This window comes from Prevotella sp. P4-67, assembly GCF_002251325.1.
In the GTDB taxonomy this organism is placed as follows: domain Bacteria; phylum Bacteroidota; class Bacteroidia; order Bacteroidales; family Bacteroidaceae; genus Prevotella.
The window spans coordinates 1-115,343 of the sequence record NZ_NPJL01000014.1 but is presented as its reverse complement, the minus strand read 5'-3'; the positions used below and the strand labels follow the sequence as shown (position 1 = coordinate 115,343).

Below are 115,343 nucleotides of genomic sequence, written 5' to 3'. Positions count from 1 at the left end.
CACTCGTTTGACGACAAGCAGCGTCCTGCCCGTCGTGGCAAGGACGACCGCTTCGGCGACCGTCAGGACCGTCCCCGTACCCGCTTCACCGACAACGACCGTCGTGGCAAGGACAGCCGTGGCGGCAAGGGCGGCAGCAAGGGCGGCAAGCGCAATCCCTTCAAGACATACGACGCCGAGTCAGAAGATTAATCATCAGGACAGCAGTCAGGGTGCTTCCATCCCTATGCACCGCAACGGGGGAGGCACCGGGGCTGTCAGTATAATATATATATAATAAGGTAGAGGTCATGAATATCAAGACATCATTCATCGCTATGGCAGCAATGTTATCAATGGGCGTGCAGGCACAGACCGCACAGCAGGTAGGTATGGTCAAGGAGCAGACAGGCGACAAGGGACTCACCCTTGAAGACATCAACTTTGGCGGCAGAAACTTCCACAACATGCGTGTGCAGAACCGCTGGTGCACCTGGTGGGGCAACCAGCTGGTGCGTCAGGATGCCGAGGCCTGCTTCATCGTAGACAAGAAGAGCGGCAAGGAGCGCCGTCTCTTTGCCATCAATGAGGTAAACCAGTGGGCTGGTCCCACCAAGAGCCGCAAGGTACACTCGCTCTACAACGCGCAGTTCCCCTATGCCGACAAGAGCATCGTGGTCATCCGCGAAGGACACACGATATACACCTTCGACTTCAAGAAGAAGGCACTGCTCAGCGAGCGCCAGATAGATGGCGATATCCTCGAGACTTGTGCCGCCAGCGAGGCTGTGGCATATCTCAAGGACGACAACCTCTATGTGCAGCGCGGCGTGAAGGAGTGGCAGCTCTCTGCCGACGGTTCGCGCAATATCGTCTACGGACAGAGCGTACACCGCGATGAGTTTGGCATACACAAGGGCACCTTCTGGAGTCCCGACGGTACGCGTCTGGCCTTCTACCGCATGGACCAGTCGATGGTGACCGACTATCCCCAGGTCAACATCCCTGAAATCAACTTCAACCACCCCGAGACCGAGAGCTGCATAGCCACCGCCGCTCCCGACAAGTATCCCATGACCGGCGAGACTTCTCACAAGGTGACCGTGGGAGTCTTTGACCTCAACACCGGCAAAACCGTCTATCTCAAAGCCGGCGACCCCACTGACCGCTACTTCACCAACATCGCCTGGAGCGCCGACGGCAGCAAGGTCTATATGTTTGAACTCAACCGCGACCAGAACGACAGCCGTCTCACCTGTTACGACGCACAGACAGGCGAAAAGAGCGGCGAGCTCTATCGTGAGACCGACGAGAAATACGTAGAGCCGCAGAACCCCATCATGTTCCTGCCTTGGGACAGTTCCACCTTTATCATGCAGAGCCGTTGCGACGGTTACAACCACCTCTACCTCTGCTCCATCGGCAAGCATGGCAGTCGTATGGCTGGCAATACCGAGTCGGTAGACATCAAGCCACTCACCCAGGGCGAGTGGGAAGTGTTTGAGGTGGTAGGATTCAACGCCCGTCGCAAGAGTGTCATCATCACCGGCAATGCCCTCAGTCCTATCCAGAAGAACGTGTTCATGGTAGACTGTGTTACCGGCAAGCGCACCCTCATCGACGCCAATGGCGAGGGCTGGCACAGTGCCCAGATAAGCAGTGACGGTCAGTACCTCTATGACTCTTACACTACACCTGACACCCCTCGCAATATCGCCATCATCAATGTAGACAACGGCAAGAAGCTCGACTACTTCTCTGCCCCCGACCCCTGGAAGGGTTATCGCGTGCCCGAGTACAGTTGTGGTACGGTGAAGGCAGCTGATGGTACCACCGACCTCTACTGGCGTATGGTCAAGCCCACAGGCTTCGACCCCGCCAAGAAGTATCCCGCCATCGTCTATGTCTATGGCGGTCCCCACGCCCACAATGTCGAAGCAAGCTGGCACTATGGCAGCCGCAGTTGGGAGACATATATGGCCGACAAGGGCTATCTGCTCTACATCCTCGACAATCGCGGCAGCGAGCATCGTGGCAAAGCCTTTGAGCAGGTTACGTTCCGCCAGTTGGGTCAGGAAGAGATGAAAGACCAGATGAAAGGTGTGGAATATCTGAAGAGCCTTCCCTATGTCGATGGAGACAAAATCGGCGTTCACGGATGGAGCTTCGGCGGATTTATGACCATCTCGCTGATGACCAATTACCCCGACGTGTTCAAGGTAGGCGTGGCCGGTGGTCCCGTCATCGACTGGCACTGGTACGAGGTGATGTATGGCGAGCGCTACATGGACACCCCGCAGACTAACCCTGAAGGCTACAAGAAGACATCGCTGCTCTACAAGGCCAAGGACCTCAAGGGCAAGCTCCAGATTATCACCGGCTACAACGACCCTACCGTCGTGCCTCAGCACTGCCTCACCTTCCTCAAGGCATGTATCGCCGCCGGCACCCAGCCCGACTTCTTTGCCTATCCCGGTGAACCCCACAACATGCGCGGTCATCAGAGTACCCATCTCCATGAGCGCATCAGTCAGTACTTCTTTGACTATCTCAAGTAAAGACATAAACCTATAATTCATATACAGTCATGAAGATATTATTGTTAGGAAGCGGCGGCCGCGAACACGCCTTGGCTTGGAAAATCGCTCAAAGCGAGAAAGTGGAGAACCTCTTTATCGCTCCCGGAAACGCCGGTACGGCCGGTGTGGGGCAGAATGTGGCTATCAAGGCCGATGATTTTGAGTCGCTCAAGCAGTTTGTCGCCGACAACGGTGTGGATATGGTTGTGGTAGGCCCCGAAGACCCGCTGGTCAAGGGCATCTACGACGACTTCAAGGCCGACGAGCGTACTGCCGGTGTGCCCGTGATAGGTCCCTCCAAGGCCGGTGCCGTGCTCGAGGGCAGCAAGGACTTTGCCAAGCAGTTTATGAAGCGCCACAATATCCCCACGGCACGCTACGAGACCTTCGACGGTACCACCCTTGATGAAGGCTTGAAGTTTCTCGAAACCCTCAAGGCTCCCTACGTGCTCAAGGCCGACGGACTTTGTGCCGGCAAGGGTGTGCTCATCCTTCCCACGCTTGACGAAGCCAAGAAAGAGCTGCGCGAGATGCTCGGCGGTATGTTCGGTAATGCCTCTGCGCGTGTGGTCATCGAAGAATTCCTCAGCGGTATCGAGTGCTCTGTGTTTGTGCTTACCGACGGCAAGAACTATAAGGTCCTGCCCGAGGCCAAGGACTACAAGCGTATCGGCGAGGGCGATACCGGTCTGAATACTGGCGGTATGGGCAGTGTTACGCCCGTTCCCTTTGCCACCGAGGCATGGATGAAGAAGGTGGAAGACCGCATCATCCGTCCTACAGTCGATGGCCTCGCCGAGGAAGGTATCGACTACAAAGGCTTCATCTTCTTCGGACTCATCAATGTCGATGGCGAGCCTATGGTGATAGAATACAACTGCCGTATGGGTGACCCCGAGACCGAGAGCGTCATGCTGAGGCTGAAGAGCGACATCGTGGACCTCTTTGAGGGCGTTGCCGAGGGCAATCTGGCTGAGCGCAAGATAGAGTTTGATCCTCGCGCTGCCGTGTGCATCATGCTCGTCAGCGGCGGATACCCCGAGCACTACGAGAAAGGTTATCCCATCAGCGGTATCGACAGCGTGGAGGGGAGCATCGTCTTCCATAGCGGTACGGCAGTCAAAGACGGCGAGGTGGTCACTGCCGGTGGCCGCGTGATAGCCGTTTCGTCGTATGGCAAAGACCGTGAAGAAGCCCTCCGCAAGAGTTTCGGTGAAGCCCAGAAGATACAGTTCAAGGACAAGTACTTCAGAAGCGACATCGGTCAGGACCTCAAGTGACACAAGCATAACCCCCATGCTCTCTGCCGTGACTTGCGGCAGGGAGCAGACAAGAGTAACGAATGAAACGGATACAGAACAGATTAGCCGAAAGCCGATATGCGCTGCCCTTCGTGGCAGTGGTAGCTGTGGCGGTATACCTGGCTGCCGGGCTCTTTACCCACAATCTGTGGGCGGAGTTCGGCATGCTCATACTCGCCACCTACCTCATGGTGCTGATGAACAACCATCACGCCCTCATACGCATCTATAGCCGTATGGTTTCCTGTGCGTTTCTCGTGTTCAGCATGACGACGCTCTTCCTGTTCCCCCACATCCAGAGTGGCGTCGCGGCTTTGGGGTTTGCCACCTTCTACACGCTCCTCTTCCATTCCTATCAGGACAAGCAGGCCACGGGCATTGTCTTCTATGCCTTTGTCTGTCTGGGAGTGGTCTCCATGATATGGATGCGTGTGCTCTGGCTGTTGCCGGTGCTATGGATATTGCTCGCCACCAAGATGCTGGCTTTCAGCAGTCGCACTCTGCTGGCGTCACTCATGGGGCTGACGCTCCCTTATTGGCTTGTGGGTTGCTATCTGGTCTATACCCACAGACTGACAGAGCATACAGACTATCTGCTGACGATTGCGAGCGTCGACGCGTTGGCCGGCTTCGCCTCCCTCCCGCTCATGGTCACCCTGACCATCATCTTTGTGCTGCTGATGGGTGTGCTGGGAATGTGCCATTATCTCCATACGAGTTACAATGACCGTATCAGCACCCGTATGATTTATGAGTTCCTGGTTATCATGCAGATTGTGCTGAGTGTGTTTATCGTCCTGCAGCCCCAGAGCTATGCTGCGCTGCTCCCGTTGCTCATCGTCAACACCTCGCCGCTGATTGCCCATTTCCTGGCGCTCAGCCACACCAAAACCAGTAATGTCACTTTCCTTGTCATCGCCGCCGCCAGTGTGGCGTTAATCCTTTGCAACTTAGTATTATGTTGATAGATTTCGGCTATTGGGGCATGCTGCTGTCCTCGTTCCTTGCTGGAAGTGTCTTCCCCTTCTCCAGTGAAGCCATCATGTTGGGCTTGCTGGCGGCAGGCCTTAATCCGGTCTATCTGATTATCTATGCCACGATAGGCAATGTAGCTGGCTCTATGTTCAATTACGGCGTAGGCCGTATGGGTAAGATGGTGTGGATAGAGAAGTACCTCCACATCAAGAAGGAGAAGGTGGAGCGGGCGCAGAAGTTCCTTTCCGGCCATGGCGCATGGCTTGGCGTCTTCTCGTTTCTGCCTGTATTGGGCAGCGCCATCAGCGTGGCATTGGGATTGATGAAGGCCAATCTCTGCATTACATTTACCAGCATCACCCTGGGCAAGTTGATACGCTACATAGCCCTTGCCGTGGGTGCTTCATTAGTAATATGACATATTATGCGAATCCCTACATCTCTTTTATTCCTTGCGAGCGTAGTGCTATTGGGTTCTTGCAGCATGAAGAGTGCTGAAGACACGCGCTCCATCATTGTCAGTATCGAGCCTTTGCGCTATTTCACCGAGCAGATAGCCGGCGACAGGTTTGTGGTCAAGTCGATGGTGCCCAAGGGCAGCAACCCCGAGACCTACGAGCCCACCGCGCGCCAGATGATAGACCTCTCCAAGAGCGACATGTATATTAAGGTAGGGCAGATAGGTTTTGAGCGTGCCTGGATGAAGAAACTCGAGAAGAACGCGCCCCATACCATCGTCATCGACTCTTCCCAGGGTATAGAGATGGCCACGACCATGCACGGACATCCCGACCCTCACACCTGGATGAGCACCCAGAACGCGGTGGTCATCGCCCGCAACATCTACCGTGCCCTCGCGGCGGTAGACACCAAGGACAGCCTCTACTTCAAGGCCAACCTTGAGAACCTCGTCAGCCGTATCAACATCCTCGATACCCATATCCGCGAGCAGATTACCCGCGACAAGTCTACAGCCTTCCTTGTCTACCACCCATCACTCACTTATTTCGCCCGAGACTACCGTCTGCGCCAGATACCCATTGAAGAGGAAGGACGCGAACCCTCTGTGTCGCAGTTGATGGCCACCATCAAGGTAGCCAAGGACAACCAGGTGAAGTGCCTCTTTCTCCAGAAGGAGTTTGCCAACCGCAATACGCGCATCGTAGCCCGTGAGACCGGCGCTACGGTCATCACCATCAATCCCCTCAGTTATAACTGGGAAGACGAGATGCTCCTTACCGCCAAGCGGTTGAAGTAGCCACTCGTCCCAGCCATCCACAGGTATCACATCCACCGCCATGAGTCCCATTATCACCCTCGACAACATCTGCGCCAGTTATGACGGCAAGTCTGTATTGGAGCATGTCTCTCTCCAGATTTACCCTCACGACTATCTGGCTGTCATCGGTCCCAACGGCGGCGGCAAGACCACGCTCATGCGTGTCATCCTCGGACTCAAGAAACCCGATGCCGGACGCGTGACTTTCTTCCGCGACGGCGAGGCTGTCGACCACCTCGGCATAGGCTATCTCCCCCAGTACAGTCAGATAGACCGTCATTTCCCCATCTCCGTCTACGACATTGTAGCCTCTGGTCTGAAGACCCGCCACTGGTGGCAGCGCCGCCTCGATGCCCTTCAGCGTCGCCAGATTGACGACACCCTCTCCCGCCTTGAACTCGGCGACTTGGCCAGTCATCATGTAGGCCAGCTCTCTGGTGGCCAGCTTCAGCGCGTGTTGCTTGCGCGTGCTGTCGTCTCCAACCCCGAGGTGCTTATCCTTGACGAGCCCAATACCTACATCGACAAGCGCTTTCAGGAGCAGATGTACCAGACCCTTGCCGAACTCAACAGCTCCTGCGCCATCGTCATCGTGAGCCACGACATTGCCACCGTGATTGACAATGCCCGCCATGTGGCGTGTGTCAACCACACTCTCCACTACCACGATACCGTTTCGATGCCCCATGAGAGAATCGAAGAGCATTTCCTCAATATTTGACCTATCTGTGACCATGTCTGTCACGCGGAAATGTAAAAACTGATTAAAAAGAACACATCCTTTTCATTTTCTTTATCATTACTGCACTTTCTTGCACGAAAAGCAGTAACTTTGCAAGTATATATAGGCCCGAAATTATTAATAATTACATAATAACAATGAAACAGTACAAAATTGTGGACAACATTCTCGGCTGGTTTACATTCCTTGTGGCAGCTGTAGTCTATTGTTCTACCATTGAGCCGACTGCCTCGTTCTGGGACTGTCCGGAGTTTATCACCACCGGCTACAAGATGGAGATAGGCCATCCACCTGGGGCACCATTCTTCATGCTCACCGCCAACCTCTTCACCCAGTTTGTAAGCGACCCGTCTATGGTGGCCCGCATGGTCAACACCATGAGTGCGCTGCTCAGCGCCACCACCATTCTCTTCCTTTTCTGGAGTATCACCCACCTTACGCGCAGGCTGATAATCAAGGACTGGAGCAATATGACCACCAGCCGCATGATAGCCATCGAGGCATCTGGTCTGGTAGGTGCGCTTATCTATACCTTCAGTGATACCTTCTGGTTCTCTGCAGTCGAGGGCGAGGTCTACGCTTATTCTTCCGCCTTCACCGCCATTGTGTTCTGGCTTATCCTCAAGTGGGAAGACCACGCCGATGAGCCCCACTCTGACCGTTGGCTTGTACTGATAACCTATATGACCGGCTTGAGCATCGGCGTACACCTGCTCAACCTGCTGTGTATTCCCGCCATCGTGCTGGTGTTCACCTACCGCAAGTTCCCCAATGTCGAGCTCAAGGGTTCGCTTATTGCCCTCGCCATCTCGTTTGTCCTGGTGGCAGCAGTGCTTTACGGTGTCGTGCCTGGCATCATCACCGTGGGCGGATGGTTTGAGTTGCTGTTTGTCAACGTGCTTGGCTGTCCGTTCAATACCGGCGAGATTATCTATCTGATACTCCTTGTGGGCACCGTGATATGGGCCATCTACGAGACCTATACCAACCGTCACCCCAAGCTCCAGAATGTGGCATTCCTGCTCTCTGTGGCATTGTTGGGCATCCCCTTCTACGGTTTCGGCATCAAGGCAGCCGTGACCGGAGCCATCGTGCTCGCCATCCTGTGGTTCGTGCTCAACTACAAGCGTAAGGGCAGTGCCGGCAAGGCCGTGCATCTCGTGTCATCGCGTATCAAGAACACCGCGCTGCTCTGCATGCTGATGCTCATGATAGGCTACTCGAGCTACGCGCTCATCGTCATCCGCTCGGCAGCCAATCCTCCTATGGACCAGAACTCTCCTGAAGACATCTTCACCCTCGGCAGCTATCTCAGCCGCGACCAGTATGGCGACAGCCCGCTGCTCTACGGCCAGGCTTACACCTCTGAGGTGGCTCTCGATGAGAAAGACGGCATGTGTGTGCCCCGTATGAAGACGGGCGCGCCCATCTACAGCCGTAAGGAGAAGAGCAGTGAAGACGAGAAGGACTCCTACTTCATTGTCAATACCAAAGACCGCTATGTCTATGCCCAGAATATGGTTTTCCCACGTATGCACGACCGTGCCCATGCCCAGGAGTATGAAGACTGGATGGGTGGCGTTCAGGGCGATATCGTCAACTACGACCGCTGTGGCCAACCCGTGCAGGTTAAGGTCCCCTCGCAGTGGGATAACCTCAAGTTCTTCTTTTCTTACCAGTGTAACTTCATGTATTGGCGTTATTTCATGTGGAACTTTGCCGGTCGTCAGAACGATATTCAGGGCCACGGCGCTCTTGAAAAGGGTAACTGGATTACTGGTTTCAAATGGTTTGACAACTGGCGTCTCGGCAATCAGGACAACCTGCCCGACGACCTGAAGAACAACAAAGGACACAACGTATTCTACTGTCTGCCCCTCCTTATCGGTATCATCGGACTCTTCTGGCAGCTCTTCCGCGGACGCCGGGGCGAGCGTCAGTTCTGGGTAGTGGCATTCCTGTTCTTCATGACCGGTCTCGCCATCGTCATCTATCTCAACCAGACTCCCGGGCAGCCCCGTGAGCGCGACTATGCTTATGCCGGCTCGTTCTATGCCTTCGCCATCTGGTGTGGTATGGGCGTCGCTGCCATCATCGACATGATTGCGCGCCGTTTCAAGAAGGAGAGCGTCATCATCAGCAGCGTTGTAGGTGCCGTGTGTCTGCTCATCCCCGTGCAGATGGCCAGCCAGACCTGGGACGACCACGACCGCAGTGGCCGATACACCTGCCGAGACTTCGGACAGAACTACCTCAACACCCTGCAGGACAAGGGCAACCCCATCATCTTCACCAATGGTGACAACGATACCTTCCCACTCTGGTACAACCAGGATGTAGAGGGCGTGCGTACCGATGCGCGCGTCTGCAACCTCAGTTATCTTGCTACCGACTGGTATATCGACCAGATGCGCCGTCCCGCCTACACCTCTCCTTCACTCCCCATCACCTGGAACCGTCTCCAGTACTGTATCGGTACCAACGACTATGTCGAAGTGCGTCCCGAGCTCAAGGAGCAGGTGCTTAAGTTCTATGAGCAGGACAAGGAAGAGGCTGTCAAGACCTTCGGCGAGAACCCCTTCGAGCTGAAGAACATCATGCAGCATTGGGTTCTGAGCAACGACCCCACCACCCACGTCATCCCCACCGACACCGTCTATGTCACCATCGACAAGGACGCCGTGCGCCGTAGCGGCATGATGATGGTCTCTGACTCTATCCCCGACCGGATGGTCATCTCGCTCAAGGGCAAGCGCGCGCTCTACAAGAACGACCTCATGATGCTCGAGATGGTGGCCAACAGCCAGTGGACACGTCCTATCTATGTCGCCATGACCGTGGGCGAAGACAACTACATGAACCTTGGCGACAACTTCATCCAGGAGGGCTTGGCTTACCGTATCTCTCCATTCACCACCAAGGACGGCAACAACTTCGACACCGAGACTACATATAATAATGTAATGAACCGCTACAAGTTTGGCGGTCTCGAGAAGCCCGGCATCTATCTCGACGAGACAGTTCGCCGCATGTGCTACACCCATCGACAGCTTATGGCAACCCTTGCGCTCAAGCTTATCACCGAGGGCAAGACCGACAAGGCAGCCAAGGTGCTTGCCAAGGCCGAGAAGTGTCTTCCCACCTACAACCTGCCCCTGCGCTATATCGGCGGAGGCGGCGACATCGCCAGGGCGTATGCCCTCCTCGGTGCCAAGGCGAAGGCCAAGAAGATTATCAACGACCTCTGGCGCGACGCCACCCAGTACATGTCGTGGTATGTCACCCTCAACGACGCCAACTTCCACCAGTACTACAACGAGTGTCTCACCCAGCTCTATATCATGCAGCAGATAGTCGATGTGACCGAACTCGTGGACAGCAAGCTCGCCAAGGAGCAGCTCCGTCAGCTCAACGTGCTCTACACCATCTACCGCAACCGTGGTGGTGTTGACCCTAATGCCGAAGGATAGTCATGTTTATCGAGCAACCCTCTACGTTTCTGCGCTGGCTTTACCCTAAAGCCGTGTGGAGAATGAACTCTCACGAGAAGGCCGTCTATCTCACGTTCGACGACGGCCCTCTCCCGGAGACCACACCCTTTATTCTCGACACGCTGAGGGAGTTCGGAGTGCGCGCCACCTTCTTTATGGTGGGCGAGAACGTGTTGCGACACCATGACCTGTACAACCGCATCGTTGAGGAGGGCCACCAGGTGGGCAACCACACCTTCAACCACCTGGGTTCGTTCAAGCACATGAGCATTACCTATGCCCTCAATGTCATCAAGGCCAACGAGCTCATCCACGCCCATCTCTTCAGGCCGCCCCACGGCTGGATGCGCCCCACGGTCTATTGGTGGGTAAACCGCAAGTATCGCATCATCATGTGGGATGTCGTCACCCGCGACTATTCCAAGTGGATAACAGCCGAGGACGTGCTCAACAATGTAAAGCGATATACCCGCAACGGGTCTATCATTACCTTTCACGATTCGCTCAAGAGCATCGACAAGTTGCATTATGCCTTGCCCGAAGCTCTGAGATGGTTAAAAGAACAAGGATATGAATTCCGAGTTTTCAAATAAGTTAAAAGCCGAGGCCCGCAGTCTCGGCTTTTTTGCTTGTGGCATAGCCCAGGCGCGCCCCGTCGACGATGGCTACGCCCGCCGCTTCCTTCGCCGCGTGAGCAGTCGCACTTTCGCCGATATGGAGTATATGTACCGCCATGTCGACCTGCGCCTCGACCCACGGCTGCTTGTCCCTGGCGTGCAGAGCATTGTGAGTCTGGCGTTGCCCTATGCCCCTGCTGTCGAGGTGCCTCGCGACGAGCTTCATCTGGCTGCCTACGCGCTTGGCAAAGACTATCACGACGTGATGCGCCAGCGCATGCAGCTCCTCGTAGCCCGTCTTGGCATCACTGGGGGCTACCGGTGCTTTGTCGACACAGCCCCTGTGCTCGAGCAGTATTGGGCGCAGCAGAGTGGGATAGGGTGGATAGGCCGCAACCAGCAGCTCATCATCCCCCACGCCGGCAGCCAGTTCTTCCTCGGAGAGATATTCCTCGACATTCCCCTCGACTACGACGAGCCCATGGCCTCACGCTGTGGCACCTGCGACCGTTGTCTGCAGGCTTGTCCTACCCACGCCATCCATCTCGACGACGACGGCGAGGCCACGATGGACGCCTGTCGCTGTCTCAGTTATCAGACTATCGAAAACCGTGGTCCCCTCTCCGACGAGGCATCCCGTGCGCTCGGCAACTGCTTCTATGGCTGCGACCGCTGCCAGCAAGCCTGCCCCTGGAACCGTTTCGCGCAGCCCACTGATGTGCCCGAGTTCCAGCCCTCACAAGAGTTGATGGCGATGACCACCGCAGACTGGCAGCAGCTGACCGAAGACGACTATCGCCGGCTCTTCAAGGGCAGCGCCGTGAAGCGCGCCAAGTATGCCGGCATCACCCGCAATATCGCCGCAGCCTCTGCCGACGACTGACCTCGCCATCCACCCTGTCTCCCCGTTCATGCCTGATATCCTCCCGTTCCGCGCCGTCCCGATGGCGCCCGTGCCCATCTGCGCCGAGATGGCATAAAAGTTGGATGCGAAGCGTGAAATGGTAAAATCAAACTTTGCAATGTGCAAATCAGAGTGGGAAATACAGAAATCAAACCACGAAATCAGGATTTTCGCCATCTCCTGGGTTTATGCCGTCATCGACCGCATGATGGTGACGGTGAGCACCAGCCAGAGGGCAACCCCTGATGGGCTGGGCAGAGTGGCGCGATGGGCGTCTGTCGTGGCTCACTCTCGCTGCAGCGATGCCTTGGTGCCCACATTAAGTGCGACGTCTTCATAATAAATCGGCATATTCTGCGTTTATATGATATAGTCATACAAGTACAAACAAGTCAGCCGCCTCGAGGCTCAGCCTGCGCCCTTTGCGCCCCGCACAGCCAGGCCAAGAGCCCGTGGAGAAATGGGGCGGGCATGGCTGCTCCCGACAGATATATGGAACATACATCCTACAAGCATATCCTCAAATACACCAGCGTGTTTGGCACCATCCAGGGACTCAATATCCTGGTGGCGATGATACGCAACAAGCTCGTGGCGGTAATCCTCGGCCCTGGGGGCATGGGCCTTATCGCCCTCTTCAACTCCACCCTCAAGCTGGTGGGCGACTCTACCAACATGGGTGTGCCCACGAGCGGTGTGAAGACCATCGCCGAGGCTTATGAGAGCACCGACCGCCGCAGGTTGGAAGAGAGCGTGTGCCTGATACGCTCCTGGAGCGTGATGGTGGCGCTGCTGGGTATGCTCGTGTGCGTGATGGCAGCTCCGTTTATCGACAGTTTCTCCTTCAACTGGGGTGCCCACACCCTCCACTACCTGTTGCTCTCGCCCACGGTGGCGCTCATGGCACTCACCGGAGGCGAGATGGCAGTGCTCAAGGCCGTCAGACAGTTGGGCTCGTTGGCTCGCATCTCGGTTTACAATGTCTTTGCCGTGCTGGTGGTCACCATCCCCCTCTATTACCTCTATGGCGAGACTGCCATCGTACCTTCGCTCTTCCTCGCAGCCCTCATACAGGCTGTGCTGACCCTCTGGCGTTCATGCCGTCTCTTCCCCCTGCGCCTCTCCTTCAGCCGCCGCTTTCTCAGCCGTGGCAACGGCATGCTCAAACTGGGGCTTTCGTTTGTCGTAGTCGGCATGATGGGCAGCGGCATGGAGTTTGCCATCCGCTCATTCCTCAATGTGGCGGGCTCGCTCAACACCGTGGGCCTCTACAATGCAGGCTACATGATGACGATGACCTATGGCGGCATGGTGTTCTCGGCCATGGAGACCGACTACTATCCCCGCCTCTCTGCCGTCGGTGGCACGGGGGCTACCCTCAACAGCTGCGTGAACCGCCAGATAGAGGTGTCGCTGCTCATCATGGCGCCCCTGCTCGTGGCGATGATGTTCGCCCTGCCCGTGCTGCTCCCCCTGCTCTTCAGTGGCAAGTTCCTGCCCGTGATTGGCATGATGCAGTTCTCGGTGATGGCCCTCTTCCTGCGCGCAGTCAAACTGCCTGTCGCCTATATCCCCTTGGGAAGAGGCGACTCGCGGTCGTTCATGTTTATGGAGGGCGTCTATGTGGTGATGATACTGCCCTTGATGTATGTCTGCTTTGGCTGCTGGGGTCTCACCGGTACCGGTGTGGCGCTGCTCATCGGTGCCGTGCTCGACACCGTGCTGCTGATGGCCTACAACCGTTGGCGCTACGGCTACCGTCCCGATGGTCGGGTGGCTGTATGTGTGGCTATGCAGCTGCCGGCAGTCATTGCCGCCTATGCCGTGGTGACTCTCGCCACGGGTTGGGTCTACTGGGTGGCAGCCATAGCGCTGGCCCTCGCCAGTCTTGTCGTCTCGCTCTGGCTCTTGCGCCGCCGCAACCGTCAGGACCACAATCAGGGAGGACGGCAGTGATGGTCAGACCTGTATGCTCCGTAATCGTGGCTGTGTACAACGGCGCCGCCTTTCTGCCCCAGTGCCTTGACTCGCTCATGGCGCAGACACTCGATGGGGTAGAGGTGATAGTGGCCGATGACGCTTCGACCGACGCCACGCCCGAGGTGCTGGCTGACTATGCCGCCCGCTATGACACTATCCGCACCCTGCATCTCGACGAAAACCACGGCCAGGCCTATGCCCGCAACCAGGCGCTGAAGTTGGCGCAGGGCGACTATATCTGCTTCCTCGATGCCGACGACTGGTACGACCGTGACGCCCTGAGACAGGCTGTCGATGTGTTCAGCCGCCATGCGCATACCGACTGCGTGCTCTTTGATGTGATGCAGTGGTTTGACGACCAACATCAGCAGCGCATCCCCCTGCCGCAGTTTGAGGTGATGACCGGCTACGAAGCCTTCAGTGAGAGTCTGTCGTGGGCCATCCACGGAGTCTATATGGCGCGCCGCGCCCTCTACGACCGCTATCCCTACGACGACAGTTGCCGCGCCTATAGCGACGACAATACCACCCGGCTGCACTACTACATCTCGCGCGAGGTGAGACCCTGTGGCGGGCTCTACTACTACCGTCAGCACGAGGCGTCGGTGACCCACAAGGCAGGCCTCCGTCACTTTGACTATCTGCGCGCCAACGAGAGCATGCGCCGACAGCTGATAGACCTGGCCGTAGGCGACGACGTGCTGCGCCGCTATGAGAACCAGCGCTGGTTGGTGCTCGTCGACTGCTGGCGCTTCTATTTCATCCACCGCCAGCATATGACTCCCCATGACCGTAGGGCTGCTCGGGCAGAGATGAAGCGCGTGTGGAAGACCATAGATACCACCACACTGGAGCCCCGCAACAAGTGGAAACTGGGTTATATGCCCCTGCGCCCCTCGTGGCGTCTCTTCTGCCTTCAGGAAGAACTCTATTTCACGCTCAAACGCTGGCTGCGACGGCTCTGACAGCGGCTCTGCCGGGCATGGAGACAGGGGCGAACTTACCATTTGTCACAAAAAGTGTGTGTCTTAATGAAAAAAAAGTTAACCTCTACCAAAAAATGCCGCTACTCAGGGCGTTTCTTGATTATAAATGGTTATCTTTGCAGTGGAAATGATCTGAGAAATGACACTCGTAATAGTTGTCATATTGCTAATCGCCTATGTGCTAATTGCCACGGAGCTCCTGACAAAAGTCAATAAGGCTGCTGTTGCTGTATTTGCAGGAACGGTGGGTTGGATATTGTACATCTGCTACGGCACCGACTTCGTGATGAGTCAGCACCCTAATGATTATTTCGATTTCTTGAGTGGCGCCGTTCCCACAAGCAGTGTCGTCAAGGAGTATATCGCCCAAGATGTCTTTCTCAAATACGTTGGCCGCGGAGCAGAGATAGTGCTCTTTCTGCTGGCCACGATGACCATTGTAGAGATACTCCACAATAATGGTTGCTTCGACTTCGTCTCCCAGTTGCTGAAGACCCGTCGCAGCCGCCGACTGTTGTGGGCACTGTCGATAATCACCTTCATCATTTCAGCCAACCTGGACAACCTTACCACCACGGTGATGATGCTCACGGTGATGCGCAGGGTGGTGCCCCAGTTGCGCATGCGCCTCTATTTCGGCGCGGCCATAGTGCTGGCAGCCAACTGTGGCGGAGCACTCACCGTAATCGGCGACCCCACAGGTCTCTTCCTCTGGAACATGGGCCATGTCACCCCCACAGCCTATTCGTCGGCGATGGCGCTGCCCTGCCTCACGGCTTGGCTGCTGCCCACCTGGTGGATAGGCAGAAGCCTGCCCGAAACGACTGATACCGAATGGGTGACGATGCCCTACCGTGGCGACGACACCCGTCTGAATATATGGCAGCGGCTGCTGATGCTCTTTGTGGGTATCGGCGGTCTGTGGTTTATCCCCACCTTCCACCGTATCACCAAACTGAGCCCTTTCCTCGGCGCCTTCTGCGTGCTGGCGGTGCTGTGGGTAGTCAATGAAATCTTCAACAGGCGTCTGATAGACACTGACGAGATGATGCAGCGTCGTGTGCCTCGTGTGCTGCAGTATGGAGTGATACAGATGATGCTCTACATCATGGGTATCATGCTGGCAGTGGGCGTGGTGCAGGAGACGGGAGCCGTGGGCTGGCTCGTGGCACAGCTCGACAACTACGTGGGAGCCACCTGGGTGGCTGGCACGCTGGCTGCGGCGCTGAGCACGGTGCTCGACAGTTTCACTTCGGCACTTACCTTCTTCACCATCGGCAAGAGCAACGGGCTCAACTCAGACTATTGGAGCATGATAGCCTATTCGACCGCCGTGGGTGGCAACATCCTCTGTGTGGGGTCGCTGAGCGGAGTGGCATTCCTCAAGACCGAGAACGCCAGGGTGGGGTGGTATATCTCCAATGTAGGCTGGAAAGCCTTCGTAGGCGCAGCCTTGGGGCTGGCGGTCATGATAGTGATGTAGAACGAAATAGAAACAACAATATAGATTATGGCAAAAATTAAAACAATCGGAATCCTTACATCTGGAGGCGACGCCCCCGGAATGAACGCTGCCATCAGAGCGGTAACCCGTTCGGGTATCTGTAACGGTTTTAATATCAAAGGTATCTATCGTGGTTATGATGGACTGATCAATGACGAGGTGGTTGACTTCACTACCGAGAACGTGAGTGGTATCATCATGTCGGGCGGTACGATACTCAAAACTGCCCGCTCCAAGGAATTCATGACTCCCGAAGGCAAAGCCAAGGCCTATGAGACCCTGCAGAAAGAGGGCATCGACGCCCTGGTGGTGATAGGCGGTAACGGTTCGCTCACCGGCGCTATGGATTTTGCACGCGCATACGATGTGTGCTGTGTGGGTCTGCCCGGTACCATCGACAACGACCTCTACGGCACCGACTCGACTATAGGTTACGACACCACGATGAACACCATCGTAGAGTGCGTGGACCGCATCCGCGACACAGCGCAAAGCCATGAGCGCATCTTCTTCATCGAGGTTATGGGACGCGATGCCGGCTTCCTAGCACAGAACAGCGCCATCGCCTCGGGAGCCGAGGCTGCCATCATCCCTGAAGACTCTACCGACGTAGACCAGTTGGCACAGTTCATGGAGCGTGGTATCCGCAAGTCAAAGCGTTCGTGCATCGTCATCGTCTCTGAGAGTCCCAAGTGTGGTGCCCTCTACTATGCCGAGCGTGTGCGCAACGAGTTCCCCCAGTATGATGTGCGCGTTTCCATCCTCGGCCATCTGCAGCGTGGCGGTCGCCCCTCTGCCCACGACCGTATCCTCGCTTCGCGTACCGGTGTGGGCGCCATCCAGGCTATCATGCAGGGTCAGCGCAACGTGATGGTTGGCGTGCGCAACAATGAGATTGTCTATGTGCCGCTGTCGGAAGCCATCCGCTCTGACAAGCCTTTCGACAAGTCGCTCATCAAGGTGCTCGACGAATTGAGTATATAATATAATAATGTAGAACATATTAACACAATCAGCTTATGTCACAGATAAATGGACGCATCTCACAGATTATCGGCCCGGTTATCGACGTATACTTCGATACCCACGGCGAGGATCCGGAGAAGGTGCTCCCAAAGATTTATGAGGCGCTCACAGTGAAACGCCCCAATGGTGAAGACCTCATCATCGAGGTCCAGCAACATATCGGTGAAGATACTGTACGCTGTGTGGCTATGGACAATACCGACGGACTGCAGCGCGGCTTGGATGTCGTGGCTACGGGAAGTCCTATCACCATGCCTGCCGGCGATCAGATCAAGGGCCGTATGATGAATGTTATCGGTAAGCCTATCGACGGTATGGAGAAGCTCGATATGCAGGGCGCTTATCCTATACACCGCGAGGCTCCGAAGTTTGACGAACTGTCTACCCACAAAGAGATGCTGGCTACCGGTATCAAGGTTATCGACCTGCTCGAACCCTACATGAAGGGTGGTAAAATCGGACTCTTCGGAGGTGCCGGTGTAGGTAAGACAGTGCTTATCATGGAGCTTATCAACAACATCGCCAAAGGACACAACGGATACTCTGTGTTTGCCGGAGTGGGAGAGCGTACGCGTGAGGGTAATGACCTGCTGCGCGATATGCTCGAAAGTGGTGTGATCAAGTATGGAGAAGCCTTCAACAAGGCCATGGAAGAGGGCAAATGGGACCTCTCTCTGGTTGACAAGGAAGAGCTGGCAAAGAGTCAGGCTACCCTTGTCTATGGACAGATGAACGAGCCGCCTGGGGCACGTGCCTCTGTGGCTCTCTCAGGTCTTACTGTGGCCGAAGAGTTCCGCGACCATGGTGGCAAGGACGGCGAAGCTGCCGACATCATGTTCTTCATCGACAACATCTTCCGCTTTACTCAGGCAGGTTCTGAGGTTTCGGCTCTCTTGGGCCGTATGCCTTCGGCAGTGGGCTATCAGCCTACGCTGGCAAGCGAAATGGGTGCGATGCAGGAACGCATTACATCGACCAAGAACGGTTCTATCACCTCTGTACAGGCCGTCTATGTGCCTGCCGATGACTTGACCGACCCCGCTCCAGCCACTACTTTCTCTCACCTCGATGCTACAACCGAGCTGTCGCGTAAGATAGCCGAGCTGGGTATCTATCCCGCCGTTGACCCGCTGGGCAGTACCTCGCGTATCCTCGACCCGCTGATTGTGGGCAAGGAACACTATGACTGCGCACAGCGTGTAAAGCAGTTGCTTCAGCGTTATAACGAGTTGCAGGATATCATCGCCATCCTCGGTATGGACGAGCTTTCCGATGAAGACAAGCTCACCGTTAACCGCGCCCGTCGTGTACAGCGCTTCCTCTCACAACCCTTCGCTGTGGCAGAGCAGTTTACCGGTCTGCCAGGCGTGATGGTGCCCATCGAAGAGACCATCAAGGGTTTCAATGCCATCCTTAATGGCGAGGTAGATGACCTGCCCGAGCAGGCGTTCCTCAATGTGGGAACTATCGAGGATGCCAAGGAGAAGGCCAAGAAACTCCTGGCTGCGGCTAATGTATAAGATGTGATTAATAACAAGTATCTATATGCTGACACTTAAGGTAATTTCTCCTGAAAAAGTGGTTTTCACCGGCGAGGTGGAGAGCGTTACCGTGCCCGGAACCCTCGGCGCGTTTGAGATACTGGTGGACCATGCTCCGCTAATCTCTTCGCTTGAGTCTGGCGTGGTGACCTATCTCCCCAAAGGCGGCGAGAAGGCACAACTGAACATTATGGGCGGTTTTGTCGAAGTTCAGAAGAATGAGATTAGTCTGTGCGTAGAAGTATAATACTGAAATAGAATACAAATGGAAACTCAAAAGAACGAGATAGACATCCGCTACTGGAAGTACATACGCCAGGGAGTGACACTTATGGCAGTATTGTTCTTCCTGACCTTGGTTCTCGCCATGAGCTATCCCTCGGTGACGCTACCTCTCATCGTGAGTGCCGTCTATGCACTCTTTGTCGAGATAGGGGCGGTCACGGCGTGGCGCAAGGTGGCTACCGAGGCTCCCGACAGTCTGCCCTCCGTGTTTCTGGCCATTTCGGGTGGCCGCTTCATGCTGGCGCTGGTCGTGATGTTTGTCTACTTCCTCCTCGTCGGCAAGACCGGCAAGGGCGATATGCTCACCTTTGTCCTCATCTTTGCCGCATTCTATCTCAGCGCAGTTCTACACCACACGCTGTTCTTTACGCATAAGCATAACACAGATGCGGAAAAGAAACCGTAGATTACATTTTATATGATGAATATGAAACAGATTAGAACAATCATCCTCCTGCTGGCGCTTGTCATGCTCCCCCTGGCAACTATGGCCAATGAGGGGGGCAAGGAAGAAAAGCTGGATATCCCCGAGACCGTATTGGAGCACCTCTCTGATGCGTATGAATGGCACATAGCCAGTTACGAGGGGCGTTCGCTCAGTATTCCATTGCCCATCATCGTCAGAAGCGGCGCCACGGGTGAGTGGTTTGTTGGCACCGAGCACTCGCTGCCCGCGCCATTCTTCTTTGATGCCACCCATCATGGCAAGATTTATGAGAAGATGCCCGACGGGACCACCGAGCGCCCTCTGGATTTGAGCATTACCAAGGTGGTGCTGCAGATATGGATAGCCGTGGTTGTCCTGATAGTGATTTTCACCTGTTGCGCTCGTTGGTATCGTCGTCATGATACCCTTAGCGAGGCGCCGAAGGGATTTGTAGGGGCGATGGAGCTCATCGTGATGACCATACATGATGATGTGGTGAAGTCGTCGATAGGAGAAAAGGAGTACAAGCGCTTTGCGCCATATCTGCTCAGCGCCTTCTTCTTCATCCTGACCTGTAACCTCGTGGGACTGGTGCCCTTCTTCCCCGGCGGTGTCAACGTGACAGGCAATATCAATATCACCCTCTTCCTGGCGGTATGCACGATGCTGGCCATCAACCTCTTTGGCAACAAGGAGTATTGGAAAGACATATTGTGGCCCAATGTGCCAATCTTCCTGAAGGCCATTCCATTGATGCCCATCATCGAGATTTTCGGCGTATTTACCAAGCCGTTTGCCCTGATGATTCGTCTCTTCGCCAACATGATGGCAGGTCACGCCGTGATACTCAGCTTCACCTGCGTGATATTCCTGGGATGGACAATGGGCGTGGGCTTCGGTATCGGACTTAACATCTTCAGCGGCCTGATGCTCCTCTTCATGAACTGTCTGGAGCTTCTGGTTGCCTTCGTACAGGCCTACGTCTTCACTCTGCTGAGCGCTGTCTTCATAGGGCTCGCCCACAAGGAAGAAGAGGCCGAATAGAACATGTATATATAATAATGTATAGAACAAGAGAATATTAACAAAACAATTAACAACTAATAAACATTACAACTATGATTATTTCAACTTTATTGGCCGAGGGTCTGGCACAGCTGGGCTGCGGTATTGGTGCTGGTATTTCAGTTATTGGTGCAGGAATTGGTATCGGTAAGATTGGCGGTCAGGCTATGGACGCTATCGCACGTCAGCCCGAGGCTTCAGGTAAGATTATGACCAACATGATTCTTACTTCTGCTTTCGTAGAGGGTTGTGCGCTTTTCGCCATTGCAGCCTGTGCGTTTCTTATCCACTAATAGAAAGGACAGAGTATAATGAATTTGCCATCAATACTGACGCCTGATTTAGGACTGCTGTTCTGGATGGCACTGGCGTTTCTGGTGGTGCTCGTATTCCTTGCCAAGTATGCGCTGCCGGCGATAGTTGGTTCGGTCGAAGGCCGTAAGCAATTTATCGACGACAGCCTGCGCAAGGCCCACGAGGCCACCGAGCGTCTGGAAAATGTCAGACAAGAAGGCGATGCCCTCCTGCAGGAAGCTCGCGCTAAGCAAGCCACTATCCTTCAGGAAGCCGGTGCTGCCCGTGACGCCATCGTCGAGAAGGCTCAGGGTCAGGCCCGCGAAGAGGGTGCTCGTCTACTCTCTGAGGCTCGTCTGCAGATAGAAAGCGAACGCCAGGGAGCCATGCGCGGCATACGTACACAGGTCGCCGAGCTCTCTGTAAAGATAGCCGAGAAGCTGCTGCGTGAAGAATTGTCTGACAATGCCAAACAGATGGAACTGATAGACCGCCTGTTGGACGATATTCCTCAAAATAAAGTAAACTGATAAAGCTATGGATTTAGGAGTGATATCTGTGAGATATGCCCGTGCGCTTCTCAAGAGTGCCACAGCGCTGAAAATCGAGGATAGCGTGTGCCAGGACATGATGTGCCTTGGTCGTAGCTATATCGAGGTTCCCCAGCTTCGCACGGCTATTGCCACCCCCATGCTCCAGCCTGAGAAGAAGGAACTGCTGCTCGTTACGGCAGCCGGCACCGAGCCCACCGAGCTTACCCGCCGCTTCCTCAAACTTGTGCTGAGAGAGGGCCGCGACAACGCTCTGCAGTTTATGGCTGCCTCTTATGTTACACTTTATCGTGAGCAGAAGAATATCACCTGTGGCAGGCTTATCACCGCTACTGCCGTGACTCCCGCTATCGAGGACAAGATGCGGCAGATGGTGGAAAGCAAGACTCGTGGAACTGTGGAATTCAATACTGAGGTCGACCCCGACATCATCGGTGGGTTCATACTCGAATATGACACCTATCGCATGGATGCCAGTGTGAAGACAGGACTCAGGAAGATTCTCGCAGAGTTAAAGTAATTATCTAAATTAACAGGTTGTCTGTCCCGGCGTCCATGCCGGCAGACAGCTCATTAAAACAAATCAACATGTCAGATAAAATAAAACCAAGTGAGGTGTCTGAGGTTCTGCTCCGCCAACTCAACGAGGTTACCAGCAACCAGCAGTTCGAAGAGGTAGGCACCGTGCTTACCGTCGGTGATGGTGTGGCCCGTATCTACGGTCTGCGTAATGCTGAGGCCAACGAGTTGCTTGAGTTTGAAAACGGTACTATGGCTATCGTGATGAACCTCGAGGAAGACAATGTCGGTTGTGTGCTTCTCGGTCCTACCGCCGGTATCAAGGAGGGACAGACAGTCAAGCGTACCCACCGTATTGCATCCATCCGTGTCAACGACAACTTCCTTGGACGTGTAGTCAATCCTTTGGGCCAGCCTATTGACGGTCTTGGAGAGATCGATCTCACCGAGTCGTTTGAGATGCCGCTTGACCGCAAGGCTCCCGGTGTTATCTACCGCCAGCCTGTAAAGGAACCGCTTCAGACCGGACTTAAGGCTGTCGACTCGATGATACCTATCGGCCGTGGCCAGCGTGAGCTTATCATCGGCGACCGTCAGACTGGAAAGACCGCCATCGCTGTCGATACCATTATCAACCAGCGTAGCTTCTACGAGGCTGGCAAACCCGTCTATTGCATCTATGTAGCCATCGGTCAGAAGGCCTCTACAGTAGCTGCATTGGTGCAGAACCTCAAGGAACATGGCGCGTTGCCTTATACCATCATCGTCAGCGCTACCGCCGCCGACCCTGCCGCCATGCAGTACTATGCTCCCTTTGCCGGAGCCGCCATCGGCGAGTATTTCCGCGACCGTGGCCATTCGGCTTTGGTAGTCTATGACGACCTCTCCAAGCAGGCCGTTGCCTATCGTGAGGTATCACTCATCCTCCGCCGTCCTTCCGGCCGCGAGGCTTACCCTGGTGATGTGTTCTATCTGCACTCTCGACTGCTCGAGCGTGCAGCCCGCATCAACAACCAGCAGGAGGTTGCCGAGAAGATGAACGACCTGCCCGAGTGTATGAAGGGCCATGTGCGTGGTGGAGGTTCACTTACCGCCCTGCCTATCATCGAGACCCAGGCCGGCGACGTTTCGGCATATATTCCTACCAACGTGATTTCCATCACCGACGGACAGATATATCTCGAGACCGACCTCTTCAACCAGGGTTTCCGTCCTGCCATCAATGTGGGTATCTCTGTATCCCGTGTGGGTGGTTCGGCACAGATCAAGAGTATGAAGAAGGTAGCCGGTACGCTGAAGATAGATATGGCGCAGTATCGTGAGCTCGAGGCATTCTCCAAGTTCTCGAGCGATATGGACGCTGTGACCGCCATGACCATCGACCGTGGACGCAAGAACAACCAGTTGCTCATCCAGCCCCAGTATTCACCGATGCCCGTGGGCGAGCAGGTGGCTATGCTCTACTGTGGTGTGCATGGTCTGCTCCACGATGTACCCGTAGAGAGTGTCCGCCAGTGTCAGGACCAGTTCCTCGACCAGCTGCGCTCTCAGCATCAGGATATTATCGATACCCTTGCCGAAGGTAAGATTGACGATACCATCACCCACACCATTGAAGAAGTGATGGCAGGCGTCGCCTCGTTGTATAAAGCATAATAGCGTATGGCTTCACTGAAAGAGATAAAGACCCGCATAGCCAGTGTCAATAGCACCCGTAAGATTACGAGTGCCATGAAGATGGTTGCGTCGTCCAAACTTCACCATGCTCAGGTTGCCATCCAGAATATGCTTCCCTACGAAAACCTTCTGGAGCATATCCTCAAGTCGTTCCTCGTTTCCACCCCCGAGGCCACAAGCCTCTTCGAGCAGCGACACAACGAGGTGAAGCGCGTGGCCCTCGTGGTCTATTCGAGCAACAGCTCTCTCTGCGGTGGCTTCAATGCCAACGTGCTCAAGATGATGGAGCAGATAGTTGCCGAGTATCACGACCAGGGCATCACCGATATCGTGGTCTATCCCATAGGCCGAAAGGTGGCTGAGCGCGTGCAGAAGAGAGGGTGGACCTCGGCAGGCGACTTCGTGGCTCTTGCCGACAAGCCCAACGCCCGCGACTGTGCCCTCATCTCGCAGGAGCTTACCCGCAAGTATGCTGCCCACGAGATTGACAAGGTCGAATTGGTCTATCACCATTTCAAGAGCGCCGGTTCGCAGATTCTTACACGCCGTACGTTCCTGCCCATCGACCTCTCTACCGAGAAGATTGGTGTGATGAACGACCGCGACCTTACCTCCAATGTGGCCACAGCCAAGGCGCAGGAGTATCTGCGTAAGCGCGACAAGCAGCGTCAGCATGTAGTGACCGAGGCAAAGCCCCTCAACGACAACTTCCTGGTCGAGCCCAATCTGGAGTATGTTCTCCAGGCGCTGGTTCCCAAGTTGCTCAATCTGATGGTCTATACCGCCTTGCTCGACAGTATCGCCTCCGAGCATGCCGCCCGCATGGTGGCCATGCAGACGGCTACCGACAATGCCGACGAGCTGCTCCGCCAGTTGCGCCTGCAGTACAACAAGAGCCGACAGGCTGCCATTACCAGCGAACTTCTTGATATCGTAGGTGGGTCGGTCAACAACTAACCATCCACCACCGATATTCTGCAAACAATAAAGCGTGAGACCTTCCACCACCGTGGATAGCGTCTCACGCTTTTGGTTGATATGCCCCGTTGTCAACGCAGAGATGCAGCAACTTGCATCAACCTCAGTTCTCATGCCGCATAAGGTGTGAGAGACCTCTTTCCCCATCATCTTTGCATGCCCCGGCCTTCCCGTTAGCCTTTTTTTCCTGCACCAGGTAAAAATATACGGATGGCCGGGGCATTGTGTCTGATTTTTTTGTTAATTTTGTTGAGCCGTCCAGTGTTGCCATGAGGTTCGCAGCGCGCCTTACGCCTCCCGACGGTATCGCCACACCCCGTATGGTCACACCTTATTATATATAGTATGCAACAACTCATCTCCTTATACCGCCAGTGGCGCGGAGCCGATCCCGCCCATGTAGAGCAGTTGGCTGGCGCCGGCAGCAATCGTGTCTACTATCGTTTTACCGATGCCGACGGGCTCACGGTGATAGGCGTTGTGGGCACCAGCCGCGACGAGAACCATGCCTTCATCAGCCTTACCCGCCATTTCTGCAACCGCCAACTGCCCGTGCCTGCCATCCTGGCTGTGGCCGACGACGAGCTGCGCTATTTGCAGACCGACCTGGGCTCCACCTCCCTTTTTGACGCCCTTAGGGGCGGTCGCGAGGCTGGCGGACGCTACACCCAGGCCGAGCGCCAGCTCCTTGTGCGCACCATCCGCCAACTCCCCAACATCCAGTTGCGCGGTGCGCGCGGCCTTGATTGGTCGGTGTGCTATCCGCAGCCCGAGTTCAATGAAGAGAGTGTGCTCTTCGACCTCAATTACTTCAAGTACTGCTTCCTCAAAGCCACCGAGCTCGACTTTCATGAGCTCAAACTCGAAGCCTGCTTTCGTATGTTCGCCCGCGACCTTACCTCCGAGCCGTCCGAGAGTTTCCTCTACCGAGACTTTCAGGCACGCAACGTGATGCTCGATGACGATGGCAATCCTCATTTCATCGACTACCAGGGTGGCCGTCGTGGTCCCTACTATTATGACCTCGCCTCCTTCCTTTGGCAGGCATCGGCGCGCTATCCCGCCAAGCTCCGCCGCGAGTTGGTCTATGAGTATTACCAGTCGCTGAGCCAGTATACCGAGGTGCCGTCTGTGCGCCACTTTGCCGAGCGGCTCTCCCTCTTTGTGCTCTTCCGCACCCTCCAGGTGCTGGGAGCCTATGGCTTCCGCGGCTATTTTGAGCGCAAGCGCCACTTCATCGACAGCATCCCCCCAGCCATCGACAATCTGCGCGAGCTGCTGCGTGTGCGCCACCTCTTCCCCTATCCCTACATGATGGATATGCTCGAGCGGCTCACCCTCCTTCCTGCCTTCACGCGGATAGAGCAGGCGGCAGCCAACCGTGCCGACGGCTTCCGCACCGCCGACACCAATGTCTACGCAGCCCACCCGCAGGACGGCCCCGCCACCTTCTCCAAGTACGACGGCAAGGGCCCGCTCGTGGTGCGTGTCTTCAGCTTCTCCTATCGCAAGGGCATACCCGCCGACGATAGCGGCAATGGCGGAGGATATGTCTTCGACTGTCGCAGCACCCACAATCCCGGGCGTTATGAGCCTTACAAGAAACTTACAGGCCTCGACGAGCCCGTCATCCGTTTTCTCGAGGACGACGGCGAGATACTTACCTTCCTCGACAGCGTGTATCGGCTTGCCGATGCCCATGTAGAGCGCTATCTGCAGCGCGGCTTTACCGACCTCATGTTCAGTTTCGGCTGCACTGGAGGCCAGCACCGCAGCGTCTACAGCGCCCAGCATCTGGCAGAGCATCTGCACGACAAGTTTGGCATCGAGGTGCGCATCTGCCACCGTGAGCAGGGCATCACCCAGACCCTCGTCCGCAAGTAGGCGCCCCTCCCTCCTCCCTTGCCGATTATCCCCATACGCCTCGCTGCCACAGCGGGGCGTTTTTTGATTATGCCCTTTCTCCCCGCCTTCATCTACAACTTGAGTTCGGGGCGTGAATTATCCAGTTCGGGGTTTGCAACCCATAATGCAAGGCGTGAAATACTGAAATCACACCACGCAATATACATGAACGCCACCTCGGCAGACTTTAGCCCGATGCCCGACGGGATAGGCCAGACTGGGGCAGTGCCGACTATAGCCGGCAGCCCTCTCTGCCCTGCTGCGCCATGCGTCGTGGTGACGGCCCCATGGCAGAAAAAAAACTGCCCCGCCTTTGCTTTATATCCCAATTTTGTATAACTTTGCATTCGGTTGGCAGAAGGCACACGCTTGTGCCTCTTCGCCATTTTAATAGGACTAAAAGTAGTAGAAATGGAATATATGTCACAAGAGGGCTACGACAAACTGGTAGCCGAACTGCGCGAACTCGAACTTGTCAAACTGCCAGAGGTGCGCGAGGCCATCGCCGAGGCGCGCGACAAGGGCGACCTGAGTGAAAACTTTGAGTATCATGCCGCCAAGCGCGAGCAGGGTCGTCTGCTCAGCCGCATCCGTTTCAAGCGTCGCGTCCTCGAGAATGCCCGCGTCATCGACCGGTCTGCCATCCGCCACACGGGTATCGGACTGCTCAGCGTGGTCACGCTTACCAATGTGGCCAACGGTGCCCACATGACCTACACCATCGTGAGTCCCCACGAAGCCAACATGAGCGAAGGCAAGATTTCGCTCAAGTCGCCTATCGCCCAAGCCCTGCTCAACCACCAGGCCGGCGACACGGTCGAGGTGAGCGTGCCTGCCGGCAAGATTACCTTGCGTATCGACGAGGTGACTCTGTAGCCGCCGCTGCATGGTGCTGATAACCATGCAGCCTTCGGCGTTGCGCCGCTCCTGCCCGACGGTCGGAAAAATGGTGGTGGCGGGGCAAATAATTCTATCTTTCTTCTTCTTTTCCCAGATTTTGGCGTAACTTTGCATCATGATGCAAGCAATGATTTTTGCCGCCGGACTGGGTACGCGCCTCAAACCATTGACCGACACCATGCCCAAGGCGCTGGTCGAGGTGGGAGGCGAGCCGCTCATCAAGCGTGTCATCCTGAGGCTCAAGGAGGCCGGGTTCACCCGCGTGGTCGTCAATGTGCACCATTTCGCCGACCAGATTGTAGACTATCTCGCCGCCCAGCAGGGCTTCGGTATCGACGTGCGCATCAGCGACGAGCGTAGCCAGCTGCTCGAAACCGGCGGTGGCATCAAGCATGCCGCATCTCTCTTCGACACCACTTCCCCCATTCTTATTCACAACGTAGACATACTGAGCAATGTCGACTTGCGCCGTTTCTACGACAGCGCCCAGGGCGATGCCACGCTGCTGGTAAGCCCCCGGCAGACCAAGCGCTATCTGCTCTTCGACGCTGCCCGCGATTGCCGGCTCATGGGGTGGACCAATATAGACACCCACGAGGTGCGCTCGCCCTATGCCCACCTGCAGGTCGATGCTTGCGAGCCCTACGCTTTCTCGGGCATCCATGTCTTCAGTCCGCACCTCTTCCCCCATTTCGACGAGATGCCCGACAGGTTTGGCATCATCGATTTCTATCTGCGCTATTGTGAGCGTTGCTCCATACACGGATACGTGAAGCGCGACCTCAGGCTGATGGATGTGGGCAAGATGGAAACCATAGCCCAGGCCGAAGAGTTTCTCAAGACACTATAAACCACAATAATATTCAGTATAATGCAACAGAAGATAGTAATTCTCGATTTCGGTTCACAGACCACGCAGCTTATCGGCCGCCGTGTGCGTGAGCTCGACACCTTCTGCGAGATACTGCCTTACAACAAGTTCCCCAAGGACGACCCCTCTGTCATCGGTGTCATCCTGAGCGGTTCGCCCTATTCGGTGCACGACCCCGAGGCTTTCCAGGTAGACCTGAGCCAGTTCATAGGTCGTCTGCCCGTGCTTGGCATCTGCTACGGAGCCCAGTTCATCTCCCATACTCTGGGTGGTAAGGTAGAGAAGGCCGACTCGCGTGAGTATGGCCGCGCCCATCTGCAGACAGTAGATACCCACAATGCCCTCTTCAAGGGCTTTGAGCAGAACTCACAGGTATGGATGAGCCATGGCGACACCATCACTGCCATCCCCGAAGGTTTCGAGGTGATAGCCTCGACCGCCGATGTCAAGTATGCTGCCTATGCCAGCACCAAGCAGCCTGTCTGGGCTGTGCAGTTCCATCCCGAAGTGTTCCACTCGGTACAGGGAACGCAGTTGCTGCGCAACTTCGTGGTAGACATCTGCGGCTCACGTCAGGACTGGAGCGCCGCCTCGTTTGTAGATACCACCGTGGCTGAGCTCAAGCGCCAGCTGGGCGAAGACCGCGTCATCCTGGGTCTCTCCGGCGGTGTCGACTCGTCGGTGGCAGCCATGCTGTTGCACCGCGCCATCGGTCACAACCTCACCTGTATCTTCGTAGACCACGGCATGCTGCGCAAGAACGAGTTCATCGATGTGATGAATGACTACAAGTGTCTCGGTCTCAACGTGGTGGGCGTCGACGCCAGTGACAAGTTCTTTGCCGACCTTGCCGGCGTGACCGACCCCGAGCAGAAGCGCAAGATTATAGGCCGTGATTTCGTCGAGGTCTTCAATGCCGAGGCCAAGAAGATAGAAGGTGCCAAGTGGCTGGCTCAGGGAACCATCTATCCCGACCGTATCGAGAGTCTCAATATTACCGGCAAGGTCATCAAGAGCCACCACAATGTGGGTGGACTGCCCAAGGAGATGCATCTGCAGCTCTGCGAGCCTCTGCAGTGGCTGTTCAAGGACGAGGTGCGCCGTGTGGGCCGCCAGTTGGGTATGCCCGAGCATCTCATCACCCGTCATCCCTTCCCCGGACCGGGTCTGGCTGTGCGCATCCTTGGCGATATCACCCGCGAGAAGGTGCGCATCCTGCAGGACGCCGATGATATCTACATCCGCGGTCTGCGCGAGTACAAGGTTCGTCTCTCCGGCGAGGAGGCACGCAAGGTGCTGGCTGCCGGAGTGCCCGCCCAGATGACCGACGGCGAAATCGAGGTGTCGCTCTACGACCAGATATGGCAGGCAGGCACCGTGCTGCTCTCTACCGTGCGCAGCGTGGGCGTGATGGGCGACGAGCGCACCTATGAGCACCCTGTGGCTCTGCGCGCTGTGACCTCTACCGACGCCATGACTGCCGACTGGGCTCATCTGCCTTACGACTTCATGGCTCGCGTGAGCAACGAGATTATCAACAAGGTGAGAGGTGTCAACCGCGTCTGCTACGACATCTCGTCCAAACCACCTTCGACCATCGAGTGGGAGTAAGCTCACCACTCACGTGTCGCTATAGGGAAGCCCTGCTGCTTATGGGCAGGGCTTCCTTTATCTCCAAACCTTCAAAGACCTGTTGACAGACAAATGCAAAAGACCTTTATCCTTACAGTGATACTGCTCCTGATGCCCCTGATGGCGATGCGGGCGCAGAACCGTACGTTCATGCTCATGGAGCAGAACCCCGAGTATGGCCAGCAGTACTGGTTCTCCAGTGGTGTGGGCAATGAGTTGGACTGTGACAAGATTAAGCAGCACTGGAACAATGACCGCTATATCACCGCAGTGGCCTATACCGAGAACGGGTGGTCGGTGGCCATGAGCAAGGACTCCAAATTCAGCAATCAGTCTTACAAGTATTCGGGTGATTTCCCCCGTGACTGGATCAAGGAAAAGTGGGACGCTGGCTACTATATTACTGCCATCACTTGTAATCAGAGTAAGTGGTTTGTGGTAATGTCTAAGTACCAGGGTTACACCGATCAGAGCTATAAGCATGCCACGCTGAGCGAACTCAAGACCTGGTATGACCAGAAGCGTAGCGCGGGCTACTTTCTTACCCAGGCCACTTACAGCTCGGGCAAATGGTGGTGGGTAGTAACCCGTGGCACCAATATAGAGACTCAGGGCTATACTTGGGCTACCGACGGCGATGTGGGCAGCGAGGTGAAAAAGATTTGGAACAAGGGTTATCGCTTGCATTTGGTCGAATATGGCGGTGGACAGTATCTCCTGGCTTATGGCAAACTGAAAGGGCGTACTCCGCAGCAGTCATATAACATAGATTGTAACGGCGTGACGGCTTGGCTTAGCAAGAACTGGGATAATGGCATGAAGCTACACTATATAGGTGGTGGCAACCCGGAGAGCCAGGCTAACAATGTCGCTTCTAACCAGAGTAACAATGGCTACTCTACCACCTATCAGCCTGGTAACAACAGCTGGCGCGAGGAACTGCCTGGCGGTGGCTTTAGGCAGAACACCCGTCAGGCCGATGGCTCTATTATCTCTATTACATCTACTCCCTGTCTGTGGTGTCATGGCACCAAGGTATGTGGTATCTGTCATGGGCTCGGTGGAACTTACGGCCGTGCCTATGGTGGCATGTGGTATCCCTGTAAGAGTTGTGCCGGAAGCAAGGTGTGTCAGAATTGTCATGGTCAGGGGTATAGTACCTTTACCAGTACGGTCTATCCAGATGGCAGTGGGGTAGGGTACGACCAGAACGGGCGTATCACCGTGACCGACGGGCGTGGTGGGGGCAGCGGAGGCAGTCGTTCGTCATCGCGCGACAATGGGCGCAGCAGCAACCGCCGTGGTACCTGTCCCAAGTGTGGCGGCACGGGCTACGACCCTGTTGCCCATCAGTACGCAGCTGGTTCGAGTATGGCCCCTTATCACAATTCGGGCGGCACTACCTGCTATATCTGCAGCCGAGCTACCGACCATTACCATTATCGCTGCCTGGAGTGTAAGCGACATTAAGGCGCCCTGCGATATTATAAGCGACAAGTGGATGGCGAACAGTCAGTGTCAATAGGCTGACTGTTCGCCATTTGTTTTTTGTGGATAGCTTCAACTGGATGGCGCGAGGGAGTGGGCTGCCCCATCATTTGAGGCGCGTGGTTATCTTTGTAGCGACAGGAGTTGTATCTCCAGATGCTTGTCAGGGCGTATGTAGATGTTGCGCACCAGCCATGTATGCTTCATATCGGCGTCGTCCATCCATACGTAGGTGGTGGTGAGCGGGGCGGCTACCATCAGCCGGTTGGTGGCGGGGTCGGCAAAGGAGTAGGGGATATCGCTTACGTTCTTCAGCGCCACCTCTATCTTGCCCTTGCGCGTGCGTCCGGTCTTCTCGGCGGTCACCGATGCGCGCAGCAGCGGCTCGACATACTCCTTGCGGCCGGCGAGCGTATTGTCGGAGTAGGCCACCGAGCGGCGGGCGAAGAGTGCTTCGCGGATGGCAGCCACGCTGTTGTCGCGGGCAAAAATGAGCGTCATGGGGCGATGGGCGCGCTTCAGGTCGAAACGCCAGGCGATGGGCCAGTGGCAGTCGGTGGCGCCGATGGGCGTCAGGTTGTAGTCGTAGACATAATCGATGGCGCGCGGGTAGAACTCGAAGTCGTTGAAGATTTCTACGCCATGTACGCGTCCTTTCTTGATTTGTCCGATGAGCCACTGCGAGAACTCGCTGTCCTTGTCGGGCCATCCCGGATGGTTGGCGGTCACCCACACGCTGTCGGCTTGAGCCACAGCCAGCACACTGTCGGCCTGGTGTGCGGTCACGTCGTCGGTGCGGGGGAAGTAGCGGTTGTTGTCGGTGGTAAACAGGAGGTTGATGTGCCCCACGTCCTTGAAGTTGGCCCTCCACGCCATGCTCGTGAGCTCGGCGCCGCGTATCAGCGTGATGCCTCTGTCCTCGGCGTCCTTCACCGCCTGCAGATGGGAAATGTTGCCGTCTGGGTTCTTATTGTATCGCGGCATGGGCTGATGGTCTGTGAGCGCTATAGCGTCCAATCCCTCCTGATAGGCTTCCCAAACTCGGAAGTAGGGAGCCACTCCACCGTCGCTCTGATGCGTGTGCAGGTGCAGGTCGGCCTTGATGGTGCGGTAACCGAGGATGTCGGGAATGTGGATGGTACCTCGCTCATGCGGATTGAGGTATCCCTGGAACGTGCGGTACTGGATAGTGTCTGTCTGGGCTATGCCCGGCAGTGTGGCAGCCATCGCGGCAGCCAGCAAAATCATTTTTTTCATGAAATGTAAAAGGTTAAATGAATTATAGGTAAATGGCGGCTCCATCAGTACATGAGCCGTCTATGCCTGTTGGTGGATTAGTGTCTATTTTTTATCCTTGAGCAAGTCGCGGATTTCTGTAAGCAGTTTCTCTTCGGCAGAGGGTGCTGGCGGAGTGGCTGGCTTTGCCGGCTCTTCGGCCTTCTTGCGTGCCAGATGGTTGATGCCCTTGACCATCATGAATATACACAGTGCGATGATGACAAAGTCGAAGGTGGTCTGGATGAAGTTGCCATAGTTGATGGTGGCTGGCTCGAGCTGCTCTATGCCCAAGTCCATGGTGGGCAGCGTCACTTTGAGGTCGGAGAAGTTTACGCCGCCTATAAGCCAACCTATTGGAGGCATAATGATATCATTGACGAGCGAAGATACGATTTTGCCGAATGCGCCGCCGATGATAACACCGACAGCCATATCTACGGCATTTCCCTTGACGGCAAACTCCTTGAATTCGTTGATAAATTTACTCATAATGTTGCTCTTATTATTAATAATGTGTATGATAACACTTGAATTTTGCAAAGTCGAGTTGTCAGTATTGCCCTCCACGGTTCCCAGCCTTATGAAAATCTCGGGCAAGATGCTTTTTTTAATTTATTTAATACTCGTTTCGACTGCAAATATAGGAAATAATTTGTACCTTTGCGCCTGTAATAAAGAAAATTTGCATCAGAGCAATAAAATATTTACATAACCCTTTTAATTAAGTAAAAGTAAAATGACTAAAATTGGTATTAACGGATTTGGCCGTATCGGTCGTTTCGTATTCCGCGCAGCTCAGACTCGCGATGACATCCAGGTTGTAGGTATCAATGACCTCTGCCCCGTAGACTACTTGGCTTACATGCTCAAGTATGACACTATGCACGGTGCGTTCAAGGGCACAATCGAGGCTGATGTTGAGAACAGCCTTCTGATTGTAAACGGTCAGAAGATTCGTGTTACCGCTGAGCGCAACCCCGCTGACCTGAAGTGGAACGAGGTTGAGGCTGAGTACGTAGTTGAGTCAACTGGTCTCTTCCTGACTCAGGAGAAGGCTCAGGCTCACATCCAGGCTGGTGCTAAGTACGTTGTTATGTCAGCTCCTTCAAAGGACGCTACTCCAATGTTCGTATGCGGTGTAAACTTCGACAAGTATGAGAAGGGTACACAGTTTGTTTCTAACGCTTCTTGCACCACAAACTGCTTGGCTCCTATCGCAAAGGTTCTGAACGACAAGTTCGGTATTACTGACGGTTTGATGACAACTGTTCACTCTACTACCGCTACACAGAAGACTGTTGACGGTCCCTCTATGAAGGACTGGCGTGGTGGCCGTGCTGCTTCTGGCAACATCATCCCCTCTTCTACAGGTGCTGCTAAGGCTGTAGGTAAGGTTATCCCCGAGCTGAACGGTAAGCTGACCGGTATGTCTATGCGTGTTCCTACTCTGGACGTATCTGTAGTTGACCTGACTGTAAACCTCGCTAAGCCCGCTACCTATGCTGAGATTTGTGCAGCTATGAAGGAGGCTTCTGAGGGTGAACTGAAAGGTGTACTCGGTTACACTGAGGACGCTGTGGTTTCTTCTGACTTCCTCGGTGATACTCGTACTTCTATCTTCGACGCCAAGGCTGGTATCGCTCTTACCGATACATTCGTAAAGGTTGTATCTTGGTATGACAACGAGATCGGTTACTCTAACAAGGTGCTCGAGCTCATCGCTCACATGAAGAAGGTTAACGGTTAATTGATAATCGTAGACATAAGTACAGGCCGTCCAGCATTGCTGGACGGCTTTTTTTATACCCTTGTGTGAGCCCAGGGGCATCTCGGTGGTAAAAATCAGGGCGATTTATTTTGTATTTTTATTGGTTTGCATTACCTTTGTAGCAGATAGACAGCCCTTTGGCCTTGATGAGAGGTGTAGTGTAAGCAGGGCGAAGCTGTCGCAGAAAGAAGCAAATGCAGAAGATGATTACCATATTGGGTCCTACGGCGTCGGGCAAAACCAGTCTGGCTGCCGCCCTTGCCGCGCGTATCGATGCCGAGATTATCAGTGCCGACTCGCGTCAGGTGTATCGTGGCATGACCATCGGCACGGGCAAAGACCTCGACGACTACCGTCAGGGCGACCGCGTGATACCTTACCACCTGATAGATATTTGTGAACCCGGTACCAAGTATAACCTCTTCCAGTATCAGCAGGACTTCCACCTTATTTATAATAATATAGTGGCGCGCGGGGTGCGTCCTATTCTCTGCGGAGGTACGGGTCTCTATATTGAGAGTGTGCTCAAGGGTTACGCCCTGTCGCCCGTGCCACAAAACCAGGCATTGCGTGATGAGCTGGCAGACAAGTCGCTCGCCGAACTCACCGAAATGCTTGAAGACCTGAAGCATCGCAACCATTCGGTGATGCACAACCGGACTGATGTGGACACCGCGCAGCGCGCCATACGCGCCATAGAGATAGAGACCTATAATCTCGAGCACCCCACAGACAACCGCACGCTGCCACCCATAGACTCGGTCATCATCGGAGTGGACATCAATCGCGAGGAGCGTCGCCGCAAGATAACGCAGCGTCTCAAGCAGCGCCTCGAAGAGGGTATGGTCGACGAGATACGCCAGTTGCTCGACCGTGGAATCGCCCCCGAGAATCTTATTTACTATGGTCTGGAATACAAGTTCGTCACCGAGTATGTCATCGGCAAAACCAGTTACGAGGAGATGTTCCGCCAGCTGGAGATAGCCATCCACCAGTTTGCCAAGCGGCAGATGACATGGTTCAGAGGTATGGAGCGCCGCGGCTTTACCATCCACTGGATAGATGCCCTTGACCCCATGGACAGCAAGGTGGCACAGATTATGGACATAGCACATATACAGCCCTAATATAAATAATGTAGAGAAATGGCAGTCAACGAAAACAAATGGGGAGTCATCTATTGCCCCAAACACACTTTCCGCAACAAGTCGCGATGGGATGTCATCGAGCGAGTGTTGCGTGCCCATCGCATAGACTATGACTATGTGCACAGCGAGAGTGCAGGTAGCGTGGACAGATTGGTCAAGATGATGGTCAACAACGGTTACCGCACTATCATCATCGCTGGTGGCGACTCTGCCCTCAACGATGCCGTCAACAGCCTGATGCAGTTTGACGCCGAGGTGCGCCAGCGCGTCTCTCTCGGTGTTATCCCCAATGGTACGATGAATGACTTTGCCCATTACTGGGGTTTCCGTGAGGGCGAGGTTGAGCAGACTGTCGACTGGCTCTGTCAGCGCCGCGTGCGCCGGATTGACGTTGGCCGCATCAACTATCGCAACCGGCATGGCGAGGCTTGTCACCGCTACTTCCTCAACTGCGTCAACGTGGGACTTATTGCCGCCATCATGAATATGCGCAGTCAGACGCGCCAACTCTTGGGTTCGCGCACCCTGTCATTCATCTTCTCCTTTATCCTCATGATATTCCAGCGTCTGGAGTACAAGATGCGTCTGCGTATCAATGATGACAAGATAGAACGCAAGGTGATGACGGTGTGTGTGGGCAATGCCCTTGGCTACGGACAGACTCCCAACGCCGTGCCCTACAATGGCCTGCTCGATGTGTCGGTGGTCTATCATCCCGAGATTACCCAACTCTTTGAGGGATGGTATCTCTTCCTGCGCGGCAAGTTCCTCAACTCGCGCAGCGTTCATCCCTACCGCACGCGCGAGGTAACTTTCGACGAGATATCCCAGTCGCTGGTTAGCGTCGATGGCCGTCTGATGAACAGTCCCATGGCTCCCCTCAAGGTGAGGGTAGAGCAGGAGGTCATCAACTTTCTCATCCCCGAGTAGGCGATAACTCCCACACTCAGAATAACGCAAAGGCATGCCCTATATATAATAGGTGGCATGCCTTTGTTGGTATATTTCATCGGCGGAAATGACATCAACTCTCGGGCGGTTATCTATAATACTGCCGAATTTATTGTTTTTTTGCAAATAGTTTATGAAAAATTTGCTTATCTGCATGGAATGTAGTATTTTTGAATGAGCATAAGCGAGCGCTCGTCGCTTGCTTCTAAAAACGAACAACTATTAATTAAATCTTGACATAAGTTTATGAGTTATCTTAAGTTTGAGAAAACTCTTATGACTAACCTCGAAGAGTCGTTGCCAAAGGAGTTGCTACGCACCAACCGCTCGGGAGCCTACTCGTGTTCCACCGTGGTAGAGTGTAACACTCGCAAGTATCATGGACTGCTTGTCGTGCCCGTTCCCGAGCTCGACGACGAGAACCATGTACTGCTTTCGTCGCTCGACGTGACAGTGATACAGCATGGAGCCAAGTTCAACCTGGGTCTCCATAAGTATCAGGGCAACAACTTCAGTCCCAAGGGTCATAAGTATATTCGTGAGTTTGATTGTGACAAAGTACCCACCACGCTGTATCGCGTCGGTGGCGTAATCCTTAAGCGCGAAGTGGTGTTCCAGCATTATGAGGACCGCATCCTTATCCGCTACACGCTGGTAGATGCCCACTCTGCCACCACGCTGCGTTTCCGTCCGTTCCTGGCTTTCCGCAGTGTGCGCCAGTTTACCCATGAGAATTCGGTGGCTTCGCGCGAGTATTTTCAGGTAGACAATGGCATCAAGACCTGTATGTATGCCGGCTACCCCGACCTCTATATGCAGTTCTCCAAGAAGAACGAGTTTCACTTCGTTCCCGACTGGTACCGCGGAGTCGAATATCCCAAGGAGCAGGAGCGTGGCTACGCTTCCAATGAGGACCTCTACGTGCCCGGATATTTCGAGATGAACATCAAGAAGGGCGAGAGCATCGTCTTTGCCGCTTCCACATCGCAGAGCAAGACCTCCGGTCTGAAGCGGTTGTTCGATGCCGAAGTCGAAGAGCGCACCCCACGCGACAACTTCTTCCACTGTCTCGTCAATGCCGCCCACCAGTTCCATATCCATGAGAAGAACGACGACCGATATATCCTTGCCGGTTATCCTTGGTTCAAGAGCCGCGCCCGCGATACGTTCATCGCACTGCCTGGTCTCACTCTCTCCATCGAGGAAGACGAGTACTTCGACCTGGTGATGAAGACTGCCGAGGTGGCGCTGCGCGAGTTTATGGAAGGCAAGCCCATCACCAAGCATATCTATGAGATAGAGCAACCCGATGTGCCCCTCTGGGCTATCTGGGCCATCCAGCAGTACGCCAAGGAGTGTGGCCGCGAGAAGTGTGCCAAGAAGTATGGCGCCCTTGTCATCGATATTCTCAAGTATATCGAGAGCGACGGCCATCCTAACCTCAAGCTCCACGACAACGGCTTGCTCTATGCGCAGAGTTCGCATGGCGAGGCCATCACCTGGATGAACTCCGTGGCCAACGGCCGTCTCGTTGTTCCCCGTACAGGCTACATCGTCGAGTTCAACGCCCTGTGGTACAATGCGCTGCTCTTCGGTGCCTCTCTTCTCGATGAGGGCAATGCCGTGCGCGAACACCTTCAGGCTGTTGCCGCCAATGCCAAGCAGTCATTCCTCGATACATTCCTCAATGAGTATGGCTATCTCTACGACTATGTCGATGGCTATATGGTCGATTGGAGTGTGCGTCCTAACATGATTTTCCCCGTAGCTTTTGACTATTCGCCCCTCAATCAGGAGCAGAAGAAGAGCGTGCTTGACATCTGTACCCGTGAACTGCTCACGCCAAAGGGTCTGCGTACGCTTTCGCCCAAGAGTGGTGGCTACAACCCCATGTATGTAGGTCCTCAGTCACAGCGCGACTATGCTTATCACCAGGGTACGGCATGGCCTTGGCTCGGCGGCTTCTATATGGAGGCTTGTCTGCGCCTCTACAGGCGCACCCGTCTGAGCTTCATCGAGCGCCAGATGGTGGGCTACGAAGACGAAATGTCTAACCATTGCATCGGAACTATCCCCGAGCTCTTCGATGGCAACCCGCCATTCCAGGGCAGAGGCGCTATCTCGTTTGCCATGAACGTGGCAGAGATTCTCAGGGCAATGGAGTTGCTGGAAAAGTATTCATATAAATAATAGGAGGACCGCAAATGAAAGTTTTAATGTTTGGTTGGGAGTATCCTCCTCATGTATATGGTGGACTGGCTACCGCCAACTATGGTATATCTCAAGGTCTGCATGCCCAGGGTGATATAGAGACGATACTCTGTCTGCCCAAACCCTGGGGCGATGAAGACCGCAGCGCCGCCAATATCGTGGCGATGAACTGTGTGCCTATCGCCTGGCGCGATGTCGATTACGACTATGTGAAGAACAAGGTGGGTAACATTATGGACCCCGACCTCTACTTCCGCCTGCGCGACCACATCTATTCTGATTTCAATTATATGCACGTCAATGACCTCGGTGCGATGGAGTTTGCCGGTGGATATCCCTCCAATCTCCATCAGGAAATCAATAACTATTCGATTATCGCTGGAGTCGTTGCCCGCACGTTCGATTACGACATCATCCATGCCCACGACTGGCTTACCTATCCCGCCGGCATCCATGCCAAGAAGGTTTCGGGCAAGCCACTGTGCATCCATGTCCATGCCACCGACTTCGACCGTAGCCGTGGCAAGGTCAACCCTACAGTCTTCTCGATAGAGAAAGACGGTATGGACAACGCCGACTGCATCATGTGCGTATCTGAGCTTACCCGCCAGACCGTCATCAACCAGTATCATCAGGACCCCCGCAAGTGCTTCACCGTGCACAACGCTGTGTATCCCCTGCGTCAGGAGCTGGCCGATATTCCTCGTCCCGACCACACCGGAAAGGAGAAGGTAGTGACATTCCTTGGCCGCATCACCATGCAGAAGGGACCTGAGTATTTTGTTGAAGCCGCCAACCTCGTGCTCCACCGCACCCGCAACGTGCGTTTCTGCATGGCCGGTTCGGGCGATATGATGGACCAGATGATTTACCTCGCCGCCGAGCGCGGCATTGCCGACCGTTTCCACTTCCCTGGCTTCATGCGCGGCAAGCAGGTCTATGAGTGTCTCAAGGACTCTGATGTCTACGTGATGCCTTCAGTGAGCGAGCCTTTCGGTATCTCTCCGCTCGAGGCGATGCAGTGTGGCACTCCTTCTATCATCAGTAAGCAGAGCGGTTGTGCCGAGATACTCAACAACTGTATCAAGGTAGACTACTGGGACATCCACGCCATGGCCGACGCCATCTACTCCATATGCCACAATGAGAGCCTCTTCCATTATCTGCAGACCGAAGGCAAGAACGAGGTCGACCAGATTACTTGGGAGAAGGTAGGCGCATGGATACGAGAACTATATGAGCGCACGCTCAATGGCAATAACTAACAACTAACAAACAACGATTATGAAGACAATTTGTTTATATTTCGAAATACATCAGATTACACATCTTAAGAGATACCGCTTCTTTGATATCGGTACCGACCATTATTACTATGATGACTACGAGAACGAGCGCGATATCACCGATATCGCCGAGCGTAGCTACATGCCCGCCCTCAATGCCCTTGGCGAAATGATTAAGGAGCATGGCAAGGCCTTCAAGGTAGCCTTCTCGCTCTCGGGCGTAGGTATCGAGCAGCTGGAGATGCACGCACCCCAGGTGCTTGCCAAGCTGCAGGAGCTCAATGACACCGGCTGCGTGGAGTTCCTCGCCGAGCCTTATTCTCATGGCCTCTCATCACTGGCCAATGAGGAGAGCTTCATCACCGATGTCAAGAAGCAGGTGGAGAAAATCAAGGAGTACTTCAACCAGTCTCCCAAGGTGCTGCGCAATTCCGGCCTCATCTATAGCGATGACATCGGTATGCAGGCAGCCAACATGGGCTTCAAGGGCATGCTCACCGAGGGTGCCAAGCATGTGTTGGGATGGAAGTCTCCCCACTACATCTACCACTGTGCCCTCAACCCCAAGCTCAAGTTGCTCTTGCGCGACGTCAACCTTAGCGACGACATCTCTCTGCGTTTCAACAACAGCGACTGGGAGGGCTACCCACTCTTCGCCGACAACTATATCCGCAAGATAGCCGAGTGTCCCGAGGAAGAGCAGTTCTATGGCATCTTCATGAACCTCTCTGCCATCGGCGTGGCCCAGCCTCTGTCGAGCAACATCCTCGAGTTCTTCAAGGCATTGCCCGCCTGCGCCAAGGCACAGGGCATCACCTTCTCCACTCCTTCAGAGGTGTGCGCCAAGATGAAGTCTGTGGGTCAGCTCGATGTTCCCGATACTCTCTCATGGATGGACGAGGAGCGCGATGTGTCTTGCTGGCTGGGTAACCCCATGCAGCGCGAGGCTTTCAACAAGCTCTACAGCGTAGCCGACCGCGTGCGCATCGCCAACGACCCACGTATCAACCAGGACTGGGACTATCTGCAGGCTACCAATAACTTCTACTTCATCTCCACCAAACCTTCGGGAGTGGCAGTGGATAGAGGTATCTATGCCAGCGCCTTCGATGCGTTCACCAACTATATGAACATCCTCGGCGACTTTATCAACCGTGTCAACAACCTTTATCCTGAGGACATTGACAATGAGGAACTCGAGTCGCTGCTTACCACTATCCGCAACCAGGGCGACGAGATAGAGCTCAAGGATAAAGAGATAGTACGTCTGCAGGCAAAGATTGAAAAGATTGAGGCTGCCAGCGAGAAGCTGCGTGAGCAGGTTGAGGCCAAGACCGCCAAGAAGGCTGCTCCCAAGGCCAAAGCTGCTGCCAAACCTAAGGCTGCCGCCAAGCCCAAGGCTGTGAAGGCCAAGGAAGAGAAGCCTAAGGCAGAAAAGTAAACCAAGCCAAGACCCTCGACCGCAGATAGCGGCAATAGAGGACCAACGGGTACCCTCATAAGTTAAGTGTGACGCACCTTGTGCGTCTGCCACAGAGCGCGAACCATCGTTCCCTCTATGCCAGACACATCAGGGTGCGTTTTTTGTATATCCCTTGCCACGCCTTGTTTCTTCGCTAATGCCGCGGGAGACTTGGTGGTGAAACTTGCCAGTAAAAAGGTAGGAACAGTCATCAATAGGGTAGAGGCAATGTAAAGCAGAATGGTAAAGGGTTGGAGTACTGTGAAGCCAACCAGTAAGCGGACGATATTGATGTAAAGCAAACCAGTAAAAGCCAAGTCTTGCCATTTTCATGTTATCGGCAGAGATTGTGTTAATTACGTTTGTCCTTGATTTATACCATCTTTAGTCATGCCCTGATACACTCTGCTGGTTCGTATCGTATGTTACGAGCGTACGTACCTTATGTTACGAGCGCTCGTAACAATTGATACGAGTGTTCGTGCCTTTTGATACGTGTCGGCAGAGTTGCTGGCGGGTGTACTACAGATAGTCGCGCAAGTCGTATAGATGGTTTGCGACTAAATAACAAATAATTTGAAAGATTTCTGTTAAAACATTTGGGGAAGTCAAATATATATCCTATTTTTGCCATTATTATTTTGATTTCAACCATTTATTTTGAAATCACCCCGAGGTTGGTCGCATCCTGCACCAACCTCTTTTGCAATATCAGGGAAGCAAATCAGCACTTTTCTTACTTAAAATTTGTCATTTATAAAGAAAAATACTATCTTTGCAGCAATTATTAACAGTATTTACACAATAAATCGCAAGCCTATCGCCTACATTTACTCCAATAGTAAAGAAAGAAATAATGGATGTATATAGCAAGATGACCGATGAAGAGTTGGCCATAGCATACATAAAAGGTGATAATAATGCCTTCGATTTATTGCTCTCACGCAATCAGCAGAGGCTTTATTCCTACATATTGTTCGTTGTCCACGACAGCGAGATGGCAGAAGATGTGTTTCAAGACACGTTTGTCAAAGTCATTATGCGTCTCCAGTCGGGCCAGTATACCTCCTGCGGCAAGTTCTCCGCATGGATTATGCGCATAGCCCACAATGTCATCATGGACTATTATCGCGACCAGCGCATAGAGAGTGTGGTGAGCACGGTCGACAATGAGGACCTTTCTCAGATTGACGGGCGCCATGTGATAGTGCCCAATGTGGAGAGCCGCTATGTCAACGAGCAGGTATATAGCGACGTTCGGCGCATGATGAACCTCCTGCCGCCGTCGCAGCGAGAGGTTATCTTCATGCGGTTCTTTCAGGAAATGTCGTTCAAGGAAATCGCCGAGGCCACCAGCGTAAGCATCAATACCGCTCTTGGTCGTATGCGTTACGCCGTGCTCAACCTGCGGCGCATGGCCAAGTCCAACGGCATCACTCTACAGTTGGACTGACCGTCCAGCGAGCGTTCAGTCTCTTGACTTCAGACTCAGTATGGCAGCCTCGGGGTCTTCTGCACCGAAGACATAGCTGCCACTTACCAATACATCGGCACCGGCTGCGACGAGCATCGGTGCCGTTTTTCCGTTTACGCCACCGTCTACCTCTATCAGCGGTCTGTGTTCCAGCCGGTCTATCATCTGTCTCAGTCTCCTTACCTTGTCGGTCGAGCTGGTGATAAACGACTGGCCCGAGAAGCCCGGGTTGACGCTCATAATCAGCACCAGGTCTACATCGGAGAGCACCTCCTCGACCATAGCCAGCGGCGTGGCGGGGTTGAGAGCCACTCCGGCTTTCATGCCGGCGCTGTGTATCTCCTGGATGGTGCGGTGCAGATGGGTGCAGGCCTCGGCGTGTACGGTCATCAGCGCTCCGCCGGCATCGGCGACCTGGCGTATATAGTTCTCGGGATGCACGGTCATCATGTGTACATCCAGCGGCTTCTGGCATACCGTGTGTACTGCCTTGATAACGGGCAGTCCAAATGAGATGTTGGGCACAAACACGCCGTCCATCACATCCATGTGCAGCCAGTCGGCTGCGCTGCGGTTTATCATCTCCGAATCTTCGCCCAGCTGTGTAAAGTCGGCCGACAGCAATGAGGGTGATATCAGTATCTCTTTGTTCATCTTATTCTATCATCAAGGTTTAATCAGTTCATACACACATTATATTTCCCATCTTTCATGTGGGCGCGCTGGCAGAGCCGGGCTATCTGTCTGATAAGTTGCAAAGTTTTTTCCGAGGGCTTCACCTCGTTAGGAGTAAAATAGTTCATAGGCATTTCTAATAGTCTTTATATTTGTATAACGCATCTTTTCGGTCTTTATTACATCCGCGTGACATTTTCTCTTGCTCAAAACTGTCACCTGTAGGGTCACGGTCGGTCTGGAGATGACCGCCACCGATACAGCCACGCGCGCGTATATTATAATAGGTATAAGAGGTCGGCTGAGGGCCTCTGTAATAAAATTGCGGTAAATCACAAATTTTTCTTTCAAAAAGTTTGCAGGCTCGTAGATTATCGTTATATTTGCAGCGTAAATAGTAAAGACAATGAAGAATATGGTATCTATAGCATGGTGGTGGCGTAACTCAAGATTGATAAAATCGTGAGTCGCTCAGCCGTATAGATATCCCGTAGATATAAGAGAAAGGCCTGCCGTAACTTACGACAGGCCTTTTTTCGTAACCCAGACATTTAGAACCAACACTATAAAAGACAAGACTATGGAGATGAAAGATTATTTGACGCGTGTGCTCCGCCATGAACGGCTCAGCCGCGAAGAGACCAAGGACATCCTGACAGGCATCACCCGCGACGCCTATCCCGCCGAGCAGATTACGGCCCTCCTTACCGCCATACAGATGCGCGGAGTGACCGTCGACGAGCTGCTGGGCTTCCGCGACGGCATATTGGAGACCGGTGTGCAGGCCCCGTTGGACTGCGACCGCTATATCGACGTGGTGGGCACTGGCGGCGACCGCAAGAATACGTTCAACATCTCTACCACGGCGTGCTTCGTCATCGCCGGCGCCGGCTACAAGGTTGCCAAGCATGGCAATTATGCCGCCACCAGTGTGAGCGGAGCCTCCAACGTGATAGCTCTTCACGGTGTGAGCTTTACCAGCGACCTCGACACCCTCAACCGTTCGCTCCACGAGGCAGGCATCGTCTATCTCCATGCCCAGCTCTTCGCCAAGGCCATGAAGCACGTGGCCCCCATCCGCAAGGCGCTGCAGTTTCCCACCGTCTTCAACCTGTTGGGGCCGCTGGTCAACCCCTCTCACCCCAAGGCCCAACTGCTGGGCGTAGCCAACCTCGACCAGATGCGCCTCTACGCCCAGGTCTATCAGCGCTTGGGCATCGACTATGGCATCATCAATAGCATCGACGGCTACGACGAAATCTCGCTCACCGGCGACTTCAAGGTGTCGACCAACCAGTATGAGCGTGTCTTCTCGCCTGCCGACCTGGGCATGCAGGTGGCTCTGCCCGAAGAGCTTCAGGCCGGAGCCACCGAGGAAGAGGCTGCCGCCATCTTCGACAGCGTGCTCAACAATACCTGTCTGCCCGCCCAGAAGAACATCGTGGTCGCCAACGCCGCCTTTGGCATCCAGGTCATGGAGCGCGGGCTGAAGTCTATCGACGAGTGTATCGAGATTGCCCGTGAGAGTATCGACAGCGGTGCTGCCCTCAATGCCTTCCGTCGTTTTGTAACCATCAATTCATAGTCGACATGAGAGATATACTGGAAGAGATAGTCGCCAACAAGCGCGAGGAGATAGCGCAGTTCCACCAGTTGCTGCCCATCACCACGCTGGCCACGCTGACCGAGAAGATGCTCCACATCACCGTGCCCTCGATGCGTCGGGCGCTCATGGAGTCGACTACCGGCATCATCGCCGAGTTCAAGCGCCGTTCGCCCTCGCGTGGCTGGATACACCGCGACGCCCGCGTGAGCGAGGTGGTGCCTGCCTATGAGCAGGGTGGTGCTTCGGCCGTCAGCATCCTTACCGACCGCAGCTACTTTGGCGGCTACGACGAGCACATCCAGCAGGCGCGCTTCATGGGCGTCAGCCTCCCCATACTCTACAAGAACTTCGTGGTCGACGAGTACCAGCTCTTCCAGGCCCGCTATTGTGGCGCGTCGGCTGTGCTGCTCATCGCCTCGGTGCTGACCATCGATGAGTGCCGCCGCCTGATGTCGCTTGCCCACCAGCTGGGTCTGGAGGTGCTGCTCGAGATGCACGCCGAGAGCGAACTCGACTATGCTGCCCTCGAGCCCGACATGTATGGCATCAACAACCGCCACCTCGGCACCTTCACCACCGATGTCGACACCAGCTTCCATCTGGCAGAGCGTCTGCCCCATGATGCCTGCAAGGTGAGTGAGAGCGGCATCTCTTCGCCCGATGTCATTGCGCGTCTGCGCGAGTCGGGCTACCGCGGCTTCCTCATCGGCGAGACCTTTATGCGCGAGCCCAGTCCTGGCGACGCCCTCGCCCGTATGGTCGGCCAATTGAACAACCTCAGCAACAACAACCATTAAAACTATACAGACTATGATTATCAAAGTATGCGGCATGACCGATGCCGAGAATATCACAGCCGTCGAGCACTTGGGTGCCGACATGATAGGCATGGTGTTCTATCCCCAGTCTCCACGCTACGTGCAGATGGTGCGCTCTCGCGCCGGAAGCATGCCCGACTACAGCCGTGAGCGGCTCGACCAGCTGCAACGCCACCTCGACGATGGCGCGGCTCCCATGCAGAAGCCTGCCCACGTGCCCCGTGTGGGTGTATTCGTCGACGATATGCCCCAGAACATCGTGACCCGTGTCTACAACTACGGCCTCGACTATGTGCAGTTGCATGGCGACGAGTCGCGCATCACCTGTGACAACCTGCGGCGCACCATCGACCCCGACATCCGTCCGGGACTGCGCATCATCAAGGCCATCCCCGTGGCCGACGCCCGTGACATAGACCGCTGGCGCGAGTATGACGGCGCGGTTGACATGCTGCTCTTCGACACGCGCAGCGACAGCGTAGGAGGCAGCGGCAACCGCTTCGACTGGACGCTGCTCGACCGCTACGACGGCGACATCCCCTTCCTGCTCGGTGGCGGCATCGGGCCCGACGATGTAGACAGGGTACGCGCCTTCCACCATCCCCAGTTTGTCGGCATCGACCTCAACAGCAGGTTTGAAACCCAGCCCGGCATCAAGGACATCCACTTGCTCCGCAACTTTATCAACGCTATACGAAATGAATAAGATAAACAGATTGTTTCAGGATAACACAGACCGTAAACTCCACTCGCTCTACTTCTGCGCGGGTGCCCCTACGGTCGACATGGTGCCCCAGGTGCTGCTCACGCTGCAGCGCCGTGGCATCGATATGGTCGAGGTGGGCATCCCCTTCAGCGACCCGCTTGCCGACGGTCCCGTCATTCAGGCGGCAGGCACCGTGGCTCTGCGCAATGGCATTACGCTCGACAAGATATTCAGCCAGATAGACAGCATCAAGGACCAGGTTCGCATCCCTTTGGTACTGATGGGCTATCTCAACGTGGTGATGCACTATGGATATGAAGCCTTCTTCCAGCGCTGCGTGGCTACGGGCGTGTCGGGGTGCATAATTCCCGACCTGCCGTTTGATGATTATCTCAATGTGGTCAAACCCATCGCCGACCGTTACGATGTGCGCGTCATCATGATGATTACGCCCGAGACATCGGCCGAGCGCATACGCCTCATCGACCGCCACACCGACGGGTTCATCTATATGGTGTCGAGCGCAGGCATCACCGGCGCCCAACAGAGTTTTGGCGACGCCAAGGTCGACTACTTCCGCCGCATAGATGCCATGCAACTGCACAATCCGCGCATGATAGGATTTGGAATATCCAACCGGCAGACGCTGGAGAGTGCCCAAGCCTACGCCGCCGGAACCATTATCGGTAGCAAGTTTGTCACTCTGCTCAACGAGACACGCGATGCCGACAAGGCCATAGACAAACTTAATGAAGCATTAGCCCAATGAAATACACAGTAGACAAAAACGGATTTTTCGGTCGTTACGGCGGAGCCTATGTTCCCGAAATATTATACAAGTGTGTGCACGACCTGCAGGATGCTTATCTCGACATCCTCGGCAGCGATGAATTCAAGCGCGAGTACCATCAACTGCTGCGCGACTATGTGGGGCGTCCTTCTCCCCTCTATTATGCCGACCGTATGAGTCGCCGCTATGGTTGCCGCCTTTACCTCAAGCGCGAAGACCTCAACCATACCGGAGCCCACAAAATCAACAACACCATCGGCCAGATACTCCTTGCCCGCCACATGGGCAAGACGCGCATCATCGCCGAAACCGGTGCCGGCCAGCATGGCGTCGCCACAGCCACGGTGTGTGCGCTGATGGGTATGCAGTGTGAAATCTTCATGGGCAAGACCGATGTGGAGCGCCAGCATACCAACGTGGAGCGTATGCGTATGCTCGGTGCCACGGTGCATCCCGTCACCACCGGCAATATGACCCTCAGTGACGCCTGCAGCGAGGCCATCCGCGACTGGTGCAGCCATCCGCGCGACACCTATTACCTCGTCGGGTCGACAATGGGACCTCATCCTTATCCCGATATCGTCGCCAAGATGCAGAGCGTCATCTCCGAAGAAATCAAGTGGCAGCTCCAGGAGAAGACGGGGCGTGACTATCCCGACTTCCTCATTGCCTGTGTGGGTGGAGGCAGCAACGCCGCCGGCACCATATATCACTACATCGACGACGAGCGTGTGAGCATTGTCCTCGCCGAAGCCGGTGGTCATGGGGTAGACACCGATTACACCGCCGCCACCATCCAGGCTGGTACCGAGGGTATCATCCACGGTGCCCGTACGCTCGTGATGCAGACCGACGACGGCCAGATTAAGGAGGCGTTCACCATCAGCGCCGGACTCGACTATCCTGGCATCGGACCCATGCACGCCGACCTTGCCGAGCGTGGCCGCGAGCAGGTGATAGCCATCAACGACGACGAAGCTATCCGCGCCGGCTACGAACTTACCCGTACCGAGGGCATCATCCCTGCCATCGAGAGCGCCCATGCCGTGGCTGCGCTCAGTCATCTCCGCTTTCGTCCCGAGGATGTGGTCGTTCTCACCGTCTCGGGTCGTGGCGACAAAGATGTAGAAACATATCTCGCCCATAAGGATATGGCAGGCGAGTACGGAGATTTCTAACCCATTATCCGAACAGTCATTATGAGTCATACTTATAATTACCAGACCGTGTCGAGCACCATTCTTGCCGACCTCTATACTCCCGTGGGTGTTTACCTGAGTCTGCGCGGACTCTATCCACAGTCTGCACTCATGGAGAGCAGCGATTACCACAGCCACGATACAGCCCGCTCGTTTATAGCTATCCATCCTATGGCATCGTTTGCAGTGTCCCATGGCGTCGCCATCACCTCCTTGCCCGACGGTACCGTTCTCCGCCAGCCCCTCGACCTCGACCGCAAGGGCGTAGCCAAAGAGCAGGTGGCCCAGGCGCTGGGTGATTTCCTCGCAGCCTTCCATGTCGAAGGCGAGGGTAGGGAGTATTGCGGCGTCTATGGCTTCACCTCTTTCAATGCCGTGCGCTACTTTGAGAATATCGATGTGGTCGACGACACACAGCCCGCCAACGACGCCCCCGATATGCTCTATGTCATGTATCGCGACCTGATAGTCTTTGACCATTATTCCAACCGCATCCGACTGGTTACCCTCGTTCACGAAGGCGACTCTGTGGCTGCTGGCGGTAAGGTGCTCACCGACATAGAGCAGCAGTTGCGCCGCCCTGGCCAGTGCTACGATTTCCACACCGAAGGACCCGTCTTCAGTACTCTCTCCGACGAAGCCCATCGTGCCAATATCCGTCGCTGTGTAGCCCACTGTCTGCGTGGCGATGTCTTCCAGATTGTGGTCTCTCGTCGTTTCTGCCAGCGTTATAGCGGCGACGACTTCCGCCTTTACCGTGCACTGCGCAGCATCAATCCCTCGCCCTATCTCTTCTATTTCGACTTCGGCGGTTACCGCATTTTCGGTTCCAGTCCTGAGACCCACTGCCGCATTGATGGCGATCACGCCTATATCGACCCCATTGCCGGCACCACCCGTCGTACCGGCGACCCTGCAGAGGATCGTCGGCATGCCGAGTTCTTGCGTAACGATGCCAAGGAGAATTCCGAGCACGTGATGCTGGTCGACTTGGCGCGCAACGACCTCAGCCGCAACTGTCAGGATGTCAAGGTCGATTTCTTCAAGGATATGCAGTTCTACAGCCATGTCATCCACCTGGTGAGCCGGGTCAGCGGCAGACTTCTGCAGCCCCACTCCCCGGGCGCCAAGATACGTGCCTTCTTCGACACCTTCCCTGCCGGCACGCTGTCGGGGGCTCCAAAGGTGAGAGCGATGCAGATTATCAGCGAGCTCGAGCCCCACAATCGTGGTGCCTATGGTGGCTGCATCGGCTTCATCGGTCTCGACGGCGACCTCAATCAAGCCATCGTCATCCGCACCTTCGTCAGTCGCAATGGAGAGCTCTGGTTCCAGGCTGGCAGTGGCGTCGTGGCAAAGAGCAATGATGAATACGAGCTCCAGGAATGTAATAACAAACTCGGTGCGCTCACGCGTGCCATCAAAGAGGCTGAATCATGATGAAACAGACAGGCAATAGCCACACCCCGCAGGTGTCGGTGGCTGTGATAGACAATTACGACTCCTTCACCTATAATCTCGTTCACCTCGTGCGTAGTCTTGGCGCACAGGTCACCGTCTTCCGCAACGACCAGTTTGACTTGCCCGACCTTGCCGACTATGACAAGCTCTTGCTTTCGCCCGGTCCAGGCATCCCGTCAGAGGCTGGGCTGCTGCTCGATGTCATCCGCACCTACGCCGCCACCAAACCTATCCTCGGTGTGTGCCTTGGCCATCAGGCTATCGGCGAGGTCTTTGGCGCCCGGCTTACCAATCTTGCCGAGGTCTTTCACGGCGTGGCGACCGAGGGTACCAATCTGCAGCGCGACTACATCTTCCGCGACCTTCCTCCACGCATTACCATGGGCCGTTACCACTCTTGGGTGGTCGAGAGGTCGTCTCTGCCTGCCTGTCTGGAGGTCACTGCCGAGAGCGATGAGGGCTTTGTCATGGCACTACGCCATCGCGACTACGACGTCCATGGCATCCAGTTCCATCCAGAGAGTGTGCTCACGCCCCAAGGCGCCACTATCGTCAGCAACTGGCTGAAAGGCTGAGCCCGTGACAGTCATCTGACCGATGGCGACCCCTTCGGCATAACAAAAAATCCGCATAGACTCACTATGCGGATTTTCTGTTATCTTGGGGATGCTGTTTACAACTTCACCTTGCGCTTGGCGCCCTTGCTCTCATTGCCTACGCGGTCGAGGGCAGTCACCACATATTTATATTTCTTTGTACCGCCGTCGTAGGGCAGCCGGTAATAGGTGTCATAGGTTATCTCTACGATTTTGGAAGCGTCTGCAAGGTTTACTTTCTCGCCCTTGGCGAAGCGGTAAATGACATAGCGGCGCGCCTCGTCGCCCCATTTCTTCGCTTTGGGGGCCGACCAGTAGAGCATCAGTCCGTCTTCTGTCCACGCGTCACCCATCTTGGCTGGCTTCTTGGGTGCCTTGTTGTCCAGGAAAGGCATATATGGAGGCAGAGCCTTTGACTTCCAGTATACGTTGCGCAGCATGGTGCCGTAGCTGCCCATGTCTTCGGCAGCCACCTTGGCATACCAGAGCACGGTGCCGCTCACGTTGCGCAACTGGCGGTGCAGACTGAACTTGGCAGCCATCTGATGGGTGTTGGGGTTGGCAGGGTCGCTGTTCTGCACGGTGTTCTCGATGCTCTCGCCGATGTAGAGCGGACGGTTGGCCATGTGTTTAGCCCACCATTTGATGAGCTTTTCATAGTCTGCCAATGGATGACCGATGTGCCAATAGAGCTGTGGCACGCAGTAGTCTATCCATCCGTTGTTGACCCACAGCAGCACGTCGGCATAGAGTTGGTCGTAGTTCTGCAGACCGTTGGTGTCGCTACCTATGGGCGAACTCTTCTTGTTGCGGTAGATACCAAAGGGCGACACGCCAAACTTGACCCAAGGCTTGAGCTTGTGCACGTGCTCGCCCATCTCCTTGACAAAGAGATTGACATTGTAGCGGCGCCAGTCGCCACGGTCAGCTATACCATTATTATATAGGGCATACTCACGGTCATCGGGGATGGGGCGACCGCCTTCGGGGTAGGGGTAGAAATAGTCGTCGATGTGTATGCCGTCGATGTCATAGCGGCTCACGATGTCGTCGACCACCGAGAGGATATAGTCGCGGTTCTCCTTGAGTCCCGGGTTGAGCACATAGAGACCGCCATACTCGAACGCACGCTCAGGGTGAGTCTTGAGGATGTGGTTGTCGGCCAGACGGGTAGGGCTCTTCATGCGGGCGCGATAGGGGTTTATCCACGCATGAAACTCCATTCCGCGGCGGTGACACTGCTGTATCATCCATGCCATTGGGTCCCAGTAGGGAGATGGTGCCTTGCCCTGCACTCCGGTGAGGTAACGGCTCCACGGCTCAATCTTGCTCTCATAGAGGGCGTCACATTCGCCGCGCACCTGGAAGATGATGGCGTTGGCGCCATCCTTTTCCAACTCGTCGAGCTGATGGGTGAGCATCTGCTGTATTTCTGCTGTCGATTTACCCAGATACATGCCGTTGACAAACTGCATCCAAGCGCCTCTGAACTCACGTTTGCCCCCGTCGGCATACATGCTGGTAGGAGCGAGCAGCCATAGGGCTGCCACCATTACAATCAGTAGTTTTTTCATTATTTGGTTTTGTTCCTCTGTTTTCTACTACAAAAATACGATGATTGTCGAGGATATCAAAATAATCAAGGAACAAATTGTAAAAAAGCCTTTATCTTCCTTCACTTTTCCCTCTTCAGCACCATACTGTGGCGCTATGGGCGTGTCGATTGCGTCTCTGTCGGGCACAAACGACAAATCCGCCATGACAGAGACAGATGCCCTTGTCGTGGCGGATTGGCTGGTTTTCGTGACCGACAGCTTAGAAGCGGTAGCTCAGCGTAGCCATCACCTGGTTGCGGTCGTGGCTCACCTTGGTGGCTCTTACGATGCAGTTGTTTTCGGGGTTGGTGTCACCGTAGTAGCTCATGAAGGGGTAGAAGTCACCATTGGTATGGCTGTACTGGTAAGCCAGGTCGAGGTTGATGTTCTTGCTGGCTTGGAATCCCAGACCCAGAGTGAAGCGGTTGGTGGCTTTCCAGTTGGTGTAGTCGGTAGAGGTAGCGTAGCCCGAACCGGGAGACTCGAGCGAACCGTCGCGGAAGCCGTTCTCGTCGAAGACGGCAGAAACCCAGTTGTAGCCTGCGCGCAGAGCCAGTGTAGGCAGTGGCTTGAACTCGGCACCCAACTTGAGGGTATGCACACCCTTGAGCGTGCGCTCGGTATGGGCGTTCATCACGTCGTCGCTGCTGCTGGTGTCATAGGCGTCGCCGTACCATGGGTCGTAGTATGTGCCGTCTATCACGCGGTTGTCTATGCTGCCATAGTCAGAATACTCATAGGTGGCACCCAAGGCGAGGTAGCTGCCCACGGTGTGGCCCAGACTCACACCAAATTTCCACGGAGTATATATCTTGTACTCGTAGGTGCAGTAGTTGCGGATGTAAGCGCTGCTGTTGTTATCCGACAGGTTTCCGCTGTACTGTACAAAGCCGCTGCCGGCGTCGCCCCTCAGTTTCAGGTCATAGAAGACAGGGCTGTTGATGTACAGACCCACGCGGAAAGGCGAGCCGTCAATGGGCAGGAAGATGGCACCCACCTTGACATCGACGCCAGTACCGTCTATCTTCAGCCGTTCGGCAGAGGCACCGTTGGTGTTCTGCTCCAACTGCTCAAAGTAGGTACTGCTGGAGCGATAGTTCACATCATGTAAGCCCGCGGTGACTCCGAGGTAGAAGCTGTTGCTCACAGCGCCACTGATGTTGAAGTCGTAGACGCCGATGTAACCATGCTGGTACTGGCCGAAGTCAAAAGCCTGGCCGTTGTAGTAGTCCATGTATTTATTGCCCTGGTCGTCGGTCTTCTCGAGTATCTTCTTGTAGTTGGCATCAATGGCGTTCCAACCCCATTCGCCCACCTTGTCGTACTTGATGGCCGAGAGCTTGTTCTGTGAAGCCATAGAGAGCGCACCGCTGGCAGTAAGTATCTGGTCGAAGTTGCGGCTTTTGTGGTAGTTGAAGCCCACGTTGATGCAGGGCTTGCCGTTAATCTTGAGCGGAGCCACGATACCTATCTGGTCAAAGCTGGCATTGGTCTTGTGACCGCCGCTCACGCTGTGGCTCTCCACGCCGTTCTGCCATACCAGTCCGCCGGTGACACTCACCTGGGTACGGCTGAAGAAGCCTGTACCGGCAGGGTTGCTGGTCATCGTCGAGATGTCGGCACCCAGCGCCTCCATAGCGCCACCCATACCTACGTAGCGGGCGGTACCGTTGAGGTCGTTGCCGATGAGCTTGGTATCTTGATATGTCTCCTGGGCGGTGGCTGTCAGGGCAGTCATCGAAGCCAACAGGGCAAAAAACAAATTCTTGGTGTTCATAATCTTATCTGTTTGTTATAGTTTTCAACTGTGTGTTGGGGTTTGTGTTATCGGTGTCCGCCACCAAAGCGTCCGCCACCACCACCACCGGTGTGTCCGCCGCCGAAGCCGCCACCGCGTGAACCTCCAAATCCGCCGCCAAACGAACCAGAGGGCATCGAGGGCGTGCTGGGACGCCCACCGAAGTTATAGTTGTCCTGGCGGGTAGGGTTGTTGCGGTTGCCGAAGGTGCGGTTGTCGTAGGTACGACTATTGCGACCGCCAAACGAGCGCGTGCCGTTCTGTCCGTAAGCCACGCTGCGTCCCGAACCCTGACGCTGTGTCCCGCCCCAAGAGCGGTAGCCGGCATAACTGCCACGGCTGCCACTGTGGGTGACATAGATGCCGCCCCAGTAGCCCGGCCATCCCCAGCCATGGTAGTAGCCTGGCCATCCCCAACCTGCATAGTAGTAGGGATTGTACCAGCCATAGTAGCCATAATATCTGGGATACCAGGGGTCGTAGAACGGGTCGCCATACCATGGGTCATACCATGCCCATCGCCAATAGTAGGGCGAATATCCATAACTATAGCGGTAGCTGTAGAGCCATGGGTCGTAGTAGCCGTCCCATCGGCTCATGCGGCGGCTGTAGGCAAAGTCGTCGTCGACAGCGTTGCTGCGGTATTTGGCCACAAAGGTAGTGTCTACATACGCCGAGTCGGGATAGACACCATTGCCCTGCTGAAACTGGATGATGTCGTTGCCCAGACTGTCATTGCCCAATTTCTGATAGTGGCTCCAGTATTTGCCACGACGGTTATATTCATCCACATCACGGTTGCTGCCCACATAGTATGCGGGCTCGGTGTCGGCCGAAGCCTGCGCCTTCTTCTTCGGGGTGAAATAGAGGTCATCCTGTGCCATCGCCGAGAGCGGTAGAGCACAGAGAAGCACTGCAAGAATATACAATTGTTTCATATCTCTTATTACTTTTAATAGCTATTCAGTATCTTACACTGCAAAATTAGTACCATTGTCACTGCAAAATTAAGGAAAAACCCTAAAGGATGGTAGGTTTTTCCCTATTAATTTATAAATTTGTAACGCAATTATAAAAGTTTAATCAATAGGAGTATATATATGAAGTATTTGGCAGCCCATTTCGAGATTGCTTGCATGGACGACATGATGCAGATTGCTCGCGACCTGCTCATGGACGTGGCCGGCGAAGCGGGTTTTGAATCCTTTGAAGACACCGAGCGTGGCGTTGACGGTTATGTGCAGGAACAGCTCTTCGACCGCCAGTTGCTTGACGATGGTATAGCTTCCTTTCCGCTCGACGGAGTAAGCATTGTATATAATATTAATAAGGTGGAGGACCAGGACTGGAACGCTGTGTGGGAAGAGCAGGGCTTTGAGCCTATCGACATCGACCACCGCGTTGTGGTCTACGATGCCAAGGGCGAGGTGCCCCAGCACGATGCTGGCGCCGTAATGATAGGCATCGATGCGCGTCAGGCTTTTGGCACAGGTACCCACGAGACCACGCAGATGATAATCGCCTCGCTGCTCGATATGCAGCTCGAGGGCCAGAGCGTGCTCGACTGTGGCTGTGGCACCGGCATCCTCTCGATAGCCGCCGCCAAGTGTGGCGCCACGCACTGTGTGGGCTACGACATCGACGAATGGAGTGTGGACAACAGCCGCCACAATGCGCAACTCAATGGTGTGGATATGCAGGTGCTGCTGGGCGACGCGTCGGTCACAGCCACGCTCAATGAGAAGTTCGATGTGGTTCTGGCCAACATCAACCGCAACATCCTGCTGGCAGACATGCCTGCCTTTGTCGGCGTGATGAAGGAGGGTGGGGCACTCATATTGAGCGGATTTTATCCCTCCGATGCCGCCATGCTCTGCGACAAGGCTGCCACCTTGGGTCTCACGCTCACCGCGCAGAAGAGCAATGGCGACTGGGCGTGCCTCATGTTCAGCAAGTAGACTAAGATGCTCAGCACCGGATGTTCCGGCAGCAGAGCGACCGATAAGACGACCGCCGCACGGATGACCACTGGTCCCTGTGCGGCGGTCGTCGGTATATGTGACGCTGCTGTCAGCCCGTGGCAGCATCGCCAAAAGTCTGCCGTGATGCTTTCTAAACACAATGCGTGGTGGGAAACGTGTAATTCAAGTCTTGCAACCATCATTTCATACTTGGAATTCCTAAATTCCAACTTTGAAATCATCGTGAAGTTGGTCGCGGCAGAGTTGGCGTTTTCCTCCTATGTACTGAAGGTGCCCTCTAAGCTGGTGGGGATACCCTCGACGCCGCTGGTGATGGTCACGGCGCCGACATAGTGGCATGCGGCCATGACGGTCACGGACGGCAGAGATGTAGATGATAAAGATGTGGGGATGGCGCTGCGGTGTGATGCGCCGGAGGCGGATAGGGGATAGCGCCCATCAATAGGTATCTTCGTGACTGCCTATTGTGAGTTTCTTGAGGTCATAGTAAGAACCGTTGTAGACATTGAAATCTACGGGACCCTTGATGCCAGGCAGACGGCCTGCATCGGTGTGTTGCCAGAATTTCCATGCACCCTTGTATTCTATCTTGGGCACATAGTAGTGGGCTATCCAGTAAGGATAGTCGTCAAAGACAGGAGCGCTGAGATACTTCTCCTTGAACTTGTAATAGGTGTAGAGGATGGGCTTGACATGATAACGATCTTCCACGATATGCAGCCACGTGAGTATGTCGCGCTGGAACTCCTCTATCGACTTGTCCTTGGGCGCGTGCTCTATATCCAGCACGGGTGGAAGGTCTCCCTCTTCGAGCTTAACCTTCTCAAGAAAGTAATAAGCCTGCTGGCGGGCCGACGATTTGTTGCTCCAGAAGTGGTAGGCACCACGAATAAAACCATATTCGAGTGCATTGTGGAAGTTACTCTTGAAGTTTTCGTCCATGCGGCTGGCTCCCTCGGTCGACTTGATGATGACAAATCTCAGCGGGCAGCCTGAAATCATGCCTCCTTGCAGTTTGTCCCAGTCTATGTTGCCCTGGTAGTGGGATATGTCGATGCCGTGTATCTCGAAACCCTTAGGATATCTGGACTCGCCATAGAGGGCACGCCATCTGAAGCCAGTAGGGCCGACGAAGAAGTAGTAGAAAGCCCAACAATAGAGAACGGTTACCACGAGACCACCAACCCAGAATGTCCAACGCGGCATGCGGTGATGCCATCGATGGGCACCACGCCGAGTGGCACCACGCTTGGTCTTGCTGTGGTGTGACTTGGGGGTAGTGATGTTGTGGGTAATCTTTCTCTTATCCATGTAAAAAATGCACCGGATATCCCTGGTTCAGCGCAGTGGCTGCTTCAGGACAATCCGGTGCATGAATATCATTCTAATTATTTACCAAGCTGTTCGAGCGACAGTGTGCGTGTGGTGCGGTCGCAAACTGAAGCGGGACCCCAGTACTGGATAGGACCGGGATAGACATAGCAGGTCTCCTTGGCCCACTCGTCGCGCTTCTCGGCGAACTTCTTGAAGGGCGCACCGTCGAGCTCTACGAGAGCCTTGCGGATTACGGGCTTCATCTCGCCGTTGCGGCGCTCCATGTTCATCATCATGGTGATTGGCACACCTCCTGCCTTCCACTCATCGGTGGGAGCGGTAGTGTTCTTGACGATGGCCATGTAGCCAGTCTTGCCGTTGGCAATGAGCTGAACGGCGCTTACGCCGAGTGCATAGCAATAGTCTGCGTCGAAGTTTGATGGAGCAGCGCAGCGTCCTTCATAACCAAAGAAGTGGTGGATAGCAGCAAATTTGCCAACAAACTTGCCCTCGTTCTTCCACTCAGCCAACTTGTCGGCTACCATGTCAGAGATGAGCTTCTCGGTCTCGATGAGCGATACCTGTACGTTTCCGTGGGGGTCGCGGTCGAGTGAGAGCTGGCGGGCTACGTCGCCGGGCAGTGTCTTGAAGGTCTCGGCATTCTCGGCAGAGAGATGGGCGAGGATATACTTCTTCTGCTCATCGGCCTCGAGGTTCTTGTACTCCTCACCGTGGGCAGCGAGCAGGTCGTTGAGCTCGTCGATGAGACGGCCGATAGAGGGGATAAACTCGATGAGGCCCTCGGGGATGAGGACAACACCGAAGTTGTTGCCAGCAGCGGCACGGTCGGCTACAGACTGGGCGATGCCTTCTACAATCTGGTTGAGGGTCATGTCCTTCTGCTCTATTTCCTCTGAGATGAGGCAGATATTGGGCTGTGTCTGCAGTGCGCACTCGAGTGCGATGTGTGAAGCCGAGCGTCCCATCAGCTTGATGAAGTGCCAGTACTTACGGGCAGAGTTGGCATCACGCTCAATGTTGCCGATAACCTCTGAGTAAGTCTTGGTAGCGGTATCGAAACCGAAAGAAGTCTCAATCTGGTCGTTCTTCAAGTCGCCGTCGATGGTCTTGGGCGCACCGATAACCTGTACACCGTAGTTCTTGGCAGCATAGTATTCGGCCAGAACGCAGGCGTTGGTGTTGGAGTCGTCACCACCGATGATTACGATGGCGTTGATGCCGAGCTCGCGGATAATCTCGAGACCCTTCTCAAACTGGTCTTCCTTCTCCAGCTTAGTACGGCCCGAACCGATCATGTCGAAGCCACCGGTATTGCGGTAGTCGTCGATGATTTCGGCTGTCAGTTCCTTGTAGTTGTGGTCAACGAGACCGCCGGGACCCATGAGGAAGCCGTAGAGCTTGTTCTCGGGGTTGAGCTTCTTGACAGCGTCGAAGATACCGCTGATGACGTTGTGGCCGCCAGGAGCCTGGCCGCCAGAAAGGATTACACCTACATTGATTTTCTGGCTCATTGCCTCATCGCCGGGAACAAACTCCACGAGGGGCATGCCATAAGTGTTGGGGAACAGTTTCTTGATTTCTTCCTGATCGCCTACGCTCTGGGTAGGCTCGCCTTCCTGTACCTTAACGGCACCCTGAAGACCTTTTGGCAGTTTAGGCTGGTAAGCAGCGCGTTCTCTCTGCAAAAGACTTTTTTTCATTTTACGTTTATTTGTTAGAATAGTTACCTTATTCAATTTCTGTGAGGCGCCCGGTTGTCCTTATGATAATGCCCAAAAGAATGGCGTCCTCAAAAATCGTTGCAAAGTTACTCATTTTCCATTAGATATTAAAGCAAAAGAGCAAGAAAATGACCTCGGGCTGTCTTTTTCTTAATCTGGCTCAACGACGGCAATGGTGGCGATAAAGACAGAAAAATGAAAAAAAGTGACCGAATATTTTGTTTTCTCTGCGATTTGCATTATCTTTGGCTCAAATATTACAACAACAATGAGTAGCAAACGAGACTTAAAGCGTGCGATACACAATGTATGCACAGCTCTTTTCGCCGAAGGAGTAGCAGCTTCTCTTTACGGCCCTGAGAAAAACAAGGAAGTGATTGACCCTATCTTCGCGTCTATTCTGGAGATACATTCTGACTTCACTCGTCGTGTGTCTTTCCCTGAACCGGGCATCAAACCGAAGAAGTACTACAAGTTTATCATTGATGAGTTCAACAAGCAAGTGGCTGAGATAGTCGACCAGCTCAACGCGCTACAATAAGGAGACAATGTTACAGCAATTAGCACGCTGGATACTGTATAAAAGGATGGGATGGAAGACAATAATTACTGTCGAACATCCCTCCAAATATATTATATGTCTGGCTCCCCACACCAGTAACTGGGATTTTGTCATCGGTCAGCTCTTCGGTCTGGCAGAGCGTCGTACGACCAACTTTCTGATGAAGAAAGAGTGGTTCTTCTGGCCTCTGGGTCCGCTGTTCAGACGCTTGGGCGGCATACCCGTATATCGCGACCGCAATACGAGCATGACCGATACGCTGGCGCAGGCTGCGAAGGGGCGCAAAGACTTCCGCCTCTGCATCACTCCCGAAGGTACGCGCTCGCTCAACCCCGACTGGAAGAAGGGCTTCTACTATATTGCCCTCAAGGCAGGTATTCCCATACTGCTATATGCGCTCGATTTCGAGCATAAAGAGATACGCTGTACGCGCAGCATCATGCCCTCGGGAGATATAGACGCTGATATGCGTGAGATAAAGCTATATTTCAAGGATGTAAAAGGCAAGAAACCAGAACAGTTTAGTATAGGAGAGATAGATTGACAGTTAACTTTCACAGATGGTTGGTCATGGTGGCGCTGGCGTTATGCTGCGCCGTCAGTGTATATGCACAGGACAATTTGCTGGACGCTGCCACCGAGCGTCGGTTGAAGGACTATTTCCTCAACTATAAGTTCGATGCTGCCACAGGATATGCCCAGGCGCGCATGAAGAGCTACAGGATAGACAACCGCCAGCGCATAGTGACCATCACCGCCAACGATGCCTTTGCGGCACAGGATTTTACGGCCAAGATGGTCTCCAAAATCTATCGTAAGGTGAGCCGTATTCTTCCCTCACCTTACGATACATATAAGATACGTATAGCCGTCAATGGCGTTACCATCGACCTGATGGTGGATGGTGATATGGCAGACCCCAACTCTATTGTCAGAGCGTGGGGCAATATCGATTATAAGGGCAATGCCTGGGTGCGCAATGTGTCGCGTCCCTTTGACATCAGCCGCGGTCTGGGCAACCGTCATCTCACGGTCTATGCCAGCCATGGCCGTTTCTACGACCAGAAGATGGGGCGGTGGCGCTGGCAGAGACCCAGTCTCTTTGCTACGACCGAAGACCTGTTTACTCCCACCATCGTGGTGCCCTATCTCATACCAATGCTTGAGAATGCGGGCGCCAACGTGTTTACTCCCCGAGAGCGCGACTGGCAGCCCAATGAGGTAATCGTCGACAACAACCGCTCGTCGCTGGGAGCCAAATATGAAGAGGTGGGCACGGGCAGCCGTCAGTGGAAGGACACGGAGAAACCGGGGTTCAGTTTCCATGACGGCCTCTACTCCGACCACGAAAATCCCTTCATCCAGGGTACAGCCCGACAGGTGAAAACCACGAAGAGCAAGTCTAAGATAAGCATCATATCCTATACGCCCGACATCCCCGAGGCGGGAAGATATGCAGTCTATGTGAGCTACCAGACGGTAGAGAAGAGCGTGGACGATGCCGAGTATATCGTCTGTCATAAGGGGCAGGAGACACGTTTCCGCGTCAACCAGCAGATGGGGGGCGGCACATGGGTCTATCTGGGTACCTTCGATTTTGACAAAGGCTGTAACGAGTACAACCGTGTGGTCGTGACCAACCATGCTTTGCGCAAGGGTGTGGTCACTGCCGATGCCGTGCGCTTTGGCGGCGGTATGGGTAACATCGAACGCAACGGCACCACGAGCGGCATGCCTCGCGCTATGGAGGCTGCCCGCTATTGTGCCCAGTGGTCGGGAGTGCCCTATGCCATCTATAGCACCAAGGACGGTGCCGACGACTATGCCGACGACATCAACGTGCGTCCGCTTACCACCAACTGGCTGGCTGGAGGCTCGGTGTATATGCCCTACAAGGTGGGCAAGAATGTGCCGATAGAACTGTCGCTCGCCGTGCACAGTGATGCCGGCTACAGCTACAACGGCAAAGACCTCGTGGGGTCGCTGGCTATCTGCACCACAGGCAACAACGAGGGAGTGCTCAATGCCGGTATACCCCGCAGTGTGTCGAATACCTTTGCCAAAAATCTGCTTGACGGTATCTCTGCCGACCTCAAAGCCAAATACGGACGCTGGGTGGTGCGCTATCTCTGGGACCGCAACTACTCTGAAACCCGCAATCCCGAGATACCCTCGGCCATACTCGAGACGCTCTCCCACCAGAACTTCCCTGATATGGCTTACGCCCAGGACCCCAATTTCAAGTTTACCCTTGCCCGCTCGATATACAAGGCCATACTGAAATATACTGCCGCCCAGCACGGCACACGCTATACCGTACAGCCTCTGGCGCCAAGGAGCCTGCGCACATCGATAGACCGGCAGGGAAAAATCACGCTGACATGGGAGGCGCAGACAGACCCACGGGAGAGCACGGCGATGCCCTCTGCCTATGTGGTATATACCCGCAGCGGTGGGGGAGGGTTTGACAATGGCACGGTGGTAAGCAGCACCACCTACACCATGACGCCCCAACCTGGTACCCAATACGACTTCAAGGTGACAGCTATCAACGACGGCGGTGAGAGCTTTGCTTCGCCCATCGTGTCGGCCCTCTACAAGTCGGCAGAAGCCAAGACAGTGCTCGTAGTCAACGGCTTTGACCGCCTGTCGGCACCCCAGGTCGTCGACGACGGCCGCAGACAGGGCTTTGATCTCGATGCCGACCCTGGTGTCTCTTATGGACTCACGGCGTGGAACGGACGGCAGACCTGCTTCAACGTGAACCGTATGGGTGTCGAGAGTCCCACCGGACTGGGATATGGCGGCGAAGAGATGGCTGGCCTCTTCGTGGCAGGCAATGATTTCTCCTATGTCGCTACCCATACCTCGGCGATAGCCTCGGGGCATAAATATAATGTGGTGAGTTGTGACCGTGCTTCCATCGACGGCCGCAAGGTGGCGCTCGCCGACTACTCCTGTGTAGACCTTATCCTCGGCATGCAGCGCTATACCCCCTATGCTGTGCAGTACTACAAGACATTCACCCCGGCATGGCAAGAGATGTTCAGAGCCTATGCCCAACAGGGAGGGCGGCTGCTTGTGAGCGGCTCGTACATAGGCTCGGATATGCAGAACGATGGTGAACAGCAGTTCTTGTCATCGGTACTGCAGTTGGAGTATCATCCCGCCGACAGCGTCACAGCCCAGCCTGCCATCAACGGACTGGGTATGACGTTTGACATCGGTCGCCGTCTCAACCGTCATCACTACGCTGCCACCCATGTCGAAATACTCCACCCCCAAGGTCAGGCCTACTGCGCTATGCAGTATGCCGACGGCACCTCGGCTGCTGTGGCTTACGATGGGGCGGCCTACAAGTCGTTTGTCATGGGCTTCCCCTTCGAGTGCATACAGTTGCCAGCCACGCGAAACCTGCTGATGCAGGGGATAATGCAATTCCTACAGAAACAATAATCAACCCTATAAGACTCCTTATTATGATGTATAAAATTCAAGCAAACCCCACGGGAACAAGAAGTATAGAAGTGAGCGAAGAGCATCTGCAGACCATCCGTAAATATGCGCTGCTCAAGAACCTCATCGACAGTACGGGTATCATCGACGAAACCGTGCTCGACAAACTCAAGTTCACCTTGCGTGCCCTGCTCGAATCTGAGGCCGGCAAGGACAAGGCGCTGCTCGACCTGTGTCTTGATGTGATATACCATAACAATATGAAGGCTTTCGGTCTGCACCAGCTCACTCTGCTCTATATCGACTGGGTCAGCAAGCAAGACCAGCAAACAGAAACTGAATCCTAAAACAAGCCGCATTGAAAGAATACCGACTTACTGATTTTCTCCCAACTACCAAGAAGGAATGTGAGCTGCGTGGTTGGGATGAGTTGGACGTAATCCTTTTCTCGGGTGATGCCTACGTCGACCACCCCTCGTTTGGCGCTGCTGTCATCGGTCGTGTGCTCGAGTCGCAGGGCTATCGCGTGGCCCTCGTTCCCCAGCCCGACTGGCATGGTGATTACCGTGATTTCAAGAAGCTGGGTCGTCCGCGTCTCTTCTTCGCCATCTCGCCCGGTGCCATGGACTCTATGGTCAACCGCTATACGGCAAACCGTCGCCTGCGTAGCGACGATGCCTATACTCCCGGCGGGCGTCATGGTATGCGCCCCGACTATCCCTCGATAGTGTATACCAAGATACTCAAACAGCTCTATCCCGATGTACCCGTGGTGCTGGGTGGCATTGAGGCTTCGCTGCGACGCCTCACCCACTATGACTACTGGCAAGACAGTCTGCGCCGATGCATCCTCTGCGACTCGGGCGCCGACCTTATCGTCTATGGCATGGGCGAGCGTCCTATTGTGGAGATATGCCGCCAGCTCGAAGGTGGTACCCCGTTTGACCAGTTGCGCTCCATCCCCCAGACCGTCTATCTCTGTCGTGAGGGCGATATCCCCGGTGGGGTAGGCGACGACGATATCGTGCTCCACAGTCATGAAGAGTGTCTGCAGAACAAGAAGGCTCAGGCTGAGAACTTCCGCCATATCGAGGAAGAGTCAAACAAGATGCACGCCCAGCGGCTTATACAGGCGGTAGGCAATACCTGCGCTGTCGTCAATCCGCCTTACCCGCCGATGACGACCGAAGAACTCGACGCTTCGTTTGACTTGCCCTACACCCGACTGCCTCATCCCAAGTATAAGGATAAGGTTATTCCTGCCTACGAGATGATTAAGTTTTCTGTCAACATCCACCGTGGTTGTTTCGGTGGTTGCGCCTTCTGTACCATCTCTGCCCATCAGGGCAAGTTTATCACCTGTCGTAGCAAGGAGAGCATTCTGCGTGAGGTAAAGCAGGTCATGGAGATGCCAGGGTTCAAGGGCTATCTCTCAGACCTCGGCGGCCCGTCGGCCAACATGTATGGCATGCATGGCAAAAACCAAAACGCCTGTGCCAAGTGCAAGCGTCCGTCGTGCATCCATCCTCGTATCTGCCCCAATCTGAATACCGACCATTCCAAGTTGCTCGACATCTACCATGCGGTCGATGCACTGCCCGGTATCAAGAAGAGCTTCATCGGCAGCGGTGTGCGCTACGACCTGCTGCTGCACCGCTCGGGCGACGAGAAGTCTGACAAGGCTGCCCGCGATTATACCCGTGAGCTCATCTGTCGCCATGTGAGCGGTAGACTCAAGGTCGCGCCCGAGCACACTTCCGACAAGGTGCTCTATCAGATGCGCAAGCCGTCGTTCCAGCTCTTCTATGAGTTCAAACGTATCTTTGACCGCATCAACAAGGAAGAAAATCTGAAGCAACAGATAATCCCTTACTTCATAAGCAGTCATCCAGGTTGCCAGGAAGAAGATATGGCTGAGCTTGCCGTCATCACCAAAGACCTCGACTTCCACTTAGAGCAGGTGCAGGACTTCACGCCAACTCCCATGACAGTCAGCACCGAAGCATGGTATACTGGCTACGATCCATATACGCTTGAGCCAGTCTTCTGCGCCCGTACCCAGCGTGAGAAACTTGCCCAGCGCCAGTTCTTCTTTTGGTATAAAAAAGACGAACGTGCCAATATTGAGCGCGAACTGCGTCGCATTGGGCGTGCAGACCTCATCGGCAAGTTGTACAGCGGTACGGGTTTCGCCAACCGTCATGCCGTCTATGACGACAAGGCCATCGGAAGTCGCCCGGATTATCCCCAGAAGTCCAGGAAGAAGAAACCGAACGAGAAAGCATCGTTCAATCCCAACTTCAACCATTCCGGCCAGCGTCCTAACGGCAGCAGGAAGAACAGACCTGCCGATGGGCGTAGGAACCATCGTCGCGACTCCTGATGGTGTGGTCGCGGCTCATACGTTTACCATAATAAATATGTTGCAAATAAGACCTGCCACTCCTGCAGATACCGATGACATCATGCCCATCATCCACGGGGCATGTGCCATCATGCAGGAGAGTGGCAATACCCATCAGTGGGTCAACGGCTATCCCTCCCGTGACGTTATCTGTCAAGACATTGCCCGTGGCGATGCTTGGCTCGTCACTGGAGATAATGGCGACGCCGTGGGCTACTTTGTCTTCCGTCCTGGCCCTGACCCCACCTATCGCCACATCTATCACGGCGCGTGGCTCAATGACGCCCCTTATCACGTCATTCATCGTATCGCCGGCAGACCTCATGTCCATGGCATCTTCGATGCCGTGATGCGTCACTGCCAGGCAGCGCAGACCGACCTCCGCATTGATACCCACCGCGATAACCATATCATGCGCCATCTCATAGCCAAATACGCCTTCATCTACTGTGGTATCATCCATACCGAGATGGGCGATGAGCGGCTGGCGTATCAGTTGGCGGCCACCCCGTAAACCCATACGCTGCCCGAGATGACCCCTGGCGGGCTGCGCATTATCGTTGTAAAAATAACAAGTAAAATGAAAATACTACGTCGCATTTTGACCTTCATCGCCTGTATGGCGGTGATAGCCGTGGTGTCCGTACGACGCGACCATCGGCTCTTGGGGTATGAGTTAGAAAACAAGGCAACCACAGCCCCTACTGATACGCTCACTATGGCGGGCGACACGCTGGTGGTGCATACCGCCATGCTCGCCCAGGATGTGCAGGGCTATGCCGGAACCACGCCGCTCGACATCTATGTCCTGGACAATGTGGTGGTGAAGATTGTCGCCTTGCCCAATGTCGAGAGCCCCGACTTCTTTGGCGAGGCAGTCGGTCTGCTCGATGCCTATAAGGGCAAGACCGTCGATGAGGCGCTGTCAGCCAAAGTCGATGGCGTGAGCGGAGCCACCTTCTCGTCTCAGTCGCTTATCTCCAATGTGCGCAGAGGTGTGGCCTATGCCTCCGCCCACAATGCTTCCGCAGCCGACGGTGCCCTGTCGTGGTCGCTCAAGACCATTGTAGCGCTCCTGGTTATCGTCCTCGGAATGACGGTGCCCCTCGTGGTACGCAACAAGAAGATGAGACTCGTCCAGTTGGTGCTCGACATCGTAGTGTTGGGACTCTGGACCGGAACCTTTGTGAGCTACACGATGCTGGTCAACCTCATGTCCAACGGACTCACCTCCTGGTCGCTCGTCGTTCCGATGCTCCTTGTGGTGGCAGCCTTTGTCTATCCCCTCTTCGGACGCCGAGCCTATTACTGCACCCACCTGTGTCCTCTCGGTGCCGCGCAGGAACTGGCATTCAAGGTCCCAGCCCGCAAGCTCACCCTCAGCAAGAAGGCAGCCCATCGCCTGACCCTCTTCAAGGTCGTCCTGTGGAGCGTGCTTATGCTCCTTATGCTCCTGGGCGTAGGCTTCGAGTGGATGGACTATGAGCCATTCACCGCCTTTGTCCTCAGTTCGGCCGGAGTCGTGGTGATAGTCTTTGCAGTAGTCATCCTGCTCACCTCCGTCTTCGTGCCCCGTCCCTATTGCCGCTTCATGTGTCCCACGGGTACACTGCTCAAGCAGAAGTAGGCCGCTCCACACCCAGCTTGTACCGTCACGACGCGTCAAGCTGGGTGTGGATTTTTTTTGTCCAGCCCCACGCGTTTCCCCACCCATTCTACAATCATTATTGTTAGCATTATAGTTATTGTCTATGACAATATAGATAAATTCATTTGTTTGTCTATAATTATATATCTATCTTTGCAGAAGATAGGCTACACCTCAGCCATTAAGCGAGCTTATGGCGTTCGGTTTGCACTATCTTTGCACCATCTGACAATAACGAATAACAATAAAGATATGGAGAACTTAACAGACATTATCAAAGGCAGCCAGCTCACGCTGGTTGACTTCTACGCTACCTGGTGCGGACCATGCAAGATGATGCACCCAGTGTTGGAACAACTCAAGAAGGAACTCGGCGACAGCATCCGAGTCATCAAGGTCGACATTGACAAGAACGAGTCTACCGCCATGCAGATGCGCATCCAGTCGGTACCCACGCTGATGCTCTTCCAGAGCGGAGAGATGAAGTGGAGACAGAGCGGAGCCATGTCGCTCGCCGACCTCAAAGCCACCATCGCCAAGTATCAATAGACTATTCACCCGCCAACCCTTACCGCTATGACGACCCCAACCCCGAGATATATTATAATAGGTGGTGTGGCCGGAGGAGCCACCGCCGCCGCGCGTATACGTCGCCTGACCGAGAAAGCAGAGATTATCCTCATCGAGAAAGGAGCCTATATCTCTTATGCCAACTGTGGACTGCCTTATTACATAGGCGGTGTCATCGCCGACCGTGACCGTCTGTTTGTGCAGACGCCCGAGTCGTTCGGCCGCAGGTTCAATATAGATGTGCGCACACTGAGCGAGGTTATCGCTATCGACCCCTCCAGCCACCAGGTGACCGTACGCACCGCCGACGGCAGCCAGTATGTCGAGCCTTACGACAAGCTCCTGCTTTCTCCCGGTGCCTCGCCAGTGGTGCCGCCGCTGCCGGGCATCGACAGCGAGGGCATCTTCACGCTGCGCAATGTGGCCGACACCGACCGCATCAAGTCCTATATGACCGACCACGATGTGAAGCGTGCCGTCATCGTGGGTGGAGGGTTCATAGGACTCGAGATGGCCGAAAACCTCATGCACGCCGGAGCCCAGGTGGCGGTGGTCGAGATGGCCAACCAGGTGATGGCGCCCATCGACTATTCGATGGCGTCGCTCGTCCACGAGCATCTGCAGCAGCAGGGCGTGCAACTCTATCTGGAGCAGGCTGTCGACGCCTTTTCGCGCCACGACGGCTCGCTCACCGTACACTTCAAATCGGGCGTCAGCCTCCAGGCCGACATGGTGCTGCTCAGCATCGGCGTGAGAGCCGAGACCCGACTGGCCCAGGCTGCCGGCATACGCCTGGGCGAGATGCGTGGCATCTGGGTCGATGACTATCTGCAGACCTCGGTCCCCGATGTCTATGCCGTGGGCGACGCCATCGAGTTTCCCCATCCCCTCACGGGCAAGCCCTGGCTCAACTTCCTCGCCGGACCCGCCAACCGACAGGCGCGCATCGTGGCCGACAATATGGTGATGGGCAACAAGGTGAAGTATGAAGGCTCCATAGGCACCTCGATAGCCAAGGTGTTTGACCTGACCGTAGCATCGACCGGACTGCCTGCAAAGCGGCTCAAGATGATGGACATCCCTTACCTCTCTGCCACCATCCACATCGGTGCCCATGCCGGCTACTATCCCGGCAGTCTGCAGATGGACATCAAGATTACCTTCTCGCCCACCGACGGCAAGCTCTATGGTGCGCAGATAGTGGGCTACGACGGCGTCGACAAGCGCATAGACCAGTATGCCCTCGCCATCAAGCAGGGAGCCACCGTCGCCGACCTTACCCGTCTGGAGCACGCCTACGCGCCGCCCTTCTCGTCGGCCAAAGACCCCGTGGCCATCACGGGCTATGTGGCTGGCAATATACTCAGTGGCAAGATGTCGCCACTCTACTGGCGCGAGTTGCGCGATGCCGACCTCACGGGCGTGACCCTCGTCGATGTGCGTACGCCCGACGAGTATGCGCTGGGCACCATCGACGGCGCCGTCAATATACCGCTCGACGACCTCAGAGAGCGTATGGACGAAATCCCAACCGGCCGTCCGGTGTGGCTCTTCTGCGGCATAGGACTGCGTGGGTATCTCGCGTCCAACATACTCAAGGACAATGGCTACGCCGAGGTGCGCAATCTGATAGGCGGACTCAAGACCTATCGTGCCGCCACCGCCCGTATAGCCCCTCCCGTGGGCTTCGCTGCCGCCGGAGATAGCGCATCGCCCACCGAGGCAGCCTCTGCCGAGAAGGCGGTGGTGCGCATTGACGCCTGCGGCATCCAGTGCCCCGGCCCCATCCTCCGCCTCAAGCAGGCCATCGACACCCTCGCCCCCGGCGACAGACTCGAGGTGACGGCCACCGATGCGGCGTTCCCCCGCGATGCCGAGGCATGGTGCCACACCACGGGCCACCGCTTCCTGGGCCGACGTGCCGAGGGCGGAGTCTATACCGCGCTGATAGAGAAGTCTACCGCCTGCGCCGTAGAGTCTGCCCGCTCTCTGCCCACCGGTCAGGGCAAGACCCTCATCCTCTTCAGCGACGACCTCGACAAGGCGCTGGCCACCTTTGTCCTCGCCAACGGAGCCGCAGCCACGGGCCAGAAGGTGAGCATCTTCTTCACCTTCTGGGGACTCAACGCCATCAAGAAGGCGCACAAACCCAAGGTCAGCAAAGACCTCTTCGGGCGTATGTTCAGTTGGATGCTGCCTTCCGACTCCACCCGTCTCGCCCTCTCCAAGATGAACATGATGGGCATCGGCGCCAGAATGATGCGCCACATCATGACCCGCAAGGGCGTAGACTCGCTCGAGTCGCTGCGGCAGCAGGCCATCGACAACGGTGTGGAGTTCATAGCCTGCCAGATGTCGATGGATGTGATGGGCGTGAAGCGCGAAGAACTGCTCGACCATGTCACCGTGGCCGGTGTGGCCACCTATATGGAGCGTGCCGACCGTGCCAATGTCAATCTGTTTATCTGAGCCGATGAACTTGCAACAGTTAAGATATATTATCGCCGTCAACCGCTTTCGCAACTTTGCGAAGGCGGCTGAGTCGTGCCATGTCTCTCAGCCCACGCTCAGCGCCATGCTGCAGAAGTTGGAGGAAGAGCTCGACACGCGCATCTTTGAGCGCACCAATCGCAGCGTGGTGCCCACGGCGGCAGGAGAGAAGATCGTGCGCCAGGCAGAGAACGCTCTGGCAGAGATAGACCGCATCGCCGAGATTGTGGCCGAGGACAAGGGGCGCATAGGCGGAGTGTTTGCGCTCGCCGTGGGCCCCACCATAGCGCCCTACATCCTGCCCCGGTTTATCCGCCATTATCGCGAGATGTTTCCCTCGGTCCAGCTGTCTATCCAGGAACTCAAGGCCGACCACATGGTCGACGCCCTTCTGCGTGGTCAGCTCGACGCCGGCATCGCCATCTCGGGCAACGTGCGCGATGGAGTGCTCGAGATACCCCTCTACACCGAGCGGTTCTATGTCTATCTGGCAGAGAGCTGCTGGCGCAAGCTGCCCGTCTTCAAGCCGTCCAATCTGGAGCACGAGAACATGTGGGTGATGCGCGATGCGCAGTGTCTCCGCGACAGTGCGTTCTCGTTCTGTAAAGCCCGCACCAAGGGCAACCATATCTACGAGGCTGGCAGTATAGACACGCTGGTGCACATCGTCGACGAGAACGGCGGGTTCACCATCGTGCCCGAGATGCACTTGCCCCTGCTCAGCGACAAGCAGCGCCAGAACGTGCGGCCCATCGATGGCGACTATCTCTCGCAGCGCCGCGTGTCGCTCTACATCAGGGCCGACTACATCAGGCAGCGCATGCTCAACACCGTGATCGATGCTCTCAAGCAGTTTATGCCCCCAGGCATGCTCGGCGAGGGTATCGTCAAGTATGGCATCAAGCTGTAGGCTCGCCGCCACCATCCATCCCGTCTTTCAGCTCGCCGCAAGGGAGGTACAGACCGACACCATTCGGCAGACCACCCTTGCGGCGCTCCCGTTTATGGGCGTCGTGTACAGGGGCGGGGTGATGGCTGGCGAGTGCTGGACGGATGCGGATTGGGGTAGGGCGGATGCGGATGAGGGCAGGTCTGATGTAGACGTGGGACGTGTTGATGTAGACGAGGGCGGGAGGAATGTTGTAGTGGGCAAGGCGCATGATGTAGTGGGTAGGACGAGTGTTGTAGTGGGCAAGGCGGATGTTGTAGTGTGCAAGGCGGATGATGTAGTGGGTAGGACGGGTGTTGTAGACGGCAGAACGGCGGTTGAAGAGGGGGTGGCAGTGGTGGCTGCCGTCATTTCATCCATCTTCTCCGAGTGCCTCTACAAGTAGACTTCAAACTCTGAAACAGAAAAATACAACCGCGAAATAATCATATCACGCCGCGAAACGATTAAATCAAACCCCGATTTCCCCTTTATCGCCATCTCCGCGATATTCCCCGTCATTCCCTCCACTTTGTCACTCAGCCTCGAGCGGCTCACGTTGGTCGCCTAATGGCCGAAATGACATTTTGCAGTCATAAGTATAATGCGCCAAACTACATTTTTCATCCCACTTCTTCGTTTTTTATCAAAAAAGGCTATAACTTTGAGGCACAATACCCCAAGGTGAGCCACCAAGCTACGAAGGCTAATGACGCACGATACATATCACGCCACTATCATCTTTATCATACAACTATGCCACACACGAATATCCCAACTGGAGTCTATGACCAGATTATCAATCGCCTCTTTCAGCAGAAACTGAACGAGGTAGATTCCCACCGTTTCTATATTGGCAAGAAGCCGATAGGCAAAGATGCTGCTGTCAATATACTCAGCAAGTATTTGCAGCACCTTGTTGAAATCGCGTTTATAGGATGCCCCGAAGACCTTGGAACGGACAGATATACCGACTTCGTCAATTCGGTTATCAAAACCTTGGGTAGAGAGTTCAATGTAGATGACTCCGAACTTGACCTGATTGATGCTCAGAAGAATATACTTACAGCCGTCGTAGACCGGACTAACTGCGAATATCCTGATATCGAGAAGCATCTCAAGGCCATTACGCCTATTACTTCTATAAGCCGTAGCGCCCTCTTCTTCGGTGGTGGCAGAGGTCGTGTAGATATGGAGAGTGAGTTGAATCGCGAAATTCTCTGTGCCGATGAGATATGTTGGGTGGTTTCCTTTATCAAGACAAGTGGTCTAAACCTGCTTTGGAACAGTCTGAGGAAGTTCACCAGTGCAGGGAAACGGCTGCGTATCATCACGACGACATATACGGGCGCTACAGATTACGATGCCATAGCCCGTTTGGCCACTTTGTGTAACACCGAGATAAAGATTTCGTATGATGGAACGCAGGACCGCCTTCATGCCAAGTCTTATATATTCCTCCGGAATTCTGGCTTTCATACTGCCTATATAGGTTCGAGCAATCTCTCTCATTACGCCTTGAAAGACGGTAAAGAATGGAACTTCAAAGCCACCCAGTTTGAGTTGCCTCAGGTAGTAGAAGAGGTGCGTAATTCATTTGAAAGTTATTGGCGTGATGATACATTTGAAGATTTCGTGCCTGGTGTAAGCGACGAAAGACTGAAAAGAGCCTTAGGGGCTGACTGGGATGCTCCTTTGCTCGACTTCTCGGCTCTTGACCTGATGCGCGCGAAGGACTATCAGCAGGAAATTCTGGAGAAACTGGATGTCGAACGCCATGTACATGGGCATTACCGCAATCTCGTGGTGGCTGCTACGGGTACAGGAAAGACGGTGATAGCAGCCTTCGACTTCAAACGCTATCGTGCGGAGCATCCCGATTGTCATTTCCTTTTCCTCGCTCATCGGCAGGAGATACTGCGACAGGCTATGCAGACTTTCCGCGTTGTGCTCGAAGATCCCAACTTCGGCAGTGTGTGGGATGGCAACAACGAACCGTCCAGCTACCAGCATGTCTTTGCGAGCAAGGACACCTTGCGTAATCGTTTGGACAGTCTGCAACTCACAAAAGACTATTATGACTATATGGTCGTCGACGAGGTGCACCATATTATAGCACCGACATACGTCAAATTGATGACCAACTTCACTCCCAAGATACTACTTGGCCTGACTGCTACCCCCGAACGAACCAACGACCAGGAAGATATCACCATATACTTTGATGGTCACATCTCGGCGGAAATTCGTCTGCCTGCCGCTCTCAATGCAGGTCTGCTCGCACCTTTCTATTATTATGGAATTCCTGACAATGTAGACCTCTCGGAGGTGAAATGGAGTGGACATGGTTATGATGTTGCCGAACTTTCACGCATTTATACGCAGAACGATAACCGCACCGGTCTTATCTTGAAGAAAATGCAGCAGTATATTGGAAACAGCCGCTTGAACAAGGTGCGGGCGCTATGTTTCTGTGTGGATAAGAACCATGCCAAGTTCATGAATGCCAAGTTTACGTTGGCAGGATTGAAAACTAATGTGCTTACAAGCGATGACAATGACTATCATCGCAAACTTGTGAGGAAGCAACTTCAACAAGGTCGCATCAATTATCTCTTTGTGGTTGACCTCTTCAATGAGGGCGTCGATATACCCGAGATTGACACCATCCTCTTTCTGCGTCCTACCGAGAGTGCTACCGTATTTATCCAGCAGTTTGGTCGCGGGCTTCGTCTGCATAGTGGCAAGGACCATCTTACGGTCCTTGACTTTGTGGGTCATTCGCGTGCCGAGTTCAGTTATAAAGAGCGCTTTGAGGCCCTGATCGGCCGGCGCTCGCGGAATATAAAGGATGAGATTGAAGGTGGATTCTCCAATGCTCCTATAGGTTGCAAGATTATTCTGGAAGAAAAGGCCAAAGAGGAAATCATCGCTAATATTGATGGCTACTTGCGCAGTCTGAACCGCAGTCGTGTCGTCAAGGAAATATTGGCCTACCACAAGACCTGCAAGGGTAACTTCTCGCTCAAGGGCTTTCTGGCTTACAGCCATGTGCCATTTCATAAGGTGTATGGTGCCCTGACGTGGGGCGAATTGTGCCAATTGGCGGGTGTGCAGGAATCGGTGTCTGTGCACGCAGGGCAGATTAAGTATGCAGTGACCAAGAAATGGCTTGCTACAGATTCGTTCTCATACTTCACTCAGCTGTTGCGCTTTGCCGATTGTGGATTCAAATGTAATACAGAGGAATTCTCTGAACAGGAAAAGCGTTGCGCAGTGATGCTCTACTATGACTTGTATGACAAGGCGGGTAATTATGACGGTATCTGCACAATGTTTGACGACCTGGCTTCCGATAAACTGTTTGTTCAGGAATTCAAGGAGGTCGTCTCTTATCTGCGTGACAGATGCTCTGCACCGGAAAAAGTTGACAATTCAGTGTATAACGAATGGAATCCACTGCATCTGCATGGGGTATACACTAAAGCGCAGATACAGGCGGCACTCGGACTATCAACGATAGACCGCAAGTCGCCTTCGCGGGAAGGCATGGAGCGCCTGAAAGATATAAAACTCGAGGCGATGTATGTGGATATTATCAAAAAGCGCGAAGAGGGTTCTATGACTGCATATAAAGATTATGCCCAAAACCGTGAGTTTTTCCATTGGGAAACCCAGAATCGTGTGCGTGAGGGGAGTCGCGAGGCAGAGGCATACCGTAATGGCGAGAATAACATGCTCCTGTTTGTAAGGCAACAGGTGGAACATCCGGATTATGGTTGCAGAATGGGATTTACCTATCTTGGTCAGGTCACAATGGAGAGCATCGAGGGTTCTAAACCCATGCAGATAGTGTGGCATCTCGCCACGCCTATGTCTGAATCGACTTACGCCTTTGCGAGTCAATATAAAGCTATAGGATAATGCAGCGTATGGATAAGAGGAAACATGTTGAGGTGGTGGCAGCCATTATCTGTGATGGCGACAGGGTCTTTGCCACGCAGCGTGGTTATGGTGAATGGAAAGACTGGTGGGAGTTTCCCGGCGGGAAGATGGAGCCGGGCGAGACGCCTGAAGCGGCTCTGTGTAGAGAAATTAGGGAGGAACTGGCAACGAGGATAAGCGTCGGCGAACGGCTCACAACGGTCGAATATGATTACCCGAAGTTTCATCTGACCATGCACTGCTATCTCTGCACAGTGATGAGTGGTGAGTTGACGCTGCTGGAGCACGAGGCGGCAAAGTGGCTCGGGCTGGGTGAACTCGACTCGGTGAGGTGGTTGCCCGCCGACGAACTGGTGATAGAACGGCTGAAAGCGAGGGCTGTGGAGGGCGAGACAAGATGAGATACTCAGAAAGCGAACTTGGCGGCAAGGGCTTGTAAAAGAGTGGGAAAGTGAATCAGGGGCAATGGCAGACAAACTGACAAAGGAGCAGCGCCATCACTGTATGGCACAGATACGGGGGAAGGGCACCAAACCAGAAATGGTGGTGAGGAAATTCCTCTTTGGCCGTGGCTTCCGCTACAGGCTCAACCATCCGTGGCTGCCCGGACACCCCGACATCGTGCTGCGCAAGTATCGCTCGGTCATCTTTGTCAATGGCTGCTTCTGGCATGGTCATGAGGGCTGTCGCTATTATGTGGTACCCAAGAGTAATACCGAATTCTGGAAGGCGAAAATAGCGCGCAACCGCGCCCGCGACATCGAAGAGCAGCGCCGTCTTGCCTCGATGGGATGGCATTGTATCACTGTGTGGGAGTGTCAGCTCAAACCTGCGGTGAGAGAACAGACACTGGAGTCGCTGGCGTATACTCTCAACAGGATATGGCTCAACGATCACAGCGTAAGGAAGTATGAATTGGATGAGAAGGCACCGGGCATGGTGGCCGAAGATGGCGAGCCTGAATAGGAAGATAGTGACGCAGGCGATATAGGCCCCGAGCGGCGGCGCGGCGATAAGCTCCGTGCCCATAAACGAAAAAACCGAGAAGCCCATGGTGTGGACTTCTCGGTCGAAGTGGCTTTGTGTTCCCTGTCTTGAGCCTCTTGTCGGATTCGAACCAACGACCCCGAGATTACAAATCACGTGCTCTGGCCAACTGAGCTAAAGAGGCGGGTGGGCAAGCGATTCTTATCGCGCCGCTACAACCTATTACCCTTGCTATGTTCCCATCCTGGGGGATTCACAGGGAGCTGGCCGTAAGAGACTTGCCCATTTTGCGGATGCAAAGATACTACTTTTCGTGCTAAATCAAGCATGAAATGGTACATTTTTTTCTATTTTAACTAAAAAGCCATGCTTTATGGGGCTCGGAGGTACGCTCTTGGCAGCCAAATGTCGGTCAGAAATCGACTACGGTGATGCCGGCTCCGCCAAACTGCACATGCTCGTCGGCATAGTGGGTGACATTGGGGATGGCTCCGAGGTACTGACGGATGAGCTGGCGCAGGATGCCGTTGCCCTTGCCATGGAGGATGCGCACGCGCTGCATACCCATGAGGATGGCATCGTCGATGAAATGCTGCACGGCATTGAGCGCTTCGTCGCCACGCATACCCCGCACATCGAGGTCCTGGTGGAAGTTCTGGCGGTGACTGTCGATGGTCTGCTGGGTGAGGTGGGAGATGTTGTAGCTGCGCAGGTTCTCCATACGTTCGTCGGCATGGGTTTTGGGAGCTTCGGTGGTGGCGGCGCTCTGTGGGGCGTTGGCACGCTGCAGTCTGTCAACCCGCATACGAGTGCGCATGTCGCCAAAGATGACGCTGGCCATCTTGCCGTCGATGCGCTCGATGGTGCCCACCGACGATGCACCCTTGATGCACACGCTGTCGCCGGCTGCCAATGGCTGCTGGCTGGCTTGGGCCTGCTGCCGGGCTTGCTCCTGGCGCTTCTGCTGTTGCTGCTGTTCGTTGGCGCGCTGCTCCTTGCGCTGCTGGCGTCGCTCCTTGCGCTGTTGAATCTGTGCCATCTTGCGGGCTATCATCTCGTCGTTGGCTTGGGTGTCGAGGTCGCTTACCTCCTGCTTGAACTGCTCCAGTTCCTCGCGGATGCGCTTGGTGTTTTCGCGTTCAGCCTGGCTCTCACGTATCTCGCGTATGGTGTTTTCGATACGTCGGTTGCTCTCGCTCAATATTTCTTCAGCCTCCTGCTTGGCTCGGCGCAGTATCTCCTTGCGCTGTACGCCAATCTGCTCGATATCATGCTCATAGCGTTCTATCTGGCGCTCCAGCTCCTTCTCGCGCTGATGGATATTGGTGCGCTTGTTTTCCCAGTAACGCTTGTCGCGAACGATATCCTGCAGATACTTGTCGCTCTGGATGTAGTCGGAGCCCACGATGTTGCTGGCTTGGCGTATCACCTCTTCGGGGAGTCCTATCTTGCGCGCAATCTCGATGGCAAACGAGCTGCCGGGGCGACCTATGGAGAGTTGGAACAGAGGCTTCATCTCGTGGCGGTCGTAGAGCATGGCGCCGTTGGCCACGCCCTCGTGCTCGTCGGCGAAGTGCTTGAGGTTCTGGTAGTGCGTGGTGATGACGCCCCAGGCTCCGTGGGCAAGAAATTGCCCCAGTACACTCTCGGCTATGGCTCCGCCGATGTTGGGCTCGGTTCCGGTGCCAAACTCGTCGATGAGTATCAGTGTGGATGGATTGGCCTGCTTCAGCATGTTCTTCATATTGAGCAGGTGGGAGGAGTAGGTGGACAGGTCGTTCTCGAGACTCTGCTCATCGCCGATGTCTATCATGATGTCCTTGAACATACCCACGCGCGAGCGTTCGTCTACGGGGATGCCCAGACCACACTGCACCATATACTGCAAGAGTCCGGTGGTCTTGAGGCAGACGGACTTTCCGCCGGCATTGGGGCCCGAGATGATGAGTATGCGGTTGTCGGTGGTGAGCTCTATATTAAGAGGTACGAGCGCGGAGGGAGTGGCAGAGTTCTGCTTGAGGCGCTGCTCGAGCAAGGGGTGGCGGGCTCGGGTCCAGTCGATGATAGGGGTGGCAGTCACCTGAGGTTCGGCGCACTGCATACTCTCGGAGAGAGAAGCCTTGGCGTGTACGAAGTCGATGTCGGCCAGAAAGTCCTGGGAGAACAGTATCTCCTCGGTATGGGGGCGTATGTCGTCGGCCATCTGCTTGAGTATGCGGATAATCTCATGTCGCTCGTCGCTCTCGAGCTCGCGTATATGGTTGTTGGCCTCTACCACCTCGGCAGGCTCCACATACACGGTGCGTCCGCTTGCCGACTCGTCGTGTACGATACCACCTATCTTGCGCTTCAGTCCTGGCGCCACGGGCAATACCAGTCGGCCGTCGCGTAGGGTGGGGGCTACGTCCTTGTCTACAAGTCCTTCGCTCTGTGCCGAGCGGAGTATTCCACCCAGTATGCGCGAGATGGAACCCTTGGTTCGGGCCAGTTCGTGACGGATTTCAGCTAATTTGGGAGAGGCATTGTCCTTGATATGTCCGAATTTGTCTAATATGCGGTCGATGTCCTTCACTATCTGGGGCATGGGTATCACGCCCTCGGTGAGTGCCGCAAGGGCGGGGAAGATGAAGGCGGTATGTTCGTCGTCGGTATAGCGCTTGAGAAAAGCCACGACGTCATTCATCGTGGCAAGGGTGCGCATCAGCTCAAAGAGCTCAGTCTCTTCGAGGAATGTGCCCGTCATGCGGAGCCGCTTCATGCTTTCGCGAATATCGAAAAATGCATTTAGAGGGAAATCCTCTTCGCCCGAACGTATACGTTTCATCTCTCTAATCTGCTCCATAGAAGCATTGATGGCGTCTGCATCGGTCATAAACGCCATGTTGTCGATGCGCACGATGCCCAATGGTGAGAGACAACGCGAACGAAGCATGTCGCGAATCTCATGAAAACCTATCTTAAATTCGAAATTATCAGGGTAAATCATACTGCAAAGTTACCACTTTTCCTGCATAAGGATAAGGAAAACGGAAATAATTTGAAAAAAAAACTACAAAAGTTTGGCGGAACCAAAAAAACTTAATACCTTTGCACTCGCTTTTAAGGCACATCGACCTGCCAGCAATGATGAAAGCATTGGAGAGATGGTAGAGTGGTCGATTACAGCGGTCTTGAAAACCGCCGTACCGAGAGGTACCGGGGGTTCGAATCCCTCTCTCTCCGCCAAAGTCCTGTAAGTCGAAAGATTTACAGGACTTTTATTTAATGGTCTATTTTCTTAAATGAGCACAAATATAGGCTTACCCGATAAACATTGTGGAATATTGATTACAACCAGTTAGGGAAGCCTTTACCTTTATCTTTTATTATGTTGTACACGGATAGCACACACGAATTTTTGAGCCATAAACGAACGTTGTGGGGAAAATCCAATTGGGAGAAAACTTGTGATGATGGTGGCAAGTTCTTTGGTTGGTAATTATGCATCAAAATATACTTTTGGTTTATTTCAAGGCATTTTTTCTAACTCGTTTCTTGCAAGGAAGAATAAAAATATCTATCTTTGCAGTTGAATATTTAGCTTTGCAATAAACTATGAGTGTATTATACGGAACAAAAATAAACCAACTGCTTGCCAATACCGCACCGACAGGGCTGTTATTTGCTGACTGTCTGAAGAAGAAAGGCTATTCGGTCCAACTGCAAAAGAAATACAGAGACTCAGGATGGCTGACAGCTATATGCAAAGGTGTGATGTGTCGCACTGGTGCCCGTTTGAATGCTTATGATGCCATAGCGTCATATAACAAACAGATGGGTGGCACCCTCAGAGTGGCTGCAATGTCTGCCTTGGAATATACGGGGTTCAACCATTATGTACCAATGGGAAAGCCTGTTCTGATGGTGGCAGCACCAACGTTCAAGACACCATTATGGATGCAAAGTGATGTCTATGACGCTACCTTCCGGGTGTTTCACACAAATGCCTTCTCGTATACAGAGACAATAGAAAGAGTTACGGACAGTGGCACGTTATATGTTTCTTCTCCAGAACAAGCGTTCTTGGAATGTCTAATCTTGGCTCCAAAGTCATACAGCTACATGGATCTGTACTATGTTATGGAGCAACTGACCACCCTACGTTCTGATGTTGTACAGCACTTGTTGGAAACTTTGGACAACAACAGAGTAAAGAGGATGTTTCTGTATATGGCTGAAAAGGCAGGTCATTTTTGGTTCGAAGAACTGCATCCCGAAAAGATATATGTCGGGACTGGGAAAATCCAAGCTGCTACCAATGGTACATTTAATCGTAAATATAACATGACTATTCCAAAAGATTTAGAAGAATATGAGGGATAAGTACAAGAAGCAGGTCGCATTATTGATAAGAATTATGCCGTCTGTATATCGTATCAAGGAATTTGCCGTGCATGGTGGAACAGCCATAAATCTGTTCCGCAAGAATTTGCCACGGTAGCCCTGATTGGAGTCTGTGTAGTGCCGGTGATTTGTCCAAATATCCTTCTGTCCATTGAAAATTGCTCAATATCAGAAATCTGAAGGAGCATAACATTCAAAAATATGAGCAGGGAATTAAAAAGTTGAAAGACTTCTTATTTCCCAAATAGATTGAGTTATCGAGGCTGAGTCAAAACTAATAAAATGTGAAGAAAAGGCTAAACGTAGGAGGTGCGGGCATTCCTGCCCGCACCACTGCAGACAGCCGTAACTAACTGACTTTCTTGCTGCAATGCCGCAGGCAAGAATGCCCGCGGCTCCTACAGTTTGCATTGCAGTTTATGCATATTTCATCATTTTATTACTTTTGAACACACCCTCCTCCGTTGGTGAGCATACGAGTTAATATTACTTAACCTTTTGACCCTTGCCATTGATGATAACACCTCTACATTCTGAGTCCTTGCAGAGGTAGAGGTCATAGCCTATGGCTTTGATGCTACTATATACAGGAGGTGTGATAATCTTACCTTCTGGAGACATCAGACCGTGCCAATCATATTCTGTCTCGTACTGTTTGCAGCGAGCGACTGCATGTATAGGAGATGGCACAGAATTCATTTCTTCACTTGTCACGTTGCCTTCATCGTCATAGTTCTTTGTTGACTCATAACGCAACTCGTTGGTCTCGTATGTCAACTGCTCCACATTGTAGATATAGAAGTCATTGATGAGCTTGCCCTGCAAGGTATATCTGCGAATGATATGGTCAGGAGTAATCTCGGTTATCATTTCATCCAATATACTGTATTTAGCTTCGGCGAATGGAAAAACAGTACCCATAGAAGCGTTCAACACACTTTGCTTTTTGCCCTGAGTGACAATCCAGAAAGTATCGACAGGCTCTATTGCATCATACTTGGCAGTCAACACCCAGTTTCCCTGCTTGTCAATCAAACCTACAGTGTTGAGGTAGCTATTTGCAATAACACAATGATTGTTGTGAAACACATAGCCGTCATACTCTGGATTGTATGGAGTCTTGAGGTCTATGGCTACTTTTCCTTTCGCATCGATGAACTTCAGCCATCCATTATCATCGACACAAGCCAGACCGTCGGAAAATATCCACGCATGGGCATACTGAGGTTTGATAGCTACCTCACCAGTCAGAAGGCTTAGATAACCACGTTTGTCTCCACTCTTGTAGCAAGCCAGCGTGTCCCTACCCAACGGCTTGAATAGCCAGTCAATATCTGTAACAGTCTTCTTGCCGTCAGCATTCTTGACATAGCCAGGGTTGTCATACAAATGGAAATAGGTGACTCCTTGGGAGAGTTTCATGGTATCATAAACACATTCTTTAGCTCTGCACTTCCAAGGGAGTTCCTCATAGAACGCATGACAAACACTATACACCACAGCAGCGGTCAGCATCACCATAATGACAGCAAAGGACGAACAGACAACACGGCGTATGAACTTGCCATACTTGGAGTCGTCGTTCATGCCAAATATTGTCGTAAACCAGTTGGCTATACTGGCAAGGATGGCGGTGAATCCGTGCCAGAACAATACGAAAGCTCGTTTCATGGATGTCGATTTCATTTGTTTTCCTCCTCATCAAAGGCTTCATCAGCCATGTTTGCATATAGGTTGCGGCGCTCTGATTCTGATGCAGGAACCGCACAACAACCTTTCATCTCTGCTGTCTTCCACTTTGCCAGACGACCGAAGAGATTCATACGGGTGCTACTGTCTTTCTGCATCGAAGCACGTGTTCCCTCATTGCTGTAGTCAAAGTTTCGGGCATTGCGGATAGACATTGACATGGCCACCTCTACAGAGTCTTGGTTGGCTCCCATATAAGTAAATGTCCATCCTTCGCCACGTAGCCGTTCCACAAGTTCCTTAATGGTCTTGCCGTTATACTCGCGAGAGGCATTCTCCATACCATCCGTGATAATGGTAACGACCACCAAAGCATCCTTCATGCCCTGTACATGCTTGTGCATACCAGTTAGCGTCATGCCCATAGCGTCATAGAGTGGGGTTGTACAACATGGCTGGAAATTCTCTATATTCAGAGGCTTGGCTTCTGCCACAGGAGTTTTGTCATACAAATGCTTTGTCTCACAACTACAGAATGTCACCAATGACACGAAATGATCCTGAGTGTCGGCAAACTTCTCTTGCGCCTTTTTTATGCCAGCTAAGGTTTCGTTGAAGCCTTCAACGGCAGCTTGGCGTATACACTCCATCGAACCGCTACGGTCGAGGATGATTACATTGAAGACCTTGGTCTTCAGGATTTCATTCTTTACTTCCATTTCATTCATATATTATTGTTGTTAATCAAACGAACGCATAGTCTTGATGAAGGTTAATCGTACCATGCCAAGAATCTCTATCGCCTTGTCAAGGCAGGTCTTCAAGCTTTCTTCACCATTGTAATAGAATTCACAACTTGCCGAGACATTCTTCAAAGTCTGGTCTATATAAACCTTGGCGAGCTTGATTTCACGAGTTGTCTTGTTGCAGGCTGCGAGGACTTTTGTCTCTTCCCCTTCGTCAACCTCATACATTTGGGGGAATACGACAACAAGATAGTCTTCATCATCTGAATTTGCTCCCATCACATAGAATGTTTTCATCTGATAGCGGATAAATATGTCACCTTCATCATCAATCTGAGGCTTGAACCCTAGAGACTGTAGTACTGAGACTACCATTTCATGTCTTGTCATAATACTTGTCGTTTAGTCGTTGTTATCGTTATCGGAACTTTCATCGCTCTCGCCATTATCAATCTTTTCAATAGAGTCGCGAGCGAACATCAAAGCAGCAGCAAGGTGAAGAATCATATGACGGATCACCTCCTCCAGGTCTTCGTTGCCAAGAAGGTCACGTTCGTAGAATAGCCAGAGCCCCTTGCCAAGGGTGTATGCCTTGACGTATTTAAGGGAGGAGTTGATTTTCTCTTTAAGTGCGTTATAGCCTTCCTTGTTATCTTCCTCCAGATCGTAAATGCTTGGAACAGAGATATTGAGGAAGTCCTCATCATCTTCGTTGTACATATAGAGAAAGTTGATACCCTCATAATAAAAGTGATAACCCAACGATTCGTTGTCTTCCAAGTTAAAGCCCAAGTTTTCAAAGGCTGCCAAAATCTTTTCTTTCATCTGATTTAATTTTTATGGTTATTACTATTGTTATCTAAAGCCTATGGTTACAGGTTTGAGTCCTTTGTCCTTTGGGGAGAACTCGCTCCTCACACGCTCATATTCCCGAAGTGACTTGATGCTAACAGAAGGACTTCTTGTCGCTATGATTTCTTCCAATACTTCTTGCGTGATACCTTGTTTCTTTCCGTCAGGGCTCTTGATGGTCTCGTTGAACTTCTTGCGAGCTGCCGACTTGACGATGTAGCTGATGTCAGAGCAGTTGTAGCCGTTGGTCAATTCAGAAAGATGGGTTGTGTCAATATCGCCTTCTGTGGGGAGTTTCGACAGTTCCAAGGCAAACAGACTCTTGCGTGCTTCTATGTCAGGCATGTCGATATACACCATTTCATCTATACGTCCGGTTCTCAGCACCGCCTTGTCTATGCGTTCTGGATGATTGGTAGCTGCGAGGACATAAACACCTTTGTCGGAGGCATTGTTGAGCATGCACAGAAACTCATTTACCTCGCTGTCATAATGTTGGTTGCCTTCCTCACCCGAACGTCGTGGCACCATAGCATCAAACTCATCAAAGAAGAGCAAGGTAGGAGCGTTCTTCTCTGCTTCCTTGAAAACCTCGCCAATCTTCTGCTGGGTTCCGTGAACCCAAGTGCAAGCCAAGTCATCGGGAACGATCTTCATGAAATTGATGCCGACCTCCTCTGCCATCTTCTCCGCAAAGAAGGTTTTTCCACATCCTGCCGGGCCATAAAATAGCATGGACGGAGGCTTGATGCCATAGACTTCGGCACATTCTCGGTTTTGGAGTACGTTGATGAACCCTTCCGTCACTCTCTGCTTCAGTTCGTTCATGCCGGCAACATCACCGAAACCATTGCCTTTCTTCTTTAGTGGAGTGGGGTTCTGCTCTACTGCTTCTTTGGCAACCTTTCTGACCTGCTTTTCTGCTGTGTCGGAAGGTTTCTGTCCGCAGATGCGGCGCAACCAGTCTTTTTCTGTTTCTGTCGTATTCATGTACATTCCTCCTCGTTTCGTTAGTTGTACTTCTATAAAGAAAGATGGGTAGAACAAGCATCTTCTATCATCATTCTTTTGTTTGACTGAAAAAAATCCCTTTCATCATCGTATGATAGCCATCATAGTCTGATGAAAGGGACTGAAAGATTTTGTTATCCTGCAATCTTTACACCTTGTGAGTCGGTGGATTATCCCTCCACTGTTCAATCATCCGCTTGCACCCTTTTACAATATGCGAGGCCACACTCTGATACACGACATCAGTTTGATAGTGCGGATCCATAACTGCGGTATCTGTACCAAATGCCAGTTTGTCGAACATGACAATCCTGTCCCAATTCGTATAGTCAAGCACTCTGGTAATGGCATTACGGTGTTCCGCATCAAAGATAACAATGCAGTCTGCCTCATGCAACTTCTCATGCGTGATAGGTGTAGTCATTCCTTTCAGGTCATAGCCCAACTCTCTGGCAATTCGTACCATATTAGCGTCACGAGGGTTTTCTCCCCAGTCCAATGTGCCACGAGAGAACACTTCGATATTATTCATTCCCTCTTGTTCGAGCATCGATTTGAGTACACACTCGGCAAATGGACTTCTGCATGCATTGCCCGTGCAGACAAAGCAAATGGTATATTTCTGTTCCATGACTATTCTTATTATGAGGTTATTACTTTTTGTTGTTTCTCTTGCTTTGCTCGTTGATGACTTGCTTTCTTCGCTTAAACTCCTCAATGGGCATCGGCTCCTTGCCATCTCTCTCCGTGAGCTTGTCATAGAAGGCATTAAGTACTCGCAATATCTTTGAGGTGCCGTGGCCGCTTTCTTTCAGGTAGCCTTTCAGAGTCGGCGGCTCCTTTCCCTTGTCTGCACCATAGAACACCCAGTAGGTACTGAGAGCGATGTCTGTACGGTGCAGCCCCATGGCACAAGCGATATAGAAACCGCCTCGGTCGATGCGCTCACAAAACTCTGTAAACAACGACACCATACTTTCAACGACATCGGTACGGTTATCAACAGGATAGTAGAAATACTCCATACCGTACTCTTCACAAAGGTTCTGCATGCGTTGGTTCATGCCGTCATTACGAAGGTCAATGATCGTATGAACGCCTACGTCCTTTATAACTGGCCAGGCATAGCCCAGACTGCGTGATGACATCGTCTTTCCCCTTACACCTCCGTATGCAGGATGTATGTCGGGAATGTTGAGTGCAAGTATTCTGTTGATATTCATAGTATTTTTGATACAACTTCTATTTATTCCTATTCATCAACCATTCTATCAGTTGATTCACCTCTTTACTCAACATTCCAATATTTGCAGGTAGTTTATGGGGACGAATGACAACCATACCGATGGTGTATTTCGGATTATCGGCTGGAAAACAGCCGACAAACGTAAATTCATCAGAAGTTCTTTTGTTGTCATCACTTTGCCGTATGTTGTACATACCTGCCAGTTTTACACCTTCTGGAGCAAGTCGATGTTGTATTCCTTTTTTCTCAAAAATGCCAGTAGCAATCTTCTTGACATATCCTAAAGATGACTTTGGGTGGTATTTTTGATTGAAAGTCATAGCCAACTCTATGGCGTTACTCTTCGCTGTAGTATCACATGCTTGCCTCCATAAATCCGTTCCATTGGGCATGATCGTGAAAGCCTTGTACATTCCGATTCTCGACTTCATCAGTAACGCCTTTTCAAATGTAACTTTTCCATAACCACCTCTTCGCCAATTATGGTCACGTATTTTCAGACTATCACTGACTTCCAATATTCCACATTCAGTATCGACCATTCTTCCTAAAGGCGTATTTGACTCCTCTAAACACCTTGCAGCTATAAAGGGTACAAAGATGTCTGTAGAACAGACCTTCTTCTTGAATGGAACATATACCATATCACCACACCCTTCACACTCACCGTCCAACATTTTCTCCAATGATGCCCAAGCTAATACTTCCGATGTTGTTGCGTCCAGGACTACAATCTGTCCATAGACACCTTCTGTTTCCAACATCATGTTTCTATCCAATAGGTAATAGCATGAGTCTATAAGTTCTTTGTCTGCTAATGGACAAATTTCAACACTATCGTTGAAATAGGAAACTTCTTTTCTCTGAGCATAGACACCTACGCAATAGAATATTAGCATGAATACTAATAAAGTTCTAAATGCTTGTTTTATTGTTTTCATTCCGTCTCTACATCTTTAGGTTGTACAATCAGTTCCAATCGCTTGACATCGTCTTCTGTCAGTTGGACATTCCCTCCATTTCTGTAATAGTCGAGCACTCTTTCTGCGCCATGTCGGTCCAACACAGCATGTTCTTCTGCTTTCATGTAGTATTCTACAGCAAGTTGCTTGTTTGATTTGCCATTCTCATCAGGCTCATAATAGAGGTCGCCAAGAATCAGATTGGCGAGAGGTACACGATGAGCAATTATGGCAAGTTTTGTTGCATCTGCTCTCAGTCTGCCTTTCCAGTCAGGTATGGTAATCAGCAGTTCAGCCAAGGAACAACCTTGATCTGCTGCCTCTTTAATCTTATTTATCCCCGATATTGTGTCGCCTTGGTCAACAGTAATCATTCCGAGGAGTGTCTTTGCTTCAGGACTGTCGCTCGCACGTAGTACATGCTCTATGCTGTCTGAATCCTCTTGAATATACGACTTATAGCCATCCATTAGGAGAAATAATGTTTTGTAATCATTACCATCTGGCAAGCCGTAGATATAGTCATCTATGCGATTGATTGCTCCACGCCCCTCTGCCATGTGAGCCATAGTAATCATACCAAAGAAATCCTTCTTCACACCAATACCATCTCGATAACAATCTACCAGTTTCAGATATGCCGAACCATCGCCCCAGCGAGCTTGATAGAGCAATGACATGATTGAGTCTTCCGGACTGACTGTCATGCTTTTCTGTTCTGTCAACTTTGTTGAAGATGCCATTTCTTCCATTATCTGTTGTTCTGAACAACTTGCAAAGAACAACATCATTATCATATATACGAACCAATTTTTCATCTTAAAATTCTTATTTTGTTTTACTCAACATTGCATTAACTTTGAGGAAACCAACATTGCAACAAAATTCTTCATTGCCCAGATGTATCAATATTCTTTCTTATGATAGAGTTTTGTGGTTGAACATCCATTTGCAGCACAATTAACGCACTCTGTCTGACCTGGTTTATGCTCGTAAATCTGGCAACCGCACCCACTATTACACCTTCCATAATAGAAAGACCTGCCTCTAAAGGAGACATCTGAGTTTGAACGTGTCTCTACATAATCAGCCACAATCTCTCCTGTTCCACCACATCTGTTACAAGTATATCCTGCATAAACGCCATATCCGCTACATAGCGTACATTGGAACGTTTTCTGACTTTCCTCCTCATAAACATCCTCATTTGCGTACGAGTTCGCTGTTGAAGGCTTTGAGTCACAACTAACAATTGTAGAAGCGGTTATAATGCTGAACAATACAACCAAAATGCTTGCTAATGATTTCATATCTCAATACCCTAATCCGTGTCGGGCACAACTTCTAAGTTTGTCATTTTGTCTGTTTATGATAATATGGATGGAAAAGTAACCTTCAATCTATCACATAATATTCATATTTCTATCTGATAATAGGTTATGAAATCTTTTGGTTGTGCATATAACAGGGCTTGCTCCAAGTTCCAGTTCTTCTGCCACGATGCGTGCCACGGCAACAGGGTGACTGATATATGGTTCGCCAGACTTGCGCAGTTGGTCTTTGTGGGCATAAGCGGCAAAGTCATATGCTTCATGCAGCAAGTACATCTGTTTCTTGTCCACTCGTTGAACCATCAATGTGAAGATTGTGTCCACATCGGCTTGTATCTTCTTTTCATACTTCTCGTTCATAGTCTATTTATTCTTGTTGTTCTTTATAATGTGTCAATTATGACTCGTCCTTCTAAAGCCCCATAAATTGCCCAAGAAAGATGATGGCGTTAAAGCACTCGTCTATCAGCATATATATGAAAGGACGATTGGCATGAAACTCCACTTCCCGATATTTGGGAGAATCTGGAGCAGAGCCTAATAAGCAACACCGAGTCTCGGCGTAAGCCTCAGTTCCATATTCGTTGACATCTACATATGCCTTTTGTAGAATATCGGAAACAAATAGCGGAGCCTCTGACATATTGCTGAAGTTTGCCTTTATATCATCAAACATTGACAATGCTCCAAGTGTCCGTATTGCTTTGCTTAGACTTACATCTGTGTCGATTCTAAATTTCGGCATCTTTAGTTCAACCTCGCAAATGTCCATTTGTGAAGGGATGTATTCCAACATTTCGTTGCCGAGCATGTCTGTTATCTTTGCAATGTCAATATTAGGATTCGGCAATATTATTCTCATGCAATAGCGACCTCCATGATATGGTAAATCAACAGCCGAAAAGTCTTTGTCGGACATGTAATAGAACAAATCATGTTGTGACATCATATTGACATTTTCATTGCTGGCATTACCGTAAAACATTTCCACGGCAGTATACTCTTCATCGAAAGTTTTCATCCATTTTTTGCAAAATCGTACAGAGTTCGCCAATGTGACTCCATCAATGTTTAGTCCTTCCGTGATAGTTGCTTTGTATGTGTCGTGCATTACATTAATAAAATCATCAGACAGTTTTATTCGATTGTAAACATCAATACGGTTGCTGATATTTAAAGGCAATTCTCTTATCAAGGTTTTGCAAATAGCATTCAAGTCTTGAATAGAGAGTCCACTTACACCAAGCGCCCTCATAATCTCCTTTTTTGTTTCGCCACTCGCACCATTTGCCAATATGCTCATGAGTAGCATAATGCTTATGGGAGACATTGTTGTCGACTTATCGCCATTGTATTGGCGGTAAAGGTCAAACATAAATGGTTTTGTCTCGCTTATGATTTTTCTAAATTCTTGATCTGTCATAACCATGTGATTTATTTTATGTTTCTACATTCCATACCCTTTCTCTCATATATGTTATCAGCATAGAGTTAGTAAGCATTCATTTTCTATCACTCAAAACTAATCCCTAACCGTTCTATTTCCTCCCAAAAATCAGTCCAACCATATTCACAAGGTAATTCTAACTTAAAAGACTTTACATTAAGAAGTCCGTATTTATAGACATTACGCACCATAGCATAAATTCCAAAGTCTGAATATGGTATTCCTTTTTTACTTATGTAAGAGATTTCTTCAAATCTGTCGGAAAGCACATGACAATTTTTATCTATAAAACATTCTCTATAGTCTTCAAAACAGCCAAATCCTACGATAGACACACCATTTCTCATTGTATCACCAGAAGATATATATTCACCATCTACCATCATAGGGTTACAATTTCTATCAATCAGATAGCAATTGTCTTCCTGCCCCACTTTATCATGTACTTTAGCCCAACCATCACAAAATGGTTCCGCATAATTATATGGAAACCCTGGTTTTCCTGACCTAGTAAAGTCTGTAGAAACAAGTTTGCCATTCTCATCCACATATCCCCAAAACTCACCCTTTCGAACAGCAGCACGTCCCTCACTATAAGGACACACCTCATCATATTCTAAAACATTATTTTCGTTATTCATATTCTTCTCTTTATACACTAAACACCATACCTTCATTACAAGCCTCAGCATTTGGAAAAATTGATTTCACCTCTTGTTCAAACTGTTGCTCATCATCGTACCTTATTGAGTAATGACCGATAATCAATTTTCTGGCATTGGCTCTTTTTGCGATGTTTGCGGCTTGATGGGTTGTACTATGAAAAGCATTTATTGCTTGATTCTTGTCATTAGCAAGAAATGTAGTCTCATGGTAAAGCAAATGAACATCTTTTAATTGAGACACCATAGATGGATTATAAGCTGTATCACTGCAATAAGCATAACTCCGGGGAATAAACTCACTTGGAGCAGTCAACTCTTTATTGGAAATTAATGTTCCGTCAGGAAGTATGTAGTCATAACCACTCTTTATCAACTTGAAATCACGTTTTGGAATGTCGTATGACAGGCATTTCTTAGGCAAGAGTACCCGTTTCTTTGGCTTTTCCCTAAATAAGAAACCACAGCACGGAATGCCGTGTTTTAAAGGGATAGTTTCTATCTCCATCTCTTCGTCTTCATATATTTTTTGATTAGAATTTCCCATAAACGTGTTGATATTTACATTGAAAGGTATGTGGCAAAGTTCTTTCAACATTAACATCAGAATGTCTTTCAAATCTTCTGGTACGAAAACATTGATGTCCTTTGTCCTACCCAGCATCAAGTTCAGTGAAGAAAGCAAAGGCACAAGACCAAAGAAGTGGTCGCCATGAGCATGACTGATAAATATATTGTCCATATTCGTCAATTTTATGCCAGACTTCCATATCTGTGTCTGTGTTCCTTCACCACAATCCACCATAAACAACTTATCATGCACATTGACAAGTTGTGAGGTTGTCATGTGTCTGCCAATTGGTATGGCAGCTCCACAACCCAATATGTTCACTTCAAACTTTTCCATATTCAGTTCTTCTATATTTGTTGTCGTTTATATCAACAGAGAAACCAATCACAACTAATAGGTTCAGGCCTTTCTGAGTGTTCTCTCCATCGTTTATATCTCTTATATATTCAATGTCATCTCCCCATTTGCCTTTTACATTATCTGTGAAATTCCTAAGACTATCTAAAATATCGCCCATAAACATATCACGTCCATCGCTTAGCGAATTATACTCCTTATCCAAGAACCAACGATACCATATTTTCGAGTCTGTGATTTTGTAAAAGACTAAAATATATGATGTGAATTCTGCGTAACGAAGAAGAGGTTTTGCCTCTTGCTCAATCCTTTCAGAAAGCCATATACATTTCATTATATCCTCATTAGTGATATTTTCAAGAAGAATACCTCTGACACTTGCAGAAGTGTTCCATAATTCATGCCACTCATTGGGACAGTATACCCAATCATGATAATTAACGTATTCCTTAATCTTATTTTCATCAATAATTATAACACAAAAATTAAAATGTCATTATTCAATATCCCTTAATCTTACACTTCAACATCCCTACACCCTGTCGGATATTATATTAACTTTTTTCAGAAAACGTGAGATTTTTTTCACAAGCGTTTCTGCCTCCTTTGGCTTGGGCATGTTTTCTCTCGCAAGCGTCACCTGAATGTTATAGACTGCGGAATCATTTGTGGTCGCATCGTGTGTATAGCTAAGTGATTTCAGCATACACCATTCCAATCTGACAAAGGAGTCACAAACTATTGTTCCTGGAGTATATGAGATGGAATCTGTTGGTATAAACGCTTCCTTGTCATCGTAGTCGTAAATGACAGATCCGTTTTTCAAAGCCTTGATATGAGTGCGTACTTGGCTGTTCTTTGCTTCTATTAGTTTTACTTCCAGTCTTTCATCAGATTTATAGTCGTACTCCAAGAGGTGCTCTTCTACAATTTGACAGATACTGTCCTGCAGTTGATGGCTAATATGATTGTCTTTACGATACTCGCTATTACAGATGTCATAGAGAGTGTAATATCCGTTCTTACGCAGTTCCAACTCGCCAAACCAATGTCTTGCTGTATGATAGACAAAGGCATCATACTCCGGTTTCACCAACAGACCATATCTGTCACGCAGTCCTATCTTCCCTGTTTTCTTGTCCTCTATGCAGAATATGCCTGGATAGGTGTCAAGAGTATAATATCCGGTTCTTCCTACAGTGAAGCATGTGTATTGGTTGTTGCCTATGGCCAAGCATGGCAACAATATCCCAATATAGATGGCTGACATAACGGACAGCAACATTTTTTTCTTGTCCTGGTAGAATGAACTACATACATAGATCACCATGCTAAAACTGATGCCCAACATGGCCATTCGCAACAGTCCGGCATGGGTTTGGGCAAAGAAGAATATCAGCATGGATATAACCAACACCCACACTTTTCCTTTCTCCAATCCATAATATCTTTTAAGCAGATGGAAACTCAGTGTCGGAGCCACGACACAGGCGAACAGACATATCCTCGCATTCATAGCGAGACCAGCATACAATGTGCCTGTTGTTATCAACAGTAGGGAACAGTATGTCCTTGCAGTCTTATCCGTCCAGAGCAGTTTGCCAAGTGCGTCTTTCCATGTCAAGGTGTCTGTCAGAAAACCCTTACGGAAGATATTGACGAGGAAGACCGCCAAAGGAACTACCCACAACCATGTAGCCACAGCTAAAGTAAGCCCTACATACCACCATTGGTCAAAGTCGATGTTCAACAATGGAAATACTTTTGAGGCAAGCTCATTAAGTTTTATGTCAAGTTCTGTACTGACAGCGAAGGCTGCCAATCCCATGAACAGCAGTCCTGGAATCCATGATTTCTTTTCCCTATGGTAAAGCGTGAACGAGAGCAGCAGACGTGACATAATAAGTAACATTACAATCCATGTTGCAGGAGTAGCGACCCATGCTATTCTGCTTCCCAATGCGGCTATAGTCCACAATGAACAGATAGCCAAATCAATTTCTAATAGTATCTTTCTCATCTTATCCTTATTTTATTCTATTTCCATCAATATTGCCGTATAGTTGTCATCACCTTGTTTTTGACAGAGAAAGTCAAATACATCAAGTATCTCTTCCAAGGGCTTGTCGTCCAACATCCTTGCTTGCAGGATGTCTGGAGCTATGCTTTTGTATAGTCCGTCCGAACACAGCAACACTCTGTCACCAGTCTGTAGCTGGATTTGTCGAATATCTGGTACAGCCACTTCCGGGCGGTAAGAGAAGAAGCATTTGGCAACAATCTCCCATCCGAAATCAAGCCGGATATGGTCTTTTGTCTGATAAAGTAATCCATCACCAGGTCTTTGTACATAACAACGACTATCACCAATATGTGCAATGGTTGCCACATCGTTCTCAATACTTACCATGACCATGGTCGTACCCATCTCTGCATGATGAAGTTCAAATGTCTTTTTGTCAATTGCACAACTCGCTTTCTTGCAAGCAAGTTTCACCTTTGAGTCACAATCGGGCATACTGATATGCTTCTTCCAAAAGTCAGATATAGTATTGCATACCGTTTCACTGGCTGTCTCTCCAAAGGAATGACCGCCCATACCGTCACAGACTATTCCCATGAAGCAATTGTGCTCTGGCATTTCCAAAACGTTAAAGCAATCTTCATTATTGCTTCGCCGACCAGTCTTGCTTATTGTTGCATATCTTATCTCCATATTAATGTTAGTTATATGAATAAGGTTCGTTTCAAATGGCGAATTTTATTTTGCACCACCGAATAAAAATCATATCTTTCCTGCGGATAAATAACGAAAAATCATCGAAGGATTATCTAAGATGTATCGAAGAATTATCGAATACTTAACGACCGTTGCATTTCAATCCCAAAAAGCAAATTTGTCATACGAGGTGTCTTGCACAAACACTTTATCTCCAAATACCATATCGTCGGGCTTCTTTATTCGAATGATGGGGCAACAGGCGAAAGCACAATCCCCTACACTCGCATTTGACAGAAATTTGATATATAAGAGTCTCTCGTTATGATAAAAAGCTTCTGCTCCTATTCTCTTCAAAGAGTTTGGAAATACCGCTCTTACCATGTTGGAAGGATAGAAGGCACGAACACCTATTGTCTCCAGTCCTTCAGGGAAGTTAATGGTTGCAAGTCTTTCGCAGAATCGGAAAGCATAATCTCTTATCTCTCGGACTCCACTATGCAGTATGACCTTTCGCAGATTACCGCAGAACATAAAACCATCTATCTTCCTAACCGATGAAGGAATGTCAATCTCATGTAGAGAATAACAACATTCGAAGCCATTCAAATAGTTTAGGTTTCGTGGCAGAATTATATTCTGCAACGCTTCACAGTGTCGAAACGCATTTCTTCCTATCTGTGTTATTTCATCATGCAACTCCACTCTTTTCAATGATATGCATCCGTCAAATGTGTCGCTCTCTATCTCCATTACGGAACGTGGAATGACAATATGTTCCAATGCTTCACAACCCATAAAAGCAGCATCGCCTATTGAGACAATATCATTATGCAACTCTATATCCCGAAGCCGTTTTTGCAAACAGAAAGCAAACGGTTCAATGACTTTGACGCTTTGTGGAATTATGAAATGCTCTTTCTCTTGCCAACAGTATATCAGACGACTCATGTCTTTGGAATAGAGAATGCCGTCTTTGAGTGTTATATAATCAGACTGATTATCAATCTCTGAAATTTGCACTTTGAAACATTTCGTCGGAGCCGCACAAACAAACGGACGTTGTTCATACGATGCAAACGGACTTTCAAATTGTGTTTCTATTTGAATAGACTTTGGAATATGAAGGACTCCGATATTGTCGTAGTTCTTCCACAACAGCTCATTCTGTTGCATAATGACTTCCTTTTCCATTGCGTTTTAGTCTATATCATCCGTTACCATCACATCATAGAAACTGTCGTCGCCAGCCCAATAAATCATGGGAGCCAATCCCTCCGAAAACTTGTTGTAGTTGGTTTGTGGCGAGACACTCTCCAGCTCTACAAGTTTTCTATCCAGTTCCTCTTTGGTTCTTGCAAACACTATATTCCAAAAGAACCGGTCTTCTGACGCATAGTCTTCTGAGTCGAAACAAGGATATAGCTTAACGTCTTTACCAACGTAGATGCCATCTTTATCCCATCTCTTAATGGCATACAAAATAGCCTCAGTTACATTCACAAACTTTACTCCGAGAACAATAAACGAATCTGTATTCTTAATCGTCTTCATATCAGTTGACTTTATTATATTTTACATAAACGGTTTCATGTATAGCACAACTATACTTCACTAATGCTGTCTTGCGCCTTGATGGCATCATGCACCTTGACAATTATTTTTCCAAGGTGAACTTCTTTACAACCTTACCTTTTCTGTCTATCACACCATAAAGATTAATTTCCTTATCATTAGTTATGCCAAAGCCATCTTCGTCACAATAGAACCTGCCGTCAGGGTTGATTTCCCATCTCACTTCTGCCACACCATTTTCATAATGATAGATGTCTCCAGGAAAAACGAAAGCACGACATTTTACTATGTCAACAACTTTTTCCGATAATCCTTCCAAACTTCCCCAGTCAATATCGTCATCTGTAACAGCCACAAGCTGTTCTCTCTCAGACATAAACTCGTATGCACATTTCGCGTCATCATCCATCAGATAGCGAGGTTTGCAGTAGCCATCTATCGCTTGCCTCACCAATGTCATGCCCTCTCCGAGGCTTCCTTGACTGTATGGAGATTCATTATACCGGGAAGTCCCCAGTACCTTATAAAGTTTCTCTTCTTCAGACATGTTTGCATAATCTGCTGAACCATCATCATACAGCAGAGATTGAGGATCCCCGAGGGCTAATAAACTGCGCAAAGCATCTTCCTTTCCGAGCGCGAAATCATCTTCGTTGATTTCATCCTCATCCTTTGCCATACTTAGGTAACGCAGTTTCCTTATCAAGTCACGTTCTTCCTCATTCGCAATATTATACGCTTCCTGTATAAAGCTATCGAAAGATTTTTTTAAAGCCTTTGCTGCCCTTTCATTAAGAGAGTCATCTCTTTTAACTTTCATTTTAATATCCGCAAACCTCACAAGCCGTCCCAAACACCTGGATTTACTGAGATTTGGCGTTTCATTCAAAAGTTCATCATATCCATCATTCAACTGAACAGACGCATTATTTTCTCCTTTCGAATTAGCTTGCACATTCATCTTCGCTTCTTCATATGACTTATATCCATATATGGCTGCAGCCAATGAAGTAAAACGATCATTATCAACGACCTTTACCGCATCTAACATCATTTCTCTTATTTCATCAGGAGTATTGTCTGTCAATTCTTCAAATTCTTTCATCGTCACCACAACAATGTTATACCATTCATTTCTTCCCGACAAACAAACCTGCGTCATAGGTGATTTTTCAACAGTCTCCTTACCTATTCTTACTACTTCGTAATTGACGGCACAGGCAACATTTTCTTTAACCGGTATTGGGAAACGTAAATGAATGAGTAGCCCTTTGCTTTTTACAACACTCAACGCCACCTGGAAAGTACAATATTTCCCATGTACTCCTGTTATAAACACTTTATCTTCACGGTTGGGTTCTATACCATCCGTTGCAAACATTTTTTCAATACAATCCTCAAGAGTAATAACCTTTTGATTAGTATTGTTGTATTTATTTTTGAAAACATTGAATAATCCCATAGTAAATACCCTAATCCGTGTCGGGCGCAACTTCTAAGTTTATTATTTGTTTATGAGATATAGAGTATGGAAGTAACTACAACCTATCAAAAAGCCTCTAATCTTTCGAACTCCTTCCTGAAATCCGACATTCATATTCAATATCGGTGAAATATACAAGGCATAATGCTATGCTTTAGGCTCATGTTGTACCGATTTGCTTATAAGCTCTTGAGTCTTGTCTCGATGATCATGGTTTTCTCGTAACTCTGTCAATATACTGCAAAACTCCTGCTCAGTCAATATCGTTTTGTATGGATTGCTCTTACCCTTTGTGTGATATAAAATCATACCACGTGTTGCCATTAAAGCTGTACGGAAACGCTCACTCTGTTCGAACATAGCATTATAGGCTTTGCGGACAAGAGCTGTGAATTCTCCGCTCTGTCGGTCTATAGCCTTTCCCTTCCACCATACTATCTGGTCAGTTTGCCATCCTGCCGAAGTCTGTTTCTTTGCATTTTTCCCTTTCATACTACATATTTGACGCTGTTTGTTTATGTCCTGCAGCTTCAATGATTGGAGAAAACCCTCCATACTGCCGCAGACAACGCCATCAAAACGGAAGCCATTGCTGCAAAGGTTACTCAACATATCAGCAGGATAAGCATTCTTTGACCATATGTCTATAGCTTGCCCTCTCCATATCTGCCACTTTACTCTTATCTTTCTGAATATTGAAATCATATTCTTCGTTAATTTGTTACAAATAGTAAAACCTCTCGTAGTTGAACCGTGACAACTCACTTTGCGTGGTGTCCAATGTCTTTAGGCGTTCGGGTATCTCATGCAGTGGTATGCCGTCGTCCAGAAGCCTTCTGAGTTGGGTGAACATGATGCGGTTTGTCCGGTCCATGCTCTATTTGTCAGTAGCCACACCATACTCTTCTGCTTCACTCATCTCAGATATGATCATACCTGAGAACAAACCGTGCAGCCCTTCCTTCTTTGCAAACTCCATGGCATGACACCATATACCGATGATGTCTCCACAATGCTTGCGAAGATAATAGGCTTGCGAATGCCCTACGATAATACCGTCAAAGTCTTCCTCCTTATCATTCTTGCGATAGTATAAACCTTTATCTGAACCATGACCAAGCAGCATGATACGCACTCTTGGCGACGTATGGCGAAGCAGATACCCCATCTTTTTGTTGGAGCAATCGGTTTCAATCAACCGTGCTCCCAACCCTTCATAAAGGATTGAGAGCATTTCGGTCGTTTTATCTGTCGGATGTATCACTAACATAGTCTTTCCTTTTGTCTCGTTTATGATAATAGGGAGAGAAAAGTAACCTCTAATCTATCACTTCATTGGTTTGACATAGTGCCATTGCATTTCAATCCCAGAAAGCAAACTTATCATACGAGGTGTCTTGCTCAAACACTTTATCTCCAAATATCATATCATCGGGCTTCTTTATTCGAATGATGGGGCAACAAGCGAAAGCACAATCCTCTACAGACACATTTGATAGAAATTCTATATATAAGAGTTTTTCGTTATAATAAAATGCTTCTGTTTCTATCTTCTTCAAAGAGTTTGGAAATATCACCTTTACCATACGGGACGGATAGAATGCACGAGCCCCTATCGTTTCCAGTCCTTCAGGAAAGTTAATTGTTACAAGTCTTTTGCAGAATCGGAAAGCATAATCTCTTATCTTTCGGACTCCACTATGCAGTATGACCTTTCGCAGATTATCGCAGAACATAAAACCATCTATCTCTTTAACCGATGAAGGAATGTCAATCTCATGCAGGGAATAACAACATTCAAAGCTATTCAAATATTTTAGGTTTCGTGGCAGTACAATCTTCTGCAAGGCATCACAGTGTCGAAACGCATGTCTTCCTATTTGTGTTATTTCATCATGCAACTCCACACTTTTCAATGATATGCATCCGTCAAATGTGTCGCTCTCTATCTCTATTACGGAGCGTGGAATGGCAATATGTTCCAATGCTTCACAACCCATAAAAGCAGCATTGCCTATTGAGACAATATCATTATGCAACTCTATATTCCGTAGATTTTTTTGCAAACAGAAGGCAAACGGTTCAATGACTTTGACGCTTTGTGGAACGGAGAAATATTCCTTCTCCTGCCAACAGAATATCAATCTATTCATGTCTTTGGAGTAGAGAACGCCGTCTTTGAGTGTTATGAAATCAGACTGATTATCAATCTCTGAAATTTGCACTTTGAAACATTCCGTTGGAGCCGCACAAACATACGGACGTTGCTCATACGTTGCAAACGGACTCTTATATAGCATCTCTATTCGAAGACACTTGGGCAGATGTAGAACTCCGATGTTGCTATACTTCTTATACAGCAATTCATCTTGTAGCATTGTTACAATTTTCTCCATATCACAAACATATTAAGTTATCGAAAATCATCTCTTTCTCTATCAAGAAAATCTTTGGTCAGTTTTACCTGTCTCTTGTTTGCAAGACACAGATGTTCCTGCAAGTTCTTCTTGACAGTATTGTTGTCTATCTTTCCTCTCTTGTAGTTCTTGATGAGCAGATTGACATTTTCGAGTTTGCTTCTTAGCAACCATTCAAACAGTGCACCTTGCTCACGAGGTAGATCAGAATACCATTCATCAATGCTTTCACGATGTGCCCGATAGGTGGTTAGCGTGTACATATAGTCATCGTGAATGAGTTTAGTTGTCTCTATGTCATTACACAGATCCGCCAGTTGCTTATATGCTTCTATCAGCCGATAGTCAACTGGCATGACAGAACGCCAGGCAGCCATATTCATATCGGCTTGGGTACCACAGCTGTATGTTCCCATGACTCCATCAATCACCCGAAATAGTTTTTCGTAACTGTTAGGTTCTTGCCATTTGCCACCCGTTTTTTCATAGAAGTGCTTCATCTGCAATCGTGCTACCTCATGCCAGACAAAGGATGCGTTTGCTTCATCCATACCCGAATTGACCATACTTGCGTATGAATCGAACAGGGCAATAACGATAGAAATGGTGTCTTTGTAGTCTTTTGTAATCCACTTGTTATACTCTTTATTGTCCATGCCCAAGTCTTCCAAACCGTAGCTACCAGTTTTGCTGTACGCTGTATCAGCGATGGATAGCAAGGAGTCAACCATATGTTCTGAACAAGTAACGTATGCCATCACTTTTTTCTTGTCAACATCCAGATGTTCCAAGACAAATGGAATGCTGTCTTTAGCAACCATCACCGTATCGGATTCCTGATTATCCAATCTGCTTTTGTTCCCCTTACAGGAAACTACGGAAAGGACAATCAGAAACAATACCGTCATTTTGAATATTGTAGTAGTTTTCATGTTGCTCATTTTTGTTATTCAATATCTATTCTTGCCACCTCATCCACATTTTTTATCTTACGGATATTTTCAATGGCTTGCTTTAGTTCGTTGGAAGAATGTACCTCAAAATCCGCCGTGGTTTCCACAATGCGGTCTTGGGTTACTGTATGGAGTTCCGAAATGGAGAGGTTCTGTTGCTCTGTAATGCAAGCCACCACATCGCTGAGCAGATGATGGCGGTCGATACCACGGATGCAAACACGAACGGGGAACAGGAATTGTTCGTTCTCCTTGAAATCCACAGCTACAATGGTATCGCCCTGCTTGGATGCCTGACGGATAGCGGTGAGGCAGTTGCGCTTGTGGAGCGTAATCTGTCCCTCTGTATTCTTGAAACCGACGACTTCGTCTCCCGGCAACGGATGGCAGCAGGAACAACGCTTATACTCCATCTTTGGACGGTCGGTGAAGAAACAGCCCAAACTACGCTTTGCCTTATAGGTAAGCACATGGTTCTGCCATTCTGCTTCTGGTACTGCATCCTCTGCAGTACCTATCTCTACACAATCGCCACGATGGAGCATCGTCTTCACAGAGGACAGTTTACCGTTGATACGTGCATACACGGCATGAAGTCCTACTTCGGTATGAATTTCGAAAGCAAAGTCGAGTGCAGTGGCATACTTGGGCAGTACGATACATTTGCCCTTTGGTGTGAAAGCCATAATGTTATCATGGTAGAACGATGCCGTCACACCATCCATATAGTCCATCTCGTTGGTGTGGTAGGCTATATCCTTGAGCACAGCCCTGAACTTTTCCAACCATGCCTTTAGGTTTTCCTCCGTGCGTTCAGCAGTACAGCCAAGGCGGTTGTTGCGTATCATACGTTCAGACGAGATATGCACTTCCTCCCATTGTCCCTTTGGATTGAGAAACTTCACATGGAAACTTTGGTAGCCGTTCTCCTTCGGAGCGTTGATATAATTGACCACAGAACAAGGACGCTCCTTGAAACAGTCGGACAATACGGCATAGATATGCAAGCTCTGCTTCTTTTCCTCCTGTAGGCCGTCAGCCTTGTAGATGATACGCAGGTAATGCTTGCTGTCGATATGTTCGAAATCACAACATTTGGACTGCATCTTGCGCCAGATACTGTAAGGTGAGCGCATACGGAGCTCGATGCGTGCGTCAATGCCGTTAGCTTCAAGTATCTCCTTAGTCTTGGCGATAAAGACATCCACATCTGGCTTCTCCGACAGCTGAAGTTCAGCCAACTGTTTCTCTATTTGTTCATACTCACGTGGACAGCGATAGCGGAACGACAGGTTTTCAAGTTCTGTCTTTACGTTATACAAACCAAGGCGATTGGCAAGAGGGGCATAGAAATAATCTGTCTCCGAGGCAATCTTCATCTGCTTGTCAGGGCGCATACTGCTGAGCGTGCGCATGTTATGAAGTCGGTCTGCCAATTTCACCAGGATGGCACGCACATCAAACTGTACAGACGATAGCATTTGGCGGAAGTTATCCACCTGCTTCGACTGGTCATACTGAGCTTTCTTCTGCTTAGTCACGACACCGACAAGAAATGCCACATCATCCCCGAAACGTTCACGGATCTCATCTATACTGTAAGGACAATCCTCTACAACATCATGTTGAAAAGCTGCCATGACAGGGTTAGCTCCCAGTTCCAACTCTTCTGCCACAATGCGTGCCACGGCAACAGGGTGACTGATATAGGGTTCACCCGACTTGCGCAGTTGGTCTTTGTGGGCATAAGCGGCAAAGTTGTATGCTTCATGCAGCAAGTTCATCTGCTTCTCGTCTACTCGTTGAGCCATCAATGTGAAGATAGCGTCCACATCGGTTTGTATCTTCTTTTCATACTTCTCATTCATAGTCTTTTCATTTTTATCGTTCATTATAAGAGAGTGGAAGAGTTGTTGATATTATATCAACTTTCTTCAGAAAACATGAGATTTTTTGTACAAGCGTTTCTGCCTCCTTTGGCTTGGGCATGTTTTCTCTCGCAAGCGTCACATAAATGTTATAGACTGCGGAATCATTTGTGGTCGCATCGTGTGTATAGCTAAGTGATTTCAGCATACACCATTCTAATCTGACCAAGGAGTCACAAACTATTGTTCCTGGAGTATATGAGACGGAATCTGTTGGTATAAACGCTTCCTTGTCATCGTAGTCGTAAATGATAGATCCGTTTTTCAAAGCCTTGATATGGGTGCGTACTTGGCAGTTGCTTGCTTCTATCAACCTTACTTCCATTCTTTCATCAGGCTTATAGTCGTATTCCGAGAGATGACCTTCTACTATATGACAGATGCTGTCCTGTAGTTGATGGCTAATATGATTGTCTTTACGATACTCGTTATTGCAGATGTCATAGAGGGTGTAATATCCGTTCTTACGCAGTTCCAACTTGCCAAACCAATGTCTTGATGCATGATAGATAAAGGCATCATACTCAGGCTTCACCAACAGACCATATCTGCTACGCAGTCCTATCTTCCCTGTTTTCTTGTCCTCTATGCTGAATATGCCTGGATAGGTGTCAAGAGTATAATATCCGGTTCTTCCTACATTGAAGCAGGTATATTGGTTGTTGCCTATTGCCAAACTTGGCAACAATATGCCCACATAGATGGCTGACATAACGGACAGTAACAATTTTTTCTTGTTCTGGTAGAATGAACTACATACATAGATCACCATGCTAAAACTGATGCCCAACATGGCCATTCGCAACAGTCCGGCATGGGTTTGGGCAAAGAAGAATATCAGCATGGATATAACCAACACCCACACTTTCCCTTTCTCCAATCCATAATATCTTTTAAGCAGATGGAAACTCAGTGTCGGAGCCACGACACTGGCGAACAGACATAGCCTCGCATTCATAGTGAGACCAGTATACAATGTGCCTATTGTTATCAACAGTAGGGAACAGTATGTCCTTGCGGCTTTATCCGTCCAAAACAGTTTGCCAAGTGTGTCTGTCCATGTCAAGGTGTCTGTCAGACAACCCTTACGGAAAATATTGACGAGGAAGACCACCAAAGGAACTACCCACAACCATGTAGCCACAGCTAAAGTAAGCCCTACATACCACCATCGGTTAAAGTCAAGGTTCAACAATGGAAATACTTTTGAGGAGAGCTCACTAAGTTTTATGTCAAGTTCTGTACTGATAGCAAAGGCTGTCAATCCCATGAACAGCAGTCCTGGAATCCATGATTTCTTTGCCCTATGGTAAAGCGTGAACGAGAGCAGCAGACGTGACATAATAAGTAACATTACAATCCATGTTGCAGGGGTATCGACCCATGCCATTCTGCTTCCCAATGCAGCTATAGTCCACAATGAACAGATAGCCAAATCAATTTCTAATAGTGTCTTTCTCATCTTGTTTCTTTTTTATTCTATTTCAATCAATATTGCCGTATAGTTGTCATCACCTTGTTTTTGACAGAGAAAGTCAAATACATCGAGTATATCTTCCAAGGGCATGTCGTCCAACATCCTTGCTTGTAGGATGTCGGGTGCCATGCTCTTGTACAAGCCATCAGAACAGAGTAATATCCTGTCTCTTTTCTGAATGGTGAACTGCCTAATGTCGGGAACAGCGACTTCTGGACGGTAGCTGAAGAAACAGCGTGACACCACTTCCCATCCGAAGTCTATACGCACATGATCTTCGGTTTGGTAAAGTAATCCCTCACCTTGCCTTTGCAGGTAGCAACGGCTGTCGCCCACATGGGCTATTGTCGCCTTGTCGCCTTCAATGCTGGCCATGACCATCGTAGAACCCATCTCTGCATGGCTGAGGTCATAGGATTTCTGGTTGATGGCATTACAAGCCTTTCTGCAAGCCATAACAACTTTTTGGTCACTGTCTGGAGTGTCTGTATTATCCTGCCAGTATTTTGAAATGGCATCGCAGACTGCCTCACTTGCCACCTCGCCAAAGGAATGACCTCCCATGCCGTCACATACTATGCCCATAAAGCGATTATGCTCTGGCATTTCCAGGACGTTAAAGCAATCTTCATTATTGCTTCGCCGACCAGTCTTGCTGATTGTCGCATATTTAATTTTCATTATCTTTTGTTTTTATGTTTATATCGTTTTTGAGAAAGAAGTAACCTAATGATACTCACTCAATATACTTTTCCAGACTAATTTCCATATCTAACATTTGATGGCTGATATTGGTGATTATCATCTTTTCAGCTTTTGCAATTCGCTTGTTTCTGAAGGACACATTGAACGTATTTAGTACCACCAGGAACAAAGTCGGGTAGAAACATTGCTCTATCAGACTCATGCTTGTCCTGGAATGTAATAGCCATGCCACTATTCCCGTCAACACAAAAGCCAAAACGAAGTACCAAATATTGGATGGAAGTTTGTTGTTGTCTGGCTCTATGAAACTTTGCTCCATTGCTTCTGTCATAAAATTCAAGGCTTTGTCGGGAGCTGCATTATGAAAACTCTGGAACCACATACCTTGCGCTAATACGCCTTGTGGCCACTTGGCAATCTCCTTTTGCAGTTTTTCTGTGAGTCGCTGCACATCCACCTTGCCGTTGAACTTGATTTGTCGTTTGGCTTCAGACAACACAATATCATGGATGTCATGCCACTGGCTCCTGAATATCTCTTGTCGTTGTATTTCCATTGTGAATAGACTTTTATAATGTTGCCAATTCCTCTGCGTATGGTATGCCAAACACATCGAGATAACAGCACTTGATTTCTGATGCCATTGTCGTAAGGATGCCTGTTGTGCGCTGCCGTTCATGATCTGCATTGAAATGATTGTCGTTTATATTGCGCTCTATCTCTGCCAAACGCAATCTCTCATCTGTCAAACGTTGACGACTCTCACCACACTTGGCACTCTTTACCTCATTCACCTTAATGGCGATATTGGCATTCATCTCATGCAACCGTTCATCCAGCTTGGTATGTATCTCCTTCAAAGCTGCATTTTTGCTGTCTGTAAGCATACGGTCGACCATTTCGTTTTTGCCGTTCTTGATCTGTAACCATTCAATGAGTCCACAGATGATAATCCCCCAACCGCCTGTGACGATTTGGATGACCATCCATTGCCACACGCCATTGAACACCGCCTTGCGGATAAACTCCATCCATGCGGTATGTCCTCCTGCACAGTTCTTCACGATGGCACTGGCATCGCCTACGCAATAGGAGATGACGGCTTGTAACCAGTCTTGGTCTTCTTGCTTGCCCATTTCTGGTCTTTCCGTAAGGGTATCTCCCAGACGTGAAAACAGTTCAGCCACATTGACCAAGTTAGTGTTTACACTCTGTTCTGCTTCGCCGATGGCATTCTGAAGGACGGATTTGTTCGTTTCCATGAAATGATCTATCTTTTCAGAGATATGATCGGCAATGATTTGTGAGAAAGGCTGGAGCAGGCGTTTCATTTCTTCCATGCGCTTCTCCTTCGGCTTGAACAGATTTATGTTACTTACTGCCAGGGAAAGGTAGTCTTTCATACCGAAGCGTATCTTCTCATGCAAGATCGCTAAATCGACCTCCCATGTGCTATCCACACTGTCAATGGCATTGCGGATAAGCAAAGCTATGGTATTTTGAAGTTTCAGCGTGCAGTTGTCGAAAGCGGTTTCTGTAGCTTCCAGTCCAGTCTCTATCTCGTTAATGATGCGCTGGCATTCAGCCTTTTGTTCAGCAGTCATTTCTGCATTATGCTCGTAGATACCCAGGTCTTCACGCACTTTTTCCACAGCATCATTATAGGTGCCAAGCAATGTACGGAAGACTTTTCCGTATTGTGCCACACAACGCTCATCGGTAGAAAGAAACTCCAGCAGAGCCTCTTCGAATGGAAGGAACTGACTGCGTTGTAGCTTCAGTTCAATCTTTTCTTGTGAGAGTGGCACGTCTTTTTGCAGGTCTTCATCAAAGGTCATACCTCTTCTTGCATCCAAGGCTAATAACGAGGATAGTCCGAACACTCGCTTGTACATCAATGCTTCGTCAACGCTTCCGTCAGCCTTGGTGAAGCACCCTTTCACATCCTGTCGTACTCGTTCAAGAGCTTGTTCTCGCTCCACATTGGATGCTATAAGGTCTGTCTTGTTCAGAATGAAGAACACATTGCCCGGATTACCCTTGAAATTTTCATTGAAGTATTCACGGTCAGCTTCCGCAAAGCCACGTTCACTACAAACATAGACGACGGCTTGAGCCTTGGCTGCAATGTCAAGTGCCAGTTCTGTTGCCACTTCCTTATCTTCCAACCCTGGAGTATCTACAATGTTAACTCCATTCTGCATCAAAGGCAGTGAACTTCTGATGATGGAGTAGGCCACATTTTTGAAACGAGGAACATTACCTGTAGAAATCAATGTTTCTGCATCTGTAATGCCATAGCGATAGGTCTGCATGAACTCGTCCTTACTGATGTGTTCTATTCTACCTTGGGTGATGCTTCCGTCTTCATTTACGATGTCCTTGTAATGTATCTCCACATCATCTTCTTCACAACCGAACTGGACGAATGTGAGTATGGCGGTGCTTGGCAATGCAGATTCTGGCAATACCCTACTGCCTAACAGGGCATTGATGAGAGTACTCTTGCCTGAGGTGAATGTTCCCATGACAACTACACGGAACAGCCCGTCTGTCACCATTTGTGCTTCTTCACGGCATCTGTAGGATTGGAGTATCATACCCAAACCTATCTCATTATTGCCAATTACCTGTCGTTGTCCTACCAATTCAGCCATAGTGTTGAGGGCAGAAACAAGTCTTGTATTTTTATCTTTACTCATATTTACTAAAAACTTATTGTTGTTTACAAACAAAAGAAACTCTCAAAGTTGCGATGGTTGACACTTGTGTCCTTATAGGCTCTTTGCTGCAATTTTTCGGGAATCTTGTATAGCGGTACATGACTGGTCAACAGTTTGCCAAGAGTGCGGTAGAGAGTATAATTCGACCTTTCAATATACATATCAAGGGTAAATTCTCCATAATTTTCAGCATCTTTAGCATTAAATAAGAAAGTGCTGGCAAATAGTCCATGAAGATGATTCCTACGTGCAAACTCTACTGCATTAGGCCATATTCCGATGATATTGCCATTGTGTCTGCGAAGATTGTAGGCATGTATTCTGTTCAGCACAATCTGTGGAACTCCAATCTGACAGTTTGCTAGACGATGTACCCACACAGGATCATCCAAATCACTCGGACTGATTTCAAGCACATCGTTAAAACGCTCTCTATATAGTCCATGGCAATCACCATAACCAATTATTAATATGGATTCTTCTTTGGGCGTTTGCCAGAGTAATTGTCCAATGCCACGTTCGTACCATTCGTCCTCTACCACATATACATTAGGCATATTGGCATATATGGCCTCTGCCAAGGAGGTTGATTTGTCTTTAGGATGTATCACCAACATATTGCACTTCTTTGATTGTTATACTTAGTTCATATCCAACGTGATTTCCATGCCTGACTCCGAAAAATGCACTCCAGACAAGGAAAGATATGCGAGAACATTCTTTAATTCGGTAACGTTCTCTGGATATACATTGATGCGTTTGCTGTCGGTGTCTATTTCAATGCCTTGGGGAATCTGCTTCTCGATATGGGTAATAGCACCAGAAATCAGTAGAGATATTGCCTTGCTACATTCATACGACATACATATAACATCCTTGCGCATTGCTTCAATTCGTACTGCAACACTAATTGTAGGGATGAACTTATGTGGAGTGTATTCGATGGACAAGGTCTTATCATCCACCTGCTTTATGGAAGGACGAACTAAGTAGTGCTTCTCTACATAGTTGGACACTTCTTCGTAATAAACTGAAACTTTCATAGGCTGACTGTTTTGTTATTCAAAGGCAAAGACAGATATGCAGCGTCTGCACTTTAATGTATTGTTCTGACTGATGCCCCATTTAATTTCTACATTTTTGTTGGCAAACATGGTCAAACAATCACTTATCCCTTCCATTTCATCCATCATCAATTCCTCTCCTTCTTTATAGGATATTGAAACAATGATATTTGAAAGTTTGTTTGAACAACGTTTCCGAATCTCTGCCATTGCATTATCTGTGAGTTCTGTGACAGAGGCATTGTCTTCATTTCTTATAGCCACTATAGGACGATGGCTTTCTGCAAATGCCTTGAAGTCGTCCCAGTCAAGATTTATAAGCCCAGAATTTAAAGCTATGTCATCGATATATGCCTTTGTGATTTGCCACTCTCTTGTTATTACTTGTATCATGCATTTTTTGTTTTTTCTTGTAATTCTGAATTTTCTAATACCCTTTCTTCACACAGCGACAGAACTTCTTGTTTGAAGTTCTCTCTTGTAACCAACTGTTGGAGTTCTTCGATAGTCTTGCATGCGTTGATGAAAATAGAATGGTTCTGTATGTAACCGTCCCTTCCTTTGAACTGCAGGGTTATAGCGATTGAATATAGTGGTGGCTCTATATCCATTCGCATGACAGACACCCCCATTTTCTTGATAGGTGTATGGTTGGATGCTATATTCATTGTGGCATGAACCATCTTGTCAAATGGTAATGTCTTGTCTAATTCAACAAGGAAAGTTTCATCATGCAATACTTGAGAAACAAACTTTGCATAGTTTTCCACGTTCTTCAACAAGTTCACTGTCAAATTGTTACTTATTGTTATATCTTTTTTCATCTTATTCGATTTATTTTATAATAAAAGAGGAATGAAAGTTTGATGCTCTATCAATATTGGCACCAAACTTTCTTCGATTATTTCGCATTCTCTGCCCACCATTCCTTAACCGCCTTGTTAAAGCGTACATTCAGTCTGGAATACTTGGTGTCAACCCATGAGCGTTTTCTTCCGATACGTTCAGCCACTTCAATCGGTGCAGTGTCTTCAATGAAACGGAGTGTCCATACAATACGCTCTTCTTCGGTCCATTTCAATTTCTGAGGTATTGTATAGAGAAAGTCCACCACCTTCTTCTGCAAGTCTTCGTGGTTCAAGTCACCCCCCAACACATCAGCCAGTGGGTTAGCATTGCTCTTGCCCTCTTGCCAAACACAGAAGTCCTTGGCAAACTCTTCTGAAACTTCAATGACACGAGGAGTCTTGTCACGCAGAACTAGTTCCTCATATCCACGGTCACTACGGATAAGGCGGTCTTTCAAATCAGCTTCGGATTTTTTCTGGAGTCTGTGCAGATCTTCTTTTTTCAGACAGAAAGACTTCATCATCTTTTCTTCAGTATTACGTTTTACCAAAGTGGAGAAAAGTACATCCTTATACAAACCATTAGGCATAGTATCGTTCAAGATGTATTCCCACATTTCTGGTGCTATAGAAAGACCGAGAAGACGTGTGTTCCCGGCAGTACGCTCGCGTGTGACGTTGATAAGCTTCATATCTTCTAGGTATCTTATCAGTTCATGTTGAGCGACCTCGGAAAGCCAACAGAAGAAACTGCTCTTGCGTGAGTATTTGTCGAGTATACTCCATGTACCTTCATTCCACAAGAAAGTATAAAGTATGTCGCCAAACTCTTCTACAGATACCTCAATCTTGTATGTTTGTTTGATGTTAGCAAGTATCTTTGAACGGAAACGGCTGATATTGCATCCGTTGGTATTTGTGCTGTAGAAGAATTTCTGGGCAAACAACTGGTCACCTGATTTTAATCGGTTGATGATTTCCTCCGACTCTTCCGTGTTGGCTTCATACCATGCAACTTCACGTGTCACAATGCCCCAATAGCGTAGCTCTTCCTTCTCGGTTGCAAACTCCTTGTTTGCTTCCGATATCTTGCTCATTATCTTCTGAACAAGTTCTTCATCACCTATCGAGAGTGTTTTCTTCTTACTCTCAATTTCCAAACGGACAACCTCTACAAGACCGAGGATAGTCTGCTTTGCAGTAAAATCGTTTGTTCTCATATCTGTCAAAATCCTTAAATTTGTACATACAAAAAACCGAACCTTACATCGGATTTTCTGATGCAAAGTTCGGTGGATTTTGACAGACTGGCTGTTCTTTGCTATGTGAACAATGTAAGCCTTATATTTTCATTGATTATCAATATGTTAGAGTTGTATATTTAAACATTTTAACACTAAATCAGTGCCATGATTTTTTCAGGCAAAATAATGTGTTTTGGCAGAACAGCAAGGTGGGCTTTCATATCTTGCAAAAGGAACGGCTCTGCAGGTTCCTGCATCCTTTCGCAGGTATTTCCAATGTCTTCACGAATACTTTTCAGCACTGTGTACAAGCCTTTCTGTTGTAATTCGCCTTCCGAATTGAAATTCTTCACCATGTCGGTAAATATTGTTTCTCCATTGATGCCATAAGTCATCTCGTACAGTTTTCCAAAGAGCTGCTTGTATTGGACAATGTTCAACGTATCAACCTTGTCACCGTTTTTCTTGCGGTCTATAAGATAGATAAGATAAAGCACAAAACCTGCACTTCGACTGAAATGCACCATTAACCTCTCGTCACCTCTGCTTAGAAAGAGACGATAATGACCGTCCGTCTTTCGTGTTTTGTCAATTTTTTCAGACCAACGTATCTCCAAATCCATTGACGAGACTTCCGCCAAATGTTTCGGATTGACAAAATCGGACATCTTCTCTTGCAATTTTGGTGATTGCCTTTGGAAGAACATTCGTAGAGTAGCAGGATCTATAGACTTAATGATAAATTCTATTTCTGCTTCCATCTTTGGGTCATGCTTCTTATGACTCTTTTTCAAGTTGTCCAATAGCCGGTCATACATTTCCATGCGTTGTTTATGGGTGATGACACCCTTAATCTCCATCTGTTCTTTGAGCTTGGCGGTGGAAGATGCCATTCCAAAGGTCGGATGGATTGTATTCGCTGATAGCGCAGCGAAATAGTTGGACTGGAAACGTTTGTCTGTTATGGCATTCCTCGCAAGTTCAACGAACTCATCTGTATTGTCTTCAACAAATGAGCGTAATAATGCCTCCATATCAAACTTGGCAATGCGTTCTGCCGCATAAATCATAAGATTGATATTTTCAAACAGCTTGTCGTTGTCAGTCTTGGCAACTATAAACCGCTTCTTTTCATTGAAACCACGTGAGGCCAACTGTATCAGAAAATTGTCACCATGCTGTTCGATACGTTCCTTTATCTTGGGGTGATTTTTTAACTCCACATTCTGGACGACCTCCAGTTCATAGGTGTTGTAGTAGTCATCGCAGTCAGCAATCTGCTTAAACTGCTCAATGATGTCCACTGCACGTTTGGCTATGTCTGCCTCTGGATCGGCAATAAGATAAAGACAGTTGTCGGCAAATTGCCCTACTGCACAATATTCTTCAATCAACTCGCCAATACAAGGCTTGTCTATAGGGTCATTATCTATAATTTTCATCTTCTTGCGCTTTTGATAGTTTGTATTTTAAGACAGCTTGCTTAATCAGATTACTGTCTGGCAAATCTTCTATTCTATATCGTACTGGCTCTTGTGGAGAATGTTCCAATTCGTCAAGCAACTGATACCATTCTGTCTTCAGTTTCTTTTTATGTGTAAAGACAAAGGTGGGCATTATCTGTAGCACCATATTCATCATCTTTGTACCGTTCACTATTTGCTGTTCAAGATAGTGCCTTCCACATTCCACAATGTTTTCTCTTATTTTTCCATCGGGGTGAGTAATGCTGTATTTTTGTGTGGATAATGCGTACTTGAACTTTCCTGTTGCCAAATGATGTCGCTCTGCATATAGTCCGGCTGTTAGATCTGCGGCTAGTTCCTGCATCCAGCGTTCACTGCAAAAAAGCATAAATTGGTACCTGTGAAGGGCTTGGTGAGCCATCTCATGAACGAAACACAAAGTGAAAGCATCTTTGTTGTTGATGCCCGCAGTTCTCAGCATTTCCAAGTTGTATGAAAGCTCACATTCCCCTGCTTTGTCGCCAAGCAATACCTCCGCAAAAGATTCACATTTGCCATTTATTTCAGGTACAGGCAAGCTGAAAAACGATGCCACATCAGCAATGATACGCTGAATGTCATCTTCTGTGACTTCTTCTTTGTCATAAAAGATGGCATTGAATACATTTGCTTCGTGGCGACGCATGTATTTCATCCATTGCTGATGGTCGTATGCTGGCATATTCAAAAACTGTAATACTTGTGCTGTTGGTTTAATATTTCATTGAGGTTCTGCTGTCTGAAAGACATGAACTCATTGATTAAGTTCTGTATGGTCAGTGGAATACCTCTGCGATGCATTTCTGGAGCAATGTATTTTCCGTGTCTGATGAACAATGCTCGCAAGGTTCCTTCAGGATGGCTTGGACTTCCGTCTGTAAGTATCAATCCCATCACAACCTTGTCAATGGCATTCATATTCCACAAACCAGCACGACATCCCATAAAAAAGTCAGGACATAATTCAGACTCCCATTGTCCATTGGCTACACCTGGAAACTGTGTGTTCTGTAGGACTCTGTGACCGCACTCGTGGGTCATAACTAACGAGAACGCATCCTTGCTGTCAACTTTCATGTCAATGAGCTGTTGCATATTAAAGCAAAGGACATCATCGTAATAGCTACCCCGATTCCAATTCACAAACATGGTCTGACCATTCTGAACATTAGTCAAATCTTGTATCATCCTTGGCATAGGGATGTTGAAGAAGTCACACGCAGACTTGATTGCATCATGTACGTCTGCATCGCTCAAACCAAATCGTTGAAAACGTAGTTGGCATCGCTTTAAGAAATCATCCATTGTAGGACGCTTGAAGAATTGAAAAGCAGGGTTATCAAAAATGTTTGCCATAACTTATAATTCTATACCCACTTTGTCTCTTCCCAAGTACATCCACAATCAAGACACTTGTAAGTTACTTTTATGTTTTTTGTTCCCTCTTTCCAAAAAGATTGGGCAGCTTTATTCGCAGCTCCATGGAAAGGAGTGAAGCAACCAACGAAGCACACTGCTGCGCCTACAAGGTTTGCACCGTTTTCTAAAACGCTGCCATTAGCTTGATTTATGACTTTTATTCTTGTACTTTTACAAGATGTATTGATACATTTCATAAGCATACAATTATGTACACGTTTTGAACCAGTTACTTCTGCACCTTATGAAGAGATGTTGTATATCCTCACTTTATGCAATGTGTACTTAAAACTTAAATATCGATTTGTTAGCGGTCAAATAAATCAGATATTGCATCCCCTAATTCAGACAAAGGAGGACGTCTAAGAACTTCTATTGATTTGTCAAGTTCTTTGTTGACTTTGTCAGAATCTCCTTGTATTGCAGCCACACCTGCTTTTGCGGCATGGAATAAACTACCTACTACTCCCATAATTAATTCTGTTAACCATTGGCGAACTAAACCAGTGCGTATTTAATTCTTCCAATGGCTTGTAATTAATGTATTGCAACACGACCATCACACTGGCTTGCCAATAATCCTGACAAATGGTCGTTTATGCTTTTGCACATTTCCTTATAAGGAGGCTCCAATATTTGAACATCAGTGTCTTCTTATGTCCATTTTGTTTCTTCCCATGTGCAACTACAATCTTGGCACTTATATGTGATTTTTACACTTTTTGTTCCTTCTTTCCAAAGCGATTGGGCAGCTTTACCAGCAGCATAATGGAATGGGGTTAAACAACCTATGGCACATATTGCAGCTCCAACGAGATTCGCACCATTCTCGAACACATTCCCATCGGCGCTCTTTATAACTTTAATTCTTGTACTTTGACAAGATGTGTTGATACATTTCATACTTGCAATTATTTAAAGGTTAGACCTTTTGCGCTTTATGAAGTGACATAGTATATCCACACTTTATGCAACGCGTACATGAAGTAGGCCTTGCACCAGGATATGCCTCTTGATACATAAAGTGATGATTGTCTCTCACATAATCGTGATTAGGACATTTTAGTCCTCTGATTTCTTTTACCATAGTTTTTGTCTTTTTACTATAATCAAAGAGTAAGTTTCGGATCATTTTCTATCATTAGATGGAAAAATTATCAAAGGAAAAGTTTTAATCTACAATGCCGTGTAACCACTTTGCACATTTCGCAATAACGCGTCGCTGATCTGTCGGTAAATTTGCATATGCTTTTCCCATTTCTGTGAGACACTTTCCTGCAAGACCAGCACTTATAGGTATGCCAAGACCGGGTATCCAAACAGTTAAAGCTGTTGCCGCCAAACCAAAAATTGCAAGACCGCCTGTTACTTCTCCCATAATTTTAAAGGCAGCTTTAATGTCGCCTTTTGTTATAGCTTCTTTACCTAACTTTTTTATATCTTCTTCTAACTGTGACATAATTCATTGTTTATATTCGACATTCTTTGTTAATCATTGGATATTGTCTATCCCAATCGATAGAATTTCGAAAATCAACAATACCTTTCATAGACTGGAAACAAAGTTTCCAAACTTCGTTTATTGCATCATTATAGATGTTCTCTATATTTTGATTAGCTTTTTGGTACATACCCAGATAGTGTTTGTCAAGGTAATCGTATATTTTTGTATTGTCCATA

The 115,343-nt window shown here is 50.5% G+C and carries 112 protein-coding genes, 2 tRNA genes, 1 other RNA gene and 1 pseudogene (1 of these 116 running past the window's edge); 62 read left to right on the top strand and 54 right to left on the bottom strand.

The features are described 5' to 3' along the window. The 29 genes from CIK92_RS02400 to CIK92_RS02260 form a co-directional block, all read left to right on the top strand. Positions 1-192: the 3' end of a class I SAM-dependent RNA methyltransferase gene (locus CIK92_RS02400; RefSeq protein ID WP_094388039.1), read on the top strand. Its footprint begins 1,281 nt before the window's first position; the window shows 192 of its 1,473 coding nt (coding positions 1,282-1,473); its start codon lies off the left edge, out of view; its stop codon occupies positions 190-192. Between the two features lie 98 nt (positions 193-290). Then, positions 291-2,537 carry a DPP IV N-terminal domain-containing protein gene (locus tag CIK92_RS02395; RefSeq protein WP_094388038.1) on the top strand — a complete coding sequence of 749 codons (2,247 nt, stop codon included), beginning with the start codon at positions 291-293 and terminating at the stop codon, positions 2,535-2,537. Between the two features lie 29 nt (positions 2,538-2,566). Further along, positions 2,567-3,838, top strand: coding sequence for a phosphoribosylamine--glycine ligase (purD, locus tag CIK92_RS02390; protein WP_094388037.1), 1,272 nt, complete (start codon positions 2,567-2,569; stop codon positions 3,836-3,838). Between the two features lie 62 nt (positions 3,839-3,900). Continuing rightward, entirely contained in the window at positions 3,901-4,824 is a 924-nt protein-coding gene (locus CIK92_RS02385; RefSeq protein WP_094388036.1) for a hypothetical protein, read from the top strand. Next, complete coding sequence (locus CIK92_RS02380; RefSeq protein WP_094388035.1) at positions 4,818-5,252, top strand: YqaA family protein; 435 nt, start codon at positions 4,818-4,820, stop codon at positions 5,250-5,252. The genes CIK92_RS02385 and CIK92_RS02380 overlap by 7 nt, the downstream gene beginning before the upstream one ends. Before the next feature lie 66 nt (positions 5,253-5,318). After that, positions 5,319-6,092, top strand: a complete 774-nt coding sequence (locus CIK92_RS02375; protein WP_254045981.1) for a metal ABC transporter solute-binding protein, Zn/Mn family — start codon at positions 5,319-5,321, stop codon at positions 6,090-6,092. A gap of 40 nt (positions 6,093-6,132) precedes the next feature. After that, positions 6,133-6,834, top strand: a complete 702-nt coding sequence (locus CIK92_RS02370; RefSeq protein ID WP_094388033.1) for a metal ABC transporter ATP-binding protein — start codon at positions 6,133-6,135, stop codon at positions 6,832-6,834. Positions 6,835-6,992: 158 nt separating this feature from the next. After that, the gene (locus CIK92_RS02365) at positions 6,993-10,325 is read left to right on the top strand and encodes a protein O-mannosyl-transferase family (protein WP_094385083.1); all 3,333 of its coding nucleotides are present in this window, start codon (positions 6,993-6,995) and stop codon (positions 10,323-10,325) included. A gap of 2 nt (positions 10,326-10,327) precedes the next feature. Then, entirely contained in the window at positions 10,328-10,939 is a 612-nt protein-coding gene (locus tag CIK92_RS02360; RefSeq protein ID WP_094385086.1) for a polysaccharide deacetylase family protein, read from the top strand. Further along, the gene (queG, locus tag CIK92_RS02355) at positions 10,917-11,846 is read left to right on the top strand and encodes a tRNA epoxyqueuosine(34) reductase QueG (RefSeq protein ID WP_094388032.1); all 930 of its coding nucleotides are present in this window, start codon (positions 10,917-10,919) and stop codon (positions 11,844-11,846) included. The genes CIK92_RS02360 and queG overlap by 23 nt, the downstream gene beginning before the upstream one ends. A 139-nt stretch (positions 11,847-11,985) precedes the next feature. After that, positions 11,986-12,207, top strand: coding sequence for a hypothetical protein (locus tag CIK92_RS13300; protein WP_144289308.1), 222 nt, complete (start codon positions 11,986-11,988; stop codon positions 12,205-12,207). A 152-nt stretch (positions 12,208-12,359) separates the two neighbouring features. Next, on the top strand, positions 12,360-13,823 hold the full coding sequence (locus tag CIK92_RS02350) for an oligosaccharide flippase family protein (protein WP_094388031.1): 1,464 nt from the start codon (positions 12,360-12,362) through the stop codon (positions 13,821-13,823). Beyond that, a complete protein-coding gene (locus tag CIK92_RS02345; protein WP_094388030.1) occupies positions 13,823-14,812 on the top strand; it encodes a glycosyltransferase family 2 protein in 990 nt (329 codons plus the stop codon). Before CIK92_RS02350 ends, CIK92_RS02345 begins: the two co-directional genes overlap by 1 nt. Before the next feature lie 160 nt (positions 14,813-14,972). Then, entirely contained in the window at positions 14,973-16,316 is a 1,344-nt protein-coding gene (locus CIK92_RS02340) for an SLC13 family permease (RefSeq protein ID WP_094388029.1), read from the top strand. A 27-nt stretch (positions 16,317-16,343) separates the two neighbouring features. After that, positions 16,344-17,321 carry a 6-phosphofructokinase gene (gene pfkA, locus CIK92_RS02335; protein WP_022311582.1) on the top strand — a complete coding sequence of 326 codons (978 nt, stop codon included), beginning with the start codon at positions 16,344-16,346 and terminating at the stop codon, positions 17,319-17,321. A gap of 35 nt (positions 17,322-17,356) precedes the next feature. Then, on the top strand, positions 17,357-18,883 hold the full coding sequence (gene atpD, locus CIK92_RS02330) for a F0F1 ATP synthase subunit beta (RefSeq protein ID WP_022311581.1): 1,527 nt from the start codon (positions 17,357-17,359) through the stop codon (positions 18,881-18,883). A 25-nt stretch (positions 18,884-18,908) separates the two neighbouring features. Then, positions 18,909-19,151 carry an ATP synthase F1 subunit epsilon gene (gene atpC, locus CIK92_RS02325; protein WP_022311580.1) on the top strand — a complete coding sequence of 81 codons (243 nt, stop codon included), beginning with the start codon at positions 18,909-18,911 and terminating at the stop codon, positions 19,149-19,151. 18 nt (positions 19,152-19,169) lie between these two features. After that, the gene (locus tag CIK92_RS02320) at positions 19,170-19,595 is read left to right on the top strand and encodes a hypothetical protein (protein WP_022311579.1); all 426 of its coding nucleotides are present in this window, start codon (positions 19,170-19,172) and stop codon (positions 19,593-19,595) included. 21 nt (positions 19,596-19,616) lie between these two features. Further along, a complete protein-coding gene (atpB, locus tag CIK92_RS02315; protein WP_094388067.1) occupies positions 19,617-20,660 on the top strand; it encodes a F0F1 ATP synthase subunit A in 1,044 nt (347 codons plus the stop codon). Between the two features lie 74 nt (positions 20,661-20,734). After that, on the top strand, positions 20,735-20,974 hold the full coding sequence (locus tag CIK92_RS02310; RefSeq protein WP_022311577.1) for an ATP synthase F0 subunit C: 240 nt from the start codon (positions 20,735-20,737) through the stop codon (positions 20,972-20,974). A 15-nt stretch (positions 20,975-20,989) separates the two neighbouring features. Continuing rightward, positions 20,990-21,505 (top strand): F0F1 ATP synthase subunit B, encoded by a 516-nt coding sequence (gene atpF / locus CIK92_RS02305; protein WP_094385096.1) that lies wholly within the window; start codon positions 20,990-20,992, stop codon positions 21,503-21,505. A gap of 7 nt (positions 21,506-21,512) precedes the next feature. Then, on the top strand, positions 21,513-22,046 hold the full coding sequence (locus CIK92_RS02300) for a F0F1 ATP synthase subunit delta (protein WP_022311575.1): 534 nt from the start codon (positions 21,513-21,515) through the stop codon (positions 22,044-22,046). 68 nt (positions 22,047-22,114) lie between these two features. Further along, the gene (atpA, locus tag CIK92_RS02295; RefSeq protein ID WP_094385098.1) at positions 22,115-23,701 is read left to right on the top strand and encodes a F0F1 ATP synthase subunit alpha; all 1,587 of its coding nucleotides are present in this window, start codon (positions 22,115-22,117) and stop codon (positions 23,699-23,701) included. A gap of 6 nt (positions 23,702-23,707) precedes the next feature. Then, entirely contained in the window at positions 23,708-24,679 is a 972-nt protein-coding gene (locus CIK92_RS02290) for a F0F1 ATP synthase subunit gamma (RefSeq protein ID WP_094388028.1), read from the top strand. A gap of 366 nt (positions 24,680-25,045) precedes the next feature. Then, a complete protein-coding gene (locus tag CIK92_RS02285) occupies positions 25,046-26,584 on the top strand; it encodes a phosphotransferase (RefSeq protein WP_022311572.1) in 1,539 nt (512 codons plus the stop codon). 432 nt (positions 26,585-27,016) lie between these two features. Then, entirely contained in the window at positions 27,017-27,481 is a 465-nt protein-coding gene (gene greA / locus CIK92_RS02275; RefSeq protein WP_022311570.1) for a transcription elongation factor GreA, read from the top strand. A 139-nt stretch (positions 27,482-27,620) separates the two neighbouring features. Further along, complete coding sequence (locus CIK92_RS02270) at positions 27,621-28,355, top strand: nucleotidyltransferase family protein (protein WP_094385106.1); 735 nt, start codon at positions 27,621-27,623, stop codon at positions 28,353-28,355. Between the two features lie 21 nt (positions 28,356-28,376). Then, entirely contained in the window at positions 28,377-29,987 is a 1,611-nt protein-coding gene (gene guaA / locus CIK92_RS02265; RefSeq protein WP_094385108.1) for a glutamine-hydrolyzing GMP synthase, read from the top strand. Positions 29,988-30,080: 93 nt separating this feature from the next. Beyond that, entirely contained in the window at positions 30,081-31,478 is a 1,398-nt protein-coding gene (locus CIK92_RS02260; RefSeq protein WP_094388026.1) for a hypothetical protein, read from the top strand. 141 nt (positions 31,479-31,619) lie between these two features. Here the strand turns inward: CIK92_RS02260 and CIK92_RS02255 are convergent, their stop codons facing one another. After that, complete coding sequence (locus CIK92_RS02255; protein ID WP_158214716.1) at positions 31,620-32,753, bottom strand: Sb-PDE family phosphodiesterase; 1,134 nt, start codon at positions 32,751-32,753, stop codon at positions 31,620-31,622. Between the two features lie 84 nt (positions 32,754-32,837). Beyond that, a complete protein-coding gene (gene mscL / locus CIK92_RS02250) occupies positions 32,838-33,263 on the bottom strand; it encodes a large-conductance mechanosensitive channel protein MscL (protein WP_094388024.1) in 426 nt (141 codons plus the stop codon). Positions 33,264-33,510: 247 nt separating this feature from the next. Here mscL and gap point away from each other — a divergent pair, with 247 nt between their 5' ends. The 7 genes from gap (at position 33,511) to CIK92_RS02205 (ending at position 43,053) form a co-directional block, all read left to right on the top strand. Beyond that, entirely contained in the window at positions 33,511-34,521 is a 1,011-nt protein-coding gene (gene gap / locus CIK92_RS02240; RefSeq protein WP_094388023.1) for a type I glyceraldehyde-3-phosphate dehydrogenase, read from the top strand. Positions 34,522-34,745: 224 nt separating this feature from the next. Next, a complete protein-coding gene (gene miaA / locus CIK92_RS02235) occupies positions 34,746-35,669 on the top strand; it encodes a tRNA (adenosine(37)-N6)-dimethylallyltransferase MiaA (RefSeq protein ID WP_094385182.1) in 924 nt (307 codons plus the stop codon). 18 nt (positions 35,670-35,687) lie between these two features. Further along, entirely contained in the window at positions 35,688-36,620 is a 933-nt protein-coding gene (locus CIK92_RS02230) for a diacylglycerol kinase family protein (protein WP_022311561.1), read from the top strand. Positions 36,621-36,887: 267 nt separating this feature from the next. Continuing rightward, a complete protein-coding gene (locus CIK92_RS02225; RefSeq protein ID WP_022311560.1) occupies positions 36,888-38,831 on the top strand; it encodes a glycogen debranching enzyme N-terminal domain-containing protein in 1,944 nt (647 codons plus the stop codon). A 14-nt stretch (positions 38,832-38,845) separates the two neighbouring features. Beyond that, positions 38,846-40,117, top strand: coding sequence for a glycosyltransferase family 4 protein (locus tag CIK92_RS02220; RefSeq protein WP_022311559.1), 1,272 nt, complete (start codon positions 38,846-38,848; stop codon positions 40,115-40,117). Between the two features lie 19 nt (positions 40,118-40,136). Continuing rightward, positions 40,137-41,579, top strand: a complete 1,443-nt coding sequence (locus CIK92_RS02215) for a glycoside hydrolase family 57 protein (RefSeq protein ID WP_022311558.1) — start codon at positions 40,137-40,139, stop codon at positions 41,577-41,579. Positions 41,580-42,456: 877 nt separating this feature from the next. Further along, a complete protein-coding gene (locus tag CIK92_RS02205; RefSeq protein ID WP_022311557.1) occupies positions 42,457-43,053 on the top strand; it encodes an RNA polymerase sigma factor in 597 nt (198 codons plus the stop codon). A gap of 15 nt (positions 43,054-43,068) precedes the next feature. Here CIK92_RS02205 and rpe read toward each other — a convergent pair whose 3' ends face one another. After that, positions 43,069-43,728: a ribulose-phosphate 3-epimerase gene (gene rpe, locus CIK92_RS02200; RefSeq protein WP_094388021.1), complete on the bottom strand. Its 660-nt coding sequence runs from the start codon at positions 43,726-43,728 to the stop codon at positions 43,069-43,071. Positions 43,729-43,751: 23 nt separating this feature from the next. Beyond that, positions 43,752-43,877, bottom strand: a complete 126-nt coding sequence (locus tag CIK92_RS14180) for a hypothetical protein (protein WP_256387326.1) — start codon at positions 43,875-43,877, stop codon at positions 43,752-43,754. Positions 43,878-44,329: 452 nt separating this feature from the next. Between CIK92_RS14180 and trpD the strand changes: the two genes are divergently transcribed. The 7 genes from trpD to CIK92_RS02165 are packed head-to-tail and all read left to right on the top strand — an operon-like array spanning position 44,330 to position 50,904. Beyond that, entirely contained in the window at positions 44,330-45,334 is a 1,005-nt protein-coding gene (trpD, locus tag CIK92_RS02195; protein ID WP_173823792.1) for an anthranilate phosphoribosyltransferase, read from the top strand. 5 nt (positions 45,335-45,339) lie between these two features. Further along, positions 45,340-46,152, top strand: coding sequence for an indole-3-glycerol phosphate synthase TrpC (gene trpC, locus CIK92_RS02190; protein ID WP_094385128.1), 813 nt, complete (start codon positions 45,340-45,342; stop codon positions 46,150-46,152). A gap of 13 nt (positions 46,153-46,165) precedes the next feature. Further along, positions 46,166-46,879 (top strand): phosphoribosylanthranilate isomerase, encoded by a 714-nt coding sequence (locus CIK92_RS02185; RefSeq protein WP_094385130.1) that lies wholly within the window; start codon positions 46,166-46,168, stop codon positions 46,877-46,879. Then, entirely contained in the window at positions 46,872-47,648 is a 777-nt protein-coding gene (trpA, locus tag CIK92_RS02180; protein ID WP_094385132.1) for a tryptophan synthase subunit alpha, read from the top strand. The genes CIK92_RS02185 and trpA overlap by 8 nt, the downstream gene beginning before the upstream one ends. Beyond that, entirely contained in the window at positions 47,645-48,847 is a 1,203-nt protein-coding gene (gene trpB / locus CIK92_RS02175; protein WP_094385134.1) for a tryptophan synthase subunit beta, read from the top strand. Before trpA ends, trpB begins: the two co-directional genes overlap by 4 nt. Positions 48,848-48,868: 21 nt before the next feature. Then, on the top strand, positions 48,869-50,308 hold the full coding sequence (locus CIK92_RS02170) for an anthranilate synthase component I family protein (RefSeq protein WP_022311549.1): 1,440 nt from the start codon (positions 48,869-48,871) through the stop codon (positions 50,306-50,308). Then, complete coding sequence (locus CIK92_RS02165; RefSeq protein ID WP_254045980.1) at positions 50,305-50,904, top strand: aminodeoxychorismate/anthranilate synthase component II; 600 nt, start codon at positions 50,305-50,307, stop codon at positions 50,902-50,904. Before CIK92_RS02170 ends, CIK92_RS02165 begins: the two co-directional genes overlap by 4 nt. Before the next feature lie 98 nt (positions 50,905-51,002). Here CIK92_RS02165 and CIK92_RS02160 read toward each other — a convergent pair whose 3' ends face one another. The 3 genes from CIK92_RS02160 to CIK92_RS02150 all read right to left on the bottom strand — a co-directional run bounded on the left by CIK92_RS02160 (position 51,003) and on the right by CIK92_RS02150 (position 55,256). Continuing rightward, entirely contained in the window at positions 51,003-52,499 is a 1,497-nt protein-coding gene (locus CIK92_RS02160) for a glycoside hydrolase family 10 protein (RefSeq protein ID WP_094385136.1), read from the bottom strand. Between the two features lie 241 nt (positions 52,500-52,740). Next, a complete protein-coding gene (locus CIK92_RS02155) occupies positions 52,741-54,297 on the bottom strand; it encodes an OmpP1/FadL family transporter (RefSeq protein ID WP_094385138.1) in 1,557 nt (518 codons plus the stop codon). A gap of 47 nt (positions 54,298-54,344) precedes the next feature. Further along, on the bottom strand, positions 54,345-55,256 hold the full coding sequence (locus tag CIK92_RS02150) for a hypothetical protein (RefSeq protein ID WP_094388020.1): 912 nt from the start codon (positions 55,254-55,256) through the stop codon (positions 54,345-54,347). Between the two features lie 162 nt (positions 55,257-55,418). Here CIK92_RS02150 and prmA point away from each other — a divergent pair, with 162 nt between their 5' ends. Continuing rightward, positions 55,419-56,276, top strand: coding sequence for a 50S ribosomal protein L11 methyltransferase (gene prmA / locus CIK92_RS02145; RefSeq protein WP_094388019.1), 858 nt, complete (start codon positions 55,419-55,421; stop codon positions 56,274-56,276). 6 nt (positions 56,277-56,282) lie between these two features. Next, positions 56,283-56,633 (top strand): hypothetical protein, encoded by a 351-nt coding sequence (locus CIK92_RS13655; RefSeq protein ID WP_158214715.1) that lies wholly within the window; start codon positions 56,283-56,285, stop codon positions 56,631-56,633. A gap of 105 nt (positions 56,634-56,738) precedes the next feature. On the opposite strand, the gene CIK92_RS02140 is transcribed toward CIK92_RS13655, so the two are convergent. Continuing rightward, entirely contained in the window at positions 56,739-57,611 is an 873-nt protein-coding gene (locus CIK92_RS02140; protein WP_022311542.1) for a glycoside hydrolase family 25 protein, read from the bottom strand. A 77-nt stretch (positions 57,612-57,688) separates the two neighbouring features. Next, positions 57,689-59,335: a diphosphate--fructose-6-phosphate 1-phosphotransferase gene (locus CIK92_RS02135; RefSeq protein ID WP_094388018.1), complete on the bottom strand. Its 1,647-nt coding sequence runs from the start codon at positions 59,333-59,335 to the stop codon at positions 57,689-57,691. 289 nt (positions 59,336-59,624) lie between these two features. Between CIK92_RS02135 and CIK92_RS02130 the strand changes: the two genes are divergently transcribed. The 10 genes from CIK92_RS02130 to CIK92_RS02085 all read left to right on the top strand — a co-directional run bounded on the left by CIK92_RS02130 (position 59,625) and on the right by CIK92_RS02085 (position 71,396). After that, complete coding sequence (locus CIK92_RS02130; protein ID WP_022311540.1) at positions 59,625-59,897, top strand: hypothetical protein; 273 nt, start codon at positions 59,625-59,627, stop codon at positions 59,895-59,897. Positions 59,898-59,904: 7 nt separating this feature from the next. Beyond that, positions 59,905-60,462, top strand: a complete 558-nt coding sequence (locus tag CIK92_RS02125; RefSeq protein WP_094388017.1) for a 1-acyl-sn-glycerol-3-phosphate acyltransferase — start codon at positions 59,905-59,907, stop codon at positions 60,460-60,462. Between the two features lie 26 nt (positions 60,463-60,488). Then, positions 60,489-63,374, top strand: coding sequence for a fibronectin type III domain-containing protein (locus CIK92_RS02120; RefSeq protein WP_094388016.1), 2,886 nt, complete (start codon positions 60,489-60,491; stop codon positions 63,372-63,374). 26 nt (positions 63,375-63,400) lie between these two features. After that, entirely contained in the window at positions 63,401-63,721 is a 321-nt protein-coding gene (locus tag CIK92_RS02115; protein WP_094385148.1) for a hypothetical protein, read from the top strand. Between the two features lie 11 nt (positions 63,722-63,732). Then, a complete protein-coding gene (locus CIK92_RS02110) occupies positions 63,733-65,757 on the top strand; it encodes a YgiQ family radical SAM protein (RefSeq protein WP_094388015.1) in 2,025 nt (674 codons plus the stop codon). 37 nt (positions 65,758-65,794) lie between these two features. Next, positions 65,795-66,292 carry a hypothetical protein gene (locus CIK92_RS02105; protein WP_094388014.1) on the top strand — a complete coding sequence of 166 codons (498 nt, stop codon included), beginning with the start codon at positions 65,795-65,797 and terminating at the stop codon, positions 66,290-66,292. A 66-nt stretch (positions 66,293-66,358) separates the two neighbouring features. Then, on the top strand, positions 66,359-67,405 hold the full coding sequence (locus CIK92_RS02100) for a 4Fe-4S binding protein (RefSeq protein WP_094388013.1): 1,047 nt from the start codon (positions 66,359-66,361) through the stop codon (positions 67,403-67,405). Positions 67,406-67,678: 273 nt separating this feature from the next. Beyond that, on the top strand, positions 67,679-67,975 hold the full coding sequence (gene trxA, locus CIK92_RS02095) for a thioredoxin (protein WP_022311533.1): 297 nt from the start codon (positions 67,679-67,681) through the stop codon (positions 67,973-67,975). 27 nt (positions 67,976-68,002) lie between these two features. Continuing rightward, positions 68,003-70,465: an FAD-dependent oxidoreductase gene (locus CIK92_RS02090; RefSeq protein ID WP_094388012.1), complete on the top strand. Its 2,463-nt coding sequence runs from the start codon at positions 68,003-68,005 to the stop codon at positions 70,463-70,465. A gap of 4 nt (positions 70,466-70,469) precedes the next feature. Continuing rightward, a complete protein-coding gene (locus CIK92_RS02085; RefSeq protein WP_094388011.1) occupies positions 70,470-71,396 on the top strand; it encodes a LysR substrate-binding domain-containing protein in 927 nt (308 codons plus the stop codon). Here CIK92_RS02085 and CIK92_RS13295 read toward each other — a convergent pair. Then, positions 71,386-71,646 (bottom strand): hypothetical protein, encoded by a 261-nt coding sequence (locus CIK92_RS13295; RefSeq protein ID WP_144289307.1) that lies wholly within the window; start codon positions 71,644-71,646, stop codon positions 71,386-71,388. The two genes, CIK92_RS02085 and CIK92_RS13295, sit on opposite strands and share 11 nt — an antisense overlap. Before the next feature lie 6 nt (positions 71,647-71,652). Between CIK92_RS13295 and CIK92_RS13650 the strand changes: the two genes are divergently transcribed. The 4 genes from CIK92_RS13650 to CIK92_RS02065 all read left to right on the top strand — a co-directional run bounded on the left by CIK92_RS13650 (position 71,653) and on the right by CIK92_RS02065 (position 76,325). Beyond that, complete coding sequence (locus CIK92_RS13650; RefSeq protein ID WP_158214714.1) at positions 71,653-71,820, top strand: hypothetical protein; 168 nt, start codon at positions 71,653-71,655, stop codon at positions 71,818-71,820. A 350-nt stretch (positions 71,821-72,170) separates the two neighbouring features. Then, a complete protein-coding gene (locus CIK92_RS02075) occupies positions 72,171-75,338 on the top strand; it encodes a DUF3427 domain-containing protein (protein WP_158214713.1) in 3,168 nt (1,055 codons plus the stop codon). 8 nt (positions 75,339-75,346) lie between these two features. After that, positions 75,347-75,760 (top strand): (deoxy)nucleoside triphosphate pyrophosphohydrolase, encoded by a 414-nt coding sequence (locus tag CIK92_RS02070; protein ID WP_094388064.1) that lies wholly within the window; start codon positions 75,347-75,349, stop codon positions 75,758-75,760. 64 nt (positions 75,761-75,824) lie between these two features. Continuing rightward, a complete protein-coding gene (locus CIK92_RS02065) occupies positions 75,825-76,325 on the top strand; it encodes a very short patch repair endonuclease (protein WP_094388008.1) in 501 nt (166 codons plus the stop codon). A gap of 131 nt (positions 76,326-76,456) precedes the next feature. Here CIK92_RS02065 and CIK92_RS02060 read toward each other — a convergent pair. The 3 genes from CIK92_RS02060 to CIK92_RS02050 form a co-directional block, all read right to left on the bottom strand. Further along, positions 76,457-76,530, bottom strand: a tRNA-Thr gene (locus CIK92_RS02060). Position 76,531: 1 nt separating this feature from the next. Beyond that, an RNA gene (ffs, locus tag CIK92_RS02055) (signal recognition particle sRNA small type) lies at positions 76,532-76,630 on the bottom strand. 128 nt (positions 76,631-76,758) lie between these two features. Beyond that, on the bottom strand, positions 76,759-79,332 hold the full coding sequence (locus tag CIK92_RS02050) for an endonuclease MutS2 (RefSeq protein WP_094388007.1): 2,574 nt from the start codon (positions 79,330-79,332) through the stop codon (positions 76,759-76,761). Positions 79,333-79,483: 151 nt separating this feature from the next. Here CIK92_RS02050 and CIK92_RS02045 point away from each other — a divergent pair. The 3 genes and pseudogenes from CIK92_RS02045 to CIK92_RS14000 form a co-directional block, all read left to right on the top strand. Then, positions 79,484-79,571, top strand: a tRNA-Ser gene (locus CIK92_RS02045). Between the two features lie 369 nt (positions 79,572-79,940). After that, positions 79,941-80,708 carry a type IV toxin-antitoxin system AbiEi family antitoxin domain-containing protein gene (locus CIK92_RS02040; RefSeq protein ID WP_094388006.1) on the top strand — a complete coding sequence of 256 codons (768 nt, stop codon included), beginning with the start codon at positions 79,941-79,943 and terminating at the stop codon, positions 80,706-80,708. Then, positions 80,698-80,823 (top strand): annotated as a pseudogene (locus tag CIK92_RS14000) (nucleotidyl transferase AbiEii/AbiGii toxin family protein); the annotation flags it as partial. The gene CIK92_RS02040 and the pseudogene CIK92_RS14000, both read left to right, overlap by 11 nt. A 392-nt stretch (positions 80,824-81,215) precedes the next feature. On the opposite strand, the gene CIK92_RS02035 reads toward CIK92_RS14000, so the two are convergent. The 41 genes from CIK92_RS02035 to CIK92_RS13965 all read right to left on the bottom strand — a co-directional run. Beyond that, positions 81,216-82,415 carry a WG repeat-containing protein gene (locus CIK92_RS02035; RefSeq protein ID WP_254045978.1) on the bottom strand — a complete coding sequence of 400 codons (1,200 nt, stop codon included), beginning with the start codon at positions 82,413-82,415 and terminating at the stop codon, positions 81,216-81,218. Continuing rightward, positions 82,412-83,137 carry a vWA domain-containing protein gene (locus tag CIK92_RS02030; RefSeq protein WP_144289306.1) on the bottom strand — a complete coding sequence of 242 codons (726 nt, stop codon included), beginning with the start codon at positions 83,135-83,137 and terminating at the stop codon, positions 82,412-82,414. The genes CIK92_RS02035 and CIK92_RS02030 overlap by 4 nt, the downstream gene beginning before the upstream one ends. A gap of 21 nt (positions 83,138-83,158) precedes the next feature. After that, positions 83,159-83,554, bottom strand: a complete 396-nt coding sequence (locus tag CIK92_RS02025; protein WP_144289305.1) for a hypothetical protein — start codon at positions 83,552-83,554, stop codon at positions 83,159-83,161. Positions 83,555-83,566: 12 nt separating this feature from the next. Next, positions 83,567-83,989 carry a hypothetical protein gene (locus CIK92_RS02020; RefSeq protein WP_094388002.1) on the bottom strand — a complete coding sequence of 141 codons (423 nt, stop codon included), beginning with the start codon at positions 83,987-83,989 and terminating at the stop codon, positions 83,567-83,569. Positions 83,990-84,019: 30 nt separating this feature from the next. Then, positions 84,020-85,006, bottom strand: a complete 987-nt coding sequence (locus CIK92_RS02015; protein ID WP_158214712.1) for an ATP-binding protein — start codon at positions 85,004-85,006, stop codon at positions 84,020-84,022. A 169-nt stretch (positions 85,007-85,175) separates the two neighbouring features. Next, positions 85,176-85,658: a hypothetical protein gene (locus tag CIK92_RS02010; RefSeq protein WP_158214711.1), complete on the bottom strand. Its 483-nt coding sequence runs from the start codon at positions 85,656-85,658 to the stop codon at positions 85,176-85,178. Positions 85,659-85,680: 22 nt separating this feature from the next. Beyond that, on the bottom strand, positions 85,681-86,250 hold the full coding sequence (locus CIK92_RS13285) for a hypothetical protein (RefSeq protein WP_144289304.1): 570 nt from the start codon (positions 86,248-86,250) through the stop codon (positions 85,681-85,683). 19 nt (positions 86,251-86,269) lie between these two features. Next, complete coding sequence (locus tag CIK92_RS02000; RefSeq protein ID WP_094387999.1) at positions 86,270-87,214, bottom strand: hypothetical protein; 945 nt, start codon at positions 87,212-87,214, stop codon at positions 86,270-86,272. Beyond that, the gene (locus CIK92_RS01995) at positions 87,211-88,026 is read right to left on the bottom strand and encodes a hypothetical protein (RefSeq protein ID WP_144289303.1); all 816 of its coding nucleotides are present in this window, start codon (positions 88,024-88,026) and stop codon (positions 87,211-87,213) included. Before CIK92_RS01995 ends, CIK92_RS02000 begins: the two co-directional genes overlap by 4 nt. Positions 88,027-88,638: 612 nt before the next feature. After that, complete coding sequence (locus CIK92_RS01990) at positions 88,639-88,926, bottom strand: HD domain-containing protein (protein WP_094387997.1); 288 nt, start codon at positions 88,924-88,926, stop codon at positions 88,639-88,641. 52 nt (positions 88,927-88,978) lie between these two features. Further along, positions 88,979-89,989, bottom strand: coding sequence for a serpin family protein (locus CIK92_RS01985; protein WP_158214710.1), 1,011 nt, complete (start codon positions 89,987-89,989; stop codon positions 88,979-88,981). 89 nt (positions 89,990-90,078) lie between these two features. Continuing rightward, positions 90,079-90,654, bottom strand: a complete 576-nt coding sequence (locus tag CIK92_RS01980) for a WG repeat-containing protein (RefSeq protein ID WP_158214709.1) — start codon at positions 90,652-90,654, stop codon at positions 90,079-90,081. 10 nt (positions 90,655-90,664) lie between these two features. Further along, complete coding sequence (locus CIK92_RS01975) at positions 90,665-91,582, bottom strand: ribonuclease Z (RefSeq protein ID WP_094387994.1); 918 nt, start codon at positions 91,580-91,582, stop codon at positions 90,665-90,667. Continuing rightward, a complete protein-coding gene (locus CIK92_RS01970) occupies positions 91,569-91,937 on the bottom strand; it encodes a hypothetical protein (protein WP_094387993.1) in 369 nt (122 codons plus the stop codon). The genes CIK92_RS01975 and CIK92_RS01970 overlap by 14 nt, the downstream gene beginning before the upstream one ends. Positions 91,938-92,135: 198 nt before the next feature. Beyond that, positions 92,136-93,623 carry a hypothetical protein gene (locus CIK92_RS01965; RefSeq protein ID WP_094387992.1) on the bottom strand — a complete coding sequence of 496 codons (1,488 nt, stop codon included), beginning with the start codon at positions 93,621-93,623 and terminating at the stop codon, positions 92,136-92,138. Positions 93,624-93,635: 12 nt separating this feature from the next. Then, positions 93,636-94,319 (bottom strand): PP2C family serine/threonine-protein phosphatase, encoded by a 684-nt coding sequence (locus CIK92_RS01960; RefSeq protein WP_094387991.1) that lies wholly within the window; start codon positions 94,317-94,319, stop codon positions 93,636-93,638. A 162-nt stretch (positions 94,320-94,481) separates the two neighbouring features. Beyond that, complete coding sequence (locus CIK92_RS01955) at positions 94,482-95,516, bottom strand: leucine-rich repeat domain-containing protein (RefSeq protein ID WP_094387990.1); 1,035 nt, start codon at positions 95,514-95,516, stop codon at positions 94,482-94,484. Positions 95,517-95,522: 6 nt separating this feature from the next. After that, positions 95,523-95,876, bottom strand: coding sequence for a hypothetical protein (locus CIK92_RS01950; RefSeq protein ID WP_044080562.1), 354 nt, complete (start codon positions 95,874-95,876; stop codon positions 95,523-95,525). Positions 95,877-95,979: 103 nt separating this feature from the next. After that, a complete protein-coding gene (locus CIK92_RS01945; protein WP_094387989.1) occupies positions 95,980-97,359 on the bottom strand; it encodes a hypothetical protein in 1,380 nt (459 codons plus the stop codon). 168 nt (positions 97,360-97,527) lie between these two features. Next, on the bottom strand, positions 97,528-98,085 hold the full coding sequence (locus CIK92_RS01940; RefSeq protein ID WP_094387988.1) for a hypothetical protein: 558 nt from the start codon (positions 98,083-98,085) through the stop codon (positions 97,528-97,530). A gap of 172 nt (positions 98,086-98,257) precedes the next feature. Next, complete coding sequence (locus tag CIK92_RS01935) at positions 98,258-98,650, bottom strand: hypothetical protein (RefSeq protein ID WP_094387987.1); 393 nt, start codon at positions 98,648-98,650, stop codon at positions 98,258-98,260. A gap of 91 nt (positions 98,651-98,741) precedes the next feature. Further along, the gene (locus CIK92_RS01930; protein WP_094387986.1) at positions 98,742-99,776 is read right to left on the bottom strand and encodes a leucine-rich repeat domain-containing protein; all 1,035 of its coding nucleotides are present in this window, start codon (positions 99,774-99,776) and stop codon (positions 98,742-98,744) included. A gap of 17 nt (positions 99,777-99,793) precedes the next feature. Then, positions 99,794-100,729, bottom strand: coding sequence for a hypothetical protein (locus CIK92_RS01925; protein ID WP_144289302.1), 936 nt, complete (start codon positions 100,727-100,729; stop codon positions 99,794-99,796). 14 nt (positions 100,730-100,743) lie between these two features. After that, a complete protein-coding gene (locus CIK92_RS01920) occupies positions 100,744-102,618 on the bottom strand; it encodes a bifunctional (p)ppGpp synthetase/guanosine-3',5'-bis(diphosphate) 3'-pyrophosphohydrolase (protein WP_094388063.1) in 1,875 nt (624 codons plus the stop codon). A gap of 13 nt (positions 102,619-102,631) precedes the next feature. Then, a complete protein-coding gene (locus CIK92_RS01915) occupies positions 102,632-104,140 on the bottom strand; it encodes a hypothetical protein (protein WP_144289301.1) in 1,509 nt (502 codons plus the stop codon). A gap of 12 nt (positions 104,141-104,152) precedes the next feature. Then, entirely contained in the window at positions 104,153-104,836 is a 684-nt protein-coding gene (locus CIK92_RS01910; protein WP_094387983.1) for a PP2C family serine/threonine-protein phosphatase, read from the bottom strand. A gap of 55 nt (positions 104,837-104,891) precedes the next feature. Next, positions 104,892-105,416, bottom strand: a complete 525-nt coding sequence (locus CIK92_RS01905; RefSeq protein ID WP_094387982.1) for a hypothetical protein — start codon at positions 105,414-105,416, stop codon at positions 104,892-104,894. Between the two features lie 13 nt (positions 105,417-105,429). Then, positions 105,430-107,562 (bottom strand): dynamin family protein, encoded by a 2,133-nt coding sequence (locus CIK92_RS01900; protein WP_094387981.1) that lies wholly within the window; start codon positions 107,560-107,562, stop codon positions 105,430-105,432. 23 nt (positions 107,563-107,585) lie between these two features. Next, positions 107,586-108,200 carry a hypothetical protein gene (locus CIK92_RS01895; RefSeq protein ID WP_144289300.1) on the bottom strand — a complete coding sequence of 205 codons (615 nt, stop codon included), beginning with the start codon at positions 108,198-108,200 and terminating at the stop codon, positions 107,586-107,588. A gap of 24 nt (positions 108,201-108,224) precedes the next feature. Then, positions 108,225-108,626: a hypothetical protein gene (locus CIK92_RS01890; RefSeq protein ID WP_094387979.1), complete on the bottom strand. Its 402-nt coding sequence runs from the start codon at positions 108,624-108,626 to the stop codon at positions 108,225-108,227. A gap of 15 nt (positions 108,627-108,641) precedes the next feature. Next, complete coding sequence (locus tag CIK92_RS01885) at positions 108,642-109,040, bottom strand: hypothetical protein (protein ID WP_094387978.1); 399 nt, start codon at positions 109,038-109,040, stop codon at positions 108,642-108,644. Next, positions 109,037-109,471, bottom strand: a complete 435-nt coding sequence (locus tag CIK92_RS01880) for a hypothetical protein (protein ID WP_094387977.1) — start codon at positions 109,469-109,471, stop codon at positions 109,037-109,039. Before CIK92_RS01880 ends, CIK92_RS01885 begins: the two co-directional genes overlap by 4 nt. Positions 109,472-109,548: 77 nt before the next feature. Further along, positions 109,549-110,715, bottom strand: coding sequence for a hypothetical protein (locus CIK92_RS01875; RefSeq protein ID WP_094387976.1), 1,167 nt, complete (start codon positions 110,713-110,715; stop codon positions 109,549-109,551). Positions 110,716-110,891: 176 nt separating this feature from the next. Beyond that, a complete protein-coding gene (locus tag CIK92_RS01870) occupies positions 110,892-112,181 on the bottom strand; it encodes a hypothetical protein (RefSeq protein ID WP_094387975.1) in 1,290 nt (429 codons plus the stop codon). After that, positions 112,165-112,926: a hypothetical protein gene (locus tag CIK92_RS01865; protein ID WP_094387974.1), complete on the bottom strand. Its 762-nt coding sequence runs from the start codon at positions 112,924-112,926 to the stop codon at positions 112,165-112,167. Before CIK92_RS01865 ends, CIK92_RS01870 begins: the two co-directional genes overlap by 17 nt. A 2-nt stretch (positions 112,927-112,928) precedes the next feature. Further along, the gene (locus CIK92_RS01860) at positions 112,929-113,600 is read right to left on the bottom strand and encodes a hypothetical protein (RefSeq protein ID WP_094387973.1); all 672 of its coding nucleotides are present in this window, start codon (positions 113,598-113,600) and stop codon (positions 112,929-112,931) included. A gap of 11 nt (positions 113,601-113,611) precedes the next feature. Further along, a complete protein-coding gene (locus CIK92_RS13280; protein WP_144289299.1) occupies positions 113,612-113,860 on the bottom strand; it encodes a hypothetical protein in 249 nt (82 codons plus the stop codon). Positions 113,861-113,970: 110 nt separating this feature from the next. Beyond that, the gene (locus CIK92_RS13645) at positions 113,971-114,135 is read right to left on the bottom strand and encodes a hypothetical protein (RefSeq protein ID WP_158214708.1); all 165 of its coding nucleotides are present in this window, start codon (positions 114,133-114,135) and stop codon (positions 113,971-113,973) included. A gap of 182 nt (positions 114,136-114,317) precedes the next feature. Beyond that, the gene (locus CIK92_RS13275; RefSeq protein WP_144289298.1) at positions 114,318-114,566 is read right to left on the bottom strand and encodes a hypothetical protein; all 249 of its coding nucleotides are present in this window, start codon (positions 114,564-114,566) and stop codon (positions 114,318-114,320) included. 268 nt (positions 114,567-114,834) lie between these two features. Continuing rightward, a complete protein-coding gene (locus CIK92_RS01850) occupies positions 114,835-115,122 on the bottom strand; it encodes a hypothetical protein (protein WP_094387971.1) in 288 nt (95 codons plus the stop codon). Between the two features lie 10 nt (positions 115,123-115,132). Further along, on the bottom strand, positions 115,133-115,343 hold a 211-nt coding region (locus CIK92_RS13965), incomplete at its 5' end, for a hypothetical protein (protein WP_216822214.1).

Coding starts and splice junctions, on each gene's coding strand:
- CIK92_RS01965 (WP_094387992.1), bottom strand. CDS start 93,623: ATGAGAAAGATACTATTAGAAATTGATTTGGCTATCTGTTCATTGTGG.
- CIK92_RS01990 (WP_094387997.1), bottom strand. CDS start 88,926: ATGAACGAGAAGTATGAAAAGAAGATACAAGCCGATGTGGACACAATC.
- CIK92_RS02025 (WP_144289305.1), bottom strand. CDS start 83,554: ATGACAAGACATGAAATGGTAGTCTCAGTACTACAGTCTCTAGGGTTC.
- CIK92_RS01945 (WP_094387989.1), bottom strand. CDS start 97,359: ATGGGATTATTCAATGTTTTCAAAAATAAATACAACAATACTAATCAA.
- CIK92_RS02065 (WP_094388008.1), top strand. CDS start 75,825: ATGGCAGACAAACTGACAAAGGAGCAGCGCCATCACTGTATGGCACAG.
- CIK92_RS02020 (WP_094388002.1), bottom strand. CDS start 83,989: ATGAAAGAAAAGATTTTGGCAGCCTTTGAAAACTTGGGCTTTAACTTG.
- CIK92_RS02155 (WP_094385138.1), bottom strand. CDS start 54,297: ATGAACACCAAGAATTTGTTTTTTGCCCTGTTGGCTTCGATGACTGCC.
- purD (WP_094388037.1), top strand. CDS start 2,567: ATGAAGATATTATTGTTAGGAAGCGGCGGCCGCGAACACGCCTTGGCT.
- CIK92_RS02225 (WP_022311560.1), top strand. CDS start 36,888: ATGAGTTATCTTAAGTTTGAGAAAACTCTTATGACTAACCTCGAAGAG.
- greA (WP_022311570.1), top strand. CDS start 27,017: ATGGAATATATGTCACAAGAGGGCTACGACAAACTGGTAGCCGAACTG.
- CIK92_RS02130 (WP_022311540.1), top strand. CDS start 59,625: ATGAGTAGCAAACGAGACTTAAAGCGTGCGATACACAATGTATGCACA.
- CIK92_RS02140 (WP_022311542.1), bottom strand. CDS start 57,611: ATGGATAAGAGAAAGATTACCCACAACATCACTACCCCCAAGTCACAC.
- CIK92_RS13295 (WP_144289307.1), bottom strand. CDS start 71,646: ATGCGCCTTGCCCACTACAACATTCCTCCCGCCCTCGTCTACATCAAC.
- CIK92_RS13280 (WP_144289299.1), bottom strand. CDS start 113,860: ATGAAATGTATCAATACATCTTGTAAAAGTACAAGAATAAAAGTCATA.
- CIK92_RS13300 (WP_144289308.1), top strand. CDS start 11,986: ATGTGCAAATCAGAGTGGGAAATACAGAAATCAAACCACGAAATCAGG.
- CIK92_RS14180 (WP_256387326.1), bottom strand. CDS start 43,877: ATGAACTATTTTACTCCTAACGAGGTGAAGCCCTCGGAAAAAACTTTG.
- CIK92_RS02090 (WP_094388012.1), top strand. CDS start 68,003: ATGACGACCCCAACCCCGAGATATATTATAATAGGTGGTGTGGCCGGA.
- CIK92_RS01960 (WP_094387991.1), bottom strand. CDS start 94,319: ATGGAGATAAGATATGCAACAATAAGCAAGACTGGTCGGCGAAGCAAT.
- atpC (WP_022311580.1), top strand. CDS start 18,909: ATGCTGACACTTAAGGTAATTTCTCCTGAAAAAGTGGTTTTCACCGGC.
- CIK92_RS01905 (WP_094387982.1), bottom strand. CDS start 105,416: ATGGAAATACAACGACAAGAGATATTCAGGAGCCAGTGGCATGACATC.
- mscL (WP_094388024.1), bottom strand. CDS start 33,263: ATGAGTAAATTTATCAACGAATTCAAGGAGTTTGCCGTCAAGGGAAAT.
- rpe (WP_094388021.1), bottom strand. CDS start 43,728: ATGAACAAAGAGATACTGATATCACCCTCATTGCTGTCGGCCGACTTT.
- atpA (WP_094385098.1), top strand. CDS start 22,115: ATGTCAGATAAAATAAAACCAAGTGAGGTGTCTGAGGTTCTGCTCCGC.
- atpD (WP_022311581.1), top strand. CDS start 17,357: ATGTCACAGATAAATGGACGCATCTCACAGATTATCGGCCCGGTTATC.
- CIK92_RS01865 (WP_094387974.1), bottom strand. CDS start 112,926: ATGCCAGCATACGACCATCAGCAATGGATGAAATACATGCGTCGCCAC.
- CIK92_RS02070 (WP_094388064.1), top strand. CDS start 75,347: ATGGATAAGAGGAAACATGTTGAGGTGGTGGCAGCCATTATCTGTGAT.
- CIK92_RS02345 (WP_094388030.1), top strand. CDS start 13,823: ATGGTCAGACCTGTATGCTCCGTAATCGTGGCTGTGTACAACGGCGCC.
- CIK92_RS02085 (WP_094388011.1), top strand. CDS start 70,470: ATGAACTTGCAACAGTTAAGATATATTATCGCCGTCAACCGCTTTCGC.
- CIK92_RS01915 (WP_144289301.1), bottom strand. CDS start 104,140: ATGAGAAAGACACTATTAGAAATTGATTTGGCTATCTGTTCATTGTGG.
- CIK92_RS01850 (WP_094387971.1), bottom strand. CDS start 115,122: ATGTCACAGTTAGAAGAAGATATAAAAAAGTTAGGTAAAGAAGCTATA.
- CIK92_RS02205 (WP_022311557.1), top strand. CDS start 42,457: ATGGATGTATATAGCAAGATGACCGATGAAGAGTTGGCCATAGCATAC.
- trpB (WP_094385134.1), top strand. CDS start 47,645: ATGAAATACACAGTAGACAAAAACGGATTTTTCGGTCGTTACGGCGGA.
- CIK92_RS02375 (WP_254045981.1), top strand. CDS start 5,319: ATGAAGAGTGCTGAAGACACGCGCTCCATCATTGTCAGTATCGAGCCT.
- CIK92_RS02170 (WP_022311549.1), top strand. CDS start 48,869: ATGAGTCATACTTATAATTACCAGACCGTGTCGAGCACCATTCTTGCC.
- CIK92_RS02260 (WP_094388026.1), top strand. CDS start 30,081: ATGCAAAAGACCTTTATCCTTACAGTGATACTGCTCCTGATGCCCCTG.
- CIK92_RS13655 (WP_158214715.1), top strand. CDS start 56,283: ATGCTCAGCACCGGATGTTCCGGCAGCAGAGCGACCGATAAGACGACC.
- CIK92_RS02370 (WP_094388033.1), top strand. CDS start 6,133: ATGAGTCCCATTATCACCCTCGACAACATCTGCGCCAGTTATGACGGC.
- CIK92_RS02215 (WP_022311558.1), top strand. CDS start 40,137: ATGAAGACAATTTGTTTATATTTCGAAATACATCAGATTACACATCTT.
- CIK92_RS02230 (WP_022311561.1), top strand. CDS start 35,688: ATGGCAGTCAACGAAAACAAATGGGGAGTCATCTATTGCCCCAAACAC.
- CIK92_RS01970 (WP_094387993.1), bottom strand. CDS start 91,937: ATGAAATGTATATGGCTTTCTGAAAGGATTGAGCAAGAGGCAAAACCT.
- CIK92_RS02350 (WP_094388031.1), top strand. CDS start 12,360: ATGGAACATACATCCTACAAGCATATCCTCAAATACACCAGCGTGTTT.
- CIK92_RS01860 (WP_094387973.1), bottom strand. CDS start 113,600: ATGGCAAACATTTTTGATAACCCTGCTTTTCAATTCTTCAAGCGTCCT.
- CIK92_RS02285 (WP_022311572.1), top strand. CDS start 25,046: ATGCAACAACTCATCTCCTTATACCGCCAGTGGCGCGGAGCCGATCCC.
- trxA (WP_022311533.1), top strand. CDS start 67,679: ATGGAGAACTTAACAGACATTATCAAAGGCAGCCAGCTCACGCTGGTT.
- CIK92_RS02270 (WP_094385106.1), top strand. CDS start 27,621: ATGATGCAAGCAATGATTTTTGCCGCCGGACTGGGTACGCGCCTCAAA.
- CIK92_RS02040 (WP_094388006.1), top strand. CDS start 79,941: ATGAGTGTATTATACGGAACAAAAATAAACCAACTGCTTGCCAATACC.
- CIK92_RS01880 (WP_094387977.1), bottom strand. CDS start 109,471: ATGAAAAAAGATATAACAATAAGTAACAATTTGACAGTGAACTTGTTG.
- CIK92_RS01910 (WP_094387983.1), bottom strand. CDS start 104,836: ATGAAAATTAAATATGCGACAATCAGCAAGACTGGTCGGCGAAGCAAT.
- CIK92_RS02165 (WP_254045980.1), top strand. CDS start 50,305: ATGATGAAACAGACAGGCAATAGCCACACCCCGCAGGTGTCGGTGGCT.
- CIK92_RS13275 (WP_144289298.1), bottom strand. CDS start 114,566: ATGAAATGTATCAACACATCTTGTCAAAGTACAAGAATTAAAGTTATA.
- CIK92_RS02135 (WP_094388018.1), bottom strand. CDS start 59,335: ATGAAAAAAAGTCTTTTGCAGAGAGAACGCGCTGCTTACCAGCCTAAA.
- gap (WP_094388023.1), top strand. CDS start 33,511: ATGACTAAAATTGGTATTAACGGATTTGGCCGTATCGGTCGTTTCGTA.
- CIK92_RS02125 (WP_094388017.1), top strand. CDS start 59,905: ATGTTACAGCAATTAGCACGCTGGATACTGTATAAAAGGATGGGATGG.
- CIK92_RS02150 (WP_094388020.1), bottom strand. CDS start 55,256: ATGAAACAATTGTATATTCTTGCAGTGCTTCTCTGTGCTCTACCGCTC.
- CIK92_RS02320 (WP_022311579.1), top strand. CDS start 19,170: ATGGAAACTCAAAAGAACGAGATAGACATCCGCTACTGGAAGTACATA.
- CIK92_RS02160 (WP_094385136.1), bottom strand. CDS start 52,499: ATGAAAAAACTACTGATTGTAATGGTGGCAGCCCTATGGCTGCTCGCT.
- CIK92_RS01940 (WP_094387988.1), bottom strand. CDS start 98,085: ATGATTTCAATATTCAGAAAGATAAGAGTAAAGTGGCAGATATGGAGA.
- CIK92_RS01975 (WP_094387994.1), bottom strand. CDS start 91,582: ATGGAAAAGTTTGAAGTGAACATATTGGGTTGTGGAGCTGCCATACCA.
- CIK92_RS02050 (WP_094388007.1), bottom strand. CDS start 79,332: ATGATTTACCCTGATAATTTCGAATTTAAGATAGGTTTTCATGAGATT.
- CIK92_RS01985 (WP_158214710.1), bottom strand. CDS start 89,989: ATGACAGATCAAGAATTTAGAAAAATCATAAGCGAGACAAAACCATTT.
- queG (WP_094388032.1), top strand. CDS start 10,917: ATGAATTCCGAGTTTTCAAATAAGTTAAAAGCCGAGGCCCGCAGTCTC.
- CIK92_RS02220 (WP_022311559.1), top strand. CDS start 38,846: ATGAAAGTTTTAATGTTTGGTTGGGAGTATCCTCCTCATGTATATGGT.
- CIK92_RS01930 (WP_094387986.1), bottom strand. CDS start 99,776: ATGGAGAAAATTGTAACAATGCTACAAGATGAATTGCTGTATAAGAAG.
- CIK92_RS02030 (WP_144289306.1), bottom strand. CDS start 83,137: ATGGAAGTAAAGAATGAAATCCTGAAGACCAAGGTCTTCAATGTAATC.
- CIK92_RS01995 (WP_144289303.1), bottom strand. CDS start 88,026: ATGATGTTGTTCTTTGCAAGTTGTTCAGAACAACAGATAATGGAAGAA.
- CIK92_RS01890 (WP_094387979.1), bottom strand. CDS start 108,626: ATGAAAGTTTCAGTTTATTACGAAGAAGTGTCCAACTATGTAGAGAAG.
- trpD (WP_173823792.1), top strand. CDS start 44,330: ATGGAGATGAAAGATTATTTGACGCGTGTGCTCCGCCATGAACGGCTC.
- CIK92_RS02300 (WP_022311575.1), top strand. CDS start 21,513: ATGGATTTAGGAGTGATATCTGTGAGATATGCCCGTGCGCTTCTCAAG.
- CIK92_RS02120 (WP_094388016.1), top strand. CDS start 60,489: ATGGTGGCGCTGGCGTTATGCTGCGCCGTCAGTGTATATGCACAGGAC.
- CIK92_RS02075 (WP_158214713.1), top strand. CDS start 72,171: ATGCCACACACGAATATCCCAACTGGAGTCTATGACCAGATTATCAAT.
- CIK92_RS02360 (WP_094385086.1), top strand. CDS start 10,328: ATGTTTATCGAGCAACCCTCTACGTTTCTGCGCTGGCTTTACCCTAAA.
- CIK92_RS02010 (WP_158214711.1), bottom strand. CDS start 85,658: ATGGAACAGAAATATACCATTTGCTTTGTCTGCACGGGCAATGCATGC.
- CIK92_RS01895 (WP_144289300.1), bottom strand. CDS start 108,200: ATGTTGGTGATACATCCTAAAGACAAATCAACCTCCTTGGCAGAGGCC.
- prmA (WP_094388019.1), top strand. CDS start 55,419: ATGAAGTATTTGGCAGCCCATTTCGAGATTGCTTGCATGGACGACATG.
- CIK92_RS02385 (WP_094388036.1), top strand. CDS start 3,901: ATGAAACGGATACAGAACAGATTAGCCGAAAGCCGATATGCGCTGCCC.
- CIK92_RS02035 (WP_254045978.1), bottom strand. CDS start 82,415: ATGAAATCGACATCCATGAAACGAGCTTTCGTATTGTTCTGGCACGGA.
- atpB (WP_094388067.1), top strand. CDS start 19,617: ATGAAACAGATTAGAACAATCATCCTCCTGCTGGCGCTTGTCATGCTC.
- CIK92_RS02395 (WP_094388038.1), top strand. CDS start 291: ATGAATATCAAGACATCATTCATCGCTATGGCAGCAATGTTATCAATG.
- miaA (WP_094385182.1), top strand. CDS start 34,746: ATGATTACCATATTGGGTCCTACGGCGTCGGGCAAAACCAGTCTGGCT.
- CIK92_RS02105 (WP_094388014.1), top strand. CDS start 65,795: ATGTTGCAAATAAGACCTGCCACTCCTGCAGATACCGATGACATCATG.
- CIK92_RS01885 (WP_094387978.1), bottom strand. CDS start 109,040: ATGATACAAGTAATAACAAGAGAGTGGCAAATCACAAAGGCATATATC.
- CIK92_RS02310 (WP_022311577.1), top strand. CDS start 20,735: ATGATTATTTCAACTTTATTGGCCGAGGGTCTGGCACAGCTGGGCTGC.
- trpA (WP_094385132.1), top strand. CDS start 46,872: ATGAATAAGATAAACAGATTGTTTCAGGATAACACAGACCGTAAACTC.
- CIK92_RS02255 (WP_158214716.1), bottom strand. CDS start 32,753: ATGAAAAAAATGATTTTGCTGGCTGCCGCGATGGCTGCCACACTGCCG.
- CIK92_RS01925 (WP_144289302.1), bottom strand. CDS start 100,729: ATGAAAACTACTACAATATTCAAAATGACGGTATTGTTTCTGATTGTC.
- CIK92_RS13645 (WP_158214708.1), bottom strand. CDS start 114,135: ATGGGAGTAGTAGGTAGTTTATTCCATGCCGCAAAAGCAGGTGTGGCT.
- pfkA (WP_022311582.1), top strand. CDS start 16,344: ATGGCAAAAATTAAAACAATCGGAATCCTTACATCTGGAGGCGACGCC.
- CIK92_RS02380 (WP_094388035.1), top strand. CDS start 4,818: ATGTTGATAGATTTCGGCTATTGGGGCATGCTGCTGTCCTCGTTCCTT.
- CIK92_RS02185 (WP_094385130.1), top strand. CDS start 46,166: ATGATTATCAAAGTATGCGGCATGACCGATGCCGAGAATATCACAGCC.
- CIK92_RS01870 (WP_094387975.1), bottom strand. CDS start 112,181: ATGAAAATTATAGATAATGACCCTATAGACAAGCCTTGTATTGGCGAG.
- CIK92_RS01980 (WP_158214709.1), bottom strand. CDS start 90,654: ATGAATAACGAAAATAATGTTTTAGAATATGATGAGGTGTGTCCTTAT.
- CIK92_RS01875 (WP_094387976.1), bottom strand. CDS start 110,715: ATGAGAACAAACGATTTTACTGCAAAGCAGACTATCCTCGGTCTTGTA.
- CIK92_RS01935 (WP_094387987.1), bottom strand. CDS start 98,650: ATGTTAGTGATACATCCGACAGATAAAACGACCGAAATGCTCTCAATC.
- CIK92_RS01900 (WP_094387981.1), bottom strand. CDS start 107,562: ATGAGTAAAGATAAAAATACAAGACTTGTTTCTGCCCTCAACACTATG.
- CIK92_RS02290 (WP_094388028.1), top strand. CDS start 23,708: ATGGCTTCACTGAAAGAGATAAAGACCCGCATAGCCAGTGTCAATAGC.
- CIK92_RS02365 (WP_094385083.1), top strand. CDS start 6,993: ATGAAACAGTACAAAATTGTGGACAACATTCTCGGCTGGTTTACATTC.
- guaA (WP_094385108.1), top strand. CDS start 28,377: ATGCAACAGAAGATAGTAATTCTCGATTTCGGTTCACAGACCACGCAG.
- CIK92_RS01950 (WP_044080562.1), bottom strand. CDS start 95,876: ATGAAGACGATTAAGAATACAGATTCGTTTATTGTTCTCGGAGTAAAG.
- CIK92_RS13285 (WP_144289304.1), bottom strand. CDS start 86,250: ATGAATATCAACAGAATACTTGCACTCAACATTCCCGACATACATCCT.
- CIK92_RS02000 (WP_094387999.1), bottom strand. CDS start 87,214: ATGAAAACAATAAAACAAGCATTTAGAACTTTATTAGTATTCATGCTA.
- CIK92_RS02100 (WP_094388013.1), top strand. CDS start 66,359: ATGAAAATACTACGTCGCATTTTGACCTTCATCGCCTGTATGGCGGTG.
- trpC (WP_094385128.1), top strand. CDS start 45,340: ATGAGAGATATACTGGAAGAGATAGTCGCCAACAAGCGCGAGGAGATA.
- CIK92_RS02340 (WP_094388029.1), top strand. CDS start 14,973: ATGACACTCGTAATAGTTGTCATATTGCTAATCGCCTATGTGCTAATT.
- CIK92_RS02015 (WP_158214712.1), bottom strand. CDS start 85,006: ATGAATACGACAGAAACAGAAAAAGACTGGTTGCGCCGCATCTGCGGA.
- CIK92_RS01920 (WP_094388063.1), bottom strand. CDS start 102,618: ATGAATGAGAAGTATGAAAAGAAGATACAAACCGATGTGGACGCTATC.
- CIK92_RS01955 (WP_094387990.1), bottom strand. CDS start 95,516: ATGGAAAAGGAAGTCATTATGCAACAGAATGAGCTGTTGTGGAAGAAC.
- CIK92_RS02115 (WP_094385148.1), top strand. CDS start 63,401: ATGTATAAAATTCAAGCAAACCCCACGGGAACAAGAAGTATAGAAGTG.